At 70.7% G+C, this 115343-nt stretch carries 83 protein-coding genes and 1 pseudogene (2 of these 84 only partly in view); 50 read left to right on the plus strand and 34 right to left on the minus strand.

Annotation, left to right across the window (positions count from 1 at the left end; genetic code table 11):
- The 4 genes from ABT070_RS13195 to ABT070_RS13210 form a co-directional block, all read right to left on the minus strand.
- Positions 1-758, minus strand: the 5' end (the start) of a protein-coding gene (locus ABT070_RS13195) for a hypothetical protein (protein ID WP_351758856.1). Its footprint begins 4084 nt before the window's first position; the window shows 758 of its 4842 coding nt (coding positions 1-758); the start codon lies at positions 756-758; its stop codon lies off the left edge, out of view.
- Positions 759-771: 13 nt separating this feature from the next.
- Complete coding sequence (locus ABT070_RS13200; protein ID WP_351758859.1) at positions 772-2694, minus strand: hypothetical protein; 1923 nt, start codon at positions 2692-2694, stop codon at positions 772-774.
- Between the two features lie 44 nt (positions 2695-2738).
- Positions 2739-6743 (minus strand): hypothetical protein, encoded by a 4005-nt coding sequence (locus tag ABT070_RS13205; protein ID WP_351758861.1) that lies wholly within the window; start codon positions 6741-6743, stop codon positions 2739-2741.
- A gap of 150 nt (positions 6744-6893) precedes the next feature.
- Positions 6894-8873 (minus strand): CHAT domain-containing protein, encoded by a 1980-nt coding sequence (locus ABT070_RS13210; RefSeq protein WP_351758864.1) that lies wholly within the window; start codon positions 8871-8873, stop codon positions 6894-6896.
- Between the two features lie 118 nt (positions 8874-8991).
- Here ABT070_RS13210 and ABT070_RS13215 point away from each other — a divergent pair, with 118 nt between their 5' ends.
- Complete coding sequence (locus ABT070_RS13215; protein WP_351758867.1) at positions 8992-9780, plus strand: hypothetical protein; 789 nt, start codon at positions 8992-8994, stop codon at positions 9778-9780.
- A gap of 396 nt (positions 9781-10176) precedes the next feature.
- The gene (locus ABT070_RS13220) at positions 10177-11649 is read left to right on the plus strand and encodes an MFS transporter (protein ID WP_351758869.1); all 1473 of its coding nucleotides are present in this window, start codon (positions 10177-10179) and stop codon (positions 11647-11649) included.
- A gap of 84 nt (positions 11650-11733) precedes the next feature.
- Here ABT070_RS13220 and ABT070_RS13225 read toward each other — a convergent pair whose 3' ends face one another.
- Positions 11734-12570, minus strand: coding sequence for an IclR family transcriptional regulator (locus ABT070_RS13225; protein WP_351758872.1), 837 nt, complete (start codon positions 12568-12570; stop codon positions 11734-11736).
- A gap of 218 nt (positions 12571-12788) precedes the next feature.
- On the opposite strand from ABT070_RS13225, the gene ABT070_RS13230 reads away from it, so the two are divergent.
- The 6 genes from ABT070_RS13230 to ABT070_RS13255 are packed head-to-tail and all read left to right on the plus strand — an operon-like array spanning position 12789 to position 20544.
- Positions 12789-13337, plus strand: coding sequence for a quercetin 2,3-dioxygenase (locus tag ABT070_RS13230; RefSeq protein ID WP_351758874.1), 549 nt, complete (start codon positions 12789-12791; stop codon positions 13335-13337).
- 1 nt (position 13338) lies between these two features.
- A complete protein-coding gene (locus ABT070_RS13235; RefSeq protein ID WP_351758877.1) occupies positions 13339-14265 on the plus strand; it encodes an alpha/beta hydrolase fold domain-containing protein in 927 nt (308 codons plus the stop codon).
- A gap of 27 nt (positions 14266-14292) precedes the next feature.
- Complete coding sequence (locus ABT070_RS13240) at positions 14293-17088, plus strand: glycoside hydrolase family 78 protein (protein ID WP_351758879.1); 2796 nt, start codon at positions 14293-14295, stop codon at positions 17086-17088.
- Positions 17085-18041: a dioxygenase family protein gene (locus ABT070_RS13245; RefSeq protein ID WP_351758882.1), complete on the plus strand. Its 957-nt coding sequence runs from the start codon at positions 17085-17087 to the stop codon at positions 18039-18041. Before ABT070_RS13240 ends, ABT070_RS13245 begins: the two co-directional genes overlap by 4 nt.
- Positions 18038-18895 (plus strand): fumarylacetoacetate hydrolase family protein, encoded by an 858-nt coding sequence (locus tag ABT070_RS13250; protein WP_351758885.1) that lies wholly within the window; start codon positions 18038-18040, stop codon positions 18893-18895. Before ABT070_RS13245 ends, ABT070_RS13250 begins: the two co-directional genes overlap by 4 nt.
- Entirely contained in the window at positions 18892-20544 is a 1653-nt protein-coding gene (locus tag ABT070_RS13255) for an FAD-dependent monooxygenase (protein ID WP_351758888.1), read from the plus strand. Before ABT070_RS13250 ends, ABT070_RS13255 begins: the two co-directional genes overlap by 4 nt.
- Positions 20545-20603: 59 nt before the next feature.
- Here the strand turns inward: ABT070_RS13255 and ABT070_RS13260 are convergent, their stop codons facing one another.
- The gene (locus ABT070_RS13260; RefSeq protein WP_351758891.1) at positions 20604-21779 is read right to left on the minus strand and encodes an SGNH/GDSL hydrolase family protein; all 1176 of its coding nucleotides are present in this window, start codon (positions 21777-21779) and stop codon (positions 20604-20606) included.
- 293 nt (positions 21780-22072) lie between these two features.
- On the opposite strand from ABT070_RS13260, the gene ABT070_RS13265 reads away from it, so the two are divergent.
- From ABT070_RS13265 to ABT070_RS13310, 10 genes are all read left to right on the plus strand, one after another.
- The gene (locus ABT070_RS13265) at positions 22073-24298 is read left to right on the plus strand and encodes an MMPL family transporter (protein WP_351758894.1); all 2226 of its coding nucleotides are present in this window, start codon (positions 22073-22075) and stop codon (positions 24296-24298) included.
- Between the two features lie 121 nt (positions 24299-24419).
- Complete coding sequence (locus tag ABT070_RS13270) at positions 24420-25625, plus strand: sensor histidine kinase (RefSeq protein ID WP_351758896.1); 1206 nt, start codon at positions 24420-24422, stop codon at positions 25623-25625.
- On the plus strand, positions 25622-26305 hold the full coding sequence (locus ABT070_RS13275) for a response regulator transcription factor (protein WP_351758899.1): 684 nt from the start codon (positions 25622-25624) through the stop codon (positions 26303-26305). The genes ABT070_RS13270 and ABT070_RS13275 overlap by 4 nt, the downstream gene beginning before the upstream one ends.
- Positions 26306-26408: 103 nt before the next feature.
- The gene (locus ABT070_RS13280) at positions 26409-27647 is read left to right on the plus strand and encodes a cysteine desulfurase-like protein (RefSeq protein WP_351758902.1); all 1239 of its coding nucleotides are present in this window, start codon (positions 26409-26411) and stop codon (positions 27645-27647) included.
- Between the two features lie 166 nt (positions 27648-27813).
- The gene (locus ABT070_RS13285) at positions 27814-28251 is read left to right on the plus strand and encodes a Fur family transcriptional regulator (RefSeq protein ID WP_351758905.1); all 438 of its coding nucleotides are present in this window, start codon (positions 27814-27816) and stop codon (positions 28249-28251) included.
- Positions 28252-28318: 67 nt separating this feature from the next.
- Positions 28319-30532: a catalase/peroxidase HPI gene (katG, locus tag ABT070_RS13290; protein WP_351758908.1), complete on the plus strand. Its 2214-nt coding sequence runs from the start codon at positions 28319-28321 to the stop codon at positions 30530-30532.
- 305 nt (positions 30533-30837) lie between these two features.
- Positions 30838-32328, plus strand: a complete 1491-nt coding sequence (locus tag ABT070_RS13295) for a family 43 glycosylhydrolase (RefSeq protein WP_351758910.1) — start codon at positions 30838-30840, stop codon at positions 32326-32328.
- Between the two features lie 78 nt (positions 32329-32406).
- Positions 32407-33855: a family 43 glycosylhydrolase gene (locus tag ABT070_RS13300; RefSeq protein WP_351758913.1), complete on the plus strand. Its 1449-nt coding sequence runs from the start codon at positions 32407-32409 to the stop codon at positions 33853-33855.
- 97 nt (positions 33856-33952) lie between these two features.
- Positions 33953-34720, plus strand: a complete 768-nt coding sequence (locus ABT070_RS13305) for a polysaccharide deacetylase family protein (protein ID WP_451100207.1) — start codon at positions 33953-33955, stop codon at positions 34718-34720.
- 89 nt (positions 34721-34809) lie between these two features.
- Positions 34810-35250 (plus strand): SRPBCC family protein, encoded by a 441-nt coding sequence (locus ABT070_RS13310; protein ID WP_351758919.1) that lies wholly within the window; start codon positions 34810-34812, stop codon positions 35248-35250.
- A gap of 181 nt (positions 35251-35431) precedes the next feature.
- Here the strand turns inward: ABT070_RS13310 and ABT070_RS13315 are convergent, their stop codons facing one another.
- The 5 genes from ABT070_RS13315 to ABT070_RS13335 form a co-directional block, all read right to left on the minus strand.
- Positions 35432-36733 (minus strand): XdhC family protein, encoded by a 1302-nt coding sequence (locus ABT070_RS13315; RefSeq protein WP_351758922.1) that lies wholly within the window; start codon positions 36731-36733, stop codon positions 35432-35434.
- Between the two features lie 87 nt (positions 36734-36820).
- Positions 36821-38278, minus strand: a complete 1458-nt coding sequence (locus ABT070_RS13320) for an NCS2 family permease (protein ID WP_351758925.1) — start codon at positions 38276-38278, stop codon at positions 36821-36823.
- A 154-nt stretch (positions 38279-38432) separates the two neighbouring features.
- Complete coding sequence (locus ABT070_RS13325; protein ID WP_351758928.1) at positions 38433-40814, minus strand: xanthine dehydrogenase family protein molybdopterin-binding subunit; 2382 nt, start codon at positions 40812-40814, stop codon at positions 38433-38435.
- A gap of 3 nt (positions 40815-40817) precedes the next feature.
- Positions 40818-41462: a (2Fe-2S)-binding protein gene (locus ABT070_RS13330; protein ID WP_351758931.1), complete on the minus strand. Its 645-nt coding sequence runs from the start codon at positions 41460-41462 to the stop codon at positions 40818-40820.
- Positions 41462-42352, minus strand: coding sequence for an FAD binding domain-containing protein (locus tag ABT070_RS13335; protein WP_351758933.1), 891 nt, complete (start codon positions 42350-42352; stop codon positions 41462-41464). The genes ABT070_RS13330 and ABT070_RS13335 overlap by 1 nt, the downstream gene beginning before the upstream one ends.
- A 382-nt stretch (positions 42353-42734) precedes the next feature.
- Between ABT070_RS13335 and ABT070_RS13340 the strand changes: the two genes are divergently transcribed.
- A complete protein-coding gene (locus tag ABT070_RS13340) occupies positions 42735-44447 on the plus strand; it encodes a PucR family transcriptional regulator (protein ID WP_351758936.1) in 1713 nt (570 codons plus the stop codon).
- Between the two features lie 171 nt (positions 44448-44618).
- The gene (locus tag ABT070_RS13345) at positions 44619-45404 is read left to right on the plus strand and encodes a hypothetical protein (protein ID WP_351758939.1); all 786 of its coding nucleotides are present in this window, start codon (positions 44619-44621) and stop codon (positions 45402-45404) included.
- A gap of 636 nt (positions 45405-46040) precedes the next feature.
- Here the strand turns inward: ABT070_RS13345 and ABT070_RS13350 are convergent.
- Positions 46041-46865: a GntR family transcriptional regulator gene (locus tag ABT070_RS13350; protein ID WP_351758942.1), complete on the minus strand. Its 825-nt coding sequence runs from the start codon at positions 46863-46865 to the stop codon at positions 46041-46043.
- Between the two features lie 156 nt (positions 46866-47021).
- Here ABT070_RS13350 and ABT070_RS13355 point away from each other — a divergent pair, with 156 nt between their 5' ends.
- A complete protein-coding gene (locus ABT070_RS13355) occupies positions 47022-47870 on the plus strand; it encodes a (2Fe-2S)-binding protein (protein ID WP_351758943.1) in 849 nt (282 codons plus the stop codon).
- Between the two features lie 314 nt (positions 47871-48184).
- On the plus strand, positions 48185-49252 hold the full coding sequence (locus ABT070_RS13360; RefSeq protein WP_351758946.1) for a DUF2637 domain-containing protein: 1068 nt from the start codon (positions 48185-48187) through the stop codon (positions 49250-49252).
- Positions 49253-49402: 150 nt separating this feature from the next.
- Here the strand turns inward: ABT070_RS13360 and ABT070_RS13365 are convergent, their stop codons facing one another.
- The 3 genes from ABT070_RS13365 to ABT070_RS13375 form a co-directional block, all read right to left on the minus strand.
- Positions 49403-49891, minus strand: coding sequence for an ATP-binding protein (locus ABT070_RS13365; protein WP_351758949.1), 489 nt, complete (start codon positions 49889-49891; stop codon positions 49403-49405).
- Between the two features lie 1093 nt (positions 49892-50984).
- On the minus strand, positions 50985-51518 hold the full coding sequence (locus tag ABT070_RS13370) for a hypothetical protein (protein ID WP_351758952.1): 534 nt from the start codon (positions 51516-51518) through the stop codon (positions 50985-50987).
- Between the two features lie 137 nt (positions 51519-51655).
- Positions 51656-52297 (minus strand): hypothetical protein, encoded by a 642-nt coding sequence (locus ABT070_RS13375; protein ID WP_351758955.1) that lies wholly within the window; start codon positions 52295-52297, stop codon positions 51656-51658.
- A 237-nt stretch (positions 52298-52534) separates the two neighbouring features.
- Here ABT070_RS13375 and ABT070_RS13380 point away from each other — a divergent pair, with 237 nt between their 5' ends.
- Positions 52535-54025: a helix-turn-helix domain-containing protein gene (locus tag ABT070_RS13380; protein WP_351758958.1), complete on the plus strand. Its 1491-nt coding sequence runs from the start codon at positions 52535-52537 to the stop codon at positions 54023-54025.
- 45 nt (positions 54026-54070) lie between these two features.
- Here the strand turns inward: ABT070_RS13380 and ABT070_RS13385 are convergent, their stop codons facing one another.
- Both ABT070_RS13385 and ABT070_RS13390 read right to left on the minus strand, forming a co-directional pair.
- Positions 54071-55813, minus strand: a complete 1743-nt coding sequence (locus tag ABT070_RS13385) for a pyruvate dehydrogenase (RefSeq protein WP_351758961.1) — start codon at positions 55811-55813, stop codon at positions 54071-54073.
- Positions 55814-55875: 62 nt separating this feature from the next.
- A complete protein-coding gene (locus tag ABT070_RS13390) occupies positions 55876-58158 on the minus strand; it encodes a protein phosphatase 2C domain-containing protein (protein WP_351758963.1) in 2283 nt (760 codons plus the stop codon).
- 485 nt (positions 58159-58643) lie between these two features.
- On the opposite strand from ABT070_RS13390, the gene ABT070_RS13395 reads away from it, so the two are divergent.
- The gene (locus ABT070_RS13395; protein ID WP_351758966.1) at positions 58644-59627 is read left to right on the plus strand and encodes a helix-turn-helix domain-containing protein; all 984 of its coding nucleotides are present in this window, start codon (positions 58644-58646) and stop codon (positions 59625-59627) included.
- Positions 59628-59699: 72 nt separating this feature from the next.
- The gene (locus ABT070_RS13400; RefSeq protein WP_351758969.1) at positions 59700-60182 is read left to right on the plus strand and encodes a DUF456 domain-containing protein; all 483 of its coding nucleotides are present in this window, start codon (positions 59700-59702) and stop codon (positions 60180-60182) included.
- A 119-nt stretch (positions 60183-60301) separates the two neighbouring features.
- Here ABT070_RS13400 and ABT070_RS13405 read toward each other — a convergent pair whose 3' ends face one another.
- The 5 genes from ABT070_RS13405 to ABT070_RS13425 form a co-directional block, all read right to left on the minus strand.
- Positions 60302-60814: a methylated-DNA--[protein]-cysteine S-methyltransferase gene (locus tag ABT070_RS13405; RefSeq protein ID WP_351758972.1), complete on the minus strand. Its 513-nt coding sequence runs from the start codon at positions 60812-60814 to the stop codon at positions 60302-60304.
- Positions 60811-62358 carry an AlkA N-terminal domain-containing protein gene (locus ABT070_RS13410; protein WP_351758975.1) on the minus strand — a complete coding sequence of 516 codons (1548 nt, stop codon included), beginning with the start codon at positions 62356-62358 and terminating at the stop codon, positions 60811-60813. The genes ABT070_RS13405 and ABT070_RS13410 overlap by 4 nt, the downstream gene beginning before the upstream one ends.
- A 476-nt stretch (positions 62359-62834) precedes the next feature.
- Positions 62835-63935: a ribosome small subunit-dependent GTPase A gene (rsgA, locus tag ABT070_RS13415; RefSeq protein ID WP_351758978.1), complete on the minus strand. Its 1101-nt coding sequence runs from the start codon at positions 63933-63935 to the stop codon at positions 62835-62837.
- A gap of 536 nt (positions 63936-64471) precedes the next feature.
- The gene (locus tag ABT070_RS13420) at positions 64472-65980 is read right to left on the minus strand and encodes a cellulose binding domain-containing protein (protein WP_351758981.1); all 1509 of its coding nucleotides are present in this window, start codon (positions 65978-65980) and stop codon (positions 64472-64474) included.
- Between the two features lie 340 nt (positions 65981-66320).
- Positions 66321-67640 carry a radical SAM protein gene (locus ABT070_RS13425; RefSeq protein WP_351758983.1) on the minus strand — a complete coding sequence of 440 codons (1320 nt, stop codon included), beginning with the start codon at positions 67638-67640 and terminating at the stop codon, positions 66321-66323.
- A 150-nt stretch (positions 67641-67790) separates the two neighbouring features.
- Here ABT070_RS13425 and ABT070_RS13430 point away from each other — a divergent pair, with 150 nt between their 5' ends.
- The 11 genes from ABT070_RS13430 to ABT070_RS13480 all read left to right on the plus strand — a co-directional run bounded on the left by ABT070_RS13430 (position 67791) and on the right by ABT070_RS13480 (position 82395).
- Entirely contained in the window at positions 67791-69035 is a 1245-nt protein-coding gene (locus ABT070_RS13430; RefSeq protein WP_351758986.1) for an FAD-binding protein, read from the plus strand.
- Between the two features lie 152 nt (positions 69036-69187).
- Positions 69188-70441 carry an ROK family transcriptional regulator gene (locus tag ABT070_RS13435; protein WP_351758989.1) on the plus strand — a complete coding sequence of 418 codons (1254 nt, stop codon included), beginning with the start codon at positions 69188-69190 and terminating at the stop codon, positions 70439-70441.
- Between the two features lie 862 nt (positions 70442-71303).
- Entirely contained in the window at positions 71304-72560 is a 1257-nt protein-coding gene (locus ABT070_RS13440) for an ABC transporter substrate-binding protein (protein WP_351759631.1), read from the plus strand.
- Between the two features lie 20 nt (positions 72561-72580).
- A complete protein-coding gene (locus ABT070_RS13445) occupies positions 72581-73546 on the plus strand; it encodes a carbohydrate ABC transporter permease (protein WP_351758992.1) in 966 nt (321 codons plus the stop codon).
- Complete coding sequence (locus ABT070_RS13450; protein ID WP_451099871.1) at positions 73543-74448, plus strand: carbohydrate ABC transporter permease; 906 nt, start codon at positions 73543-73545, stop codon at positions 74446-74448. Before ABT070_RS13445 ends, ABT070_RS13450 begins: the two co-directional genes overlap by 4 nt.
- A gap of 12 nt (positions 74449-74460) precedes the next feature.
- Positions 74461-77334, plus strand: coding sequence for a glycoside hydrolase family 2 TIM barrel-domain containing protein (locus tag ABT070_RS13455; protein WP_351758994.1), 2874 nt, complete (start codon positions 74461-74463; stop codon positions 77332-77334).
- Positions 77335-77434: 100 nt separating this feature from the next.
- Positions 77435-78430, plus strand: coding sequence for an ABC transporter ATP-binding protein (locus tag ABT070_RS13460; RefSeq protein ID WP_351758997.1), 996 nt, complete (start codon positions 77435-77437; stop codon positions 78428-78430).
- Positions 78430-79233 carry an ABC transporter permease gene (locus ABT070_RS13465; protein ID WP_351758999.1) on the plus strand — a complete coding sequence of 268 codons (804 nt, stop codon included), beginning with the start codon at positions 78430-78432 and terminating at the stop codon, positions 79231-79233. Before ABT070_RS13460 ends, ABT070_RS13465 begins: the two co-directional genes overlap by 1 nt.
- Positions 79233-80039, plus strand: coding sequence for an ABC transporter permease (locus ABT070_RS13470; RefSeq protein ID WP_351759002.1), 807 nt, complete (start codon positions 79233-79235; stop codon positions 80037-80039). The genes ABT070_RS13465 and ABT070_RS13470 overlap by 1 nt, the downstream gene beginning before the upstream one ends.
- A 374-nt stretch (positions 80040-80413) precedes the next feature.
- Positions 80414-80947, plus strand: a complete 534-nt coding sequence (locus ABT070_RS13475; RefSeq protein WP_351759005.1) for a hypothetical protein — start codon at positions 80414-80416, stop codon at positions 80945-80947.
- Between the two features lie 119 nt (positions 80948-81066).
- The gene (locus ABT070_RS13480; RefSeq protein ID WP_351759008.1) at positions 81067-82395 is read left to right on the plus strand and encodes a jacalin-like lectin; all 1329 of its coding nucleotides are present in this window, start codon (positions 81067-81069) and stop codon (positions 82393-82395) included.
- Between the two features lie 90 nt (positions 82396-82485).
- On the opposite strand, the gene ABT070_RS13485 is transcribed toward ABT070_RS13480, so the two are convergent.
- Positions 82486-83193 carry a CatB-related O-acetyltransferase gene (locus ABT070_RS13485; protein WP_351759011.1) on the minus strand — a complete coding sequence of 236 codons (708 nt, stop codon included), beginning with the start codon at positions 83191-83193 and terminating at the stop codon, positions 82486-82488.
- 442 nt (positions 83194-83635) lie between these two features.
- On the opposite strand from ABT070_RS13485, the gene ABT070_RS13490 reads away from it, so the two are divergent.
- Positions 83636-84241, plus strand: a complete 606-nt coding sequence (locus ABT070_RS13490; protein ID WP_351759014.1) for a TetR/AcrR family transcriptional regulator — start codon at positions 83636-83638, stop codon at positions 84239-84241.
- Positions 84242-84246: 5 nt separating this feature from the next.
- On the opposite strand, the gene ABT070_RS13495 is transcribed toward ABT070_RS13490, so the two are convergent.
- Together ABT070_RS13495 and ABT070_RS13500 are read right to left on the minus strand one after the other, a co-directional pair.
- Positions 84247-85056, minus strand: a complete 810-nt coding sequence (locus tag ABT070_RS13495) for an isocitrate lyase/PEP mutase family protein (protein ID WP_351759017.1) — start codon at positions 85054-85056, stop codon at positions 84247-84249.
- A gap of 190 nt (positions 85057-85246) precedes the next feature.
- On the minus strand, positions 85247-85618 hold the full coding sequence (locus tag ABT070_RS13500; protein ID WP_351759020.1) for a VOC family protein: 372 nt from the start codon (positions 85616-85618) through the stop codon (positions 85247-85249).
- A gap of 202 nt (positions 85619-85820) precedes the next feature.
- Here ABT070_RS13500 and ABT070_RS13505 point away from each other — a divergent pair, with 202 nt between their 5' ends.
- Positions 85821-87206 (plus strand): hypothetical protein, encoded by a 1386-nt coding sequence (locus ABT070_RS13505; RefSeq protein ID WP_351759023.1) that lies wholly within the window; start codon positions 85821-85823, stop codon positions 87204-87206.
- Here the strand turns inward: ABT070_RS13505 and ABT070_RS13510 are convergent.
- Positions 87151-88902: a DUF2264 domain-containing protein gene (locus tag ABT070_RS13510; RefSeq protein ID WP_351759026.1), complete on the minus strand. Its 1752-nt coding sequence runs from the start codon at positions 88900-88902 to the stop codon at positions 87151-87153. The two genes, ABT070_RS13505 and ABT070_RS13510, sit on opposite strands and share 56 nt — an antisense overlap.
- A gap of 90 nt (positions 88903-88992) precedes the next feature.
- Positions 88993-90039 (minus strand): rhamnogalacturonan acetylesterase, encoded by a 1047-nt coding sequence (locus ABT070_RS13515; protein WP_351759029.1) that lies wholly within the window; start codon positions 90037-90039, stop codon positions 88993-88995.
- A gap of 191 nt (positions 90040-90230) precedes the next feature.
- Here ABT070_RS13515 and ABT070_RS13520 point away from each other — a divergent pair, with 191 nt between their 5' ends.
- Entirely contained in the window at positions 90231-91913 is a 1683-nt protein-coding gene (locus tag ABT070_RS13520) for a rhamnogalacturonan lyase B N-terminal domain-containing protein (protein ID WP_351759031.1), read from the plus strand.
- Positions 91914-91919: 6 nt separating this feature from the next.
- Here ABT070_RS13520 and ABT070_RS13525 read toward each other — a convergent pair whose 3' ends face one another.
- Complete coding sequence (locus ABT070_RS13525) at positions 91920-93329, minus strand: RICIN domain-containing protein (RefSeq protein ID WP_351759034.1); 1410 nt, start codon at positions 93327-93329, stop codon at positions 91920-91922.
- A 1-nt stretch (position 93330) separates the two neighbouring features.
- Positions 93331-93441: pseudogene (locus ABT070_RS13530) on the minus strand (alpha-N-arabinofuranosidase); the annotation flags it as partial.
- 212 nt (positions 93442-93653) lie between these two features.
- Between ABT070_RS13530 and ABT070_RS13535 the strand changes: the two are divergent.
- Both ABT070_RS13535 and mmuM read left to right on the plus strand, forming a co-directional pair.
- A complete protein-coding gene (locus tag ABT070_RS13535) occupies positions 93654-95861 on the plus strand; it encodes an autotransporter (protein WP_351759036.1) in 2208 nt (735 codons plus the stop codon).
- 198 nt (positions 95862-96059) lie between these two features.
- Complete coding sequence (gene mmuM / locus ABT070_RS13540; protein WP_351759039.1) at positions 96060-97001, plus strand: homocysteine S-methyltransferase; 942 nt, start codon at positions 96060-96062, stop codon at positions 96999-97001.
- Positions 97002-97124: 123 nt separating this feature from the next.
- On the opposite strand, the gene ABT070_RS13545 is transcribed toward mmuM, so the two are convergent.
- The 4 genes from ABT070_RS13545 to ABT070_RS13560 form a co-directional block, all read right to left on the minus strand.
- Positions 97125-98801, minus strand: a complete 1677-nt coding sequence (locus ABT070_RS13545; protein ID WP_351759042.1) for a carboxylesterase/lipase family protein — start codon at positions 98799-98801, stop codon at positions 97125-97127.
- Positions 98802-98893: 92 nt separating this feature from the next.
- On the minus strand, positions 98894-100147 hold the full coding sequence (locus ABT070_RS13550) for an alginate lyase family protein (RefSeq protein WP_351759045.1): 1254 nt from the start codon (positions 100145-100147) through the stop codon (positions 98894-98896).
- Positions 100148-100193: 46 nt separating this feature from the next.
- Positions 100194-103331 (minus strand): alginate lyase family protein, encoded by a 3138-nt coding sequence (locus tag ABT070_RS13555; RefSeq protein WP_351759048.1) that lies wholly within the window; start codon positions 103329-103331, stop codon positions 100194-100196.
- The gene (locus tag ABT070_RS13560) at positions 103328-104851 is read right to left on the minus strand and encodes a glycosyl hydrolase family 28 protein (protein WP_351759050.1); all 1524 of its coding nucleotides are present in this window, start codon (positions 104849-104851) and stop codon (positions 103328-103330) included. Before ABT070_RS13560 ends, ABT070_RS13555 begins: the two co-directional genes overlap by 4 nt.
- Positions 104852-104957: 106 nt before the next feature.
- Between ABT070_RS13560 and ABT070_RS13565 the strand changes: the two genes are divergently transcribed.
- From ABT070_RS13565 to ABT070_RS13605, 9 genes are all read left to right on the plus strand, one after another.
- On the plus strand, positions 104958-105227 hold the full coding sequence (locus tag ABT070_RS13565; protein ID WP_351759052.1) for a hypothetical protein: 270 nt from the start codon (positions 104958-104960) through the stop codon (positions 105225-105227).
- Between the two features lie 785 nt (positions 105228-106012).
- Positions 106013-107026, plus strand: a complete 1014-nt coding sequence (locus tag ABT070_RS13570; RefSeq protein WP_351759055.1) for a hydroxyacid dehydrogenase — start codon at positions 106013-106015, stop codon at positions 107024-107026.
- A gap of 212 nt (positions 107027-107238) precedes the next feature.
- The gene (locus tag ABT070_RS13575; RefSeq protein WP_351759058.1) at positions 107239-108333 is read left to right on the plus strand and encodes a LacI family DNA-binding transcriptional regulator; all 1095 of its coding nucleotides are present in this window, start codon (positions 107239-107241) and stop codon (positions 108331-108333) included.
- 380 nt (positions 108334-108713) lie between these two features.
- The gene (locus ABT070_RS13580; protein ID WP_351759061.1) at positions 108714-110045 is read left to right on the plus strand and encodes an ABC transporter substrate-binding protein; all 1332 of its coding nucleotides are present in this window, start codon (positions 108714-108716) and stop codon (positions 110043-110045) included.
- A 10-nt stretch (positions 110046-110055) separates the two neighbouring features.
- Positions 110056-110943, plus strand: a complete 888-nt coding sequence (locus ABT070_RS13585; RefSeq protein ID WP_351759064.1) for a carbohydrate ABC transporter permease — start codon at positions 110056-110058, stop codon at positions 110941-110943.
- A complete protein-coding gene (locus tag ABT070_RS13590; RefSeq protein WP_351759067.1) occupies positions 110940-111854 on the plus strand; it encodes a carbohydrate ABC transporter permease in 915 nt (304 codons plus the stop codon). Before ABT070_RS13585 ends, ABT070_RS13590 begins: the two co-directional genes overlap by 4 nt.
- Positions 111851-113443, plus strand: a complete 1593-nt coding sequence (locus ABT070_RS13595) for a glycoside hydrolase family 43 protein (protein WP_351759070.1) — start codon at positions 111851-111853, stop codon at positions 113441-113443. The genes ABT070_RS13590 and ABT070_RS13595 overlap by 4 nt, the downstream gene beginning before the upstream one ends.
- 322 nt (positions 113444-113765) lie before the next feature.
- Positions 113766-114827, plus strand: coding sequence for a LacI family DNA-binding transcriptional regulator (locus ABT070_RS13600; protein ID WP_351759072.1), 1062 nt, complete (start codon positions 113766-113768; stop codon positions 114825-114827).
- 38 nt (positions 114828-114865) lie between these two features.
- A complete protein-coding gene (locus ABT070_RS13605; RefSeq protein WP_351759074.1) occupies positions 114866-115078 on the plus strand; it encodes a hypothetical protein in 213 nt (70 codons plus the stop codon).
- Positions 115079-115163: 85 nt separating this feature from the next.
- On the opposite strand, the gene ABT070_RS13610 is transcribed toward ABT070_RS13605, so the two are convergent.
- A protein-coding gene (locus ABT070_RS13610) for a hypothetical protein (protein ID WP_351759077.1) crosses the window boundary here: on the minus strand, positions 115164-115343 show its 3' portion. It continues 78 nt past the right edge of the window; the window shows 180 of its 258 coding nt (coding positions 79-258); the start codon falls outside the window, past its right edge — the gene reads right to left on this strand; it ends in the stop codon at positions 115164-115166.

The following is a 115343-nucleotide window of genomic DNA, read 5'->3' on the forward strand; positions in this document are numbered from 1 at the left end:
ATCACCCGGGGCGGGCCGGGAGGGATGTCGTCCCGGATGATCCCCAGGGGAGGCGGTTCGGTGCCGAGGACCGCCGATTCCAGGATGCCTTCGAGTTCGGGGCGGGAGAGGTAGTCCCTGGTCTGTTCGAAGTACTCGTGCAGCCCCGTGCTCATCGCCAGACGCTGCTCGGCCCGTTTCCGGCAGTCCCACAGGTCGCGCCAGCCCCTGTCGGCGGCGAATTCCAGCAGGTCGTCCGGTGCCACGGCCTGCGCCAGCCGTCGACAGACCGTGAAGTCGGCCACCCGCTCGAACGCCGGGTACCACGTGCGGAAGTGGGTGACCGCCCGGGCCCGGTCTCCTGCCACGGCCAGCAGCCGCAGGCGTTCCACCATCGCGGTGTCGCCGTTCACGTCGGCCAGATGGCCGGCCAGTCGTAACGCCGTCTCGGCCATGCCGACGGGGCGGCCGGTCCCCGGATCGATGCCCTCGGATTCCCACCACCAGGCCGCCCAGGCCCCCATCCGGGTCATCTCGTTGATCTGGTACCACCCGGATTCGGCGGGGTAGGGGACGAGCACCCGCCGCAGCTGCGCGAAGGAGTAGTCGAGGTCCCCGGTGGCGGCGGCGAAAGCGGACCGGCTGACGCAGGTCATCAGGCTGCACCGCTTCAGCACCTCGTAGCGCTCCGGATCGCGCTCGCGCGACCCCCGGAACAGCGCGTACGGCTGCTCGTACGTACCGGCCCCGACCCTCAGAGCGCCTGACCCGATTCCCATACCTCGCCCCCTCTCAGCCAATCTGGGTTACGGCGGCCCAGTAGACATCGTTCAGAAATTTCGGACCGAAATCACCGGAGATCATTCCCACCTGCTCGACCACCATCGCCTGCCACTCCTCTTTGTCGTGCCAGTCGTACCGCAACTGGACCCCGAGTTCACGCAAAAGGGAGCTCGCACGTAGTTGTGGCCACGGATGGAGTTCGATGAAACAGCGTGTGGCCTGGAAGCAACGGATCCATTCAGCCGCTTGGCCCTGGGGATGTTCCGCGGTCACCACAACGCTCACCGCGCTGCGACTTTGCAGGACACTGTCGAACAGGCGGGAGACCAGGACACGGGCCTCGCTCCGCACGTCCTCGGCCACGGCGAAGTGGTCGAGCGCGAGTACGAGGTGGAAGCCGGGAGGTGCCAGCTTGACGACCAGGTCCGTCGCACGCTTGAGCAGGCTGTCCCGCGTGGCGTCGAGTGCGGCTCTGCGGCCGCCCTTGCTGTGGTCGTGGCGCATGCCGTCGACCTCGGCGACCAGGGCTTCGAGATCCTCGTCGACGCCCCAGCCGCCGTTGCGCCTGCTGTCCCGTCTGATGCTTTCGGCCAGCAGCGCCACGGTCTCGACGATCACGTTCGGTGCCGGGGGCGGAGAGGCCCCCGCGTGCCGGGGCGGTGCGCTGCGGCGCAGCTCCCTGAAGTCCAGATAGAGCGCCCGGCACCCGTGCCGCTTCTCCCAGACCCGGAGCAGGGAGAGCATCAGGCAGGTCGTACCGATGGGCCCGTCCGTACCGTTCCCGCACAGTACGAGCAGTTTCTTGAGGGCGGTCCCCGACTCCAGCCAGTCCAGTGCGGTCCTGCGCTGCGCGACCCGGTCCGTGGCCCCGATCAACGGCCCGTAGAGATCTTGGCGATCCTGGTCCTGGTCGAGTGCGTCGGCGGGATCCACGGCCGGAACGGGAGGGGCCGGTAAGACCTGGTCCGGGAGGCAGTTCACCGTGACCTTGGCATCGGCCGTACAGCCTTCGTGACCGGCCACGGCGTCCGACGCCGCCTCGGCGATGCTCCGGCCTTCGGCCAGTGCCCTGTACAGCGCTCTCACCGGCAGGCACAGATCCCGTCCGCGTTCGGGCGCGGAACACGCGTCGCAGGTGTGCTCGGGCGCGAGCGTCAGGGAGATCGCGGCCAGCGCCGGGTGCAGCGCGTCCGCTTTCACGAACGGCCGGATCAGCCGGTGTGCCTCCGATGGTGTGGCGTCACTGCTGGAGACGACGAGACGGACGGATGACAGGTTGAGACCGCTGAGACCGTCCGAACCGTCCACCAGCAGATCCCGTGCCGCCCAGCCTGCCAGGTGCAGCACGTGGGGCTGAATGTCTTTCAGCGTTCCGGAAAGGGAGTCGTGACTCATCGGCCCCGGGAGCACGTCGACCTCCCACCGTTCGGCGTGCGCGGAGAGCGCGGTGTGCACGGCCACATCTTCATGCCATGCGGGTTCCGCCCCCTGCTCCTCGCTCGAATCCACCCCAATGACCAGTACCCGCAGCGGAAGATCGTGGAACGGCAGCGGCTCGCCCGGCTGAAAATTCCCTGCCCCGACCTCGCTGCGCAGGACGGTCACCGGTCGGGTCACGCCCGCTTCCGCGGCAGCGCGTGCCAGCCCCTCCCAGTCGAGATCATGCAGTTCGGGGACGTGTAAGCGCAGAACCACCAGCACCGGGGCGCCGGCATCACCGCCCGGAACCTCTTCGGGGTCCGGGGGAAAGTATTCGGCCAGGGAGTGCCATAAATACTCTCCCCGTGTCGTGTCCTCCGATCCCCGCTGCATGGTGATCACCCTTGAACCCTCTTCGACCCCATTCTCCCGAATGATCGTCACTTCGACGCGATAAGCCACCGCACAGGCCGCTTCGGCGGCTTTGAATCTCAGGTGGACGACGTGCACCATTCACCCCACCCCCAATATCTGGGGACTCCCTTGAAGGAGCCTTATCATCCGGTAAAGATTCTCCGAAAAGCCTCGGTCAACTCGGCCTCATCATCCACGAGTTTGAGGAGCAGACGCTCGGGATCAGGTGTGCCGGACAGGTGATCCCCGTCCACGGCGTCCAGATCGTCACGGACACGTACGCACAGCTCCCGGTACGTGGCAGGCACACCGCGACCGGTCCGCGTGCCGCGCCACAGCGCATCATCCTTCTTCCGGCGGCGCAGCAGATAGGCGCCGGTGAGGTCGCCGACCAGCGTGGCGTACATCTGATGGACGGGCGTGCTCGCGGTCAACTGATCTGACTGGCAGCGCAGTTGATCGTCGGCGATCCGCCGGTGGCAGGCTCCCACATCCATCGGCGTGCCTGCCCTGTAGAGCTGGCGCAGCGCCTGGCGCTCATAGTCCCGCGCGATCTTCATGGCGGCATGCGCCTCTTGTTCCAGCCCTCCGCCGACGGCCAGGCCGGCCCGGGTCCGGTGGATCCGGGCGCGGGCCACGTCGACCATGGCCCGCAGGGCGATGTCGCCCGACCGCTCCACCTTCGCCAGGGACGCCGTCAACTCGGCGTCGAGCAGCCTGAGTTGCTCGCGGTCTCCGGTAAGTCTGTCGTCCAGTCCGGTGAGGCAGCCCTCCACGGTGTGCAGATACCGATCCGTCTCGGGCGGGTTCGCGAGTTCGAGGTACTGCCCGAGCCGGAGGTGGGCGGTGCGGGCCCTCTCTCGGTGGGCCGCGCGGTCCTCGGCGCCGGCCTCGTGCTCCTCCGGCGTCGGCCCGTGCGTCTCCGCCAGCAGGACGTGGCAGTCACGGCGGATGGTGAACAGTCTCCTGCGCAGGATCTCCCCATCCGCCCAGTCCTCGTGCGCGATGTCACGGAAGCGCACGTCGACGAGGGATTCCAGGACGGTTGCCGTCCCCTCCAAGGCCTCGTGCAGTTCGCCCTGGTCCACCTTCACCCTCAGCAACTCCGTATCGACGGCGCTGGCTATGAGGCTGACCGGGTCCCCGCGCCCCACATGCTGGAGATAGTCGTCGCCGACGTGTCTGGCCCGAGCCAGGCGGCCGGTTTCGCGCAGACCTCTGAGGATTCCCGCCCCCATCGCGGTGGCCACCGGCGAACTGTCCACCACTCTGTCGCCCGGGCCCTCTCCGAGCAGGGCCGACAGACCGGGGTCACCGCCGTCGTACAGCGCCTCGAGGACCTGTAGGAGGCGAGTTGCCATGGTGGCCTGCGCAGAGCCCGTGTTCGATATACGCTCCCGCACCCGTCTGAGGCGGTTCATCATGTCGTCCAAGCCGTAGTCCTGCCGTGAACGGGCCATCAGAACGGCCATGAGCACCAGGAGCGTGTCCCAGTCTCCACAGCGTTCCAGGTAGGGCAGTGCCCTGCGGATGAGCCGTTGCACCTCCGCGGACCCGCCGTACAGCCGGTGCCGGAGTGCCTCCTTGGCGCGTTCCGCCGTGTGTTCTATGGCGATCCGGTCGACCTCCGCCCGCAACGAGGCCCCGTCCCCCGTCTTCACGTCGCTGTGGCCCGCCGCATCCGCGATCGCCGGGTGGATACGCACCTTGATCAGCGCATGGGCGTTCCCCCTGTCGGGCAGCCTGACGAGGTCGACCAGGGACTCCCCGCGCAGCTCGTCCAGCAGTACCTCCAACTCCTCGGCCGCCGACAGCCGGCCGTCCTGGCTGTTGTACAGAGCCGCCCAGATCTGGGACAGCAGACAGGGCACCGAGTGATCGCCCTCCCGACGCCGCAGAATCCGGTCCACCGGTCTGAGCCGGCAGAGCACGAGCATCAGCAGGTAACGGGGATCGTCGCCGGGCAGACGCAGCAGTGCGTCCAGCGTCCAGTCCCCTATCGCCCGCCAGGCGTCAGGGCGCCGGCCTGGCTCGTCCTCCGCCAGGCGTTCGATCCCGGTGTCGGCGAGGCTCCGCAGATACGCCTCGCCCTGCTCGGCGGCCTCGTCCGCGTACTGGAGCAGGCCCGGATGTCCGTCGGCCAGCGAGAGCACATCGTGGACGAGCTTGCGCTTCTCCGGGCCGGGCACGGCTCGGGGTGCCGCACCGATGACCTTGCCCAGGTGAGGCAGGCTCAGGGCATACAGGAACGCTTCGGCGGGCGCCAGCAACGGCACGAGAACGTCCGGCATGCGCGGGCCCAGCTTGAGCGGGAACGCGCTGGTGATCAGCAAGCGGAAGCCCAGCGCCTTGGGGTCCGTCATCGCGACGATCAGCCGCTCCCAGTACGGATGCAGCCAGGAAGCCCGGCTGGAGGTGTCCCCGGGAGCCAACAGGCTCTCGATGTCACTGAGGAACACCAGGGCGCAGGAGTCGTCGCTGCGCGTCAGCCAGCCCGCGACGTCGCCGCAGAGTCTCTCGAACGCGGTTTCGTTCTCGAGGAAGGACTCAAGTTCGGCCGGGCCCGGCACGGCCTCGCCGCGCGTCTCGAAGGCCTGTCTGATCGCGCCGTCCGCCAGAAGGACGGCGACGAATCCCTTCAGCGCCTCGGCCGCATCGGGGTTCATCGTCTCGCCGTCCGGTGGATACTGCACGACGGTGCGGTAGTCGTCCGCGTAGTGGCTGATCAACTCGGTGGCGCAGGTGGTCTTGCCCACGCCGTGCATGCCGTACAGCACGGCGCCGTTCACGTCGCCTTCGGTGGGCCCGGAGAAGATCTCGCTGGCGGTCCACATGGTGTCGTGATGGCCGACGAGACGCGGAGCGGCGCGCTGTCGCGGCGGCCCTCCGTTGTACCCGCCCGTTCTGTGCGGTGGAGGCTTCACCTTCAGGCCACAGGCGTCGGCACCATAGAGGATCGGAGCGGCGACATCCAGGGGTTCGAGCGATTCGCGGTGTGTGGCGAGGGCCTCCGACAGGGCCTGCGGAAGCGGCAGATGCTGCCGCAGAAGCTTTTCGTACACCGTTTCGACGATGTCGATCGCGGAGCGGTCCGCGATGCGGTGCCGGAAGGCCAGCACCGCGCACTGAAGCCCGCGCGCCAGTTTGTAGGGCAGCTGGCCGTCGGGCTCCGGCGCCTGGACGTGGGGGTCGCCGGAGGCCGGCCGGTGCGGGTGTATGCCGAATTTCTCCAGCTGGTCGGCGAGCGAAGGGCTGCCGGCCGGCCGGGTGGTGATGACCGCCAGCCTCAGCCGCAGGTCGTTCCCCCCGGGCTGAAGCATCTGGATCAGCTGGTCCGCGCTCAACGAGGTCCTCTGCCGGCTTCCGTCGATCGCGGACCAGCTGCCCGGGGCGCCCCGGTCGGCCAGGTGCAGGATCATCTGCCACGGCCTGGAGTCCTGGTGCCGGCTGGACCGGTTGGCACTCTCCAGACGGTCCTTCAGCCGACCGTGCGTCACGTGGTAGGCGAGTGCGTTCAGGGTGATGTCCCTGCCCCCGCCCTGGGCGGCAAACCTGCGCACGGTCCTGAAGACGCGTGTCTGCTCGGCGTGCAGGTCCACCGGCTCGCCCGCCTCGGTGCGGTTGAACACACCGACGAGATGGAGCGGCGTGTTGTCCTCGGCCCGGTAGTTCAGATCGACCCGTGCCGGGCTGTCCTCGGCTGCCACGTCGTACACGAAGGTCAGCTTGCGGTCCGCGAGGGAGCCCTTCTCGTCGGCCGCCAGGGCGAGCGGGTAGCGGACGATCTCCCGTTCGAGGCCGTCTCCGTTCAGTTTGACCAGCACGGTCGACGGACGCCCCGTGGGCAGCTGCCGCCATATGGCCGGAGTGAGCACCGACGTGCACAGCCATTCACCCAGCCGACTCAGGGTGACCGTCTCCGCCGCGCCATGTAATGCCAGATTCTGCATGAAGTCGTACGGGTCGGTCAGGAAGCGGTAGTTGTCGGGGGCGGTCGCGCCGCCCTCCCCCCGCGTCAGGTCGACGTCTGCGACCACCGGCACCTGCTGCCCGCGAGACGGCGTCAGCCGCCACCGCCAGCGTGGTACACCCCCCGCCGCCTTGGTGAAATCCAGGACCTCCAGTAAGGCGTCGTAATCCCGTGGCATGTTCTCAGCCCCCCTAAGAACCCCTCGCATATGCCAGTGGAGAGCAGGGTATCCTCGCGCCGACTTACGACACCCCGAAGCGACAAAAGAGGTCACGGAATCCTCCGGCACAAGATCAGGAACTCTCGATAATCGAAGGTGTCTGCGATTTCAGGCAGTCCTCCCGCGTATCCAGGCGCGCAGTTCTTCCGGAGTCCCGGCGTGGGCCTCCGCGTCGTGCAGGACCCCCGGGTTCCCCGCCGCCCGCCGCAGCACCTGGTCGGCCGTGCGGGAGGTCTCCCGGGCATGGTGGATCGGCCCCAGTCGGGGCAGGGCCCGGATGATGTGCCGCATCTCGGCGGGTTCGAGCGGTGACAGGGGCACGCGGCGCAGGGCCGGCGCCAGATCCGGCAGGTCGGTGCGGGAGGTGAGCAGAAGCTTGCCGGGGCCCCCGGACGAGGCGAGGGCGCCGAGCATGTCGGTCCAGCGCGGATCCTGGACGCGGTCCGCGGCATCGACGACGACGAGCAGGCGGCCGCGGACGCCCGCGATACGCGCGGCGACCTCGGTCCAGGGCAACCCCTCCGAAAGACCGGAGAGTTCGGGGAGCCGAATTTCCAGTTGGCGCATGAAATCGGTTACAGGGTCGGCGCAGGACGACGTAAAGCCTTCCGCCCATTCCGGTCCGGGATACCAGACGATGGTGGAGAACGCCTCACGGTGATCGTGCGCGAGAAGTAGGGCGCACGTGGTGGCTCCCATGCCGGGTACACCGTGGACCACCGCACCGGGCACTCCGCCGGCGGGAGCCAGCGCGGCATTCGCGCCGATCATCTCGCGCAGCCGGCCGACGAACGAGGCCGGCCGGTCGGGCAACAGCGCGGCATTGCCCCGCCGGGGGCCCGGGAGATGCCCGCGGGACCGGGGACGGTCGAGCAGCCCCGGGTCGAGGGCGGCGGCGCCGTAGACCATGGGTGTGGCGGCGGTGAACAACGGGTAGCGGTGCTCGCCCAGTCCGGAGTCGGACGCGGTCTCGTCCAGAGCGTTGTGCAGAGCCCGGGGAAGGGGGTGGCGGTGACGGAGGAGGGAGGTGTACAGGCGGACGGCGAAGGCCTGCGCGAAGTCGTTGCCCACCGGAAAGCGCATCGCGACGACAGCGCAGCCCAAGTCGTCCGCCATGGCCGCGGCCAACGAGGTGAGCGCGCGGTACGCGGTGCCGTCCGTATCGGAGGCGTCCGGGCCGCCCGCCTCCGGTGCTGTCCGAGCCCGCGGTCCTGATTCCGCGCCGGCGGCATCCTGGGCGTGCGGGAGCTGGCCGCCGGACCAGCAGGCCGACAGGAACACCAGTTTCACGCGGTTGCGCAGCCGACTCAGCAGCTGGATCAGATCGGGAGTGGCCACCGCGTCCTCGGAGCCGTCCGGATGCTCGAGGAGCAGGGTTCCGGGGAGTCCGTGGGCGACGACATGGACGATGTCCCACCCTTCCGGCTCGTCCAGCATGGCGCGGAGCGTCGTCCTTCCGACCCCGAACTGCCGCGTTCTCAGTTCCAGCGGCGTCACGTCGGACCCGCCGCCCGCCCCGAGGGCCAGCAGCTTTCCGCGCAATACCGTGCGATGGGCTCCGAGATCCAGGGGGGCCACGGCCCGAGGCAGGCTGAACAGAGCGAGCATGCGCAGGCGTGGCGGCAGATCAGGCCGGTCGCGCACGACATCGGAGGGTGTCCGCACACCGCGCACCATGGTCACGCCGTGCCGCGCGAGCGGTCGGCCGCCGACGAGTGCCAGCTCCCACGGCAGGGCTTCGAAGTCGGCCAGGGCCGGAGGCAGTTGCAACCGCACCACGGACGGACCCAATGCCTCGAGATGGCCCGCCATCTCCCCCAGACCCACGGTGGCGATCCACTGCCCCGCGGACCGCACCTGGTCCTCGATCCGGGCGAGCCCGCCCCGCTTCCCGCTGAGTGCGGCGATCCGCTGCGGAAGCGTGTGGAGCAGGTCCAGTTCGGCACGGTCGGCGCTGCTCAGCCGCACGGGAACGAACTTGGCCCGGAAGGAGTCGGGCCGCCACAGCTCCCACACCCACGACTCGGGTATACCGTCAGCCCCGGCACCGCGACGGTCACGGATGGTGAGCACGGCTGACCGGATCATGTCGATACCTGCCCCCTTTCGCCATGTTCACATCCGGTTTCACGATTTCCCATCTGAAAAGCTGTCAAACTCTCTAGTCTGATGGAAAGTCAGGATCTCAGGACGACGGGGGACCGCCATGCCGAACGACCGTCCCAGGAAGTACATCAAGGCCGTGCGAGCCGCCACCAAGATGCAACCCTCGTGGCCGCCGTCCGAGCACCGGGAACTCGGTGACGTGGGAGTTTTCCGCGACGGCCAGTTCGAACGCAAGGGCACCATGCAGTCGTTGTTCGGCGTCGAGGTCATACCGCGCGACGCACCGGACAACAACTCGTCCTACCACTGCGACTCCAACGGCAGCGTGCAGCTCCTTTCCCATGCCGCAGCCGGCGTCACCGTCGCTCCCGCCGCAGATGCCTCCGTCGTCCTGGAGTTCGGCAGGGCCGACGCGGTGCTCTTCCGCGCGACGGGCTGCCGGACCGAGGAGATCAAGAACATCGAGGCGGTCGAGGCGAGAATGCTGGAACTGCACGCTCAGAAGAAATGGCCGCGCGACTACGTGGTGGTGACCGAGGTCACCCACGCGTCGCGCACCACGGCCCTCATGTCCAAGAACCGCAAGGACCGCATCGAGCTGAGGGCCAGTGCCGACCCCGGCATCAGCGGTCTCGATCTGCTCACCGCGTCCGGGGGGCTGAGCTGGGCCGGCGGCTCGGTGGCCGGCTTGCAACTGCTGTCCGAGGGGGAGCTGACTCCGCTCTACCGGGTCCGAGGCATGGTGAGACACCTCTTCCGTGACGACGAGCCCAGCTACCTCGGCCCGGACGAGACCGAGGACGAGCAGGACGAGAGCGACACCGAGTGGTACGTGGACGAGGTGAGCAGCGCAGCCTTCGACGCGGAGGAGGAGAACGACGCGGAGTAGCCGAACGGCGCGGAGTAGCCGAACGGGAGGGGCGGGTGGTGGAGCGATCGTGATCGCTCCACCACCCGCCCCTCCGCCGTGTCATGCCTGACGAAGAGCCGACCCTCAGGCGATGGACCGGCACGGATCGATCGGGCTGCACATCGGCGCGATCCGACCAGCGTCGCGGCGGGTGCCGCCGCCGGGCCACGCCACTCGCCGCGTGACTCGTCCGGGCATCGACGAGGTGTTGCGGTCACGTTTCGGTCGCGTGCCATTCAATGGAAATCTGCCTGGTGGCCATGGACGCGGGCGCACATTCTTGCCGCACGCCTCGGGGGGCCGACCGTCATGTGTCGGACTTGCCGCTCCCGAGCGCTCTGCCCTTACCGCCCGGCTCGCGAAAGGAGCGGCTGCGTGACATCGACGTCTGCAAGCCCCTCGCTCACGGCATCGTCCGCCCGGACCTCCGAACGCTGGAACCCCCGGCTGGTGGCCCTGCTGGTGGCCCTGATCTGGCCGACGCAGCTGCTGGCCGTGGCCGGCATCGTCACGGCCAACACGACGGCCGACATCGCGCAACGCTTCCACACCACCCAGGTCGCCTGGTTCTCGCTGATCGTCACCATGGTCTCGACCCTGCTCATCCCGTTCGTCATCAAGGCGGGTGACCGGTACGGGAGGCGGCGGATCATGCTCGCCATGATCGGCCTCGGGGTCGTCGGCGACATCATCGCGGCCATGGCGGGCAGCTTCTGGCTGCTGCTGGTCGGCCGGGGCATCGCCGCCTGCTACGCACCGTTCGCCGCCCTGTCGTTCCCCGCCGTGCGTGATCTGTTCCCCGCCCGGATGGTGAAGCAGGCCAGCGCGATCCTCGGCGGCAGCATGGGGCTGGTGGGGGTCGTGGGGCCGTTGCTCGCCGGATGGCTAATCGACGCCGGGGGGTACCGGGCCGCGCTGTGGTTCATCGCCGCGGCGACCGCGGTGGCGTTCGTCCTGGTGGCCGTGCTGGTGCCCGAGACCCCGCGGCACGACTTCCAGAACGGCTTCGACTGGCTGGGCGGGATGCTGCTCGGCGGCGGCCTGACGGCCGTGGTGTACGCGGTCGGCCAGGGGCAGAGCTGGGGCTGGACGAGCGGTGCGACCCTCGGCTGGACGGCCGGCGGACTGCTGGCGCTCGTCGCCTTCGTCCTCGTCCAGCGCACCAGCGCCCATCCGATCCTCGATCTGCGGGTGCTCGGCCGGCGACCGGTCGCGCTGACCGTCGGCGCCGCGGCCGTGGGCCAGGCCACCGCGCTGGCGATGGCCTCCATGGGCATCCTGCTGGCCCTCTACCCCAGGATCCCCGGGGTCTCCGACGGGCTGGGCTGGACCAGTACGCACAACGCGCGGGTCGGTCTGACCTGGAACCTGGTCATGCTCGGCACCGGATTCGTCGCCGGCCGCCTGCTGCGCAAGGCCGACGCCCGTCTGCTGTGGGCGGTCGGACTGGGGCTGGGCGCGGCGGGTTACGGACTGATGGGCCTCTTCCACGCCGATGCCGTCCAGCTCGTGCTGACGGCGTGTCTGGCCAACCTCGGCACCGGCCTCATCGTCTCCATCGCTCCCGTGCTGGTCCTGGGCGTGGTCTCGGTGGAGGAGCAGGGGCAGGGCAGCGGACTGATGCAGATGCTCTTCAACTTCTTCGGCACGGTCGTCCCCGCCGTGTGCTTCGCCGTCCTCGCCGCGCACAGCACGGTGCTGCAGGGCACGGCCTTCTACCTGGACGGGGGCTACAGCTGGGTCTTCTGGACCGGAGCGCTGATCCTGCTGGCGGCGCTGGCGGTGTCCCTGTTCATCCCGGCGCTGCGCGATCCGGCGGAGAGCGACGCGGCCCCCGCCGCCGCCTGACCGGTCCGCACCGACGCCGTCGCCCCCCGCCGAGTCCCAGGGCGGGGGGCGACGGCGTCGGCTCGCGGGGATCCGCCCACGGCTTCACTGCCGTCGGCGGATGCCGCTCTGCGCCTGGGCCGGCGGGGCCGTGACGGCGCCGAGGCTGCGGGACAGGGCCCGGGCCGTGGCGCGCAGCGCGGGGGCGAGCACGCGGGGCTCCGCGTGGCCGGCCGGTACGACGACCGACAGCGCCGCGACGACCTCGCCGTCGGCCCCGCGCACGGGTGCCGCCACGGCGTGCAGCGGAACCGGTTCCGCGCGGTTGACGACGGCCACCCCGGTGCTGCGGATCTCGGCGAGGGAACGCCGCAGCGCGGCGGAGGACAGCGGTACGCCCTCCGGCTCGTGCGTCAGGGCCTGCCCGAGGATCTCGTCCTGGAAGTCGGGTTCGGCGTGGGCCAGCAGCACCAGACCGACGCCGGTGGAGTGCAGCGGCAGCCGGCCGCCGACCCGGTACAGCACGTCGATCGCCGCGTGGGCCGACAGCCGCTCGACGAGCAACGCGTCCGCGCCGTCCCGTACGGCCAGCAGGACGTGCTGGTGGGTCGCCTCGTACAGATCCTCCATGTACGGCAGCGCCACCCTGCGCAGCCCGTGCGCGCGCGGCGCCAGGGAGGCCACCTCCCACAGCCGCAGGCCCACGACGTAGCGGCCGTCGGCGTCCCGCTCCAGGGCGCCCCAGTGCACGAGCCGCCGGGCCAGGCGTAGCGTCGTACTCGGCGGGGTGTCCGTGACGCGGCTGAGTTCGGCGAGGGTCAGCGCGCGGCGGTCCTCGGTGAAGGCCGTGAGCAGCGCGAACGCTCGGTCGATCACCGGCTCGCCCTGCGGTGGCCGTCTTCCCCGGGCGGCGGCACGGGAGGTGCCCGCATTGTTCGTCACCCGTGCAGTGTGACCCACTCCGCGAGCAGAGACGCATTGCGCGCAGGTTTCGATCGCATGCCATTCAATGGAATTCCGCCTGGTGGGACGGTGGCGACGGACCCCATCCTTACGGCACCCGTCCGTACGGCGCCCGTCCGTACGGCGCCCGTTCCTGCGGCACACCTCGACGGGTTGCCCGCCTCGGGCAGAGCCGACCAGATTTCCGAGGAGACCCCATGACTGCGGAGTTCGCCCTGAGCGGCGGTGCGAAGCGCCTCCCCCTGCCGGGGAAGCCGGTGCCCTACTTCCTGGAGGCCGGAGAGGGGGAACGGTCCCACCTGTTCGACGCCCTCATCACCGTGCTGCTCAGCAAGGACGAGACCGCCGGCCAGTTCGGTCTCTTCACCTACGCGGCCCCCAAGGGCGACGCGATCCCCACCCACAGCCACGCCGATGTGCACGAGACCTTCTATCTGCTGTCCGGCCGCGCCCGGGTGTGGATCCAGGACGGCGACGGCGAGACGTACGAGAAGCTCCTGAAGCCCGGCGACTTCGGTTACGTGCCCGCCGGCTGTCTGCACACCTTCCGGGTCGAGGCCGACGACACGAAGATCATGGGCGCGTCCAGCGGCGGCTTCGAGCGGTTCTTCGGCGAGGCCGGCACCCGTACGGACTCGACGGAGCTCCCGCACCCGCCCTACGTCCCCTCCCACGAGCAGCTGGCCCGGGTCGCCCGCGAGCACCGGCAGGAGTTCCGGTTCGACCTGCGCCCCCTGGACGGCTGACATGACGGCGAACGCCTCCGCCCTCCCGGCGGAGCAGACCACGGCCGCGGGTTCCCGGGTGCTCCGGGGGGTCGAGTACGGCTCCCCGCTCGGCTTCCGGCCGCTGCTGCTCGACCTGTACCGGCCGGCCCACGACCCGGAGCGGCCCGCCCCCGTCATCGTGTTCCTGCACGGCGGCGGCTGGCGGGTAGGGCGGCGCGATCAGTTCGGCCCCGCCTTCGCCGGGTGGCCGGTCGGGCCGTTCGACCGTCTCGTCCGGGCGGGCTTCGCGGTCGCCTCCCTCGACTACCGGCTCAGCGGCGAGGCCGTCTTCCCGGCCCAGCTGCACGACGGCAAGGCCGCGCTGCGCTGGCTGGGCGCGCACGCCGACGCGCTGGGGCTCGACGCCGGACGGGTCGTGCTGTGGGGCGAGTCGGCGGGCGGTCATCTCGCGGCCCTGCTCGCGCTGACCGACGGCAGGCCGGAGTGGGAGGGCGAGGTCGCAGAGCCCGGTCCGGGCGTGACCGTCGCCGGGGTCGTCGACTGGTACGGGCCCGCGGACCTGCGCACCATGCAGCGCCAGTCCCGGCCCGACGCGGTGAGCGCCCCGGACGCCGTGGACTCGCGGGAGGCGCTGCTCCTCGGCGCACCCGTACCGGCGGCACCGGAACGCGCCGCCGCGGCGAGCCCGGTGAGCCATGTGTCGGCCGCCGCCCCGCCGTTCCTGCTCGCGCACGGCACCGCCGACCGGTTCGTCCCCAGCGGGCAGAGCGAACAGCTCGCCGCGGCCCTGCGCGCCCACGGGTGCCGGGTGAGCCTGCAGCTGGTGGACGACGCGGACCACCTCTGGGCCGGGCTGCCCGATCCGGAGACCGTGTTCGCCGAAGCCCTGGAGTTCGCCTCCCGGGTGTGCGGCCCCGGCCCCCTCGGGCTTCCCGACCCGGCCTGACTCCTCCTCGAACGTTTGGTCACCTGTATGAACGCCGCTCCCACCTCTCTGCGCGCCGACGAGCTGGAACAGCCGCTGGGCCTCGGCAACCGCCGCCCCCGGCTGTCCTGGTGGCTGCCGCCCGGCTCGCGTGAGCAGTTCGCGTACCGCGTCGAAACGAGCGCGGGCTGGGACTCCGGCCGGGTCGAGTCCGCCGACAGCACGCATGTGCCGTACGACGGGCCGCCGCCCGGCTCCGGGGAGCGGATCACCTGGCGGGTCAAGGTCTGGACCGACCTCGGCGAGAGCGCGTGGTCGCACGAGGCCTGGTTCGAGACCGGCCTGCTGGATCCCGCCGACTGGCAGGCACGGTGGATCGAGCCCGTCGTACCCGGCGCAACCGGCGGACCCGGTGTGTCCGGCGGACCCGGCATCCCCGGCGTCCCCGGCGGACCCGGCATCCAGGGCAGGCCCGGTGCGTCCGGTGTGTCCGACGTCCCCGGTGGACCCGGAGTGCCGTCCGCCGGGCGCCGGGGCGCCCCGCTGCTGCGTACCGCGTTCACCACGGGTTCCCCGGTCCACCGGGCCCGCCTCTACGCGACCGCGCAGGGTCTCTACGAGGTCTTCCTCAACGGGGAGCGGGTCGGGGACGCCGAGCTGACGCCGGGCTTCACGCAGTACGACGTACACCTCCAGGTGCAGGCGTACGACGTGACGGCGCTGCTGCGGGAGGGCGGGAACGCCCTGGGGGCGGTGCTGTCCGACGGCTGGTTCCGCGGACAGATCGGTGTCACCCGGGCCCACGACCAGTGGGGCGAACGGGTGTCGTTCCTGGCGCAGCTGCATCTCGAGCACGCCGACGGCACCACGTCCGTCGTGTCCACCGACCGCGACTGGCGCTGGGCTCCCGGGCCGATCGTGGCCGCCGACCTGATCGCGGGCCAGTGCACCGATCTGCGCCGCACCCCCATCGGCTGGGACCTGCCGGGGTACGACGACTCGGCGTGGACGCCGGTGGAGGTCGCCGACCACGGACACGCCGGACTGGTCGCCTCGCCCGCCCCGCCCGTGCGGCGCGTCGAGGAACTGGCCCCGGTCTCCGTGACCCGGCCGCACCCCGACCGCCAGGTCTTCGACCTCGGGCAGAACATCAACGGCTGGGTGCGGCTGACCGACCTCGGCCCGGCGGGCACCCGCCTCACCCTCACGCACGGCGAGTCCCTGGGTCCCGACGGCGATGTGACGACGGACCACCTCCGCGTGGACATGCCGTTCCTGCCCGAGCCGCTCCCGGCCGGCCAGGTCGACCGGGTCGTCTCGGCCGGCCGGCCCGGTGAGGCCTTCGAACCGCGGCACACCACGCACGGCTTCCGCTACGTCCGTGTCGAGGGCCATCCCGGCGAGCTGACCGCCGACGACCTGCGCGGCGTGGTCGTCCACTCCGACCTGCGGCGGACCGGCTGGTTCGACTGCGACGACGAGCGGATCGACCGGCTGCACGAAGCCGCCCGGTGGGGTCTGCGCGGCAACGTCTGCGACATCCCCACCGACTGCCCCACCCGCGAACGCGCCGGCTGGACCGGGGACTGGCAGCTGTTCGTGCCGACCGCCGCCTTCCTCTACGACGTGTCGGGCTTCTCGGCGAAGTGGCTGCGCGACGTGGCCGCCGACCAGTGGCCGGACGGCACCGTCGCCAACATCTCACCGGCCTGCCGCACCGAGGGTCCCAAGGGTCCGGTGGCGCATCTCAACGGCTCCGCCGGCTGGGGCGACGCGGTGGTCATCGTGCCCTGGCAGCTGTACCTGGCCTACGGCGACCCCGGGATCCTGGAGGAGCTGTGGCCGGCCATGACCGCCTGGCTCGGCCGCGTCGAACGGGCCGCCCGCGAGGAGCGTCACCCGGACCGGATCCGGCGCTCCCCCCGCCCGGCGCCGCATGAACGGTATCTGTGGGACACCGGGTTCCACTGGGGCGAGTGGCTCGTGCCCGGTGAGCACATCGACGACCTGGAGGGGTACGCGGCCCTGGACAAGGCGGACGTCGCCACCGCCTACTACGCCCACTCCACCCGGCTGGCGGCGCGCATCGCCCGCGTCCTGGGCCGCGACGAGGACGCCGGCCGCTACCGGGAGCTGAGCGAGCGGGTGCGCGACGCCTGGCGGACCGAGTTCATCGCGGCCGACGGCTCGCTGCGCCCGGACACCCAGGCCCACCATGTGCGGGCGCTCGCCTTCGACCTCGTCCCGGCCGGACTGCGGGCGCGGACCGCGCGGCGGCTGGTGGAACTCGTCCGCGCCGCGGGCACGCACCTCGGCACCGGCTTCCTCGCCACCCCGGACCTGCTGCCCGTGCTCGCCGACTCGGGGCATCTCGACGTCGCGTACGAGCTGCTGCTCCAGGACACCGCCCCGTCCTGGCTCCACATGATCGACCGGGGCGCGACGACCGTCTGGGAGCACTGGGACGGCGTCGGCGCGGACGGCACCCCGCACGACTCCCTCAACCACTACTCCAAGGGCGCGGTCGTCTCCTTCCTGCACCGGCACACGGCCGGGATCAGGCCCGACGAGGACGCTCCGGGCTACCGCCGCTTCACCGTGGCGCCCCGCCCCGGCGGGGGCCTGACCCGGGCCCGGGCCGAACACCACTCGCCGTACGGGCCGGTCCGCTCGTCCTGGCACATCGAGGACGGCCGCTTCCACCTCCGCGTCACCGTGCCGCCCGGCGCCACCGCGCGCGTCGTCCTGCCCGACGGCGCCCGGTACGACGCCGGGTCCGGCACCCACACCTACGACTGCGCGGCACCGGACGCCGCCCTGACTCCCGCGGGAGCGACCCCATGACCGACCCCACCACAACGGCCCGACACGCCCCCGCGGGAGGGACGGCGGCCCCCGGCCCCGCCCACGGCCGTCAGCCGGACGATCTGGTGCGACAGGTCCTCTCCACCGTCCGGGGCGACGACGAGCGGCTGCGGGAGCTGATCCGCGGCCTCGTGACCCATCTGCACGCCTTCGTCCGGGAGACCCGGCCCTCCGAGGAGGAGTGGCTGCGCGCGCTGGACTTCCTGGTCCGCACGGGCCGGGCCTGCACCGACCGCCGCGACGAGTTCATCCTGCTCTCCGACATGCTGGGCCTCACCTCGGCCGTGGACGAGGTCAACCACACGGGTCCGGCCACCATGACGCCCAGCTCGGTCGAGGGGCCCTTCCACTCGCCGGCGCCGCCCCGCCCGATGGGCGCCTGGATCGCCGAGGGCCCCGAACTCCGGCGCGGTGAGCGGGCCGTGGTGCACGGCCGGATCACGGACTGCGACGGCAGGCCGCTGGCCGGCGCCGTGCTGGACGTCTGGCAGGCGAACGACACGGGGCTGTACGACAGTCAGGACGACGAGCAGCCCGACGGCAACCTGCGCGCCCTGTTCACCACCGGACCCGACGGCTCCTACTGGTTCCGCACGGTCAAGCCCGCCAGCTACCCGGTGCCGACCGACGGCCCGGTGGGCGAACTGCTGCGGGCGCTCGGCCGTCACCCCATGCGTCCCGCCCATATCCACCTGCGGGTGGAGGCGGCCGGTCACCGGTCGCTCACCACCCATGTGTTCGCCGCCGACGACCCCTACCTCGGCTCCGACGCGGCGTTCGCCGTGAAGGACGCGCTGATCGCGCCCTTCGCACCGGCCGCCGACGAGGACACGGCACGCCGGTTCGGCATGGAAGGCCCGTTCCTGGAGGCCGAGTTCGACATCCGTCTGGCCGCGGCGCCCGCGGCGGAAACAGGAGGAGCGCGCGCATGAAGCTCGTCGGCATGGTGGATCCGGGCCGGGGGTCCGGCCGCAGGCAGGTCGTGATCGGCGTCGCCGTGGACGGCCGGGTCACGCCGCTCACTGAGGTGGACGACTTCTACGCTGACCTCCCCCACTGGCTGGAGCGGGCCCGCGCGGTCCGCCACGGCACGGTCCCGCTCGCGGAGGTGCCCCTGGCCCCGCCGGTGCCGGCGTCGGCGCGGGTACTGTGCGTGGGTCTCAACTACCGTGCGCACGCGGCCGAGGGCGGCTTCCGGGCACCGGAGCACCCCACCTTGTTCGGCCGCTGGACGGCCTCGCTGTCGGTGGACGGCGTACCGGTGCCGGTGCCCGCGAACGAACCCGGCCTGGACTGGGAGGGCGAGGTCGTGGCCGTCGTCGGCGCCCGGCTGTGCGACGCCGGCGAGGAGGAGGCCGAGGCCGCCGTCCTCGGATACGCCGTCTTCAACGACATCACCGCCCGTACCGCGCAGAAGCTCACCGCCCAGTGGACGCTGGGCAAGAACGCCGATCGCAGCGGCCCGATCGGGCCGGTCGTCACCGCCGACGAGGTGGGCAGCCTCTCCGACGGGCTGCGCCTGGTCACCCGCGTCAACGGGGAGATCATGCAGGACGGGAACACCCGCGACATGGTCTTCGGGGTGCCCGAGCTGCTGTCCCGGATCAGCGCCACCCTGACCCTGCGTCCGGGCGACCTCGTCGCCACCGGCACCCCGGAGGGCGTCGGCTACGTCCGTACGCCGCCCCGGCTGCTGCGGTCGGGCGACGTCGTCGAGGTGGAGGCCGACCGGCTCGGCACGCTGCGTACGCCCGTCACCGACGCGTCCGCGAGGTCCGGCGCGTGACCGGGACGACCGTCCAGGTACTGATCGCCGGCGGCGGGCCGTCCGGTCTCGCCGCGGCGGTCGAGCTCGGCCGCCGCGGCATCCGTACCGTGCTCGTCGAGCCGCGCACCACCGTCGACGACGACCGGCCGCGGGCCAAGACCACCAGCATCCGCACCATGGAGCACTTCCGCCGCTGGGGCCTGGCCGACCGCTTGCGCACGGCCGCTCCGCTGCCCGTGGCCTGGTCCCAGGACGTCATCTTCTGCACCGCGCTCCTCGGCACCGAACTGACCCGGTTCCGCAACGTGTTCGGGTTGTACGACGGCCGCGACGAGCGCTGGGCGGAGCCGGGCCAGCAGGTTCCGCAGCCGGTCGTCGAGCGGGTCCTGCGCGCGGCGGTGGCCGAACTGCCCTCGGTCACCTGCCTGACCGGCCACCGGGTCACCGCCGTCGAGCAGGACGAACACGCCGTGCGCGCCACGGTCGCCGCCGACGACGGCTCCGTCCGCGTGCTCACGGCCGGCTATCTGCTGGGCTGTGACGGCAGCACCGGAGTCAGCCGGCAGGCCATCGGAGCGCGGTACGCCGGCTCGTCCGGCGAACGGCCCAACCTCAGCGTCGTCTTCCGGGCACCGGGCCTGGGCGAGGCCGTCGGCCTGGACCGGGCGGTGCAGTACTGGGTGGTGAGCCCCGAGGCGTCCGGTCTCATGGGCCGTCTCGACCTGGACGACCGGTGGTGGGCCATCGTCCAGCGGACCGACCCCGGCCGCCCGGTGGAACCCGAGGCGCTGGTGCGCGCTCTCGTCGGCGGCGGACACCCCGGGCCCGTGGAGGTGCTCTCCACCGACCCCTGGACCGCCCGCATGCTCCTGGCCGACCGCTACCGGCGCGGCCGCGTCTTCCTGGTGGGCGACGCCGCCCATCTGAACCCCCCGTGGGGCGGGCACGGCTTCAACACGTGTGTCGGCGACGCGGTGGACATCGGCTGGAAGCTCGCCGCGGTCCTCCAGGGCTGGGGCGGCGCGGAGCTGCTGGACAGCTACCAGACCGAGCGGCGCCCGGTGGCTCAGCAGATCATCGCGAGCGGTGCCGCCCAGGACAGGCTGCTCGCCCCGTCCTTCGCCGACCCCGCACTCCTCGGGGACGGCCCCGAGGCCGACCGCCGCCGCGCGCGGACCGCGGTCGCCCTGCGGGCCAAGGCCGGCGAGTTCCACAGCGAGGGCCTCGTCCTCGGCCAGCACTACGCCTCGTCCCCCGTGGTCGTCGACGACGGCTCCGCCGTCCCGCCCCTCGTGCCGCGCAGCTATCACGACCTGTCCTTCCCGGGCGCCCGGGTGCCGCACGGCTGGCTCCCCGACGGCCGTTCCCTGTACGACCTGCTCGGCGACGGTCTGACGCTGCTCCTCCTGGCCGGTGACCGGGAACCCGACCGCGCCGCCTTCACGCGGGAGGCCGCGGCCCGGGGTGTCCCCCTCACCACCGTCGACCTGACCGGCCTGGCCTCGCCCGGACGCTACGGCGCCCCGCTGCTGCTGGTCCGGCCCGACCAGCACATCGCGTGGCGGGGCACGGACGGCACCCGGGCCGGGTCCGTGCTCGACGTCGTCCGCGGCGCCGCGCCGACGCGTCGACCACGCCCGAGACGCCCGGGCAGCGGCGTGCGGTAGCCGGGCGGCCGACGCCGGTCCCGCAACGCCGGCCGGGCCCCGCCGCCGGGTCGTCGGCGTCACGCACGGGAGTCGACCCCCGCGCCGCCGGCCGGCGGCCCGAACGCGCCCGTGCTGCCGAAGGCAAGGGGCAGGAAGCGCTCGGCCATGCGGGCGTAGCCGGCCGCGTTCGGGTGCAGGCCGTCGGGCAGGTCGGCCACGTCGTCGGGTCCGAACAGCGTTGTCCCGTCGATGAGTCGGAGCCGGTCGTCGCCGTCCTCGCGGCGCTGCTCGACATGCCGGCCCAGCAGTTCGCGGATGCGGGTGAGCGTGAGCGCGCCGAACGCGAGTTCGGCGGGCCGGTCGACGGTGCGGACCATGCCGTCGGGGCCCACCAGCGTGGGCCCGGGGCGCCGTTCGGCGGCCGGGCAGACGATGGGGCTGACGATCAGCACCGGGGTGTGCGGGTGCCCGTCGCGGATCGTGTCGAGGAAGCCGTGGAAGGCCGGGACGAAGGCGCGTTCCCGCATGCTGTCGGCGTTGTGGACGTTGATGCCCAGTTCGAGGCTGATCGCGCTCGCGGGCAGGTCGCGGACGGCCCGGGCCATGAAGGGGTCGAGCTGGCACTGTCCGCCGAGGCCGAGGTTGACCAGGGACCGGCCGGCTGCGCGGGCCACGGCGGCCGGCCAGGTGGAGGTCGGGCGGTCCGCGTCCGAGCACTGGCTGATCGAGCTGCCGTAGTGCACCCACAGCGGGCCGCTCGCCGGAGCCGGACGCACCGACGCCCCGTCCGGGACGCGGACGTCGATCAGCGTGACGGCCGGGGTGACGGGCAGCCAGATCTCGACGCGTCGTTCACGGGCCCGCCCGCCGAGGCGGAACCGCACGGTCGCGGGCCGGACCGGCCCGGTCTCCAGCGAGCCGGAAGCGGGGTCGAAGAAGACGGGGCTCTGTTCCGTCACCACCACCGGCTCGCGCAGTTCCCCGTCGACCACCAGGTCGAAGACGCTGCCGGGGGACGGCAGTCCCAGGGGCTGGAGCACGGTCAGCCGGGCGTCGAGCTCGAGGTCGGTGGCGTGCGTGAGCATCTCGAACCGCACTCCGGACGGCACGGCGCTGTTGAAGTCGAACGCCCGGTCGGCCAGCCGCGCCCGTCCCTGGTCCGGGGAGCGGTGCAGGGTGACTCCGGTCGCGTCGGTGGTCTGCCCGAGCGCGCCGACGACACAGTCGAGCGCGCGGTCGAGTACGGAATGCATGCGAGGACCTCTCGGCGGCACAGGTCAGATCAGGTCAGGTCAGGTCAGGTCAGGTCAGGTCAGTCGTAGTCCTCTGTCCGGCATTCGTCGCGTGATTCGTCGCGCCGGGCCACGAACGGGTCCCGGTCTCCTGCCCGAGCGGTACGCGCGTCCTCCTCCTGGAGGAGGACACCGGGGTGTCGGCTCATGCACCGGCACCAGGCGGGAGTGCCCACACGGGCACGATGCCCCGGCGCACCCGCGCGGGCCACGCTGGTCGTCCACCCGAACCCAGACCTGGAGATCCGTTTCCCGTGGCTACCCTGCTCTACCGGCTGGGCCGGACCGCCTTCCAGCGGCGCTGGCTCGTGATGCTGCTGTGGGCGGTGATCCTCGGCGGCGTCGGGCTCGGCGCCGCCAAGGCTCCCGCCGCCTCCGACGACGGCACCTCCTTCATGCCCGGCATCGAGGCGCAGAAGGCGTTCGACCTGATCGGAGAACGTTTCCCGGGCTCGGACGCCGACGGCGCCGACGCGCGGATCGTGTTCGTCGCACCCGACGGCCAGAAGGTGACCGCGGCCGGCCACCGCGCCGCCGTCGACGCGCTCGTGACCGAGGCGGCCGACGAGCCGCAGGTGGCGAGTGCCGTGAGCCCGTTCGAGGCGGGCGCGGTGAGCGAGGACGGCTCGACCGCCTACGCCACGGTGAACTACAAGGTCAAGGCCGACGATCTCACCGAGGCCGACAAGGCCGCCCTGGAGAAGGCCGTCGACCGCGCCCGCGCCTCCGGCCTCACGGTCGAGGTGGGAGGCACCGCGCTCGCCACCCAGCCCGCGGCGGGCGGCTCCTCGGAGGCCATCGGCATCGCCCTCGCCGCCGTCGTCCTGCTGATCACCTTCGGCTCCCTCGCGGCCGCCGGACTGCCGCTGCTGACCGCCGTCGTCGGCGTCGGGATCAGCATGGCGTCCATCATGGCCCTCGGCAGCGCCTTCGGTCTGTCCCTGACCACCGGGACGCTCGCCACGATGCTGGGCCTCGCGGTCGGCATCGACTACGCCCTCTTCGTGGTCTCCCGGTACCGGGAGGAGCGCGCGGGCGGCCACGCCCCGCGCGAGGCGACCGCGCTCGCCGTCGGCACGGCCGGCTCGGCCGTGGTCTTCGCCGGTCTCACCGTCGTCATCGCGCTGGCCGGCCTGTCGGTGGTCGGCGTTCCGATGCTGACCAAGATGGGCCTGTGCGCGGCGGGCGCCGTGGTCGTCGCCGTCCTGATCGCCCTCACCCTGGTTCCCGCCCTGCTCGGCATGTGGCCCGAGGCCGTGCTCTCCCGCGCCACGCGCAAGGGCGGCCGCGCGGCCCGGCCTGCCGACAACGGCGGTTCGCGGTGGGCGCGCTTCGTGCTGCGCCGCCCGGTGACCGTGCTGGTGGCGTGCGTCGCGGGCCTGGGCGTGCTGGCACTGCCCGCCGCGCAGCTGGAGATGGGCATGCCGGGGGACGAGTCCAAGCCCGTCTCGTCGACGGAACGACGTGCCTACGACGCCCTCGCGGACGGTTTCGGCGCGGGCTTCAACGGGCCGCTGACGATCGTCGCGGACGTCAGGGACGCCGCCCGGCCGAAGGCCGCCGCGCAGTCGATCGCGCAGCAGATCGGCGCCACCCGCGGGGTCGTGTCCGTCTCCGCCCCGCGGTTCAACGAGGCCGGCGACACCGCGCTGTTCTCGGCCGTCCCGACCGCCGGCCCGAACACCGAGGACACCAAGAACCTGGTCAGGGCCATCCGCGCGGAGCGGGCCGGTCTCGAACGGGAGACGGGGGCGACGTTCGAGGTCACCGGCAGCACCGCGATGAACATCGACGTGGCGCAGGCCCTCCAGAGCGCGCTCGTCCCCTATCTGGCCGTCATCGTCGTCCTGGCCCTGCTCCTGCTGCTGGTGGTCTTCCGGTCCGTGCTGGTGCCCGTCAAGGCCGCCTTCGGGTTCCTGCTGTCGGTGCTGGCCGCTCTCGGCGCGGTCGTGGCGGTCTTCCAGTGGGGCTGGGGCGCGGAGCTGCTGGGGGTGGAGCAGACCGGTCCGATCATGAGCCTGATGCCGATCTTCCTGGTGGGCATCGTCTTCGGCCTGGCGATGGACTACGAGGTGTTCCTGGTGGCCCGGATGCGCGAGGCGTACGTCCACGGGGACCGGGCTCCGCAGGCGGTCGTCACCGGTTTCCGGCACAGTGCGCGGGTGGTCGTCGCCGCGGCGGTCATCATGATCGCGGTCTTCTCCGGATTCGTCGGCGCCGCCGAGTCGATGATCAAGACCATCGGTTTCGGGCTGGCCGTCGCCGTGCTGTTCGACGCCTTCGTCGTCCGCATGGCGCTCGTGCCCGCGGTGCTGGCCCTGCTCGGCGACCGGGCGTGGTGGCTGCCCGGGTGGCTCGACCGGCTGCTGCCGCGGGTCGACGTCGAGGGCGTCGGGATCACCGTGCCGCCGGTGCCCGCCGTCGCGGGGGCGGGCGGCGGGCAGGCGCCGCGGGAACCGGCCGAACGGGCCCGTACCTGAGGCTCGTGACCCGGGTGAGCCCCCGGTGGGTCCCCCGCCCCCGCGGGCCGCGGCGCCGGACACCACGGCGCCGCGGCCCGCGGTGTGTGAGTATGTCTGCCTTTGAACGTCTCGGAGCGTGATGAGCACAAGCTGGCAGCGCCGGGCAGCGGCCCGTCCGAAAGCCGTCGAGGCGACGGGGCTGGCCCTGTTGTCCGCCTTCACCGTCTCCGGTGTCGTCGTCACCCGGGCACTGATGCCCGAGACGCCGATCCTGTGGCCCGGCGTCGCCCTGTCCGTCGTCGCCTGCGCCGCCCTGTACCGGCGCCGCGACCACCCCCTGCGGGTCCTCGCCGTCACCCTGCTGTGCAGCATGGGCCAGGGCGCCCTCGGCTACCTCCTGACACCGCTGCTGATGATCCCGCTGCTGTGGGCGCAGTACTCCACGAGCGTGCGGACCCCTCGCCGCGCCGCCTGGAACGGCGCGCTGACGGCCGCCACCGGCATCGCCGTCACCGGTCTGTTCACCCCCTCGTTCCACGACTCGCCGATCCTGGCCATCGTCAACCCGGCGGCCTGGGTGCTGCTGTCCGCGGCCTTCGGCTCCTACGTCCGGGTGCGACGCGAGTACGCCGCGGCCCGGGCCGAGCACGCCGACCGTCAACGGGAGGAGGAGGCGCGTCACCGGGTGATCCAGGAACGGATGCGCATCGCACGGGAACTGCACGACGTGGTCGCGCACCATCTGACCCTCGCCGACGCGCAGGCCGGCACCGCCGCCCACCTCTCCCGGAGCGATCCCGGCAAGGCCCTCGAGATCATCGGCAAGCTGCCGGAGACCACGGCCGCCGCGCTGCGCGAGCTCAAGGCGACCGTGGGGCTGCTGCGCGAGGACACCGACCCCGCCAACGATCTGACGCCCGCCCCGGGTCTGGGGCAGCTGCCCGACCTGGTGGACTCCTGCTCGGCGGCCGGCCTGGAGGTGACCGTCACCGTCGAGGGGCCGTCGCGCCCGCTGCCCCCCGTCCTCGACCTGACGGCCTACCGGATCGTCCAGGAGGCGCTCACCAACGTCAGCAAGCACGCCGCGACCCGCACCGCGCGGGTCCGGGTCGCCTACACCCCCCACTACCTGACCCTGACCGTCACCAACGACACCGCCCCGGGCCGTCCCGCACCGGCATCCGCACCCGTGTCCGGGCCGGGCCGCGGCTTCGGTCTGCTCGGCATGCGCGAGCGCACCGCCGCGGCCGGCGGCACCTTCCACGCGGGTCACCGCCCGCGGGGCGGCTTCGAGGTCGCCTGCACCCTTCCGCTCGACCGTCCCGACGAAAGTCCCCCCTCATGACCATCCGCGTCCTGCTCGCCGACGACCAGGCCCTGCTCCGCGCCACCTTCCGCATCCTCATCGAGTCGGTCGCGGACATGACCGTCGTCGCGGAGGCCGCCGACGGACAGGAAGCCGTCGACCGCACCGAGACGCACCGGCCCGATGTGGTGCTCATGGACATCCGGATGCCGAACGTCGACGGAGTGGCGGCCACCGCCGCCATCTGCGCCCGGCCGGAACTGTCCGGGACCCGGATCCTCGTCCTCACCACCTTCGAGGACGACCGCAACGTCGCCAAGGCGCTGCGCGCCGGCGCCAGCGGCTTCCTCGGCAAGGGCGTCAGCCCGGAGGTCCTGCTGTCGGGCATCCGCACCGTGGCGGCCGGCGACTCCCTCCTCTCCCCGCTCGCCACCCGGGCCCTCATCACGCGTTTCCTGGCCGGCCCGGACACCGACGACGCCCGCGCGCTCCCCGAGGCCCTCAAGACCCTGACCGACCGCGAGCGCGAGGTGATGGCCCTGGCGGCGCACGGCAGGTCCAACGCGGAGATCGCCGCCGAGCTCTTCCTGAGCCCGCTGACGGTACGCAGCCACATCCAGCGCGCCATGACCAAGCTCGACGCCCGCGACCGCGCCCAGCTCGTCGTCGTCGCGTACCGGAGCGGGCTGGTGACACCCCCTCCGCCCCAGAGCGGCTGACGGCGGTCCGGGGACGAGACCGCCGGGGTCCGACGGTCCCACCGGGCCGCGAACCCTCGTGGCTCCCTGGTGGGCCGGGGGCCCGGGTGCCAGAGTCGGGGCCATGGCCATCGATGTCGCCGCCCTCCGGGCGCATTTCCCGTCCCTCGCACAGGGTCTCGCCTTCTTCGACGGGCCGGGCGGTACGCAGACGCCCACTCCCGTCGCCGAGGCCGTCACCAGGACGATGACCGGTCCGCTGTCCAACCGGGGGCTGGTCAGCGCGTCCGAGCGCAACGCCGAACAGGCCGTCGCCGGTTTCCGGGCCGCCTACGCCGACCTGCTGGGCGTGCCGGAGACAGGCGTCGTGCACGGTCGCAGCGCCACGCAGCTCACGTACGACTTCTCCCGGACCCTGGCCAAGGGCTGGCGGTCCGGCGACGAGATCGTCCTGAGCCGGCTCGATCACGACGCCAACGTCCGCCCCTGGATCCAGGCGGCGGAACGCGCCGGGGTCGCCGTGCGCTGGATCGAGATCGACGGCGCGACCGCGGAGCTCGACCTCGGCTCCTACGACCGCGCGCTGTCGCCCCGGACCCGGCTGGTCGCGGTGACGGCGGCCTCGAACGTGCTGGGCACCAGGCCGCCGGTGCGCCGGATCGCCGACCTGGCCCACGAGGCCGGCGCCCTGGTGTTCGTGGACGGGGTGCACTACGCCGCCCATCACCTGGTGGACGTCGCGGCGCTCGGGGCCGACCTCTTCGTCTGCTCGCCGTACAAGTTCCTCGGTCCGCATTGCGGGGTGCTCGCCGGATCGGCCGACGTCCTCGAAGCGCTCGTGCCGGACAAGCTGCTGCCGTCGCCGGACACCGTGCCGGAGCGCTTCGAGTTCGGGACGCTGCCCTACGAGATCCTGGCGGGCGCCACGGCCGCCGTGGACTTCCTGGCCGCGCTCGACACGATCGGGCAGGCGCGGTCGGGGGCGCCCGGGGACGCGCCGGGGACGGCGGTGCCGCGCCGGGAGCGGCTGGCGCGGTCGCTGGGGGCCCTGCACGACCACGAGAACGTGGTGCGCGCCAGGGTGGAGGAGGGGCTGCGCGCGCTGGGCGGCGCCGTCACCGTCCACTCGAGGGCGAGGGACCGCACCCCGACCGTTCTGATGAGTTTCGAGGGCCGGGACGCGCGCGCGGCACAGGCGCATCTCGCCGCCCGGGGTGTCGTGGCCCCGGCGGGCTCGTTCTACGCCCACGAGGCCTTCACCGCGCTGAAGCTCGACGATCCCGCGCTGCGGGTGGGACTCGCGCCCTACAACGACACCGAGGACGTCGACAGGCTCCTCGACGGCCTCGCCTCGTTCCTCTGACGGGCGACCGTCTCGTTCCTCTGACGAGCGACCGTCTCGTTCCTCCGACGGGCGATCGCCTCGTTCCTTCGGCGGGCCCAGCTCGTTTCTCCGACGTGTGCCGTTTCCCAGACTTGCACCGTTCGTTTTCTTGAACGGTTCGTGTTTATGAAGTAGGTTCGACCTCATGACAGCACCCCGTACACCGACCACCGCCGAAGAGCTGCGCGGTGTCGGCCTGCGGGTGACGGCCGCCCGTGTCGCGCTGCTCGAGACCGTCCGGGACGGCGACCACCTCGGTGTCGAGGCGATCGCCACCGGGGTGCGCGGCCGCGTGGGCCACATCTCCCTCCAGGCCGTGTACGAGGCCCTGCACGCGCTGACCGGCGCGGGACTGGTGCGCCGCATCGAGCCCCCGGGCAGCCCCGCCCGGTTCGAGGGACGCGTGGGGGACAACCACCACCACCTCGTCTGCCGGTCCTGCGGCGCGGTCGTCGACGTCGACTGCGCCGTCGGCCACGCCCCCTGTCTGACCGCTTCCGACGACCGCGGCTTCGCCATAGACGAGGCCGAGGTCATCTACTGGGGCCAGTGCCCCGACTGTTCCACCGCCCGCAGCACCTGAGCGCCCGCAGGACCCGACGCCTGCGGTACGTGAGCATGTGATCCGACCAGTCCAGAAGGATTCCCCCATGACCGAGAACCATGATGCGATCGTGACCGACTCGAAGGCGGCGGAGGCGGGTGGCTGCCCGGTCGCGCACGACCGCGCCGCGCACCCGACCCAGGGCGGCGGAAACCGCCAGTGGTGGCCGGAGCGCCTCAACCTGAAGATCCTCGCCAAGGACCCCGTCGTGGCGAACCCGCTCGGTGCGGAGTTCGACTACGCCGCGGCGTTCGAGGCCCTCGACCTGGCGGCCGTCAAACAGGACATCGCCGAGGTACTGACCACCTCGCAGGACTGGTGGCCCGCCGACTTCGGCAACTACGGCCCGCTGATGATCCGCATGGCCTGGCACAGCGCCGGCACCTACCGCATCAGCGACGGCCGCGGTGGCGGTGGCCGCGGGCAGCAGCGCTTCGCGCCGCTGAACAGCTGGCCGGACAACGCCAACCTCGACAAGGCCCGCCGTCTGCTGTGGCCGGTCAAGAAGAAGTACGGCCAGTCCATCTCCTGGGCCGACCTCCTGATCCTCACCGGCAACGTCGCGCTGGAGACGATGGGCTTCGAGACCTTCGGCTTCGCCGGCGGCCGCGCGGACGTCTGGGAAGCCGACGAGGACGTGTACTGGGGCCCGGAGACCACCTGGCTCGACGACCAGCGCTACACCGGCGACCGTGAGCTGGAGAACCCGCTCGGCGCGGTCCAGATGGGCCTCATCTACGTCAACCCCGAGGGCCCCAACGGCAACCCGGACCCGCTGGCCGCGGCCCGCGACATCCGTGAGACGTTCCGCCGCATGGCGATGAACGACGAGGAGACCGTCGCCCTGATCGCCGGTGGTCACACCTTCGGCAAGACCCACGGCGCCGGTCCGGCGGACGCCGTCGGCGACGACCCCGAGGCCGCCGCCCTCGCGCAGCAGGGCCTGGGCTGGAAGTCCACCTACGGCACCGGCAAGGGCGGCGACGCCATCACCAGTGGTCTGGAGGTCACCTGGACCACCAAGCCCACCCAGTGGAGCAACGACTTCTTCGACATCCTCTTCGGCTACGAGTGGGAGCTCTCCGAGTCCCCGGCCGGCGCCAAGCAGTGGGTGGCCAAGGACGCCGAGGCGATCATCCCCGACGCGCACGACGCGTCGAAGAAGAAGCTCCCGACGATGCTCACCACCGACCTGTCGCTGCGCTTCGACCCGATCTACGGTGAGATCTCGCGCCGCTTCCACGAGAACCCGGCCGAGTTCGCGGACGCCTTCGCCCGCGCCTGGTACAAGCTGACCCACCGCGACCTGGGCCCGAAGTCCCTGTACCTCGGCCCGGAGGTCCCGGCGGAGACCCTGCTGTGGCAGGACCCGCTGCCGGCGGCCGAGGGCGAGGTCATCGGCGCCGAGGACATCGCGGCGCTCAAGGCCAAGCTCCTCGACTCGGGGCTGAGCGTCTCGCAGCTGGTGTCCACCGCGTGGGCGTCGGCCTCCACGCACCGCGGCAGCGACAAGCGCGGCGGCGCCAACGGCGCCCGCATCCGCCTCGAGCCGCAGCGCGGCTGGGAGGTCAACAACCCGGACGAGCTGGCCCAGGTGCTGCGCGTCCTGGAGGGCGTCCAGCAGGAGTTCAACTCCGGCGCGAAGAAGGTCTCCCTGGCCGACCTGATCGTCCTCGGTGGTGCCGCCGCCGTGGAGAAGGCCGCCAAGGACGCCGGTCACGCCGTGGAGGTCCCCTTCACCCCGGGCCGCGTGGACGCCTCCCAGGAGCAGACGGACGTCGAGTCCTTCGCCGCGCTCGAGCCGAACGCCGACGGGTTCCGCAACTACCTCGGCAAGGGCAACCGCCTGCCGGCCGAGTTCCTGCTGCTCGACAAGGCGAACCTGCTGACCCTGAGCGCCCCCGAGCTGACCGTCCTGGTCGGCGGCCTGCGTGTACTGGGCGCCAACCACGGCCAGTCCTCGCACGGCGTCCTGACCGACGCCCCGGGCACGCTGACGAACGACTTCTTCGTCAACCTGCTCGACCTGGGGACGACGTGGTCGTCGACGTCCTCGGACCAGACCGTCTTCGAGGGCCGCGACGCCTCCGGCGAGGTCAAGTGGACCGGCACCCGCGCCGACCTCGTCTTCGGCTCGAACTCCGAGCTGCGCGCGCTCGCCGAGGTCTACGCGAGCGACGACGCCAAGGCGAAGTTCGTGACCGACTTCGTCGCCGCGTGGGTCAAGGTCTCGGACCTCGACCGGTTCGACCTGATCTGATCCGATCCGGATCTGATCCGATCCGGCCTGGGCTCTCCGCCAGGAGAGTCCGGGCCGGAAAGAACAGAACAGCGACACGTCCAGGGCGCCCCGCCCGGTCCCCCAGTGACCGGGCGGGGCGCCCTGCGCGTTCCCCGCCGTGCACCGGGTGCGCGGTGACGGTTGTCGCCCCGCCGGGCTCCCGATGCCGGTGGGACTGTCGAAACCATTGACGAGGACATGCTCGCCCCCTATCTTCTGGCCGAAGTTACGAACCACGTTCGATATCCCGGACAGGCAGTTTCACGGACAAGGGACGGTCCTGTATGCCTCGGAAGTACCGCCGCAGACCCCTGCTCGTCTGCGTGTTGGCCCTCCTCGTCGCCCTGGTGGCGGCGACCCAGCCGGTGGCCGCGGCCGACGGCCGCCCGTACACCAACCCGCTGAAGTCGGCCAAGGGCGCGGACCCTTGGCTGGAGTTCCACGACGGCAACTACTACCTGATCACCACGACGTTCACGGGCGTCCTCGGCATGCGCAAGTCGCCGACCCTGGCGGGTCTGGCCACCGCGCCCACCGTGCAGGTGTGGTCGGACACCACCTCGACCCGCAACACCAACATCTGGGCGCCGGAGATCCACCAGTTCAACGGGCACTGGTACCTGTACTACTCGGCCGGCCAGGGCGGCACCGCCTGCTGCGACTCCCAGCGCACCCACGTCCTGGAGAGCGCCGGCACCGACCCTCTGGGCCCCTACACCTACAAGGGCTCCCTGACCGGCTCCAACCTCACGCCGGGCGGCTGGCTGATCGACGCGAGCGTGCTCCAGGCGAACGGAAACCTGTATCTCGTCGGAAGCGGTTTCGTGAACGGCAGCGCGCAGAGCCTGGTCATCGCACCGATGAGCAACCCGTACACGCTGTCCAGCAACACGTTCACGGTGATCTCCAGCCCCACACTGGACTGGGAACGGGTGGGCGCGCCCGTCAACGAGGGACCGGAACCGCTGTACCACAACGGCCGCACCTTCCTCAGTTACTCCGCCAGCTACTGCCAGACCGCCGACTACAAGCTCGGCCAGCTGGAGTTGACGGGCAGCGATCCGCTGAACCCGGCGTCGTGGACCAAGAAGCAGACGCCCGTCTTCCAGCGCAGCGACACCAACGGCGTCTACGGCCCGGGCCACAACGGTTTCTTCACCTCACCCGACGGCACCGAGAACTGGATCGTCTACCACGCCAACTCCTCCGCGAGCGGCGGCTGCGGCAACGGCCGGACGACCCGCGCCCAGAAGTTCACCTGGAACGCCGACGGCACCCCCAACCTCGGCACCCCCGTCGCGCCGGGTACGACGCTGCCCGGCCCGTCCGGCGAGACGGCGGCGACCCCGACGGCGTACACCCTCGTCAACCGCAACAGCGGCAAGTGCCTGGACGTCGAAGGCGGTTCCACGGCCAACGGCACGAACATCCTCCAGTGGACCTGCACCGGCGGGACCAACCAGAAGTGGCGGGTCGAGGACCAGGGCGACGACACCAGCCGGCTGGTGAACGTGGCCACCGGCGGGGTGATGGACACCGCCGACTGCTCCACCGCCGACGGCGCCGACCTGCGCCAGTGGTCGTGGCTGAACAACAAGTGCCAGCGTTTCCGGCTCGTCTTCACCGCGACCGGCGACTACGTCCGGCTCGTGGGCGAGAACAGCGGCAAGGTCGCCGACGTCGCGGACTGCGGGACCGCGAACGGCACCGACGTACGTCAGTGGACCTGGTTGAACAACACCTGCCAGCAGTGGCGCCTCGTGCCCACGACCTGAGCCCCGGCGTCTCCTCCCCCACCCCCCTCCCTCTCCTTCCCTCTCCCTCTCCCTCTCCCCTCCGTCTGGAGAACTCCCTTGAGACGCAACGCCGTTCGGCTGATCCTGGCCGGCCTCGTCGCCCTCGCGGCCGTCCTCGCCGGCCTGGGCGCCCCCGCCCGGGCCGCCGTGCCCGACTCCCCCGCGGTGACGTACACCAACCCGATCGCGGAGCAGCGCGCCGATCCGCACATCTACAAACACACCGACGGCTACTACTACTTCACCGCCACGGTCCCCGCGTACGACCGCATCGTGCTGCGCCGGGCGACGACCATCCAGGGCCTGTCCACGGCCCAGGAGGTCACCATCTGGACCAAGCACAGCAGCGGGGTCATGGGCGCCCACATCTGGGCGCCGGAGATCCACTTCATCGACGGCAAGTGGTACGTGTACTTCGCGGCCGGGTCCACCAGTGACGTCTGGGCGATCCGGATGTACGTCCTCGAAGGCACCGGCGCCAACCCGCTGACCGCCGCCTGGACCGAGAAGGGCCAGATCAAGACCACGTGGGAGAGCTTCTCGCTGGACTCCACCACGTTCGTCGTGAACGGCGTCCGCTATCTCGCCTGGGCACAGCGCAACCCGTCCGAGGACAACAACACCAGTCTCTTCATCGCGAAGATGACCAACCCCTGGACGATCCAGGGCACCGCGGCGGAGATCTCGCAGCCGACGCTCTCCTGGGAGACGGTCGGCTACAAGGTCAACGAGGGGCCCGCGCTGATCCAGCACGGCGGCAAGGTCTTCCTGACCTACTCGGCGAGCGCGACCGACGCCAACTACTGCCTGGGCATGCTGACCGCCTCCGCGACGGCCGACCTGACCGACCCGGCGGCCTGGACCAAGGGGACGCAGCCCGTCTTCACCTCGAACGCCTCGACCTCGCAGTACGGGCCGGGCCACAACTCGTTCACGGTCTCCGAGGACGGCAAGTCCGACATCCTCGTGTACCACGACCGCAGCTACAAGGACATCACCGGTGACCCGCTGAACGACCCCAACCGCCGCACCCGGGTGCAGAAGGTGTACTGGAAGGCGGACGGCACCCCCGACTTCGGCATCCCGGTGGCCGACGGGGTCACGCCGCAGCGCTTCTCCTCGTACAACTACGCGGACCGGTTCATCCGGCACTGGGAGTACCGCGCCCGCATCGAGGCCGGTGTCAGTCCGCTCGCCGACTCGCAGTTCCGGGTGGTCACCGGTCTCGCGGGCACCGGCACGGTCTCCCTGGAATCGGCCAACTTCCCGGGCTACTACCTGCGGCACAAGAACTTCGAGGTGTGGCTGGAGAAGAACGACGGCACGTCGGCGTTCGCGTCCGACGCGACCTTCTACCGGCGGGCCGGTCTCGCCGACTCCGCGGGGGTCTCGTACGAGTCGTACAACAACGCCGGCCGCTACGTCCGCCACTACAACTACCTGCTGTACGTGCAGACACCGAGCACGGCGACGGACAGGGGAGACGCGACCTTCTACGCGCAATGAGGCCCCGTACGGCCCGATGAGCGCATGACGACCGAGACTATACATAGGGTGTATACGCTCTATGTATAGTCTCGGCATGCCTTCTCTGACCAGGAAGATGAAGAAAACGGGGGCCGGGTTGCGGGCCGTCGCCATCTCGGCGGCGGCCATCTGCCTGGCGGTCACTCTGACCGGCTGCGGCGGCGCCGACATCACCCGGCCGAGCGCCGCCCGCGCCCACCCCGCCGCCACCACCCAGGCCGCCCGCTTCGGCCCCGTCGACTGCCGTGAGGCGAAGTGCATCGCCCTCACCTTCGACGCCGGCCCGAGCGAGAACTCGGCCCGTCTGCTCGACATCCTGAAGGACAGGCAGGTCCCGGCGACCTTCTTCCTGCTGGGCGAGCGGCACATCGAGAAGTACCCCGAGCTCGTCCGGCGCATGGCCGCCGAGGGCCACGAGGTGGCCAGCCACACCTGGGACCACAAGATCCTCACCAGGATCACGCCGGCGGAGATACGCGAGGAACTCCGGCGCCCCAACGACGAGATAGAGCGCCTCACCGGCCGCCGCCCCACCCTGATGCGCCCGCCGCAGGGCCGCACCGACGAGACCGTGCACGAGATCTGCCGCGAGCTGGGCCTCGCCGAGGTGCTGTGGACGGTGACCGCCAAGGACTACACGACGACCGACTCCGCGCTGATCCGGCGCCGGGTCCTCGCCCAGGCCGACCGGGACGGCATCATCCTGCTGCACGACATCTACGACGGGACCGTGCCGGCCGTACCGGGGATCATCGACGCGCTGAAAGAACGCGGATACGTTTTCGTGACGGTTCCTCAGCTGCTGGCGCCGGGAACGGCGGTGCCCGGGCAGGTCTACCGCTGACCCGAGCACCACACCGCGAAGGTGAGTCCGAACCTGTGAGCCGGAGGGTAATACTCCGCCGGACGGCCCCGACTCCCTACGATCGACGAGTGGTCTTCTTCCAGCTCGAACGCACGGTACCGCTTTCCCTGGACGACGCCTGGCGTCGCCTGACGGAGTGGTCCCGGCACGGCGACGTGGTACCGCTCACCCACGTCGCCGTGCTCACTCCCGCCCCGACCCGCGAGGGCACGGTCTTCGTCGCGCGATCGGGTCTCGGCCCGTTCGCCTTCGCCGACCGGATGGAGGTGACCGTGTGGCAGCCGCCGTCCGACGACGGGCCGGGCCGGTGCCGACTGGAGAAACGCGGCCGGGTCGTCCTGGGCTGGGCCGAGATCGAGGTGCGGCCGGGCCCCGGCGGACGGGCCCGGGTGCTCTGGCGGGAGGAGTTGCGCGTGCGTTTCGTCCCGTCCGCCTTCGACCCGCTTCTCGGGGCCACCGCCCGCTCGGTCTTCGGACGCGCCGTCAACCGGCTGCTCCGCGGCCGGTGACCGGGCGAGCGCCGCGCCGGCCGGACCCGGCCGCACCGAGGGCATGACGGCAACCGGCCGCTCGCTTGGCCGGCCCGGCGGGCCGGGCGCGGTGCGGCGGGTTGGGTTCCGTGCGGCGGGGGCCCCGCGCTCCGCGCGACCGGCCGTGCTCGGTGCGACCGGTCGCGCGCGGTGCGACCGGTCAGGCCACCGAGCCGATCCGGCCCGTCGGTACCGAGGCCGCGTCGTGATGGATGGGCGTGTGCGCGCCGGTGAGTGAGACCCCGCTGCCGCCGCGCCGGTCGGCCACGATCTCGGCGGCGATCGACAGCGCCGTCTCCTCGGGCGTACGGGCGCCCAGGTCGAGGCCGATGGGGGACCGCAGACGGGCCAACTCCAGCTCCGTCACCCCTACTTCACGCAGTCGCGCGTTGCGGTCGAGGTGGGTGCGGCGGGAGCCCATCGCGCCCACGTAGGCGACCGGGAGCCGCAACGCCAGCCGGAGCAGGGGGATGTCGAACTTGGCGTCGTGGGTGAGGACGCACAGCACGGTCCGCGCGTCCACCCGCGTGCGCTCCAGATACCGGTGCGGCCACTCGACGACGATCTCGTCGGCCTCCGGGAAACGGGCCTCGGTCGCGAACACGGGACGCGCGTCGCACACCGTCACGCGGTAGTTCAGGAACTTGCCGACCCGCACCAGCGCCGACGCGAAGTCGATCGCGCCGAACACGATCATCCGGGGCGGCGGGACGGACGACTCGACCAGGACCGTGAGCGGCGCCCCGCAGCGGGAGCCCTGTTCGCCGATCTCCAGGGTGCCGGTGCGGCCGGCGTCGAGGAAGGCGCCGGCCTCGGCCGCGACCGTGCGGTCCAGCTCCGGATGGGCACCGAAGCCGCCTTCGTAGGAACCGCCTTCGTAGGAACCGTATTCGTGGAAGCCGCCACCGGAGAAACCGCTGTCGTAAGAAGCACTCCCGGAGAAACCGCTGTCGTAAGAAGCGCTGTTGTAGGAACCGCTGTCGTAAGAAGCGTTCCCGTAGGAACCGTTGTCGCCTCCGCCGTGGGGGCGGACGAGCAGTGCGCGGCCGACGAGGTCGGCCGGGCCGGTCACGATCCGGGCCAGCGCCGTGGCCCCGCCGGAGGCGGCGGCCGCCAGACCGGCCGCGATCACCGGACGGATCCGGTCGCCCACCCGCACCGGAGTGACGAGGATGTCGATGACCCCGCCGCAGGTGAGGCCGACGGCGAAGGCGTCGTCGTCGCTGTAACCGAAGCGTTCGAGGACGGACTCCCCGTCCTCGAGCGCCTGCCGGCACAGCTCGTACACCGCGCCCTCCACACAGCCGCCGGAGACCGAGCCGATCGCCGTGCCGTCGGCGTCCACCGCCAGGGCGGCGCCCGGCCTGCGGGGCGCGCTGCCGCCGACGGCCACCACGGTGGCGACGGCGAAGTCACGGCCCTGCTCGACCCACCGGTTCAGCTCCTCGGCGATGTCCAGCATCTCTCGGTCTCCTTGACTGCGGTGGTGTGGAGGGCGGCGGTGTGGCGGGCGGTCGCGTGGCGGGCGGGTGCCCGCGGGCCGGGGTGCCTAGTGCACGCCCAGCCAGCTCTCGATCGGGTTGAGGGCGAAGTAGACGAGGAAGATCGCCGTCAGCACCCACATGAAGGCGCCGATCTCCCGGGCCCTGCCCTGCGCGGCCTTGATGGCGACGTAGGAGATGACACCCGCGGCGACCCCGGTGGTGATGGTGTACGTGAACGGCATCAGGACGACGGTCAGGAACACCGGGACAGCGGTTGCCCGGTCGGCCCAGTCGACGTGGCGGGCGTTCATCAGCATCATCGCGCCGATGACGACCAGGGCGGCGGAGGCGACCTCCTGCGGGACGATCGCGGTGAGCGGGGTGAAGAACAGACAGGCCGCGAAGAAGGCGCCGGTGACGGCCGAGGCGAGTCCCGTACGGGCCCCTTCGCCCACGCCGGTCGCCGACTCGATGAACACGGTCTGGCCGGAGCCGCCCGCCACCCCGCCGATCGCCCCGCCGGCGCCGTCGATGAAGAGCGCCTTGGACAGGCCCGGCATCCGGCCCTTGTCGTCGGCGAGCCCGGCCTCGGTGCCGACGCCGATGATGGTGGCCATCGCGTCGAAGAAGCCGGCGAGGACGAGCGTGAAGACGATCATGCCGACCGTCATGGCGCCGACCTCGCCCCAGCCGCCGAACTCCACGTCCCCGAAGAGCGAGAAGTCGGGCATCGAGACCGCGCCGCCGTGCAGTTCGGGAGCGCCGGCCGCCCACTGCTTCGGGTCGACGACCCCGGTGGCGTTGAGGACCGCGGCGACGACCGTGCCGCCGACGATGCCGATGAGGATGGCGCCGGGGACGTTCCGGGCCTGGAGCATGAAGATCAGCAGCAGCGTGGCGGCGAACAACAGGACGGGCCAGCCCGCGAGTTCGCCCGCCGGGCCGAGGGTGACCGGGGTCGCCTCGCCCTGGTGCACGAAGCCGGACTTGTAGAAACCGATGAGCGCGATGAACAGGCCGATGCCCATGGTGATGCCGTGCTTGAGCGCGAGCGGGATCGCGTTCATGATCATCTCGCGCAGGCCGGTGACGACCAGCAGCATGATGACGACGCCGTACAGCACGCACATGCCCATCGCCTGCGGCCAGGTCATCTCCGGGGCGACCTGGGAGGACAGGACGCCGGAGACGGAGAGTCCGGCGGCGAGCGCGAGCGGCACCTTGCCGAGGAAGCCCATCAGCAGCGTGGTGAAAGCGGCTGCGAAAGCGGTTGCGGTGATCAGCGCCTTCTGGCCGAGGGTGTCCCCGGCCGCGTCCTTGCCGGACAGGATCAGGGGGTTGAGCAGGAGGATGTACGCCATCGCCATGAAGGTGGTGACGCCGCCGCGCACTTCGCGGGCGACCGTGGATCCCCGCTCGGATATGTGGAAGTACCGATCGAGCCAGGACCGTCCGGCCGGGACGCGGGTGCCTTCGCCCGCGTCCTCGGCTGTGGTCCTCGGCTCCAGTGACTGCTGGGTCATGGGCCATCTCCCAAGGTTCAAAGGGACACCCGCGGGTGCCTTCGGCAGGTCGCGGGATTTGGGATGGACGACCCGGGGGACGGCCCGAGACGAACAAGGGGGGTGGTCCGGGGGTGCGGCACCCCCGGACGACACCTGATCGGACCCCGTGGGGTCATGTTCCGGTGAGGTGCTCCGGACGTACCGGCGTGCGGTTGAGCTCCAGCCCGGTCGCGTTCCGGATGGCCGCGAGGACCGCCGGAGTGGACGACAGGGTGGGTGCCTCGCCGACGCCACGGAGCCCGTAGGGGGCGTGGTCGTCGGCGAGTTCGAGCACGTCGACCGGGATGGTCGGCGTGTCGAGGATCGTGGGGATCAGATAGTCCGTGAACGACGGATTCCTGACCTTCGCCGTCTTGGGGTCGACGATGATCTCCTCCATGACCGCCACGCCCAGACCCTGGGTCGTGCCGCCCTGGATCTGACCGATCACGGACAGCGGGTTGAGTGCTTTGCCGACGTCCTGGACGCAGGCCAGCTCGATGACCTTGACCAGGCCGAGCTCGGTGTCGACCTCGACGACGGCGCGGTGCGCGGCGAAGGAGTACTGGACGTGTCCGTTGCCCTGCCCGGTGCGCAGGTCGAAGGGCTCGGTGGGCCGGTGCCGCCATTCCGCCTCGACCTCGACGCTCTCGCCCTCGAGCACGTCGACCAGGTCGGCGAGGACCTCACCGCCGTCGGTGACGACCTTGCCGCCCTCCAGGAGCAGCTCGGCGGTGGCCCAGGCGGGGTGGTAGGAGCCGAACCTGCGACGGCCGATCTCCAGGACCTTCTCCCGGACGAGCTCGCAGGAGTTCTTGACGGCGCCGCCGGTGACGTACGTCTGCCGGGAGGCCGAGGTCGATCCGGCGCTGCCCACCTGGGTATCCGCGGGGTTGATGGTCACCTGCGAGACGCCCAGCTCGGTGCGGGCGATCTGCGCGTGGACGGTGACACCGCCCTGGCCGACCTCCGCCATGGCCGTGTGGACGGTCGCGACGGGCTCGCCGGCGATGACCTCCATACGGACCCGGGCGGTCGAGTAGTCGTCGAAGCCCTCGGAGAAGCCGACGTTCTTGATGCCGACCGCGTAACCGATTCCGCGTACGACGCCTTCGCCGTGCGTGGTGTTGGACAGACCGCCGGGCAGCTGCCGTACGTCCGCGCCCTCGCTGCTCTCCCACTGGCGCTCCGGGGGCAACGGCATCGCCTTGACGCGGCGCAGGATCTCGGCGACCGGCGCCGGGGAGTCGACCGGCTGCCCGGTCGGCAGGAGGGTCCCCTGCTCCATCGCGTTGAGCCGGCGGAACTCCACCGGGTCCATGCCGAGTTCGGCCGCGACCTTGTCCATCTGCGCCTCGTAGGCGAAGCACGCCTGGACCGCGCCGAAGCCGCGCATCGCGCCGCAGGGCGGGTTGTTGGTGTAGAGGGCGATGGCCTCGATCTCCACGTCGTCGACGACGTAGGGGCCGACACCGAGCGAGGAGGCGTTTCCGACGACGGCCGGGCTGGCCGAGGCATAGGCGCCGCCGTCGAGGACGATCCGGCACTTGACGTGGGTGAGCTTGCCGTCGCTGGTCGCGCCGTGCTCGTAGAAGAGCTTCGCCGGGTGGCGGTGGACATGGCCGAAGAAGGACTCGAAACGGTTGTAAACGATTTTGACGGGTTTTCCGGTGCGCAGGGCCAGCAGACAGGCGTGGATCTGCATCGACAGGTCCTCGCGACCGCCGAACGCGCCGCCGACACCGGCCAGCGTCATCCGCACCTTGCTCTCCGGCAGGCCGAGGACGGGCGCGATCTGGCGCAGGTCGGAGTGGAGCCACTGGGTGGCGATGTAGAGATGGACGCCGCCGTCCTCCTCGGGCACGGCGAGGCCGGACTCGGGGCCGAGGAAGGCCTGGTCCTGCATGCCGAAGGTGTACTCGCCCCGGACGACGACGTCGGCGCGCGCGGCGGCCGCGGCCGCGTCGCCCCGGACGATCGGCTGGCGATGGACGATGTTCGGGTGCGCGACATGGCCGACGTGGTGGTCGTCGCGGCCCTCGTGGATCAGGATCGCGTCCGGCGCGGTCGCCGATGCCTCGTCGGTGACGACGGGCAGCTCGCGGTACTCGACCTTGATCTTCGCGGCGGCGCGGCGGGCGGTCTCGGGGTGGTCCGCGGCGACGATCGCGACCGGCTCGCCGTGGTGCCGGACCTTGCCGTGGGCCAGGACCGGGGTGTCCTGGATCTCCAGCCCGTAGTTCTTCACGTCGGTCGGCAGGTCGTCGTACGTCATCACGGCGTAGACGCCGGGCAGGGCCAGCGCCTCGGACGTGTCGATGGAGACGATCTCGGCGTGGGCGACCGGGGAGCGCAGGATCTGGCCCCAGAGCATGTCCTCGTGCCACAGGTCGGACGAGTAGGCGAACTCTCCGGTGACCTTGAGCGTGCCGTCGGGGCGGAGCGTCGACTCGCCGATGCCGCCCTTGGTCCGGGAGCCCTGGGTGAGGGTGGTGGGAGTGCCGTTGGTGGGCATGGGTCAGACCGCCTCTCCCTGACGGGCGGCCGCCAGGCGGACCGCGTCCATGATCTTCTCGTAACCGGTGCACCGGCAGAGGTTGCCGGAGAGCGCCTCGCGGATGTCCGCGTCGCTCGGGTTCGGGTTGCGTTCCAGCATCTCGTCGGCGGCGACCAGCAGACCGGGCGTGCAGAAACCGCACTGGACGGCGCCTGCGTCGATGAACGCCTGCTGGATCGGGGCGAGTTCGGTCCCCTCCCCGGTCTGGGAGTCGGTGGCCTCGGCCGGCCGGCCGTCGGCCCCGTCGAGGGGGGTGGAGGCGCCCGCCGCGCCCGCCGCGTCCGGCGTTCCCGCCGTGCCGGAGCTGCCGGAGGTGCCGCAGGAACCGGTTCCACAACCGCTGTGTCCGGCGCGCTGCCGGGCGAAGTCCGCGAGGCCCTCGACGGTGACGATGTCACGGCCCTCGGCCTGTCCGGCGGCGACCAGGCAGGAGCACACCGGGAGGCCGTCCAGCCGGACCGTGCACGAGCCGCACTCGCCCTGCTCGCAGGCGTTCTTCGAACCCGGCAGCCCGAGCCGCTCGCGCAGTACGTAGAGCAGGCTCTCGCCCTCCCACACGTCGTCGGCTTCCTGCGGACGTCCGTTGACAGTGAAGTTGACGCGCATCACGCGGCTCCCTTTGCGGTGCGGCGGGGGCCGCGGTACGACTCCCACGTCCAGGTCAGCGTGCGGCGGGCCATGACGCCCACCGCGTGCCGTCGGTAGCTCGCCGTGCCCCGGACGTCGTCGATGGGGTTGCAGGCGGCGGCGCACAGATCCGCGAACTGCTTGGCGACCGATGGGGCGATGATCTTTCCGTTGTCCCAGAAACCGCCTTCTTCGAGCGCCGCGTTGAGGAAGTCCTCGGCGGTCTTCGCCCGAACGGGGGTGGGCGCGGCCGAGCCGATGCCGGTACGGACGGTCCGGGACCGCGGGTGCAGCGCGAGACCGAAGGCGCAGACGGCGATGACCATGGCGTTGCGGGTGCCCACCTTGGAGTACTGCTGCGGGCCGTCGGCCTTCTTGATGTGGACGGCGCGGATCAGCTCGTCGGGAGCGAGCGCGTTGCGCTTCACGCCGGTGTAGAAGTCGTCGATCGGGATCCGGCGGGTACCGCGTACCGATTCCGCCTCGACCTCGGCGCCGGCCGCCAGCAGGGCGGGGTGGGCGTCACCGGCCGGGGAGGCGGTGCCGAGGTTGCCGCCGACGCCGCCGCGGTTGCGGATCTGCGGAGAGGCCACGGTGTGCGAGGCGAGGGCCAGGCCCGGCAGCTCCGCGCGCAGGTTCTCCATGATCCGGGTGTAGGGGACGGAGGCGCCGAGCCGCACGCTCTCCTCGCCGACCTCCCATTCGTAGAGGTCACCCACGCGGTTGAGGTCGAGCAGGTACTCGGGCCTGCGGTGATCGAAGTTGATCTCGACCATCACGTCGGTGCCGCCCGCAATCGGCACAGCGGTGGGGTGCTCGGCCTTGGCGGCGAGCGCCTCCTCCCAGCTGGCGGGGCGAAGGAAGTCCATGACCGGCTCTCTTCTTCGTCTCTTGGGTCTCGTGAGTCGTATCGAGCCAGAATCGGGTGCGGCGGGCCCGGCTCGTTCATGTGGTGTTCACGCGGAGTGGGGCCAGTACACAGCGCCTTGCTCCGACCGGGTCAGTCACGGAAACCATGAAGGAGTTGGCTGGTCGGCCCAGGCATCTTGTAGATTCGTATGAACGGAGGCCCTCAGTAACCTCCTCGTTTTCCTGTGGAAACGTAGGAAACAACCTGGCGGCCGAAGAATGCGGTTCGTGGCTGTCCGCCGCACCGACCGGGCCCTCGGGGGCGGGCCGACGGCGGGTCCTCGCCCACCCCGACCTTCAGGATTCATCGTAGTTTTCGAGACAAAGAACGGCGGCGACGAGATGCGGCTGCGCGCACTGCTGGACACCGATGCGCTGGGCCTCAGGCTCCTCGGCGGCGAGGACGAGCTGGACCGCACGGTACGGGGTGTCATGACCACCGACCTGCGGGACCCCAGCCGCTACCTCTCCGGGGGCGAGCTGGTGCTGACGGGCCTGGCGTGGCGCCGGGACGCGGCGGACTCCGAGCCGTTCGTCCGGATCCTGGTGCAGGCGGGGGTGGCCGCGCTCGCGGCCGGCGAGGCGGAGCTGGGCGACGTTCCCCAGGACCTGACCGCGGCCTGCGCGCGGCACCGTCTCCCGCTGTTCGCGGTGCACGAGTCGGTGGCCTTCGCGACGATCACCGAGCACGTCGTGCGGCAGGTGTCCGGCGAGCGCGCCGGGGACCTCGCGGCCGTCGTGGACCGGCACCGCCGCATGATGACCTCGGGTCCGGCGGGCGGCGGCCCGGACGTGGTCCTGGACCTGCTCGGCTCCGACCTGGACCTGCGGGCCTGGGTCCTGTCCCCCACCGGGCGGCTCATCGCGGGATCCAAGGTGGCCGGGCCGGGGCTGCCGCCCGACACGTGCGCGAAGCTGGCGGCGGAGCACCTGGCAGCCGTCCGCACCGGGCGGCGCGGACCGCACCGGGTGCTCATGGGCCAGACGACGTACTCGCTGTTCCCGATCCGCAGCGGTGGCGGCCGCGCTCCGCAGGCCCCGCGCGCCTCGCAGGCATCGCAGGCCTCCCAGGCATCGCGGGACGTCCGCGAGAGCGTCCTGTCCGACTGGCTGCTGGCCGTCGAGGCGGACGCCGGGGACTGGGCGGACGAGCGCCTCGACCTGCTCCAGGGCGTCACGCAGCTGATCGCCGTCGAACGGGACCGCCGGGACGCCGCGCGCTCGGTGCGCAGGCGTCTCGCGCAGGAGGTGCTGGAGCTGGTCCAGACGGGCGCGGCCCCGGCCGAGATCGCGGCCCGGCTGCGGGTGGCCGCGCCGGTGCTGCTGCCGGGGCTGGGGGCAGCCCCGCACTGGCAGGTGGTCGTGGCCCGGGTCGAGTGGGACGACGGCGGCCCGGAGGCCGGCCCGGTCGCCCAGTCGCTCCTGGAGGAGATCCTGGTCGACCCGCTCGCCACCGGACCCGAGCCCTCCGACCGTATCGCCGTGGCCCACACCGGCGACGAGGCCGTCGCCCTGGTTCCGCTGCCCGCGGTGTCGACCGAGCACGACGGCTCCGAGACCGGCGTCCTCGCCGACGCGCTGCTGGCCGCCGTCCGGGAGCCGCTGTCGTCCGGCCTCGACGGCGACGGACGGCTCACCCTGGGCGTCAGCGCGGCCGTGCACTCGGCGGAGGGGCTGCGCGGGGCCCTGGAGGAGGCACGACACGCCCGGCGCGTGGCCGCTGCCCGCCCCGGCCGGGTATGCGCCGCGGGCCACCAGGAACTGGCCTCGCACGTGCTGCTGCTCCCGTTCGTCCCCGACGATGTGCGGAAAGCGTTTACCGCCCGTCTCCTGGACCCGCTGCGCGAATACGACCGGCGGCACCGCGCCGAGTTGATCCCGACCCTGGAGGCGTTCCTGGACTGCGACGGTTCGTGGACCCGCTGCGCGTCCCGTCTCCACCTGCACGTCAACACACTGCGCTACCGGGTCGGGCGGATCGAGCAGTTGACGAGCCGTGACCTCTCACGGCTCGAGGACAAGCTGGATTTCTTCCTGGCGCTGCGGATGAGCTGATCCCTGAGGGACACCGGTTACCACCCCTGGGTGACGACCTGTCGAAACCATGGGGGCGCGGAGTCCCACGACTTTGTGAAATCCTTCACCCGCCCCCTTGGCCCGGCCCTGTGATCCGTGCTGAGATGCGGCCACCACTCAAAGCTCGACGGCGCGCTCGGGGAGGGCAACGTGGCGTACACCGCCATGTCTGGTACCGGAACGACCTCAGGTGACGATCCCCTCCAGACCGCGGTATGGCGGCTGCGCTCACGCGCCTGCTGGACGGACGCGGCGGCTCTGCTCCCGCCCGACAGCGCGGCGGGCTCGGTCCAGCGGGCCGCGCTGCTCGTGGAACGGTGCCTGTACACCGAGCAGGGCTGGCAGGACGCCGAGGACGCGCTGCGCACCGCGGAGGCGCTGGCCCACGACGACGAGGAGCGCGGCGCGGCCGCTTGTGAACGAGGGCAACTTGCTTACGCGGCCACGCTGCACGGTGTGCGCGACCGGGTGGACGAGGCACGGGCCGCGCTCGGCCGGGCGGCGGCGCTGATCTCGCCGGACGCGCCCGGACGGGCCTTGCTGGACTTCCGCCGGGGCCTGCTCGCGGAGAACATCTCGCGTTCCCCGCAGGCCGCGAGGGCCGCGTACCGGCGCGCCCACACGGCGGCCGCTGCCCACTCCGACCTCCTGCTGCTGTCCTTCACCTGGCGCCACCTCGCCGGACTCGCCCTGCGCGACGGCGAGGTGGCGGAGGCCCGGCACGGCTTCGCCGAATCCCTGCGCATCCGGGAGGAGTTGGGCTACCTGGTCGGAACCGCCCCGGCCCTCGCCTCGCTGGCGGACGCGGAGGTCGACCCGGAGGCCTCACGGCTGCGGGAGGAGGCGCGCCGACTGTTCCGGCTGCTGGGCGGCGTACCGACCTGGCTGGCACGGCAGTTGACGCCACCCCCGACACCCAGCCCGTCCGGAGTCTGAGAACGAGACCCGGCCGGACGCGAGCGGCAGGGTGCGAACGGGCGGGCCCGGCCCCTGCACGGCTCGGGAATGCGGGCCTCTCGGGGTGCGGACCAGTGAGACGGCTCAGACCTCGTCAGGGTGCGAGCGGGCGGAGTTCCTGAACGGCTCGGGCCGGCGAGGTCCCGCCAGGACGCAGCCTGACGAGGTCTCGTCGCACAGGCCGAGCAAGCAGGCGGAGCAAGCAAACGACGCAAGCAGGCAGAGCCTCTGCACGACTTGAACGGGCGAGGCCCCTCGGGGTGCGGACGAGCCAGGCGGCTCAGGCCTCGAGCGAGTGACACGTCTCAGGATCCGGCCGAGCGACGCCTCTTCGGCGCGGAACCGGGCTCGGAGGCGCCTGCGCGGCCGGACGGCGGTCGGGGGGCGGGAACGCCTCCGCGGCCGAGCGGCGGTCGGGGGGCGGGAGCGTCGGCGCGGCCGAGCGGCGGTCGGAAACGCGTCCGCGGCAGGACGGCGGTCGGCGGTCGAGGACGCCGCCGCGGCCGAGCGGCAGTCGGGGGCGGGGGCGTCGGCGCGGCCGAGCGGCAGTCGGGGGCGCCGCCGCGGCCGAGCGGCGGTCGGGGGCGCCTGCGCGGCTGCCGGGCCGCGGTCGGGTCAGCTGCGGGTGCCTGCGAAGTGACCGCGCACCAGTGCCTGTGCCCGGTCCGGCTCCCCCGCCGTCAACGCTTCCAGCAGCGCCATGTGCTCCGCCGCGTCGGCCATGAGATCCGCCCGCCCGCGCCGCACCGACCCGCCGGCCAGCGGCCACTGCGAGCGCCGGTGCAAGTCCTCGGCGACGCCGACCAGTTGTTCGTTGCCCGCCAGGGCGAGCACGGCCCGGTGGAAGACCCGGTCGGCCTCCGCGTACGTGGCCGGGCAGCCGGAGGCCGCCGCGCGCACGCTCGCCTCGGCGACCGGCCGCAGCTCCGCCCAGCGCTCGGCGGGCACCGTACGGGCGAGCCGCAGCATCACCGGAACCTCTATCAGCGCACGCACCTCGGCCAGCTCGGCCAGCTCGCGCTTGCCCCGCACGATCACCCGGAAGCCCCGGTTGGGGACGACCTCGACGGCGCCCTCCAGCGCCAGCTGCTGCATCGCCTCGCGGACCGGCGTCGCGGAGACCCCGAAGCGTTCACCGAGGACCGGCGCCGAATACACCTCGCCCGGCAGCAGTTCCCCGGCGACGAGCGCGGTGCGCAGGGCGTCGAGGATCTGGCCGCGCACCGAGGCGCGCTGCACCACCGGCCGGGGGCGCGGGACAGGGGTCTCGCTGTGCGTGTGCTCGCCGCGCGCGGCGCCCGTCGGGCCGCATCTCTCCCGGTCCGCGCCCGCGCCGTACTCGGCGGACCCCCGTGACTGCGCCGGCACCCGGGCACGGCCCTCGGCCCCCGGCACGGCCGGGGTCCCGGTACCGGTGGAGCCCTGCGCACCCTGCTCCACGGGGCCTCCTCCGGCCTTGTCGGTACTTGGGGTCATTACGGCGGGTTGTTACTCGTCCGTCAAGCACCTTAGGCGTACTGGCCGCCAGTTCAAATCCCGACGATACTGAGTAAGGTTAGGCTTACCTTTAATCGCTCTCGAAACGGCGGTCCCGGCATGCCCACAGCCCCGTCGGCCACAGCGGAGGCCTACGCCCGCCTCGCGGAGGTCTTCCCGGACCTGACCGTCACGGAGCTGGGTCACCAGGAACCGTTTCCGCAGGGCGGCGGCTGGGTCGCGGCGGCCGACCTCGCGGCGGGCGGAGCAGCCCTGGAGGCCTTCCTCGCCTGGGACGACGCCCAGGTCGTCCGCGACTACGGGCACCCCGCCCGCCCGGACGTCGTGGCGAGCTTCGGACTGCACCGGTACTCCTGGCCCGCCTGCCTGCTGATCACCGTCCCCTGGTTCCTGCACCGCCGGGTGCCCCGCCTCCCCGTGACGCACGTCTCGTACGACCGCACCGGCGACGGCATGCGGATGGCCGTCCGGCCGCCCACCTCCTTCGCCTGCCTGCCCGGTGATCCGGCGGCGCTGCTGCCCGGCGCCCGGGTGGTCCCGGACGAGGAGGCGCTGCGGGCCGAGGTGCGGGCGGCGATAGCCGAGCACCACGAGCCGGTGCTCGCCGGGTTCGGACCGCCCGCGCGACGCCGGGGCCGGGCCCTGTGGGGCATGGTGACCGACGAGATCGTCGAGGGCCTCTGGTACGTCGCCGAACTGCTCGGCGAGGGCGAGAAGGACCGGGCGCGACGGGAACTGGAGCTGCTCCTGCCGGGCGCCACCCGGCCCTACGTCGGCTCGGCGTCCTTCCGTGATCTGACCGGGCCGGACGGCGCGACCCTGTCCACCCGGGACCGGGCGAGCTGCTGCATGTTCTACACACTGCGCCCCGACGACGCCTGCGCCACCTGCCCGCGCACCTGCGACGCGGACCGCGTCACCAAGCTCACCGCGGTCGCCGTCAGTTGAGGGTGCCTCAGGCGCACCCCCGGGGCCGGGCACCGTCGGACGTCCCGTAGGATCACCCGGACGAGACTCCCCCCAGGGTTACAGGCAATTCACAATTTCCTCACTTGCCCCGGGAACTTTCCGCGGAACCACTCGTACGGGTAGTCTTATTCGAACTCAACTCCCGCCCCTCAAGCGGCAGTTCGAGCAGAACGTCGCCCTGGGCATCCCCTTGCACTTCCTTGGCGGCCTCTTGCCCCGAAACCCCCTGAGGGACGGCGGGATTGCGCCACTATGGCGGGCGTTACGCCCTATCCCAATGCAAGGGACCCCTGATGAGATTGACCGACATATCGCTGAACTGGCTGCTTCCCGGCGCCGTACTGCTCCTGGGCATGCTGGCGGCGGTGGCGGTGCTCGCGCGCGGCAAGCGCTCCTCCGGGGCAAATGCGAGCGCGGACGATTCGTGGGAGCGTACCGAGGAGCGCCGCAGGCGCAAGGAGGCCATATACGGCACTGCCTCCTACGTTCTTCTGTTCTGCTGCGCGGCCGTCGCCGCCGCGCTCTCCTTCCACGGCCTGGTCGGCTTCGGCCAGCAGAACCTCGGCCTCACCAACGGCTGGGAGTACCTGGTCCCGTTCGGCCTCGACGGCGCTGCCATGTTCTGCTCCGTGCTCGCGGTGCGCGAGGCCAGCCACGGCGACGCCGCACTCGGCTCCCGGATACTCGTGTGGACGTTCGCGGGCGCGGCGGCCTGGTTCAACTGGGTGCACGCGCCCAGGGGCCTCGGTCACGACGGCGCACCGCAGTTCTTCTCCGGCATGTCCCTCTCGGCGGCCGTGCTCTTCGACCGGGCCCTGAAGCAGACCCGCCGGGCCGCGCTGCGCGAGCAGGGTCTCGTACCCCGTCCGCTGCCGCAGATCCGCGTCGTGCGCTGGGCACGTGCCCCCCGCGAGACCTACAAGGCCTGGTCGCTCATGCTGCTCGAGAACGTGCGCAGCCTGGACGAGGCCGTCGACGAGGTCCGTGACGACAAGGCCCGCAAGGAAGAGACGAAGCTGCGTCGCCGCGAGCAGCACCGCGTCGAGCGGGCACAGTTGAAGGCGATCAGCCGGGGCCACGGCCCTCGCTTTCCCGGCCGCGGTGGCGGCGGTGGGGGCCGTCAGGTGGAGGCCCCGGCCGCCCTGGAGCCGGCCACGGCCGAGCGGGTCTCCGCGGAGCCTGCCATAGCCAACTCGACGGAGCAGCTGCCCGTCCGCTCACGACACTCCCTTACGCCCGTGCGCCACGGTTCTGACTCCTCGCTCACCGTCGACCTCACCGCGGAGGACGACACCATGGCCCTGCCGCGCCTCGACTCCCTGGAGCGCAAGCTCAAGGACCTGGAGCAGCAGTTCGGCTGATGGATCATCAGTTATCACAGGGAAGGGGGCGCGACCGCCGAGGTCGCGCCCCCTTCCCGTTTCTCGCTTCTCGTTTCCCGCTTCCCGTGGCTCAGCAACCGTTGCTCGACGACGCCCGTTGCTCGACGCCCGGTCGCCGTCGGCCTTCGCTCACGCGGCTCCGGCGCCCAGCTCGAACCAGACGACCTTGCCGCCGCCCTGCGCCCTTACCCCCCATGTGTCCGCGAGGGACTCCACCAGGACCAGACCCCGGCCGTGTGTGGCCTCGTCGGCGCTCGGCACCCTCGGCCTCGGGCGGTGGGCCGCGGAGTCCCGCACCTCCACCCGCAGGCCGGACGGTGAGACGGTGGCCGTCAGGACCGCGTCGTCGTCGGTGTGCACGAGAGCGTTGGTGACGAGCTCGCTGGTGAGCAGTTCGGCCGTCTCCGACCGCCCCGGCCTTCCCCAGCCCCGCAACAGCTCTCTGAGCGCTTGGCGCGTCTCGGGCACCGCCCGCAGGTCCGCCCGCCCGAGTCTGCGCCTGAGCTGCGACGCCCGGTCCTGCTCCGCCACGTCCTCGGCCCTGTTCTCCCCCGCCTGTCTCGTCGCCGAGGTGCCCGCGATCGCCGTCGGACCGCTTCCCCGTGCCTGCCTCTCCATGACCCCCGCCCGCGTGTCGATGTGGGTTCCCCTCCTGCTCGAACACGTTCACGGGGATCCTTGCCCGGTCGACACGTCGCCAGTCATGTCGAATCATCGACGCCCGGGTGTTCGGCCATGTTCGGGCGGGCCTCCAGGACGCTCCCGGGAAGGGGGTGACCCCCCGACAGCACTGTTCGGGCCGTCGGGCAGAGGCCGTCCACGTCGCGTCCGCCCCTCGCTCGGGCGCGTCCGCAGCGAGCGCCGGGACGGTTCGTGCGTCCCGCGCGGTACGTGGCCCGTGCGCCGCTGGTGACAGCGGCCCGGCACGAGCGGGACGAGCCGGCGCCGGAGGATCGGGCCGTGCACACCGTCCATGATCCCGTCGCGGCCGTCACTTAGAAGGAAAGCCCTGGTCGAGCGTCCGGTTCCGCTTTGCCGGGTGCGTACGGGAACACGGGGGCGGATCGTCCGGGCGGGGCGGTGATCGGCCCGGTTCCCGGGCGAAGGGGCCGCAGTACGGCGGCGCCGCGGTGCTCTTGGGGGGCGTGCGCCCGCGTGACGGAACCTGATCGTCGCCTCCCTCGCGAGCGGGAGTGAGCCGGCGTGTCCCCGGTGCGATACGGCCGCCGATCCGACCGTCCCGCCCGCCTCCGAACCTACGCACCCCGGTGGCCGACCGACCGCCGACGATCGGTCTGTCTGCCGATTCGCCCCTGCCGACCTGGCCGTACGCGAAGAAGAGGTGGGGCAGCAGGTACCGCCGTCACCCCGTCGACCGCCGCCCCGGACCACCCCGCCGAGCCGAACGCGCCCTCGCACGGCCGACGAGGTTGGCCGAAATCCGCTGGTGCGCGAACGGCCGCCGCGGGGAAAACGGTGGGGTGGACCGACGATCGAGCCGACCGACGACCGAACCGGCGGTCGAGTCGTTGACGCACGTGCCGCCGCGAGGAGCGCCCCGGCGATGAATGCTCGCCGCCCCGCCCGAACGGCCACTTCGTCGGCCCGATGCGAGCGGTATCGCCGTCCGGCCGCGCTGCGGGACGGCAGGGCGGCGGGACAGCAGGGCGGCGAGGCGGCAGAACGGCAGGGCGGCGGGGCGGCTGGTGCTCTAGCCGACCTCGGCTCCCGTCGTGCCGATGTGGAAGATCTTCTGGGTCCCGCGGGTCATGTCGACGATGAGCTTCGTGGTCTGGTCTCCCCAGGTGAGGGTGACGACGGCCTCCGTGTAGTTCGCCGTCCCGTTGTCGGTGACCTTCCACGCGAGCGGGACGTTCTGCGCCTGGAGGACGCCGTTGGCGTGGTTCTTGTCCTCCCAGGCCGCCAGCTCCTTCTGGAAGGCGGGGGTGAGGTAGTGCTTGCGGAGCTCGTCCTCGAGCTTGCCGCCGCCCTCGTCGTTGACCGCGTCGATGTAGGCGCCGTAGAAGTCGGCGATGCGCGTGATGTTGTCGGACGGCTTCCCGCTCACGCTGCGCGGGCTGCCGGCGGACGCCTGCGCCGTCACGCCGAGGCCGAGGGCCAGGGCGAGGCCGACAGCCAGTGCCGTACGGCGCCGGGTGGCACGGAAACGAGGCGCGCCGTTTCCGGTCGTGCTGCTCGTGCCGGTCGAGCCGATGTCGCCGGTCGTGCTGTTGTTGCCGGTCATGTACGTGTTCCCCGTGTGTCTCGTGGGTGGGGCCGGTCCGGCCCCACTGGTGGTTGCGTGGTCGTGCGGGGCCACCGGCCCTCCCGACCCCCGTGGCGGGAGGGCGGCGGCCCCGGTTCTTCCTCGGTGGTCGTGTGTCAGTGGAGCTTGTTGACGGCCTTGACGGTCGTCTTCTTGAAGGCCTTCACCGGGGCGTCGCCGAAGTCGCCCAACTGGCCCCAGTCCACGACGGTCACCGTCGTGCCGTCGCGTCCGACGGAGAGGAGGCGGATGTCGGTCGCGCCCCACGAGGTCTCGGTGTGCAGGCCGTAGACGTGGGCGCCCTCCTCCACGTTCAGCTTCCCGTAGTCCTTGAGCCTGGCCTCTACCTCCGGGTCGGCCTGCTCGATCCGCGCCGGGCAGGACTTGATGTCCTGGTTGACCCGCGAGAACCGGCCCTTAGCCGCGCTGACGCTCGACAGCTCGACGCTCACCTGACGGGCGCTCGTGTCGAGGTCGGTGCGGAAGTCCCGGTACCAGGAGCCCCGGCCGCCGCCCAGCGCCATGCCGAGACAGCGGTCCACCTCCACGTCCGGTGACGCGCCGGCGGTGACCTTGCCTGCCGTCCAGGACGAGCTGGGGTGCGGCGGAAGGTCGGCGGCCGAGAGGAAGCCGGGCGGTCGTACCGTGGCGGCGCCCGCCGGTACGGCGAGTACGGTGCCGAGGGCGAGGCCCGCGGCCGTGAGTGCGGTGAGCCCGGTGAGCCCGGTGAGCGTGCCGGCTCGGGTGCGCTTGGACATGGGTGTCCCCCGTGAGTGAGTACATGACTGGTGAGTGCATGGCCGTGGGTTGTCACCACGACGCCGGTTGGTCGGTCCGGCCCTGGTCGGTGCGACACCAAGAGCATCGGCGGTCCGGGCTCCCCGGTGCAACGGTCAGCGCCCGATCGGCCGAGGTGGAACCATCCCATCCCATCTGACGTGCAGGTATATGAGTGCCTGGGATGCCCGCCGGGCCTGACGAACACAGGGAGAGCGGTGTCGACCGACGACGGTGTGGCCGATGTGACGGAGTTCGCGACGCTGCTGACGGAACTGAAGGGGCGCACGGAGCGCAGCTACGGCTCCCTCGCCCGCCGCCTGGGCATGAACACCTCGACGCTGCACCGCTACTGCGCGGGGGAAGCGGTTCCACAGGACTTCGCCCCGGTCGAACGGCTCGCGGAGTTCTGCGGCGCGACACCGGACGAACGCCTCGAACTGCACCGGCGATGGCTGCGAGCGGTGGCCGCCCGCCAACGGGCCCGGACCACGACGACTTCAGAAACCCTGGAAACACGGGAAACGCGGGAAACGCGGGAGGCACGGGAAGCCCAGGAAACACCTGAGCGCCGCTTACGGTCGGCAACACCGGGAACAGCACGGCCACCGGTAACGCCGGTAACGCCAGAAACGTGGACGACGCCGGAAACACCGGCAACCGCGACGACCTCAGGGGCCGGGAAACTCTCTGAAACGTCGGCAGAAACAGGACGCCGCCGGCCTACGGCAGACACCCCGGCTCGGAGACGGGACGGGAAACAGGTACCGCCCCGCCGTTGGTACCGCCGTCGGCGCCCCACCGTCGCCGTCGGTGTCGCGTGCGCGCTGCTCGCCACCCTCGGAACGCTGTCCGCGCTGCCCGGCGGCGGCCGGCCCTCGGCCTCCGGCGAAGTGGCCCCGTCCTCCGGTTCCGCCACGGCCGGGCCCCGGACGACGGGCCCGTCCCACACCCCGACGACCGGCGACGGCCCGGCCACAACATCCGCACCCGGCACCGCCTCCGCCTCCGCCCGCCCCACGAGGACCTCTCCCTCGCCGGACGCCTCCCCGGCCGGCGGCAAGGTGTCGGCAGCCGCGTCGGGCGTGCCGCTCGCCTGGACCGTCGACTCGCAGGTGTGGGCGCTCGGTTGCGGTCACGACTACGTCATCGACAAGCCGCCGGCGCAGGTTCCGCCGCCCCCGGCGGAGCAGGACGCCGGCCCGTGGGCGACCGCCCAGGGCGCGGTGCACGGGCGGGAGACCAATGTGGAGATCTCGGTGCAGGGCCGCAGTTCCACGGCCGTCGTGCTGACGGCGCTGCGTGTGCGGGTCGTCGGTCGCGCCTCCCCCGTGCCGGGCACCGCGTACGCCATGGACCAGGGCTGCGGCGGCTCGCTCAGCAAGCGCTACTTCGCGGTCGACCTGGACAAGGACCGTCCGGTGGCGCACTCGGTCGCCGGCAACGACGCGGGCACGCCGATCCCGGCGGTGAGCCTGCCCTACCGAGTGTCCAACGCCGACCCCGAGGTGCTGCTGGTCACGGCCCGGACCGAGAGCTGCGCCTGCGACTGGTACCTCGAACTGGACTGGTCGTCCCAGGGACGCACCGGAACGGCCCGTATCGACGACCGCGGCCGCCCGTTCCGCACGAGCGGCATCAAGGGGCTGCCGCGCTACTGGTACGGCTCCGAGAACGGTGAACGCCAGTGGGTCCCGACCGGCGACTGACACCCCTGACGAGACGCCGCCGTCCACCGTCCACCTTCCACCGGCCTACGGCCGTGGCATGTTGCGGAGATTGGAACGGGCCATCTGAAGCATCCGGCCCACTCCTCCATCCAGAACGATCTTCGAGGCGGAGAGTGCGAAACCGGTTACCATCTCGGCGCTGATCTTCGGCGGGATGGACAGGGCGTTGGGGTCGGTGACGATGTCGACGAGGGCCGGACCCTTGTGCCGGAAGGCGTCCTTCAGGGCGCCGGCCAGCTGTCGGGGCTTCTCGACGCGCACACCGTGGGCGCCGCAGGCGCGGGCGACGGCGGCGAAGTCGGGGTTCTTGTTGGTCGTGCCGTACGAGGGCAGACCGGCGACCAGCATCTCCAACTCGACCATTCCCAGTGACGAGTTGTTGAAGAGGACGACCTTCACCGGCAGGTCGTACTGCACCAGCGTCAGGAAGTCGCCCATCAGCATGGCGAAACCGCCGTCGCCGGACATCGACACGACCTGACGGCGGCGGTCGGTGAACTGGGCGCCGATCGCCATCGGCAGCGCGTTCGCCATGGAGCCGTGGGAGAAGGACCCGATGACACGGCGACGGCCGTTGGGCGTGAGATAGCGGGCGGCCCAGACGTTGCACATACCGGTGTCCACGGTGAACACGGCGTCTTCGTCGGCGAGTTCGTCGAGGACGGCGGCAACGTACTCGGGATGGATGGGAACGTGTTTCTCTACTTTCCGCGTGTACGCCTTCACCACCCCCTCCAGCGCGTCGGCGTGCTTCTTCAGCATCCGGTCGAGGAACCGCCGGTTCTCCTTGGCCCGCACCCGCGGGATGAGACAGCGCAGGGTCTCCCGCACGTCGCCCCACACGGCTAGGTCCAGTTTCGAGCGTCGGCCGAGGTGCTCGGGGCGCACGTCGACCTGGGCGATCTTCACGTCGTCCGGGAGGAAGGCGCTGTAGGGGAAATCGGTTCCGAGCAGGATCAGCAGGTCGCACTCGTGAGTGGCCTCGTAGGCCGCGCCGTAGCCGAGGAGACCGCTCATCCCGACGTCGTACGGATTGTCGTACTGAATGTGTTCCTTGCCGCGCAGCGCATGCCCCACCGGGGACTTGACCTTCCCGGCGAACTCCATGACCTCGGCGTGCGCGCCGGCCGTGCCGCTGCCGCAGAACAGGGTGACCTTGTCGGCCGCGTCGATCATCCTGACGAGCGCGTCGATCTCGGCGTCGCCGGGGCGGACGGCGGGCCGGGCGGTGACGAGAGCGGTTTCGACGGCTTTCTCGGGGGCGGTCTGGTCGGCGATGTCACCGGGGAGCGACACGACGCTGACGCCACCGCGCCCGACCGCGTTCTGGATGGCCGTGTGCAACAACCGGGGCATCTGTTTCGGGCTGGAGATCAGCTCGCTGTAGTGGCTGCACTCGCGGAACAGCTGATCGGGGTGGGTTTCCTGAAAGTAGCCGAGACCGATTTCGCTGGACGGGATGTGCGAGGCGAGCGCCAGGACGGGGGCCATGGAGCGGTGGGCGTCGTAGAGGCCATTGATGAGATGGAGGTTGCCGGGTCCGCAGGACCCCGCGCAGGCCGCGAGCTTCCCGGTGATCTGGGCTTCCGCACCGGCGGCGAAGGCGGCCGTCTCCTCGTGCCGGACATGGATCCAGTCGATGGCGGAGTTGCGCCGCACCGCGTCCACGACGGGGTTGAGGCTGTCCCCCACGACACCGTAGAGCCGCCGCACTCCCGCGCGGGCGAGGATGTCCACGAACTGTTCCGCGACGTTCTGCTTGGCCATGGCGCGACGCACCCCTTCGCTCTCCTCGGGTCCCTCCCTCCACAGTGGCCGCGACGACCCGGTTACGCCTCCCAGACGGCCGCCGCCGTGCGGTCGTCGGCGTAGCCCTTCACCCTCACCTGGGTGTCGGCGAGGAAGGCGGCGAGACCGGGCGGGGTGGGGCCCGACCAGCGTCCTGTCAGGTACGCGGACAGCTCCGGCTCCCCGCGCAGGGGTTCGGCCAGACCGTCGCTGCACATCAGGAGCGTGTCACCCGGGCGGGCTACGGAGGCGCGGAAACGGAAGGGATCGCGGGGCGGTTCCGGGTCGGGGTCGTAGGGGTTCGGCGGTGTGGTGATGCCCAGGTCCATGGTGAGCCGGTCGCCCTCGGGCGTCTCGGCGGGCAGCGAGCCGAAGCCGACCACCGGCGCGCCCGCCACCTCGCCCACCTGCGGTTCGATGTCCCGCCACACACCGCCGCGCAGCCGGAACAGTCCGCCGGCGCCGACGCCGAAGAAGACGCGCGTACGGCAGGCCGGGTCGGCCGGCAGGAGCAGACAACGCAGCGTGGCCGCGTACTCGTCCGGTTCAAGGCCCTGTTCGGCGGCGCCGGCGCGGAGCCGGCCGAGGCTGCGGTCGGTGAGCCGGTGCAGGCCCGACTTCAGGTCTCCGCGCCGGCCCGCCCTGATGTCCTCGGCGAGCCGGACGTGACTGCGGCCCACGGCACCCGCGATCCACTGGCACACCTCGGCGGCCGCCCGATGCGCTCCCGGGGTGGCCCGGGCGCCGGTCGCCATCGCGACGAGGATCAGCGCCTGCTCGCCCGTGCCGAAGCGGGCTGTGAGGAGCGAGTCGCGGCGCGGCTCCCCCCGGTATCGCGCGGAGTCCCCCCGCACCGACGCGGCCCGCAGCGCCCAGGACCCGTACCGGGCTCCGTCCAGGACGGTGTCGGCGACCAGGTCCGCGAGGTCGTCCGGGTCCGCGGGCGGAAGAGCGGTGGGCTCGGCGTCGTAGGTGGGCGGCCCGGAACCGACGTAGCCCTTGGAGGTGGACAACGGCGGCAGGGCGGGAAAGCCGAGGACGGTGGGGGGATGGTCCGGCGGGGAGGCGCCCGGGGTGACGGGTGCGCGTGCGGAGTCCGGCTCGCGTTCGGGGGCGGCCGCGGGGTCGGTGGCGTAGAGGGGGGCCGCCGAGCCGTCTGCCGAGGTGGTGGGGGCCCGTGGGGGCGGCGGCGCGTGGGCCGGAACGGGTGGCATCGCGGGCGGCGGTGGAGGCGCGGCGGGCGAGACGGAGGCGGTGCCCTCCCCGGACCCGGACCCGGTCGCGGTCACCGACCCGGCGGGGGCGGCCGTCGGCAGTGCGGGCGGGGTGGACGGCGGCGCGGGCGCGGTGGACGACCGTGCGGGCGGGGTCGACGGCAGCGGGGGTCCGGAGACACCGGGGGGCGTCTCCGTCGCCGCGAGGCCGTCGTCGGCTGCGGCGGAGACGGCGGGCGAGGCGGCGGCGGGGGAAGCGGGATCGTGGGGCGCCCGCTCGGCGAATCCCGGTGGCAGCGGGCGGGGCGGGAAGTTCGTGGGATCGGCGGGCGTGGCCGACGGCGGCTCCCACGGAGCGCGGTGCCGCCCCGGCGGACGGGCACCCTGGTCCGTTTCCACGGCACCTGCCCCGAAGCCTGCGCCCCGCTCGGCCACGTCTCGCTCCGCGTCGCGCCCGGTGCCGTCCCTCTCGGCGCCACGCTCGACGTCCCGCTCGGCAGTACGTCCGGTGCCGTCCCGCTCGGCGTCGCTCCATCCGTCACGCTCGTCACGGTCGCGTCCGGCACCAGCACCAGCCTGTTCGGGGTCGGGCCCGGTATTCCAGGGGGTGTCCCACCCGGTTGCCCGCCCGGTTGCCCGCCGCGGGGCGGACTCGGCGGCGGAACGGCTCCGGGGCGGCGGAACGGTGGCGTCCGGGGAGGGTGGCGCCCCTGCCGTGGTCGCGGCCGACGAGGTCCACCAGTCGGTCTGCCCGGCGGAACCGGACCGCTCGGCGCGGGGTGCCGGCACCGGGCCCGCACCGCCAGGAGCGTCCGCGCCGCCCACGTGGCCCTCTCTGTGGCCCGTGTGGCCCGTGCGGCCCGTGTCCTCGGGGTGCCGTGCGGCCGCCGGGCCGCCCGGGCCCCCGACGCCCTCCGGCGTACCCGCGCCGTCCGGCTTACCCGCGCTGTCCGCCGTACCCGCGGAGCGCACCGCTCCTGCGGCCGAGGCGAAACGGTCGTCCAGGGAGTCCGCGGTGCGCGCGGGCCCCGCGTCCTCGGTGGCGTCGTCGTACAACTGCCCCCACCAGTCGTCCTCGTGACCGGTGGGCCTTCCCCCCTGCTGGCTCATGCCCCCAATTGTCCACCGCGGGGGCCCGTTGGAAACGGGGCATCCGGAAAATGCGCCACCGCACGTGTGTCGAACAGGGGGCCGAGTGGTGTCCTGAACGGCGGTGCGCAGCATGGTGCGAAAAAGGTCGCCGGGCGGTTCCACCCCCCACGGGAGAACCGCCCGGCGACATGGGTGACCCGGGCCCATATCCCCTATGCGCCCCTGCGCGTCATGAGCCGGATCACGTTCTGGAAGGTTTCCGGGCGGTGGCGTGGTGGCCGACCGGCCCGAGCCTGCACGGCGTTCGGGGACCTCCGCTGTGGATGTTCAGTGGATGATCACGTGTTTCCGCCGTGGCCACACCTTGGCAGAGTGACCGGCGGTACGGCGATGATGTGTGGCGGCGGGTTTACGCCGTGGCAGTTTCCCGCCACTCATGGGACGTCAGAACACTCACGGGACGTCAGACCACTCACGGGACGTCAGAAGGAGAGAGACCCCCGATGCTGGGAGCGATAGGGCTGGACGAGAAGCACGAGTCGGCGTACCGGGCGCTGGTGTCCGTGGGCGCCGCCGACGTGCCCGACCTGGCGCGTCGGCTGGCCCTCGGTGAGCACGACACCGAACGCGCACTGCGCCGGCTGGAGCGCCACGGCCTCGCCGCGCAGTCCTCGGGTCGCCCCGGTCGCTGGGTCGCCGCGCCTCCGGGCGTCGCGCTGGGCGCGCTGCTCACCCAGCAGCGGCACGAGCTGGAGAAGGCGGAGCTGGCGGCGGCCCTGCTCGCCGAGGAGTACCGGGCGGCCGCCGCCGAACCGGCGGTGCACGACCTGGTCGAGGTGGTGACGGGCGCCGCCGCCGTCACCCAGCGCTTCCTTCAGATCCAGCTCGGGGCGAGCGAGGAGGTGTGCGCGCTGGTCACCGGTACCCCGGTCGCCGTGACCGGTGGCGAGAACGACGCCGAGGAACAGGCGACCGCCCGCGGGGTGCGCTACCGCGTCGTACTGGAGCGGGCCGTGCTCGACCAGCCGGACGGCATGACGGAGCTGACCGCCGCGCTGAACCGGGACGAACATGTGCGGGTGGTGGACCGGGTGCCGACGAAGCTGGTCGTCGCCGACCGCTCGCTCGCCCTGGTGCCGCTGACCGGCCGCTCGGCGGAGCCCGCCGCGCTGGTGGTGCACGCCAGCGGGTTGCTGGAGCTGCTGTCGGGCCTGTTCGAGTCGGTGTGGCGGGAGGCGCTGCCGCTGCGCCTCGGCGCGGCGGGTGTCGTCGAGCGGGCCCAGGACGGTCCCGACGCCACCGACCTGGAGATCCTTTCCCTGCTGCTGGCCGGGATGACCGACGCGAGCGCGGCCAAGCAACTCGACCTCGGGCTGCGGACCGTACAGCGCCGGGTGAAGAGGCTGATGGAGCTGACGGGAGTGACGACCCGGCTGCAACTGGGCTGGCACGCGTACGAACGCGGCTGGGTGGCCCGCGAGCACTGACCGTGCAGGTCATCGGTCCGAGGCCGTACGCCTTGACCTGCGCCTTCTCCCTGACTCGGGCACCCTGGGCAGATGGGAGTGTCGCAACTCCTGCTGGTCGGACTGGTCATTCTGCTCGGCCTGTGCGGAGTGCTGGTGCCCGGCGTGCCGGGGTCGTGGCTGGTGTGGGCCGCGGTCCTGTGGTGGGCGCTGGAGGATCCGCAGCCGGTCGCCTGGGTCGTACTGGTCGGCGCCACGGTGACGCTGTTCCTGTCACAGGTGGTGCGCTGGACGCTGCCGCCCCGTCGGCTGCGGGAGAGCGGCGCGACCCCCCGGATGGCGGTGTACGCGGGGCTCGGGGCGTTCCTCGGCTTCTTCCTGCTCCCCGTGATCGGCGCGATCCCCGGCTTCATGGGCGGCATCTACCTCTCCGAGCGTCTCCGCCTGGGCCGTCCCGGCGAAGCCCGGGCCGCCCTGCGCACGGCGATGCGCTCGGGCGGCTCCAGCGTCCTCACGGAGCTGTTCACCTGCCTGCTGATCATGGGGGCGTGGCTGGGGACGGTGCTGTGGGGATGACGTGACCCCGCAAGGATGACGTGTCCCGGCAGGGATGACGTGTCCCGGCAGGGATGACGTGCCCCCGCAAGGATGACGTGTCCCGGCAGGTATGACGCGTCCCGGCTGCGGCCCCTCGATCAGACGGAGGCCCGGAACGGCTCCTGGAGCGAGCCCTCCAGCGTGAGCAGCTGCACCTTGCGCTCCAGCCCGCCCGCGTACCCCGTCAGTGAGCCGTCGGCGCCGATCACCCGGTGACAGGGGCGCACGATCAGCAGCGGATTCGCCCCGATCGCCCCTCCGACGGCCCGTACGGCCATCCGCGAGGCGCCGACACGGGCGGCGATCTCACCGTAGGTCGTGGTCGCCCCGTAGGGCACGGAGTCGAGGGCGGCCCACACGCGCTCACGGAACTCGGTGCCGTCGCTGCGCAGCGGCAGCCGGAACTCCTTCAGCTCGGCGGCGAAGTAGGCGGCGAGCTGCTCCGTGGCGGCGCGGAAGGGCCCGGGGTCGCGCAGCCAGCCGTCCTGGACGGTCCGCCCGCCCTTCTGCCCGGGCACGGAGACAGAGGTCAGCGTGGCGCCGGCGTCGGCGGTGAGCAGCAGGGGGCCGAGCGGGCTCGGCACGCTGGTCCAGTACGTCAGGTCGGTCATCGTTCCTCCGCGGCGCGCAGATGGTGCAGGGCGTAGGTGCGCCAGGGGCGCCAGGTGTCGGGGACGTCCGGGCCGGGCGGCGCGACGTCGGGGTCGCCGAGGGCACGGGCACGGATCTCCGCGATGGTACGGGCGTCCAGCCCGGGCACCGCGAGCAGCGCCGCCTGGGCGTCGTCCCGGTCGACACCCGGGTCCAGCCGTACGGTGCCGTCGGCGAGGGCGGCGGCCAGGGCCCCCAGCGGACCGCCGAACACGGACCCGGAGGCGGACGCGGACGCGGGCTCGGCCCCGGACCCCGACGCGGACCCGGGCTCGAACGGGGGCTCGGCCCCGGACCCGGGCCCGGGCCCGAACGGGGACGCGAACGGGGACGCGGCCCCAGCCCCAGACCCGGACCCGGACCCGGACTCGGACGCGGCCTGCGCCAGGGCGGCCGGCTCGGGGAAGAGGTGGGTGAGGGCCCCACAGGGTGCGTCGAGGGCCTTGCCGTAGGCGCGAACGAGCCGTTCCGCCGCCGCCCGCCCCACGACCGCCCGCACCGCGTACTCCTCCGGATCGGCGGCCCCGGGCGCACGCAGCCCTGGCCGGGCGGCGACCAGCGGCGCGAGCCGCGGATCGGCGCCGAGCCGCTCGTCGACGGCGTACGGGTCGGAGTCGAGGTCGAACAGCCTCCGCAGCCGCTGGACGGCGGTGGTGAGGTCGCGCGGGTCGGTCAGATGCAGCCGCGCGTCGAGCCAGCCACCGGGATGGACGGCCGACGCCCGGCCCGGGTCCCCCGCCCGCTCGTCCACGGCGACGATCCCGGTGCCGTACGGCAGCCGCAGCGTCCGACGGTAGGTACGCCCGCCGGGCGGCCCGCTCACCTCCTCCACCCCGGCCACGGCCTCCCGTCGCAGCAGGTCGAACACGGCGCCCGCGTGATACGGGCCCCGGTGGGCGAGCCGCAGCGGGATCCCGGCGGACGGGGTGGCGGTGCGTCGGGTCGCACGTACGGCGGCCCGCAGCTCGGTCGGGGTCGTCGCGTACACGGTCCGGACGGTGTCGTTGAACTGGCGCACGCTGGCGAACCCGGCCGCGAAGGCGATCTCCGTGACCGGCAGGCCCGTCGTCTGGAGCAGGACCCGCGCGGTGTGCGCGCGTTGCGCCCGGGCGAGGGCGACCGGGCCCGCGCCGAGCTCGGCGGTGAGCTGCCGCTGCACCTGGCGGGCGCTGTAGCCGAGCCGTACGGCGAGCCCGGTGACGCCCTCCCGGTCGACGATGCCGTCACCGATCAGGCTCATGGCCCGGCCGACGACATCGGCACGCGCGTTCCAGTCGGCCGATCCCGGCACGGCGTCCGGACGGCACCGTCGGCAGGCCCGGAAACCCGAGCCCTGCGCGGCGGCGGCCGTCGCGAAGAAACGCACGTTGTGGCGTTTCGGCGTCACGGCGGGGCAGCTGGGCCGGCAGTAGATACCGGTGGTCTCGACGGCGAAGAAGAACTCGCCGTCGAACCGGGCGTCCCTGCTGCGGACCGCCTCGTAACGCGTGTCCTGGTCCGTCATGGACTCCAGTCTTCGTGCCCGGGAGGGCCTGTGCTAGCGGAAATCGGACGTGACGCTGAACCGGAAACGACTTGCCGGCCCGGCAGGGCCGTTACCGGACGGGCAAGCGTTACAACCCCCACGCACGCGTTTCCGAGGCGGGGAAGCGGTTTCCAAAACAGGCACGCGTTGACCGGGACCAGCAAGCGTTACCGGAGCAGGAGTGGGAGCAAGGCATGGGCTCTCGTCGCTGCGGGCCGGACTCGGCTCGCAACGCGTGTTTCCGGGAACGGGAAGCGGTTTCTGGCCCAGGCGCGTGTTGCCCGGGAACGGCAAGCGTTACCGAAACAGGCGCGCGCCAATCAAGACCCAGCAAGCGTTGCCGAAACTGGCACGCCTCGCCGGACCCCGCACGCGTCACCGGAACAGGGACGCGTCGGCCGGGTCCGGCAAGCGTTACCGGAACTGGCAAGCATTACCGGAGCAGAGAAGCGGCGTTACCGCGGAGGAGCGGGTCGCCACGGCCCGCGCCCCCGCTTCGCCTCCCCGGCGGCCCGGCCGGCGGCCTGCTTGCGCTTCCAGTCATGGCGGACGTCGGCACGCAAGCGGGCGTCGGACTTGGCGACGATCCACTGGTTCTCCCGGACGAGCTTGTGGTAGCTCTCCAGCCGGCGCGTCGGCAGCTCCCCGTCCTCGACCGCCGCCCGCACCGCGCATCCCGGCTCGGACTCGTGCGCGCAGTCGTGGAACCGGCAGTTTCTGGCGAACTCCTCGATCTCCGAGAAGACCTGTCCGACCCCGGCGCCGGCGTCCCAGAGGCCGACGCCGCGCAGTCCGGGTGTGTCGATCAGGACGCCCCCGCCGGGCAGCGGCAGCAGATTGCGGGTGGTGGTGGTGTGCCGCCCCTTGCCGTCCATGTCGCGGGTGGCCTGGACGCCCATCACGTCTTCGCCGACGAGCGCGTTCGCGAGCGTCGACTTGCCCGCGCCGGACGCCCCGAGCAGTACGGACGTGCCCCGCCCGAGGAGCGCGGCGAGTTCCTCGACGCCGTGGCCGTCGCCGTCACGCGCGCAGACGGTGAGCACGGGCACGCCGGGCGCGCTCCCCTCGACGTCGTCGACGAGGTACGACAGCGCGACCGGATCGGGCACCAGGTCGGCCTTGGTGAGCACGACGACGGGCTGGGCGCCGGACTCCCAGGCCAGCGCCAGGAACCGCTCGATGCGACCGAGGTCGAGTTCGACGGCCAGGGACATCGCGACGACGGCGTGGTCGACGTTGGCGGCGAGGATCTGTCCCTCGGACCGCTTGGAGGAGGTGGAGCGCACGAAGGCGGTACGGCGCGTCAGAAGTGTCTGTACGTACCGCGGGTCGACGTCCTCGGGGTCGACGGCGACCCAGTCGCCCGTGCAGACGACCTTCAGCGGGTCACGGGGAACGACGAACTCGGTGTCGGCGCGCACGATACCCGCCGCGGTGACGACATCGCACAGCCCACGGTCGACCCGCACGACGCGGCCGGGCAGCAGGCCCTGCTGGGCATACGGAGCGAACTCGGCTTCCCGGTCGGCGTCCCAGCCGTACGCGGCAAGCGACAACGGCGCAGCCGAAGCAGAGGAAGGAGTGGAAGAAGAAGTCGAGGCGGAGGAGGACGTGGAGGTGGAGGTGGAGAAATGCAAGGGAAACCCTTCACAGGGACGGCCCCGGCAGTGCTCGCGTACGCGAAGCGGAAGAAGTGGTCAGCCGGAGACCGCGGAGGTGGAGTGAACGAACGTCTGGTCGCTGCGAACAGCACCCTTCTCGGCGACAGTCATCGGTCACACCTCCCGTTCCTCATGTTCCTCACACGACTGACAGCGCGGCCGTCGGCCCCGCTCGATGCTCACTCAGGATAGGGGCGCCGGAAGCCGGTTGCCACCCCATTACCGTCCACTCGGCGATCTCGTGCGACCGGCCGGTTCGCCTTCACGCGCCGGCCCTGCCCGGCAGGGCGACCCGGCCGCCGGGCACGGCAGAGAGGGGGCGGGAAAACCGCCCCCTCTCCGTTTCGTCTCCGCTCAGTGTCCGTCCTGCGCCCGATCCCCGTTGTTCCGCGCTCGTCTCCGCGGGCGCCGCCCTGTTCGGCCGACGTACGTCAAGAGCTCGTGCACGTCTGCCCGTTGAGGGTGAACGCGTACGGCGCGCTGTTCTTGTTCTGCCAGGAGGCGAGGAAACCGAAGCTGAGCGTGCCGTTCGCCGAGACGGACCTGTTGTAGTCGGCGGCGGTCGCGGTGACGCGCGAGCCGTTCTGGGAGAGGCCCGCGTCCCACATCTGGTCGACCTTCTGGCCGTCGCGGAAGGACCAGGCCACACGCCAGGAGTCGAGCGTCACGGCGGTGGTCACGGTGACGGTGGCCTGGAAGCCGTCGGGCCACTGGTTGACGAGGTCGTACGTGACCTCGCAGACCGCGGTGTCCTCGCTCCCCCCTGCGCCGGCGGTGGCCGAGGAGGTGCCCTGGGGCTCGGGATCGGGCTTCCCCGCGCTGTCGCCGCTCGTCTCCGAGGGCGTACCGCTCGCGGACGCGGCCGGGCCGGACGAGGACGGAGCGGCGGAGGTGGCGGGATCCGCGGACGGCAGGACGGAGCCGGGGCCGGCCACCGGGCTGCTGTCCGCGGGACTGCCCTGGGCGACGTTCTCGCCTCCGGTGCCGCCGGTGCCGCCGCCCGTGTCACCGGGCATCATCGACACGGCGAGCGCCACCACGGAGACCAGGACGGCGGCGGCGAGCATTCCGCCCCGCAGCACTCGTGCCCTGCCCGCGGCGGCCTGCGCCGCCGCGCCCTCGGCGTCCAGCGCGTCGGGGCGCCCGGCCCCGAGGCGCACCTCGGCGGCCCGGCGGCGGCGCTCCAGGTAGGCGAGGCCGCCCCAGCCGATGACGCCCTGGGCGAGGGCGGCGGGCAGCCCGCCCCCGTGCAGCCGCAGACAGGCGGCGGCCTCCGCGCACTCCACGCAGGTGGCGAGATGGCGGGAGAGGTCGGGGGGCGTGTCGGCGGCGGGCGAGCGGGTGACGGCGTCCAGGAGCCGTACGTAGCTACGGCACTCCGCGTCCATCGGCGTGTCGAGGTGGTTGCGGTGGCAGCGGTCCCGGAACAGTCCGCGGACCTGGTTCAGCTCCTCCACCGCGGTGGTCGGGTCGAGGCCCTGCCGGCGGACGACGGCGTGCAGCGGCAGTGCCTCCACCTCCGCCAGCCACAGCAGGGCGGCGTCCGGTTCCTGCATGTCACGCAGTCCGCGCAGGGCGATGGGACGACTCAGGGGCGGTCCGACGTACCGTGCGGCCTTGTCGGAGTTGAGCCACAGCCGCAGATCGGGGTCGAGTTTGTGGCCCTGTCCTCGGGCCTCCCAGGTGGCGGCCGTGGTGCGTACGGCGGTCAGCAGCAGCGGGATCCGGGGCAGCCGGGACGAGCGACGGCCGGCACCTCGTGCGGTACCGTCCTCGGCGGCACGGGCCTCGCGTATGCCGAGCGCGAAGGCCTCACGGGCCAGTTGGTTCGCCGCGGTCGAGCCGGACGTGCACAGGTCGGCGTACGACAGGACGGCGTCCCAGCACTCGGAGAACAGCGCGGCCTCGGCGGCGTCCTTCGGGGTCGGCAGGTCGGGCATGAGTCTCCTGCATCCACAAGCGAGGTCAACTCACCATGACGGCAATGGAGTTGGGGGGAACCTCGCGGCAGGGGCAGAGCTTTTCACGTTTCCAACACAACTGACAAGCGCCCTGTTCAGATGTCATGTCAGGACAGCAGGACAGACGGCTGAACGGGACGACGAGAAGGCGGCCGCGCCCGGTACTCCGGCCTGTAGTACGGACGCGGACCGCCCTGTGTTCAACACCGGCGCCATGTTGCGACACCGATTTCGCGAACTCTTCCGCGGATTGCCCCGCGGAGTGCTCCGCGGATTGCCCCGCGGGCTGCTTCGCGGACCGTGGAGACCGTTGCGCGGACTATACGGTCGCCGAGTCCTCTGCCGGAAGGCTGTCCATGAAGGAACTCACGGAGAACACCGCGCGGCCGGGGCCGGGCTGTCCGTAGCCGGGCGGCGAGGCGAGACCGAACTCGTCCATGGTGGCGCGGTAGGCCTCCAGTAGCCGGATGTGGTATTCCAGCGGCGCACCCTGCGGGTTGGCCTTGCCCAGCGGGGTGGTGGGCTCCGGGCACCAGGTGGTGAAGCGCGGCGTGATGCCCTGCGACATGAAGAAACGCAGTCCCTCCGTGGTGGAGGCGATGGCCTCGTCCACGGTGGTGAAACCGAACGGCTCGGCCATCTCCACCCCTGCGACGAAGTTGGGGATCACGTTGCGCGCGCCGAAGATCTCCGCCGAGTCCAGGATCCGCTTGTGCCACTCGTCGCGGCCGACGTAGCGCTCCTTGCCCGGGCAGTGCAGCTTGAACAGGTACTCGTCCCACACCTCGTAGTTGGGGTGGTAGATCTGCACGCCGTAGTCCTTGAAGCGCTGCACGTCGTCCTTCGGCAGCGCCTGGGCGACGACCTTGCCGATCCAGCGGCCCGGAAAGCGCTCCTCGATGGCCTTGGCGTAGTGGCCGTAGAAGTCGGCCTCGTCGCGCCCGGCGACCGTCTTGGTGATCGCGCCGCCGGTGAGGGTGTAGGCGGTGGAGGTCTTCGCGGTGTCGTACCGGTCGATGATCTCCAGGGCCTCGAGGACCTCCTCGACGTCCTTCACGCCCGTGTACGGGCGGCCGGCCGCCTTGTGCTGGCGCCAGTTGTGGTTGATGTCGCAGTACTGGCACTCCTCCTTGGCGCCGAAGTACTGACACACCCGGAAAACGGTCAGATAGATCAGGTAACCCCACTGGATGGTCGGGGCGACCTCCATGACGGACTTCCCGTTGGAGAGCTTGTGCCGGTAGTACTCCGGCATCGGCGGCACGCCGACGTCGGCGATGCGCTTTCCGTCGAGGTAGAGCCCGAGCAGACCCTCGTCGTCCGCCGCGACGCGGTACGGGGAGGACGGATTCACCCGGACCGAGACAACCGTCCGCCGCAGGTCGTACGGGCCGCCCGTGAGGATGATCTCCTCCGGCGGGCGCCGCAGCGCGGCCTCGCCCAGCTCGGGCAGGGTGCCGTGGTCGAAGGAGAAGATGAAGTAGGACTTCGGTTTGACGTCGCCAGACTCGTTGTCGCTCAGCGCGGAGGGGTCGAAGGCCACACCTCCGCGCAGCAGGTCCTCCTTGAAGACGGCCTCCCGCGGAACATGCGGAAACCGCTCCATCAGATCCTCGACCAGCGCGGTACGGCTGCCCATCCCTCTCTCCTCCCGGCTCGGGCGTACGACTCCTCACGGTATGCCCCCGGCGGCGCGGAGGTGGGGGCGGGGGGTCTCGTGTTGCGGGCAGGGTAGGTTCCACCTGGGAATTCCGGGTTCTCGATCTCCTCCGAAGGGGCGAGCAGTCGCATGACCGAAACCGTTACCAACTGGGCCGGCAACATCACCTTCGCCGCCGGTGAGCTGCACCGTCCGCGCTCCCTCGACGCGCTCCGCTCGCTCGTGGCGGGAAGCGGGCGGGTGCGGGTGCTGGGCAGCGGGCACTCGTTCAACGAGATCGCCGAGCCCGGCGGCGACGGGGTACTGCTGTCGCTGAGCGCCCTGGACGGTGAGGTCGACGTCGACACGGCGGCCCGGACCGTACGGGTCGCGGGCGGGGTCCGGTACGCCGAGCTGGCGCGCCGCGTGCACGAGCGCGGGCTCGCGCTGCCGAACATGGCCTCCCTGCCGCACATCTCGGTCGCCGGTTCGGTGGCGACCGGTACGCACGGGTCGGGGGTCGGCAACGGCTCGCTCGCCTCGGCCGTGCGGGAGGTGGAGATCGTCACCGCCGACGGTTCGACCGTCGTCATCGGACGCGGCGACCGGCGGTTCGGCGGGGCCGTCACCTCGCTCGGCGCTCTCGGGGTGGTCACCGCGCTCGTCCTCGATCTCCAGCCCGGCTACGAGGTCGAGCAGCATCTGTTCACCGAACTTCCCCTGGACGGGCTGGACTTCGAGACCGTCGCGGCGGCCGCGTACAGCGTCAGCCTGTTCACCGACTGGGGTGCGCCCGGCTTCCGGCAGGTGTGGTTGAAACGACGCACGGACGAGTCCCTCGCCGACTTCCCGTGGGCCACGCCGGCCGTGGAGGCGCTGCATCCGGTGCCGGGGATGCCGGCGGTCAACTGCACCGAGCAGTTCGGGGTGCCGGGGCCGTGGCACGAGCGACTGCCGCACTTCCGGGCGGAGTTCACGCCGAGCAGCGGGAACGAGCTGCAGAGCGAGTACCTGCTGGCGCGCCGGCATGCCACCGAGGCGCTGCATGCGATCGACGGCATCCGGCAGACGGTCGCCCCCGTCCTCCAGGTCTGCGAGGTGCGTACGGTGGCCGCCGACGAGCAGTGGCTGAGCCCCTCCTACGGGCGGGACACCGTGGCGCTGCACTTCACCTGGGTCGAGGACACGGCGGCCGTGCTCCCGGTGGTGCGGGCGGTGGAAGCCGCGCTGGAGCCCTTCGAGCCACGGCCGCACTGGGGCAAGGTGTTCGAGGTCCCGGCCGACGTGGTGCGCGGGCGCTACCCCCGGATCGACGACTTCACGGCTCTCGCGCGGGTGCTGGATCCGGCCGGGAAGTTCACCAACGCCTTCGTCCGGGACGTCCTGGCGGGCTGAGTGCGCGCAGCCTCCCGGCGACTTTATAAAGCCCCTTTCCTAACCCCTTGTCGAACGGTTCGGCAGCCCATAACCTGGCGCGGCGCCGGTGCCGTCGCAGTGCGGGCCCGCCCGGCGCGGAAAGGCACGGAAGGGATGAGGGGGCACGCTCCATGAAGCGCGGCACATCACGTGACATCCGCACCGCGAACCGCTACGAGGTGCTGCGTCAGATCATCGCCGCCTCGCCCACCTCCCGGCAGGAACTCGCGGCCGCGACCGGTCTCTCGCTCGCCACCGTCGCCACCCTCGTCGGCGAACTGCTCGACCTCCGCATGATCACGGAGGTCGGGTTCGAGGACTCGGCGGGGGGCCGCCCCCGGGGTCTCGTGGCCGTCAACGCGTCGGGGGGCGCGTTGATCGGCGTGGACATCGCGGAGACGTACGTCCATGTCGAGCTCTTCGACCTCGCGCTGAACGTGCTGGCCCGCGCCGAGGAGAACATGCGGCCCGGCGAGAGCCGCCCCGAGCAGGTGGTCGGCCATGTCGCCGCAGCCGCCGGTTCGGTGGTCGCCCAGGCCGGGGTCGAGGCCGCCCGGGTGCTCGGCGTCGGGGTGAGCGTGCCGGGGCAGGTGGACCGCGCCACCGGCATCTCCGAGTACGCGCCCAACTGGGACTGGCACGACGTGCCGTTGCTCGACCTGCTCTCCGAACACATCGCGTATCCCCTGTACTTGGACAACCCGCTGCGGGCCGGCGCGGTCGCCGAGCTGTGGTTCGGGGCGGCGCGCGGGCACGGGGACGCCGTGGTGGTCAACCTGGGCACGGGAGTCGGGGCCGGCCTGGTCCTCGGCGGCGGGCTGCACCGGGGCGTCAGCAACAGCGCGGGCGAGTGGGGGCACACCACGCTCGTGCTCGACGGGCGGCTGTGCCGCTGCGGCAACCACGGCTGCGTGGAGACGTACGTCGGCGCGCCCGGCATCATGCAGAACCTGAGGGAACTCAGCCCGCGGAGCCCGCTGTTGCATCCCGATGACCAGACCGCCACCATCGACGCCCTGGCCGCCGGGGTCGCCGCGAACGACCCGGTCGCCGTCAAGGTCGTCCGCGACACCGCCCGCTACCTCGGCGCGGGCATCGCCAACCTGGTCAACGTGCTCAACCCCGAGGTGGTCGTCCTGAGCAGCTGGGTCGCCGCCCGGCTCGGCGAACCCCTCCTCGACGAGGTGCGGGAGGCCGTCGCCCGGCACGCGCTGAAACGTCCGCTGGCCGCCAACCGGATCGTCCTCTCCCCCATCCCCACCGACCCGGCCTGTCTGGGCGCGGCGACGTTCGCCCTCGAAGGGGCGTTGCAGTCGGTCGGGCAGAGAAACGCCAAGCGCGCCGCTTTCGCCGCCGCCAGGAGCCGTACCGCACCGCCCGCATGAGCCATGCGGAACCGCACCACCTTCACGCCGCAGGAAGGGATGCAGTGTTACGGGAACCGACAACGCCGTACGTCCCCCGCCCGGGAAAACCCGGGAAACCTGAGAAACTCGGGAAACTCGGGGAACTGAAGAAAAGCCAAGAAAACCGGCGATTCACCTGCCGTGAAGGAGCTCCCGCCGGAAACCGCTCTCGCAAACCGCTACCCGCCGACGCGGCTGATTCCCGCAACGGCACCGGCACCGGCACCCGCACCCGCACCCGCGCCTGCTCCCCCACCGGCCCCGCCCTCCCCGCACGGACGGCGGCGGCGGCGAGCAGTCCTGCCGTACGCCGCCAAGGGGGCGCCCGGCGCGGCCCCCGCTCAGCGACCGACCGGCCGTCGGGGGCCGAGACGGCCCTCGCGCTCACCGACGACGACACCCCGAGCCGGTCGCCGGACATCGGCGGACAGCGCGCCGGCCGGACGAACGTCGAGCGCCCCGCTGCCGCCGACCGGACGGTCGCCGGCGGCTCGGAAGTGATCCTCCACCGCGGCACCCGCGAGGCCTACGAGGCCGTGGCCAGGCGATAGCCGTCCAGGGATCCCCCTGACCGAGGGCCGCCGGCCCTGACACCGGCGGCCCTCAACCCCCTTTTCACGCACCCGCGTTACCCCTGCGGCCAGCGCTCCACACCCTTTGCTGCGACCCCTCTCGTTCGCCATGCCGAACCGATCACAACGCTTCGAACAGACTTCGTCCAACCCCTTGCCGAAGGCTTAGCCGAAGGTTAACGTCCCGCTCCGCGACAGGAATTGAGCCACCTTCGCCGCGCCACAGAGCCGTAGCCGCACTTCGAGACAAGGACGTCGCCATGTCGGCAATGAGCAACAGCAACTGGTCCCGCAGGTCCCTCTTCCGAGCCGCCGCGGGCATGGCCGCCGCCGGCACGCTCGCCGCCTGCGGCGGCAACAACGGCCGCAGTGGCGGCGCCGGTTCGGGTGTCGGCCTCACGCAGTACTTCCACGCGTACGGCGAGGCGGGCACCGAGCAGGCCATCAAGAAGTACGCGAAGGCCTACGACAAGGCCGACGTGACCACGCAGTGGATCACCAGTGCCGACTTCGAGAGCAAGCTCTTCGCGACCCTGCTCACCAAGAACGCGCCCGACCTCTTCGAGTTCCACCCGCAGATCCAGATGATCAAGAGCGGTCAGGTGGCGGACCTGACCGACATCATCGAGCCGGTCAAGAGCGACTTCAATCCGGCCGACATCCAGTCGCACACGGTCGACGGCAAGATCTACGGCGTCCGCATGATCGACGACCCGCAGTTCTTCTTCTACCGCAAGTCGATGCTGGAGAAGGCCAAGGTCGAGGTGCCGACCACGCTCGACGAGCTGATGGAGGCCGCCGCCAAGCTCACCACCGGCAAGGTCAAGGGCCTGTACATGGGCGACGACCTGCACAGTGTCATCAACCCGATGATCTGGTCGGCCGGCGCCGACACCCTCGACGAGAAGAACGAGATCGCCTACCACACGGACGGCGTCGTCGAGGGCATCAAGAAGATGCGCAAGCTGTTCACCAGCGGCGACCTTCTCCTCGGCGCACCGACCGCGTCCTGGGACCCCTCCTCCCTCAACCAGGGCCTGTGCGCCATCCAGTTCTGCGGCATGTGGGCGATGCCGGGGATCCAGGCCGCGCTCGGCGACGACTGGGGGGTCTTCCCCTTCCCGAAGACCATCGACTCCGGCAAGCAGTCGGTCTACAACGGCGGCTGGTCGATGTTCGTCAACGCCAAGGGCGAGAACGTCGAGGCCGCCAAGGAGTACGTCAAGTGGCTCTGGATCGACCAGAAGAAGTACCAGGAGGAGTGGGCCACCGACTTCGGCTTCCACATTCCGCCGCGCACCTCGATCGCGCAGGCCGCCACCAAGCTCAAGTCGGGCAACGCCGCTGAGGGCGTCCGGCTGTTCACCGAGTTCGGGCACTTCGACAACATCGGCTGGACGCAGGCCATGATCACCTCCCTCGAGGACGTCTTCGCCAACAGCGTCCGCAAGGACATGGACCCGGAGGCCGCCCTCGACAAGGCCGACGCGGCCGTCAACCGCGAGCTCAAGAAGCTGTTCGGATAGGCCGCGGGACGGATCACGACATGTCGACGACCGAGACGCGCGACCTCGCGCGCCCCGCCGCGGCGAAGGCCTCACCGGCCAAGCCGCGGCGGGGTCTGCGGGGCAGCCCCACCTTCAACTTCTGGCTCTTCACCGGACCGTTCCTGATCGGTCTGGCGATCTTCGTCTACGCGCCGATCCTCTGGAGCCTCTGGCTCAGCTTCTTCGAGGCCCGCTTCACCGTCACGCCCGACAAGTTCGTCGGCTTCGAGAACTACACGTACATGCTGACGAACGACGACTTCGTCGGCTCGCTCGGCACCTTCACCGCCTTCGCCGCCTTCATCGTGCCCACCACCTGGGCACTCTCGCTGGGGCTGGCCCTGCTGGTGAACCGGCTGCGCTTCATGCGGGCGTTCTTCCGGTCGGTCTTCTTCCTGCCGACCGCCTGCAGTTACGTGGCCGCCTCGCTGATCTGGAAGATGTCCATCTTCAGCGGGGTCCGGTTCGGCCTGATGAACACGGTCCTCGGCTGGTTCGGGATCGAGAACATCGCCTGGCTGGTCGACCCCAATCCGCCCTGGTACTGGGTGGTCATCGTCAGCGCGCGTCTGTGGCTGCAGTCCGGCTTCTACATGATCCTGTTCATCGCGGCGCTGCAGAACATCCCGGACGAGCTGTACGAGGCCGCCGCCATCGACGGCGCCAAGCCGGGCTGGCAGACCTTCCGGTACATCACCCTGCCCCAACTGCGCGCCACGTCCACCGCGGTGATCCTGCTGCTGCTGATCGCCGCCTACCAGGCCTTCGACGAGTTCTTCAACCTGCTGTCGAAGACCACGTGGGGCCGTCCGCCCCTGGTCGAGCTGTACTACAAGGCTCTGGGCGAGAGCCAGGACTACGGTGCCGGCAGCGCGGGCGCGGTCATCCTGACCGTGCTGATCTGTGTCGTGACCCTGCTCCAGGGCAAGTTCCTGGGCTTCGGAAGGGGGGAGGAGTCCAAGTGACCACCACATTGCCCGAAGCACGGGAGTCCGCGCCGCCGTCGGACAGGCCCCGCCGCGGCGGTCGCGGCGGTCGCGGCGGCGGTGTGATGAGCTCCACCGGCCTCTACATCGCCACCGGCGTCGCCTGCTTCTTCTTCCTGGTCCCGTTCTACCTGCTGGTCCGCAACGCCCTCTCCACGGACGCCGAGATCACCGGCGAGAACTGGAAGTTCTTCCCCACGGACATCCAGTGGGGCAACATCAGCGAACTGTTCACCGACGAGACGGTGCCGTTCGCCCAGTCCCTGTGGAACTCCGCGGTCGTGGCCACCCTGCACACCGTCGGCGTCCTGCTGGTGTGCTCCCTCGCGGGCTACGGTCTCGCCCGCATCCCCTACCGGCACGCCAACAAGGTCTTCTACGCCGTCCTGGGCACCCTGATGGTCCCGACGGCGGTCACCTTCGTCCCGAGCTTCGTCCTGGTCTCGTCGCTCGGCTGGGTGGACACCTACCGGGGCCTCATCATTCCGGGTCTGTTCAGTGGTTTCACCTGCTTCCTGTTCCGGCAGTACTTCCTGGGGTTCCCCAAGGAACTGGAGGAGGCGGCACGGGTGGACGGCCTGGGCTACTGGGGTGCGTACTGGCGCATCGTGGTGCCCAACTCGCTGAACTTCTTCGCGGCGATGGCGACCATCACCTTCATCAACGGCTGGAACTCCTTCCTGTGGCCGCTGGTCATCGGCCAGGACCCGGGGTCGTGGACCGTCCAGGTCGCGCTCTCCAACTACATGACCAACCAGACCGTCGTCTTCCATCTGATCTTCATGGCCACCGCCTTTTCCATCCTGCCCCTGGTGTTCGTGTTCCTCTTCCTCCAGCGCTGGCTGGTCCAGGGGATCGCGCAGACCGGCATCAAGGGCTGACCCAGGAGACCGATGACCTTCCGTACCACGGCCGCCGACTACGTCGAGAACGTCTCACCGGGCAGCGGGGCCCTTCCGCCCCGCGCCTGGTATCCCGCATCGAGCGCGAAGTCCCTGTCACTGAACGGACGTTGGCGACTGCGCAGGTCGGCGACGGCCGACGCCGAGGACGACTCGTTCGCCGAAGACGGTTTCGACGCCTCCGGCTGGGCCGAGGTCGTGGTGCCGGGTCACTGGGTCCTCCAGGGCGACGGGGCCTTCGGCTCGCCCGTCTACACCAACCATCTCTATCCCTTCCCGGTCGACCCGCCCCGGGTGCCGACCGAGAACCCGACCGGCGACCACCTGAGGGTCTTCGACCTGCCGGCGGGATGGCCCGACGTTTCCGAAGGCGGTTTCCTTCTCCGTTTCGACGGTGTGGAGTCCTGCGCCCGCGTCTGGCTGAACGGAAGGGACATCGGCGAGTTCAAGGGCTCGCGGGTGGCGCACGAGTTCGCGGTGGGGCACCTGCTCAGGCCGACGGGCAACGTCCTCGCGGTCCGGGTCCACCAGTGGTCGGCGGGCTCGTACCTGGAGGACCAGGACCAGTGGTGGCTGCCGGGCATCTTCCGTGACGTCACCCTGCTGCACCGCCCCGCGGGCAGCGTGCTCGACTTCTTCGTGCACGCCTCCTACGACCATGTCACCGGTGAGGGCACCCTGCGCGTCGACTCCGATGTCGACGGGCGGGTGTCCGTACCGGCCCTGGACATCGATGTCGAGACCGGGGAAGCGGTTACGGTACCGGTTCGGCCGTGGACGGCGGAGACCCCCGCGCTGTACGACGGCGAACTGGTGACGGAGGGCGAGCGGGTACCCCTGCGCATCGGTTTCCGTACCGTCGAGCTCGCCGACGGCCTGATCAAGGTCAACGGCCGGCCGATCCTCTTCAAGGGCGTCAACCGGCACGAGTGGCACCCCGAGACGGGCCGGGCCCTCGACCTGGAGACGATGCGCGCGGACGTGCTGCTGATGAAGCGGCACAACATCAACGCCGTCCGCACCTCGCACTACCCGCCCCACCCGGCCTTCCTCGGCCTGTGCGACGAGTACGGGCTGTGGGTGATCGACGAGTGCGACCTGGAGACCCACGGCTTCGTCGAGCAGGACTGGCGGGACAACCCCGTCGACGACGACCGCTGGACCCCCGCGCTCCTCGACCGGGCCGCGCGCATGGTCGAACGGGACAAGAACCATCCGTCGGTCGTCATCTGGTCCCTCGGCAACGAGGCCGGCACCGGGCGCGGTCTGACCGCGATGGCCGAGTGGATCCGCGACCGCGACGACTCGCGTCTCCTGCACTACGAGGGCGACACCGACTGCCGTGACACGGACGTCTATTCGCGCATGTACGCCTTGCACGACGAGGTGGAGCGCATAGGGAAGGGACTGGACGGCGGCACCCGGAAGCGACGCCGACTGCCCTTCATCCTCTGCGAGTACGCCCACGCGATGGGCAACGGTCCGGGTGGACTGGCCGACTACCAGCGGTTGTTCGAGGCGCACGAACGCCTCCAGGGCGCCTTCGTCTGGGAGTGGATCGACCATGGCATCAACCACCCTGAGCTGGGCTACGCCTACGGCGGCGACTTCGGCGAGGAGCTGCACGACGGGAACTTCGTCTGCGACGGTCTGGTCTTCCCGGACCGGAAACCGTCGCCGGGCCTGGTCGAGTACAAGAAGGTGATCGAGCCGGTCCGTATCGAGGGAGACGGTACGGGCGGGACCGTGCGGGTCACCAACGCGTACGACTTCTCGGACCTCTCCCATCTGGAGTTCGAGTTCTCCCACCAGGTGGACGGGTTTCCCACCGGTGCGAAGGCACTCGGCGTCGGACCCCTCGGTCCCGGCGAGACGGCCGAGATCGAGCTCCCGGCGGGCCCCGACGGCCGGGGCGCCGAGGTCCGGTGGACGGTCCGCGCACTGCTCGCCGAGGACACTCCGTGGGCGCCGAAGGGGCATACGGTGGCGTGGGGCCAGGAGGCGGTCGCCCCCCGCGCACCCGTGACCGTCACCGCCTCGGAGGGGCCCGTCCTCGGTGAGCGGCTGATCAGGCTCGGCCCCGGCGCCTTCGACGCCCGTACCGGTGAGCTGAGAACGATCGGCGCCGTCGACGTGACCGGACTGCGTCTGGACGTGTGGCGGGCGCCGACCGACAACGACGACGGCGCCCCCTGGCAGGACGACACGCGCTACGGCGTGCTGTGGCGCTCGTACGGTCTGCATCGCATGCGGCACCGCCTGGACGGCGTCGAGCCGGGTGCCGACGCGCTGACCGTACGGACCCGGGTCGCGCCGGCCGCCCGGGAGGCGGGCCTGCGCACCGTGTACCGCTGGACGTCCGACGGGACACGGCTGAAGCTGACCGTGTCCGTGGCGCCCGAGGGCGACTGGAAGGTGCCGCTGCCCAGGATCGGCGTCCGCTTCGGGTTGGCGTCCTCCGCGGGGCACGCGCAGTGGTTCGGCGGCGGCCCCGGCGAGGCCTACCCGGACACCAGGACCTCGGCCATGCTCGGCCAGTGGGACGGGAGCATCGAGGAGCTCCAGACCCCGTACGTGCGGCCGCAGGAGAACGGCGCCCGGGCCGACGTCCGCTGGGCGGAGCTCGGCGGACTGCGGATCGAGGGCGACCCGGAGTTCTGGTTCTCCGCGCGGCGCTGGACGACCGAGCAACTGGACGCGGCGCGGCACCTGACGGACCTCACCCCCGGCGACACGGTCTGGGTCAACCTCGACCACGGCCAGCACGGCATCGGTTCCCAGTCCTGCGGCCCGGGCCCGCTCCCGCGGTACTTCCTGAACGCCGAACCCGTCGAGTTCTCCTTCGTGTTCTCGGAGATCGATTAATCGATTGACCATTTGATCGACATTCCGACACGGTGATGACGTCTCCCGCGGCCGGCCGGCTCCCAGCCTGCCGGCCGCGCTGCACTTGGAGGTTGAACAAGTGATCGGCAGCATCGAGGTGCGCGACCTCTCCCGCACCTTCCACACCACCGTCCGCCGACCCGGCCTCGCCGGCGGCCTGCGCTCCCTGGTCAACCCCGAGCGGGTCGCCAAGCACGCCGTCCGCGACATCACCTTCGACGTGGCCCCGGGCGAACTCCTCGCCCTGCTCGGCCCGAACGGCGCCGGGAAGTCCACCACCATCAAGATGCTCACCGGCATCCTCACCCCCACCTCCGGCGAGGCACGCGTCGCGGGGGTGGTCCCGTACCGGGAACGAGAACACAACGCCCGCAACATAGGGGCCGTGTTCGGGCAGCGCACCCAGCTGTGGTGGGACCTGCCGGTGCGCGAGTCGTTCGCCATCCTGCGGGACATCTACGAGGTACCGAGAGCCGAACACGCCCTCCGCCTGCGGGAGTTCGACGCCCTGCTGGACTTGTCCTCCTTCTGGGACACCCGCGTGCGCCACCTCTCCCTCGGCCAGCGCGTGCGCTGCGACCTCGCGGCGGCGCTGCTGCACGACCCGCCCGTCGTCTTCCTCGACGAACCGACGATCGGGATGGACGTGGTGGTGAAGGAACAGGTCCGCGAGTTCCTGCGCCATCAGGTCGAACAGCGCGGCCGGACCGTCCTGTTGACCACCCATGACATGACGGAGGTCGAGCGGCTCGCCGAGCGCGTGGTGCTGATCAACCACGGACGGCTGGTCCTGGACGGCACCCTCGACGAGATCCGCCGCACGTTCGGCTCGACATGGCAGGTGCGGGCCACCCTCGCCGACCCGCGCACCGAGGTCCTGGCACTGCCGGGCATCGCGGTGCTGCGACACGACGGCTCCCGCGTGGTGTTCGGACCGGACGGACCCGGCGCGCCGACGGTGCACCAGGCGCTCAAGTCGGTCATCGAACGGTACGAGGTCATCGACATCGCCCTGGACGAGGCCGAGTTGGAGGACGTGATGCGGGCCGCGTACGTGCAGGCCGGGGACGCGTGATGGCGGTCCCGCACGCCTGGCGCACGGCCCGGGTCACCCCGCTCGGCGAGTTGCACACTCCGCCCCGGATGACCGCCGCCCTGCTGCGACTGGCCGTCCAGGTGGTGCTGGTCGCGTCCCTGTGGCACGGCCTGTACGCCCACACGGGAACCACCGCCGGAATGACCCGCGACCAGGCGGTCACCTACGCCGTGCTGGCCGTACTGGCCTCCCGGCTGCGGGAGCTGGACCAGTACGCGGCCCGGGACACCGTGATCCAGCACATGCACTTCGGCACCATCGTCTACTGGTACCTGCGCCCGCTGTCGCCCCAGCGCTACTACGCCCTGCGGGCGCTGGGCGAGCAACTGTACGGTCTGGCCTGGGCCTTGACCGGTTACGCGGTCTGCCTGGCCGCCGGAGTGGTGGATCCGCCCGGCTCGGCCGCCGTGGCGGGGGTGTTCGCGCTGAGCCTCCTGCTCGGCCAGTGGATCCTGTACTACGTCATGCTGGCCATCGACCAGCTGTGTTTCTTCACCCTGCGCAACAACGCGGCGATGCTCATCCTGATCTTCGCGCAGAACCTGCTGTCCGGGGTGTACGCACCGCTGTGGTTCTTCCCCGACTGGTTCGTCACGCTGAGCGGTTTCCTGCCGTTCCAGGCCACGCTGAGCGTTCCGCTGTCGCTCTACGTCGGCCGCATCCCGCTGTCGGACGCCGTCCCCGCCCTGCTGGTGCAGGTCGCCTGGGTGGCGGTACTGGCCCTGTTCACCCGGCTGGTGTGGCGACTCGCCGCCCGGCGGGTCATCTCCCAAGGAGGCTGATGCCCTTGAAAGCCGTACGCCTCGCATGGCGCATCACACGTCTCAACTTCCGTGCCCAGCTGGAATACCGTTCCGAGTTCCTGATGATGGTCGCGATCGGCGCCGTCTGGCAGGTCTCGGTGATCGTGTTCGCGACCGTGCTGCTGGCCCGTTTCAGCGGGATGGGCGGCTGGGACAGCTCCGACGTGCTGCTCATCCCGGCGACCCGGATGCTCGCCCACGGCCTGTTCGTCCTCTTCCTGGGACGCATGCACGGAATCGGTTACTTCATCCAGGAGGGCCAGATCGACGTCTGTCTGGTGCGGCCCATGCCGGTGCATCTCCAGGTCCAGCTGCGCATGTTTCCCACCAACGCCATCGGCGATCTGACCGTAGCGGCGGGTCTGATGGTGGCGGCGCTCGGCCGCAGTCACCTCGACTGGACCGCGGGCCGGATCTCCTACCTCGTCGCGGCCGTGCTCGGCGGCATGCTGCTGGAGGCCGCACTGTTCACGGCGGTCGCCTCCGCCGCTCTGCGTTTCCCGACGGCCGACTACTGGGGCCGCTGGCTGGAGGAACTCCTCGGCACGTTCGGCAGCTACCCGCTCAACGTGCTGCCCAAGGCGGTGGGCGGCCTCCTGACGTACGGCCTCCCCCTCGCGTTCGTCGCGTACTTCCCGGCCGCCGTGCTGACCGGCCACGGCCACACCACCGGTGTCCCCTACTGGCTGGCGGCGGCCTCCCCGCTGCTGGGCCTGCTGGCGTACCTCGGCTCCCGGCTGCTGTGGCGATGGAGTCTGGGGCACTACACGGGGGTGAACGGCTGACCGAACACCGCAGGACGAGGGCCGGCCGCTGCCGCGCGGGGGCCGGTCACCGCCGGGTGGGGTCGGAACACCGCCGGGCCGCGCTCGGGAGTGGCGCGTCGGGGCGGTCAAGCGGCCGCGCCGACGCCTACCTGCCGCCCCAAGTCCCTTTGGCCCCCTTGGCCGCTTGCCCCCGGCAGCCCTGCGCGCGTCACCGGCGACAGGGGGGTGAGCACTCGCATCCCCCTCTCTCCCCGAGGAGCCGCCGTGCCCCACACACCGGGCTGTCGAACGGGCTCGATCCGAACGCCTGAGAGGAGCTCCTGCGGATCCTGAGGGGCGACGCTCACCTTATTGAAGTGCCGTCGAGGCGGCGCCTGATACACGATGACCTCATGTACGACTCCTTCGGCACACCCAGTGCCCGCATGGTCGAGCCCGGTGAGTACCCGGTGTGGGACGAGGCGCTGGCCCTCGTCAACCACGACCTGAGCGCCCTGCTGCCGGACCGGGGCCCGCTGCGTCTGGTGGCGCTGCCCGCCTGGCCGGAAGAGTCGTCCGACGACGAGATCGCGGCCGAGCACGTGTACGTCGCCCTGCCCGACGGCCGCTGGCACGGCAACGACCTGTCCCCGGAGGCGGGCACCGGGCCCGGCATCGCGTCGGCCGCTGTCGCCGAGGCGGCGCAGGACACGGTGCTCGAATGCCTGTGGCAGGTGTGGCCCGTCTGCACCGAGCACCGGCTCGGGATGCACCCGGGGCAGGAGAACGGGCTGGCGGTGTGGAGGTGCGCGGGCGGAAACGACGAGCGGGAGCCGGGACACGTACAGGCGCCGGTCGGAAAGCTGGAGGAGTCGTACCGGCCGCGGGGAGAGCGCCGCAAGCAACGCAAACAGAACAAGCGGAGCAAGCGGAACCAGGAACGGTAAGCGTTTTCTCCTCCGCACTCACTGTTTCCTCAACAGCCCTTGTGCGTCACTCCGGACGGCCCCAATCTGAGCTTTGTTCAGCTCCTCCGCCGCTCTTCCCCCACCGGAGACACCCTCACATGAGACGACTCATCGGCACCCTGGCGGCCGGCGTCCTGGCCCTGACCGGCCTCACCGCGACCGCCGCAGCCCCCGCCCAGGCGGCCGCCGCCGCCACGTCCGGCACCTTCAACGTCCTGACGTACAACGTCGCGGGCCTGCCCGAGGGCCTCAGCTCCGGCCACCCGGCGACCAACACCCCGCTGATCTCACCCCGGTTGGCGGCGTACGACATCGTCAACGTCCAGGAGGACTTCAACTACCACGCGGCGCTCTACGCGGGCGACAACCATCCCTACCGCACCGCGACCAGCGGCGGGGCAGGCATAGGCGACGGCCTCAACACCCTCTCGGACTACGCCTTCGACGACTTCGAGAGGGTGCGCTGGAACAACTGCACCGGGACCAACTGCCTGACGCCCAAGGGCTTCACGCTGTCCCGGGTCCGGTTGGCCGAAGGCGTCTTCCTGGACCTGTACAACGTGCACACCAACGCGGACGACTCGGACGACGCACTGGCCGCCCGCCGCGCCAACATCGAGCAGCTGTCGGACTTCATCCAGGCGAACTCGTCCGGCAACGCGGTGCTCGTGATGGGTGACACCAACACGCGCTACACCCGCGCCGGAGACAACATCCGTACCCTCGCCGACGAGAACGGTCTCACGGACGCGTGGGTGCAGCGGGTGAAGGGCGGCACACGGCCCACCCAGGGCACGGACGCGCTGCTGTGCCCGACGACCGCGCCGACCAACGACTGCGAGGTCGTGGACAAGGTCTTCTACCGGGGCAGCAAACTCCTGACCCTGAACGCAACCCGTTACAACAACGAGTGGGCGTCGTTCCTGGACTCCGCCGGCGGCAACCTGTCGGACCACTTCCCGCACACGGTCGACTTCTCGTACACCCTCAACTCCACCTTGCGGGCCAGTGACTTCTTCGGCGGCCCGCACGGTACCGCGTTCAACGACGCGGACGACCTGCCGGCCACCCCGGCCCCGCGCACGCTGACCCTGCGGGGCGGCGCCCGCCTCGACGCGGTGACGCTGACCCACGACGGCGGCACGACGGTCACCCATGGGGGCACGGGCGGCACGGCGACGTCACTGACGCTGGCGACGGGCGAACACCTCACCTCGGTGAAGCTGACCCAGGGCCAGAAGGACGGCCGTACAAGGATCTTCTCGGCGGCGTTCACGACCGACAGGAGCCGCACACTGACCTCCGGCACGGCGACGACCGACGCCACCACCTTCACGGCCCCGTCCGGCTGGCAGATCGTCGGGTTCACGGGCCGCGCGGCCGACGAGGTGGACAAGCTGGGCGTGCTGTACGCGCCGATCGGCTGATCCTCGTCCTCGCCCTCGCCCGCGTCCGCGAGGACGCCCCCGCCGGTCCCTGCGGCAGAAGGCAGAACTTCCGCCCAGGTGCCCGGCGGGCTAGGCAGGCCCGCGCGGGAAGTCGTCCGGGGAACCGGTTTCCGAGACAACCGTGCGCGGGGCTGCGGCGGAACCCGGCGCGGCGGCCTCGAGGTCGTCGACGCTGCCGGACATGATCGTCCGCACGTGGTCGGTGATGTGCTCGGAGGGCCAGTCCCACCAGGCGACAGCCAGCAGCCGGGCGACGTCCGTTTCGCTGTAACGGGTGCGGAGCAGACGGGCCGGGTTGCCGCCGACGATCCCGTAGTCGGGCACGTCGGCGGTGACCACGGACCCGGCCCCGACGATCGCGCCGTGCCCGATCCGGACGCCCGGCATCACCGTCGCGCCGTATCCGAACCAGACGTCGTTGCCGACCACGGTGTCCCCCCGGTTCGGCAGGCCGGTGAGCAGGTCGAAGTGGTCGGACCAGGAACCGCCCATGGTGGGAAAGGGGAAGGTGGAGGGGCCGTCCATCCGATGGTTGGCGCCGTTCATGAGGAACCGCACCCCGGTTCCCAGCGCGCAGAACCTGCCGATGACCAGCTTCTCCGGACCGTAGTGGTACAGCACGTTGCGCGTCTCGAACGCGGTGGCGTCCTCGGGATCGTCGTAGTACGTGTACTCGCCGACTTCGATCAGCGGGGACTTCACCAGCGGCCTGAGCAGCACGACCCGCGGCTGCTCGGGCATGGGATGCAGGACGGTGGGGTCGGCGGGCACAGGCATGCGATGCGTCCTCGTGAGGTTCGGGGGCCGACGACTCGGGTCTGAGGGGAGGGACTGGGCCTCAGTCTTGAGGCTGAACCACGGGGTCCGGGGCTGGGGCTGGGTCCGGGGCTGGACGTCGGGCGTCGGGGCAGGGCGTCGGGGGCAGGGTGCCGCTCATGATCGCAGCCCGTGTCGTATCGGCGCCCGCCATTTCTCGGCCGGGCAGAGGTGCGTCGAGTTGCCGGAGCGAGCGCCCGCGCCGAGCGGGACAGGCGGGACAGGTGGGACAGGTGGGACAGGCGGGACAGGCGGGACAGGCAGAGTGTTCCAGGGCCCCGGGCTCGGCCCCTCGGTGGAGTCTCCACCCCTCGTCCGCCGGCCGCCGGCCGCCGTCCGACCTGCGAAACCCTTAGGATCCTGCCTGATACCTCCAGGTCCGAGCGCACACAAGGCGGTCCCCATGCCACGAGTCGGCCTGACCACCGACCGCCTCGTCGAAGCCGCCGCGGAGCTGGCCGACGAAGTCGGTTTCGACAAGGTCAGCATTTCGGCGCTGGCCCGTCGGTTCGGAGTCAAGGACGCGAGCTTGTACTCGCACGTCAGAAACCTCCGGGAACTGCGGACAAGGCTCGCACTGCTGGTCGGCGGCGAGATGATCGACCGGATCGCCGTGGCCGTCGTGGGACTCGCCGGAAAAGAGGCGCTGGTCGCCTTCGCCGGGACGTATCGGGAGTACGCCCTCCGGCACCCGGGCCGGTACGCCGCCACCCAGATCCGGATCGACCAGGACCTCGACCGAGAACTGGCCGCCGCGTCCCCCGCTCCGCGCCGGACCGCCGAGATCACCTACGGAATGCTCCGCGCCTACGGCCTCGAGGAACCCGACCTCACCGACGCCGTCCGCCTGCTGCGCAGCACCTTCCACGGATACTGCACGCTGGAGGCGGCCGGCGGCTTCGGTGCGCCCCGGGACGTGCAGCGGTCGTGGGACAAGGCGATCGATGCCCTGCACACGGCCCTGACCCACTGGCCACGGGAGGCCGACGCCGGCGACGCCGTCAGCTGACGCCGTCAGGCGTGGTCCGCTGTGTCAGCGCCCATTTCCTGCAGGTCCTCGTACGTCGGCGTACGACCACCCGGCTCTCGTCCCTCACGGATCTCGTCCAGCGCGTCGAGCGCCGCACCCATGGCTCGCCGGTAGAGGAACGAGCCGAGGCTGATCCGGCTCACCCCGAGGTCGCCGAGTCGGGGAACCGTGGGGCCGGTCGGCGAGTAGAGGATGTTGAGGGGTACGTCCAGTCGGGCGACGAGTGCCGCGATCTCGCGCGCATCGGTCAGACCCGGGACGAAGACCCCGTCCGCGCCCGCCTGTTGATAGGCATCGAGGCGGGACAGCGTTTCGGCTCCGCTGCGTGCGTCGCGCTCGCCAGGTTCGCCGAGCCAGTAGGTGTCGGTACGCGCGTTGACGAAAAGGCCGGGCGCGGCAGCCTTGACTGCGGCGATCTTCGCGGCATGCCGGTCGACCGGCCCCAGGGCATCCTCCAGGTTGATACCGACCGCACCCACCGCCGCAAGCTGACGGGCGAACTCGCCCACTTCGTCGGGATCATCACTGAATCCGCTTTCCGCGTCGACAGACAGGAGAAACGGTTGCGAACCCAGAATCAGCGCGAGCCGTAGGGTTTCGTCGCGCGTGGCGGACGCACCGTCCGGCAGCCCCACCGCCGCCGCCACCGCCAGGCTCGTCGTGCCGATCGCTCGGAAACCCTTTCCCGCCATGGCCGTCGCGCTGGCATGGTCCCAGGCGTTGGGCAGGAGGAAAGGGGTCTCGGCGTGGTGGAGGTCGGCGAAGGGTTTCGAGGTCGCCCTGGATGCACGCATGCGATCCACGCTAGGGGCACGTCCTTTCGGCCTCCGCCGAACCGTCCCCGCTGATCGGTTTCCGCCGGACTGTTTCCGGCAAGCTTCCCGGCGAACTGTTTCCGCCGGATTTTCCTTCCACACCGGTCCCCGGCTGGAGGCTGGACCGGTGGCTGCCGGCGCGCCCGTTTCCTGCCCTGTTACCGCCGCCTCAGCCCGCGGCCCGCTCTCCGGCGCTGCGCTCGACGCAGAACTCGTTCCCCTCCGGGTCCGCGAGGACCGCCCACCCCGTGCCGTCGGCCCTTCGGCGGTCGTCGAAGAGTGTGGCGCCGAGGGCGAGCAGACGCTCGACCTCCTCGTCGCGGGTACGGTCCTGCGGCTGGAGGTCGAAATGGATGCGGTTCTTCCGGCCCTTGGCCTCCGGGACGGTGACGAAGAGCATGCCCGCGCCCTCGATCAACGCCTCCTCGTCGCCCGGCTTGTCGTCGTCGTGGAGAGGCTGGCCGAGCACCTCGGACCAGAAGGTGCCGAGGGCGTAGGCATCGGAGCTGTCGATCGTCACATGACGGATGGCAGAAGTCATACGAGGATTCTTGTGCACTGCGCTCACGCGGGGCAACGGAGAATCTTCCCTCCACCTGCACGCACCCTCTGAGGGGCACGGACCGAGCCACGCCCACCCGGCCGGCCCGGTTCCAGTTCACCGAGGCCACGTCCGCCACAACAGTTCCCTCCGTGTCCACCCGTCACGGCAACCTTCCCCCGCCCGGCGGCAACCACTGGCCATGACATCTGCACGACGCACGACGCGCCACCGCCGTATGCGCGCGGCCCGCAAGCCCGCGATCGGCGCCCTCGCTGCTGCCGGGGTGCTCGCCGGCGCCTGGTGGGGCACCGCCGGGGCCGCGACGACCTCCCCGAACCTCACCCCCACCACCACCGCCGTGACGCTCGCCGCCAAGTTCCCCTATCTGTCGGCCGGTTACAACAACACCCGGGAGTGGACGCGGACGACGACGGCGGTGGCCCCGAACGGCACGCTCCGTGTCGCCTGGCCCGCGGCGGACGGTGTCCACGTGACCCCGCTCACCGCCGCCGGAAAGCGCTCGGGCGCCGACACGGTCGTCAAGGGCGCCAAGGAGGTCGGAGGCCTGATCGCGCACAACGACGGCTTCGCTCTGCTCACTCGGGTCGCCGACACGAACAAGTGGAAGGAGACGGCGGCCGCGATCGTCCGCTACACGAGCGGCAAGCGGACGTTCCTCACGAAACTCACCGGAACCGCTTCCCACGACACCGCGCCGCTGCTCGACGGGCAACTCACCTGGAACGGAACGAAGTACGGCGCCTACTTCGTCGTGCACGGAGCGGGCGGCTTCGCCGACGGGCACTACGGGGACAAGATGGCGTACCTCAGCGCCAAGGGAGCGAAGCTCACCGGGGGCTGGAGCTGGGGTTGCAGTCACAACGAGGGCATCGCCCTGCACGCCGAGACCTCCGGCGCCTTCACCTCCCTGTGCTTCGACGACTGGCGCTCGGGGCTGTTCGTCTCGACCGGGATCGGCGCTCCGGACACCGCCCCCGTGGTGCAGCGCGAACAGTGCTGGGCCGGGTACTGCGGCGGTACCTTCCCCGGCCGCACCGGCGACCTCGTGAAGTCGTCCACCGGCCGTTACGCAACCGCCTTCGCCTCGCGCGGCGCCGCCTCGGCCAAGAAGAACCCGGACGACGCCAGCGGTCGCGGCTGGACGGTGAAACCGCGGACGAGCACCCACCAGGTCGCGCTGGCGTTCCTGAAGAACCGCAACTCCGGTCCGGGCAAGGCCGTCTACCTCACGAGCGCCGCCGGCACGGAGAACGTCAACGTCCATGTCGCCCCGTACGGCAAGGACCGCCTCCTCGTCTCCTGGGAATCCCTCAAGGGCGCCAAGTGCGCGAGCGGTACCTGCACCGGCACGTTCACGGGCACCCACCTGCGTCTCGTCGACTGGAACGGCAAGTTCCAGAGCCCGGACAAGGTGGTGAGCATCCGCATCACCGGTGACCTCGCGGTCCTCAAGGACGGGACGCTGACCTGGGCGTACGCGCCCGTGACGCCGACCTACGCAAAGCCGCTCAGCGGGGCGTCACCGACCACGACGACGTTGCGGATCGCTCGCCTGAAGCCGTGAAGCGGAAGTGGCGTTCCGAGCCCGTCGGCCGGCGGACGCTCAGGTCGTACGCGCTATGAGCGGTGTCGGCATCCACCCTCTGCACCTCCACGGACACAAGGTCCCGGAGGGGCAGGGGGTCCGGCTCGGCGGTGAGGCGGGCCAGTGCGACGAAGAGCGTCGCCGGGCCCTCTCCCAGCACACCCGACAGAGGGCCCGTGCCCGCCAGCCCGTGCACGGGCGCCAGCTCCGCCCGCTCGTCCCCGCCCTCCACCGGTGCCCAGCCCGTGATGCGCACGTCCGTTCCCGGCTCCGCGCCGGCCACCAGGTGGGCCCGCACCTCCACCGCCCCCTCGGCCACCACCAGGCTGGTGACTTCGGCCCCGGAGCTCAGCACGTATCGGGAGGCCGCCCAGTCCTCTCCCACTCCGAGCGGGACGATGCCCTCGCGACGCGGGTCGCCGCCGACCATGACGACGTTGTCCGGTGGCGCCTCGTGCGGCCGCGTGACCGTGGAGTACGCGAACCTCGTGTAGTACGGGTCGTAGCGGACGTCCTCACTGCCGTGGTTGTGCAGGCGAACCAGCCCGTCCGAACTCGTCGACTGAAGAAGCCAGTTGGGAGCAGCGATGGGGGTAACCGCGTTCCCCCGTTCCACCGGCCCCGCCTCCTCGGTCGCCGTCCACACCTCGTGTTCCGGTGGAATCAGCAGACCGAGGAAACCCTTGCTCGCCCAGTAGGGGGAGGCGGGCCCCGAGTAGCCCTGGAGGACCGACTCGTCGGGGCCGTGCCAGCCGAGGGTCAGCAAGCCGTGCTCGTCGACCGCGTCGCGTTCCAGGAAGTACTTCAAAGTTCCCGAGGCCAGGCGGCGGGTCTCGCCGGGGAGAAGCGGAGTGTGGCCGGTCAGGGCGCCGAGCCACAGGGGGGCGGTGGTGGCGAAGCGGTAGGTGAGGGAACGGCCCTGGTGCAGAGGGGCGCCGTCGCCTCCGAACAGGCGTGCGTAGTCGTCGAGATGGGTCCTGAGCCGGTCGCCGTAGCGGGTGAGCAGTTCGGGGTCGTCGGCGAGCCAGGCGTGCAGGACCGGGTAGAGGTGCATCGCCCAGCCGTTGTAGTAGTCGAAGGCGCGGCCGGCCCCGTCGCTGTACCAGCCGTCGGCGACGTACCACTGTTCGATGCGCTCCAACCCGCGGTCGATCGCCTTGCGAGAGGCCTCCGGCTCATGGCCGACGGACTCCAGGAAACCGCCTACCGTCACCGGGAACAGCTCCCAGTTGCAGGGCCATGCCTCGGCGGTCAGTGCGTCCCCGAGCCAGGCCGCGGCGCGCTGTCGGACGCTGTCGTCGAGACGGTCCCAGAGCAGCGGACGGGTCAGCCGCAGCGCCAGGGCGATCGACGCGGCCTCGACGAGGGGCTGACCGCGGTCCTCGATGCGGGGCCAGACGCCGCGGACACCGGCCGCGAGACCGCTTGCGTAACGCTCCAGCGCCGTCTCGTCACGACGGAAGGCCGCCAGCAGCAGCGTGCGAGCGTACCCTTCCAGACCGTCGGAGAGGCGGCCCGACCAGCTTTCTCGGTCACCGGGAAAGTGGTAGAGAGCGCGATCCTCGGTGGCGTACGGCTCCACCGCGGCGAGCAGCGCGTCGGCGGCCGCCTCCCAGTGGGCGCGGGTGTAACCGGTGCGGGGGCTGCGGACGGGGTCGGGCGAGGGCAGGCGCATCTGTTGTTTCTCTCCTTCGCGGCCGGAGCAAAGCCTGGTGATGCCAGTACCTGGGGGCGTCCCGGTTCCGGTCGGGGCGCCCCCAGGCGTTCATCCCACCCGCACGGTGCCCCTCGGCACCAGATGCTGGGCGACGAGTTCGTCGCGGACCAGGCCCGCGTAGACCGTTGCTCCGCGCACGGAGGTGTGCGTGTTGTCGCGCTTCTCGTTGTAGAGGTAGAGCGCCTTGGAGCCCTCGACGCCCAGGGACTCCACCAGCGCCTTGGTCCTGGCGGTGAGGTCGATCAGCGGAACCTCCCGCGCGGCGGCGACCGAGCGGATCACTGCCGGGTGGTCGACGCCAAGGCCGTTGACCAGCAGGGCCGTTCCGTTATTCAGGGTGCCGTCGGCGTTGAACCAGCGGCGCACGATGGGGGTCACCAGGACCGGTCGGCCGCCCTTCTCCCGCACTCCCGCCACCAGTGTCTCGAGGTTCGCCCGGTAGGTCGCCTCGTCGGTCGTCTTGTCGTTGTGCGCGAGTTGGACCAGGACGAGATCGCCTGGGCGGATCAGCGGCTGAACCGTGGCCCAGAGCAGCGGGTTCCCCAGATAGGTGACCGTACTCTCCCCGGAATCGGCGTAGTTGGCGACCGAGACTCCCTTGCGCAGGTACTGCGGCAGCTGTTGGCCCCACCCGGTGTACGGGTCCGCCGACTGGTCGCAGACAGTGGAGTCACCGACGAGGAAGATCTGCCGTACGTGCCGGGCCGGGGTGACCCTGATGCCGGCCAAGGCCGGCGCGGTGCCGCCGACCGCAAGATCCAGACCTGCGGTTCCGGCCGCTCCCGTCGGCTCGCCCTCAGGGGTCCGGACGTCCACCGTGAAACTGCGGACAACACGTCCACCGGCGGGAACGCCGGTCTCGGGGAGCAGGGCGCGCCGGGTCTCCCCACTGATGCCGGTGCTCGACTCGGCGTCCCCGCCGAGGACGACCCGGACGTCGTAGGTGCCGGGCGGGACATCGAAGTGGCAAGCGGTTGCGGTGCAGTTGTCGATGCCGAGGGGCGCGCGACCGCTGTGCGCCTGAGCGGCGGGAACCGCCGTCAGACCGGCGGTCAGGGTCAGCGCCGCCAGGACGGCGATGTTGAAACGTCTCACTTGCGGCTCCTCCGTCACGGCAACAGGGTCTGGCGGCTGGACCGTACCGCCTCCGGCAAGCGCTTTCTAGACCTGATACCGATTTCACAAGATTGCCAACCTCCAGCCAGCGAAAGCCCTTTCGCGAAATCGATTCAACTGTCACTCTCTCAGGCACCCGCACCCCCACACCTCCCGAAGGAGGCACCCCCATGTCCGGATCCGATGGCCACCGGCCGATCCGACGCCGCACCTTCGTCCTCGGCAGCGCGGCGACGGCAGGCTCGGCCGCCCTGGCCGGCCCACTCGCCGCACCGGCCGCCGCAGCAGCCTTCGGCTACACCGACGACGGCTCGAACTACGTCGTCGACACCGGCGCCAACCTGGTCTTCAAGGTCAGCAAATCCACCGGCGACCTCACCTCGCTGGCCTACCGGGGAACCGAGTACCAGGGCTACGGCGGCATGAACTCGCACATCGAGTCTGGCCTCGGCAGTTCCACCGTGACGATCGCGCAGTCCGGCTCGACGATCCTGATCTCGGTCACGCACGGCACGCTCAAGCACTACTACGCGGCCCGAAGCGGCGAGAACAACGTCTACCTGTGGACCAACAAGGCCGACACATCCGTTTCGGCAACCCGTTACATCGTGCGCGTCAAGGCGGGCCTCTTCCTCAACGACGAGCCCGACTCGTACACGTACACGACCAGCACCATCGAGGCTTCCGACGTCTTCGCGAAGTCCGACGGCCAGACCCGCTCCAAGCACTACTCCAAGCTGCGCGTCATCGACTACAACTACCTCGGCTGGACGACCGGCAGCGTCGGTCTCTGGATCGTGCGCAGCAACCACGAGAAGGCGTCGGGCGGCCCCTTCTACCGCTCCCTCCTGCGCCACCAGAGCGCCGACGGCGGCGGCCTGTACGAGATCCTCTACTACGGCCAGAACCAGACCGAGGAGCAGCGCTTCGGCCTCCAGGGCCCCTACGTCATCGCCTTCACCGACGGCGGCGCACCTTCCTCGTCCCTGTTCCCGGGGACCCTGGCCACCTCATGGGCGGACTCGCTCGGCATCTCCGGCTACGTCGCGGCCGGCGGCCGGGGCCGGGTCGCGGGGGTCGGCATCACCGGACGCAACACCGCGTACCCGTACACGGTCGGACTGGCCAACTCGGCTGCGCAGTACTGGGGTTCGGCGCGTTCGTCCGACGGCTACTTCTCGATCGCCGGGGTGCTTCCGGGGACGTACACACTGACCGTCCACAAGAGCGAACTGGCTGTCTACAGTACGCAGGTGACCGTATCCGCAGGCGGGACGACCACCCTCAACTCCCTCGCGATCCCGACGTCGAACGACCCGGGCAACGCGAGCGCGATCTGGCGGATCAACGACTGGACCGGTACGCCGGCCGGCTTCAAGAACGCCGACCTGATGACGTACGCGCACCCGTCGGACGTCCGGGCCGCCGCCTGGACCGGCAACGTGGTGGTCGGCAGCGGCAGCGAGACCTCGGCCTTCCCCTGCTACATCTGGAAGGACGTCAACAGCGGCCTGCTCGTGTACTTCAAGCTGACCGCGGCCCAGGCCGCCGCCGCGCACACCCTGCGCATCGGTGTCACGACGGCCTACGCCAACGGCCGGCCCCAGGTCGTCGTGAACGACACCTGGACCTCGGCCATCCCCTCCCCGCCCACCCAGCCGAGCACCCGGTCCCTGACCAACGGGTCGTACCGGGGCAACAACTACACGTTCACCTACAGCGTGCCGGCGAGCGCGTGGCTCACGGACACCAGCCAGTACAACGTGCTGAAGATCAACGTGGTGAGCGGTTCGGGGACGACCTCCTACCTCAGCGCGGGCACGTCGATCGACGCGATCGACCTGCTCGCCTGACGCGGGTCAGGTGCCGCGCGTCCACTGCTGGTTGGTTCCTCCGTTGCACGTGTAGGTGATGAGCGCGGCGGAGTTGGCGGTGGACGCGCCGTTCACGTCCAGGCACTCGCCGCTCGCGCGGGACTTGACGTTGACGTAGCTGCCCGAAGTCGTCAGCGACCACTGCTGACCTGTGGCCGTCGTGCAGTTCTCTTGGCTGACCGTGCTCTCGTTCTCCTGCACACACAGAGAACTGTTTCTGACGACCAACTGGTAGTAACCGCTTCCGACGGACTTGAACCAGTACTTCTGGTTGTTACCGGCGTTGCAGTCGTACTGCTTGATCTGGGCACCTGCCCAGAGCGACTGACTCGTGACATCCGCGCACTTGCCGCTGTGCCGGGCGATGAGCGTGTTGTACGTAGCACTCGTTCCGGTAATCGTTCCATCGGCCGCGTCGACGGTGACCTCGGGGGACCAGGACATCGACAGCGAGGTGGTGGTGGGGAAGGTCAGCGGCAACCAGACGTAGCGCGAGTCGTTGACCGTCCCGCCGAAGGAGTTGCCCCAGCGGTCACCCAGGTAGAGGTACGAGGTCCCGGAAGTGCCCTGGACAGGCAGTACGTACGCGGTCTGCGAGCCGTACGCCGTCGAGTCGCCGACGTTCGTCATGGCCGACCAGGGGCCGGCGAGTGAGGTCGCGGTAGCGTACTGCTGCTGGTTGGCACTCCAACCCGTCGCGCCGGAGGTGAGCATGAAGTAGACGCCACCCCGCTTGAACAGCGCCGGCGCCTCGCGGTGACCGCCGTGCCAGGGGTCGGCGACCAGGCTTGCGATACCGGTGTAGTCGGCGGTGAGCCGGTAGATCTGGAGGTCGTAGTTCTCGCGTGCGGCCGAGACCATGTATCCGGCGCCGTCACCGTCCACGAAGACCGTGATGTCGCGGGACATGTGCTGGTCGAGCGGACGGAAACTGCCCTGCCAGGTGTAGTTTCCGTCGACGGTGTCCGACACGGCGACGGCGGCTCGGGCCTCGCTGTAGTCGGTGCCGTTCTCCTTGTGCATCCACATCACGAATTTGCCGGTGGACGCGTTGTACATGACCTTCGGGCGCTCGATGTTGGCGGCGGCCAACTCGGAGTCGCTCGACTGGGTCAGGACGTGGTTACGGAACTCCCAGTTCTTCAGATCGGTGGAACGGTAGGCGTCCACGTACCGGAAGGTGTTGTCGGAGTTGCGGTTCTCACCGAACCAGTAGTAGTAGGAGCCGACTTTGAGAACGCCGCCGCCATGGGCGTGTACAGGACTGCCGGAACTGTCGTTGAACTGAGTGCCGTTGACGATCGTCACAGGTGCCGCCTGGGCGGGTCCCGCGGTCGCGAGGGCGCCGATCAGCACAAGACAGAGGGCGAGCAGGGTCGTGTACGCACGTCTCATCTCACGCACTCTCCTTCACGGTGTCGGCGAGGGGGACGCCGAAGTAGGGGGTGCCGTCCGGGTGCGGGTCGAAGGCCTGGATCCGGGTGTGGCGGCTGGGGTCGTTCAGAGGAGCGTTCGGAACTGCGAACAACATGTGGAATGACGAACGCCGAAAAGGTATGGGTGTGTTACGGGCAGGTCAACGGGTCGGACGGGACTTGATGGAAAGCCCTTTCCGGAGTTTTCCGGCGGGAAGGGGGTTTTCTGGGTGCGGCGCGGTCTCCGACGGCGCTCGGGGAGCAAGTTTCTGTTATCGGTGTCGCGCTGAGGCGTCTCCGATGCGTGCGCAGCCCTCTCCACACCTCAGCAGCGGTCGTCGGCGCCCTCGCGGCCGTCGCCGTCCTCGCCACCGCTCCCCCGGCCGTGGCCGCCGACTCCCGGGACGTCACGGCCGATGTCCTCGCGAACCGGGACGTGACGCTCGCCGGCGACACGGTGGTCACCGTGGCCTCCGGGACAACAACCTACGACGGCGTTTTCCGCGGCCAGGGAACGCTTACCGTGCGCGGCGGCGGAACCCTGGTCCTGAGCAAGGACAGCGATTTCACGTTGCCCACGGCACGCCGGCGGCAGGTGGTGCGCACGCAGGGCGGAAACCATCCCTACACCACGGTCGGCAACCCCGACCCGCCCGCGATCACCGTGGAGCGCGGGTCGACCCTCCAGTACGGCACCGGCGGAGGCACAGGGCTGATCGGGCACTTCCCCTACGACACTCCCGGCTACCGGCTCAACCAGCTCAACGTCCGCGTCGACGGCACTCTCCGGCTCTCACTGACGCGCACCTACAACATCGGCACGATCAGCGGCTCCGGCCTCGTCACCCAGCCCCGCAGCATGTGGGGCACCCTCGACCTGGCGGGCACCCACCCCTTCTCCGGGGTCATCGACAACGGCACCGGGATGGCGGTCGGCCGCCCCGAGTACCCGGTGTCGCTGCCCAACGCCCGGGCGATCCTCAACCAGGGCTCCTGGATCATCGACACCCCGCTGCACCAGACGATCACGCTGCGGCAGGACTTCTACCAGCGGGAGTACGGCAGCGACGTCAACGTCCACTCGCGGCCCGGCAGCAGGGTCGTCCTCACCGGGCAGTACAGCTACAGCGACCAGGGCGGCGACACCGATCCCTCGCTCAGCGACCCGGACATCAACTGGCGTCCGGTCGCGCACCAGTTGAACAAGCGCGGCACCAACATCGAGGGCGCCGACGTGCAGTGGGGAGACGGCACCACGCACAGGATCTTCATGCCGGGAACAAAGGACACCGTTTACATCAACCTGCACGAGGCCGGCGGACGGCGGTCCCTGCTGACGTTCGACTACAACGGGCCGGTCACCTTGGGTGCGCCGATCGGCGGCGGCAAGTACCACGACACCCTGGCCGTGCCCGGCGCCGGTGACATCGTCATCGCCGGGACCAAGGGCAACGACGTCACCTTCGCGGCCGCGCAGTACTACGACGGTTCGACGACCGTGCAAGAGGGTTCGGTTCTGCGACTCGGGTCGGCACAGGGAGACGGCTCCCTGCTCACCGGTACCGACCGGCGCCGGATCGTGAACAACGGCACCCTCGTCGTGCATAACACGAAGACCACGATCTCCCTTTCCCGGCTCGGCGGCAGCGGCTCGCTCGTCCAGTCCGGAGCCGCGACGACGACCCTTACGGGCACCGCGGTGACGTACACCGGGACGACAACGGTCAGACAGGGAACCCTGGCGCTCAAGGACGGGGCGAATCTCGCCAACAGCAGGGCGGTCCGACTGACGTCGGCGGGAGCGCGGCTGGACCCCGGCGGCTCGGCACTGCGGGTGACGAGTTCACTCAGCGGCAAGGGCACCGTGAACGGTGCCGTGACGAACGAGGGTGTGGTCACGGGCGGGCTGACCGTGACCGGCGCCTACACGCAGAACGACAAGGGGCAACTGGTCCTGACGGACACGCCCCTGAAGGTGGGCGGCAAGGTCACCCTGGGCGGCGGACTCGACCTGTCCGCGGCAGGAACGGCCACCGCGAAGACCGGGGCCGGTACCGCTTACGGAAAATCCTCCGCCCCTGCGGGAAGCGGTACCGGTACCGCTTCCCGCAAGGATTCCTCCGCGGCCGTCGACACGCCGGCCCACGAGATCACCGTCCTGGACCACACCGGCGACACCCCCACGACCGGCACCTTCGACACCCTGCGCGAGGGAGCCGAGGTGAAGCTCGCCGACACCGTTTACCGGATCAGTTACAAGGGCGGGGACGGCAACGACGTGGTCCTCACGGCGACAGCCGTGAGCCCCTCGGCCGGCACGCACGGACAGGCCTCGTCGGGGCCGGCGGCAGCCGAGACACGCAGCACGAGCGCGGCCGAGAGCGGCGCGTTCGGCTGGTGGCCGTACGTCCTGGCAGCGGGATTGCTCGGCGGGCTGCTGGTCCCTGCGACCAAGCGCACGCGGGGCGGGGCGCGGGGCAGTGGTGGACGGCACTCCGCGCACGGACGCTGAGCCGTCGCGTGTCACCGGGCGGGGATGAAGTGACGCGAGGGCCAGGGCCACCCGTCTCCGTCCCCTGCCCTCTGGCCTCTGGCTCTGGCCTCTGTCCTCTGGTCCCCTGGCCTCTACCCCGCGTCCCACACCCTGGTCACTCTGTTCATGCAGCGGACGGATGCGACCGTCCGCCGCACCTTCGACTAGCGTCGTGACATGACCAGCGATGTCCCTGCTCCTCCCGCCGAGACCTCCCTCACCGCGGCTCTCGCCGCCGGAGCCGTCGTCCTTGACGGCGGTATGTCCAACCAGCTCGAGTCCGCCGGGCACGACCTGAGCGACGAACTGTGGTCGGCGCGGCTGCTCGCCGAGCAACCCGAGGCGATCACCCAGGCGCACCTCGCCTATTTCGAGGCGGGCGCGAACGTGGCGATCACCTCGAGCTACCAGGCCACGTTCGAGGGCTTCGCCAAGCACGGTATCGACCATGCCGAGGCTGCCCGGCTGCTGGCACTGAGCGTGGAACTGGCCCAGGAGGCCGCCCGGCAGGCCCGGCACAAGGGCCTCGCTCACCCGTTGTGGGTGGCCGCGTCGGTGGGGCCGTACGGGGCGATGCTCGCGGACGGTTCCGAGTACCGGGGCCGCTACGGGTTGAGCATCGAGGAACTGGAACGTTTCCACCGTCCCCGGCTGGAAGTCCTAGCCGCCGCGGCGCCCGATGTGTTGGCGCTGGAAACGGTTCCCGACGCCGATGAGGCACAGGCGCTGCTGCGGGCGGTCCGCGGGCTCGGCGTGCCGGCCTGGCTGTCGTACTCGATCGCCGGTGACCGTACGCGCGCCGGGCAGCCGTTGGACGAGGCGTTCGCCCTCGCCGCCGACTCCGACGAGGTGATCGCGGTCGGAGTGAACTGCTGCGCCCCGGAAGACGTCGAAGCAGCTGTGACGACTGCGGCTCGGGTGACGGGCAAACCGGTCGTGGTCTACCCCAACAGCGGCGAGGTGTGGGACGCGGAAGCTCGCGCCTGGAACGGCCGATCCACCTTCACCACCGAACAGGTCCTGGGGTGGCGGGAGTCGGGGGCGCGTCTCATCGGCGGCTGCTGCCGGGTCGGTCCGGAGGCGGTCGCGTCGATCGCTCGGACACTGACCTCCGCATAGACCTCCGGCCACCCGGTAGCCGCTGCCGGGCGCCGCCACTTGTGCTTGCGCTTGCAGGGTGACTCAGCTTCCGGGGTAACACGGAAACCGCATACCGGCCCCGGCACCGAGGTGGCCCGGCGGTCAGCGTCCTCTCACTCCCCCGGCCCGGCGCAGCCGGCGGACCGCGGACCTGAGCTCCGTGCTGCGCAGGGTCTTGCCGAGGGGTGGATCACCCGTCGCCGTCTCGTCGACGGGTTCCCCCGCTGATGCGGTCGCCGCCTCAGCGGTCCACAGGGCCAGCTCACGATCCTGCGGACCGTATGCGGTATACGACATGCCGTCGCCCTCGTGCGCCGTACCGTCGTCCTCATACCGCCCGCTGTCCGCCTCGCCGAAGATCCGCACGGGATGCGCCGGCCCCCAGGCCTCCCAGCCGGGGTCACCCGTGGTCACGAACCGGGTCCACGCCCCGTGCATCGCGTCGGCGAGTTCCTGCGGCGCGCCGCCCCCGGCGAGTTTCGCGGACTCTGCCGTATCGCCGGTGTCGAAGACGAAGCCGAGCTCGAGGGCGTGGCAGGCGCCGAGGCCGGGCCTGAGCGAGGGCCAGGCGAACTCGTACATGTAGGACGCCCCGGGGCGGGCCCCGGCCAGCCGTTGCAGGGGGCGGCGCAGGAGGCTGTCGGTGACCATCTGGCCGACGATCTCGGCGGTGCCGGCCTCGGGGTGCAGGGCGCGGTAGCCGCGCGGCACCTCGTGGCCGCAGTGACAGCGGGCCATGGCGCCGGCGAGGGCGACGGGCCCCAGCCGGTCGACGCGCTCCATCAGGCCACCCGGGACCAGCCACAGCCGGTACTCGTCCCGCGTCCAGCCGAGGAGGAGGTCGACGCCGGGGGCCGCACCCCCGTCGACGAGCGCCTGAAGCGGGTCGCGCGGAACGAGGTCGCCGTCGACGACGATGCCGAAGGCGGGACCGCCCAGGACGGGGCTGCTGAGCCTGCCGACCTCCGCCTGGGTGCGCAACAGCAGATCCCGGTCGACGGCGGCGAAGGCCTCGGCGGTGGCGGGGACCTTCAGCCGGGTCGCCATACGGCGGACCATGCGCCGGACCTTGTCCCGGTCGAAGGCCTCCGGCGGTCCGCTCTGGAGGACGGCCCGCCGGAACAGGCTCTGTGCCTGCGGAGCCGCCATCAGGGCTCCGGCGCTGATGGCTCCGGCGGACTGTCCCGCCAGGGTGACCCTGTCGGGGTCACCGCCGAAAGCCCTGATCGAGCGATGCACCCATTCCAGTGCGGCGAGCTGATCGCGCAGACCGGGATTCGCGGGGGCGTCCGGGAACAGTCCGTAGCCCTCTACCCCCAGCCGGTAGTTGATGGAGACGAAAACGATTCCATCGCGGGCGAAGTTCCGTCCGTCGTAGACCGGCACTGCCGAGGATCCCCTGGTCAGGGCGCCGCCGTGCAGCCAGACGAGGACGGGAAGCCCGGCGGCCGGGCCGGGCTCGGGCGTCCAGACGTTGAGGTTGAGGCAGTCGTCGCCCGCCACGACGGGGTCGGACAGGTACTGGGCGAAGGCCTCGGAGTACGGCGGTTTCGGCGGCGTCGCACCGAAGGCTCCCGCGTCCCGTACCCCGTCCCAGGGGTCGGGCGGCACGGGTGGCCGGAACCTGCGGGCCCCGAAGGGGGGTGCCGCGTACGGGATCCCGCGGAAAGCGGCGATGCCGTTCTCGTACCTCCCGCGTACGGCCCCGTAGGGGGTCGAAACGACGGGGTCGGGGTCCGCCTGGGCCTCGGCCCGTGGGACCGTCCGGTCTGCTGCCATCTGCTCACCAGCCCTTCGCCGCGCTCGCGCACCGGTATGACCAGAGCACCACAACAGCGCGCGGTATTCCGGTGCACGAGCCTGCGGCAGGGCTATTTGGCGTACATCAGGGTGCCGAAACCGAGCTGGTCGTAGCCGCCGCTGGTGGACTCGTAGTCCCCGCCGCCGCCCTCGGGAGCGACGGAGAAGCACATCTGGGAGATGTACCTGTCGTCCAGGGACAGGCGTCGGTTGTAGTGGTAGTGGAGCATGGCCCACACCGGACGGACCTGCCCGCGCGACGCGGTGGAGATGACGGTCTGAGAGTTCTGCGCACAGTTCTGCCCGCTGCCCCAGGTGTAGGTGGTGAAGGGCACCTCGTTGCCGAGGTTGTATCCGGCGACGTACTGGGCGGCCTTGAGGAACCGCTTGCTGTCGTAGGAGTAGAGGTCGTCGCCCTGGTTCCAGGCCATCTCGCAGATCGCGCCCAGCTGCCCCATGCCCATCACGGTGTGCCCCTGATCCCGTCCCGACTCCTGCCACTGGCCGAGGTCGTATCCGTCCGCGTCCGTGTACAGGTACGGCACGGCGTGCGCGAGGGAACCGTTTCCGGCGCCGGACCTGGCGTAGTCGACTGCTTGGTCGTACTTGGCCGAGTCGTCGTTGAGGATGCCGATGGCCAGGACGGAGGCCATGTTGCAGAGGTCCCAGTTGGCCCAGTAGTTGGTGATGCAGGCGTCGTTGTGGTGGGTCAGGAAACTGTTGTTGAGCGGGTAGAAAACGTTGACCAGCATCTCCTGAAAGGCGGAGAGGTCGAAGCCGTCGTACCCCCTCATCAGTTCGGCCGCGTTGGCGAACTGCCAGCCGTAGAGGCCGGCGGCGAGAAAACGGTCGGCGTTTCCGGTGACCGAAGTAAGCGTTTTCGCCCAGGCGTTGAGGATGCCTGCTGCGCACTGTGCGTTGGCTTCGGTGCCGCCGACCCGCCAGCGCAGGGCGTTCTGGTAGGCGGCGGCGATGTCGTGGTAGAGCAGGCTGTAGTTCTCACCGGTGCCGCCGCGGATGATCGTCGCCGTCGCCCTGGGCGTCCAGCCGGACTGCGAGTGCAAGTTGGCGGTCAGCCTGTTCCAGCCGGACAGCCAGGGATCGGTTCCTGCGGCGACCCTGACCTTGGCACGATTGATGTCACCGGCGTTGTGCAGCATCCCGGGATGGGTGAAGGTGGCCGGCGCCGCGTCCGCCCTGTTCGCGGCGGCGGTGACACTCGCGCCCAGGGTGAGTACGGCGGCGGTGAGACCGCCGGCGGATTTGAGCAGTCCGCGGCGGCTCACATGGTGGTCGTCGTGGTGGTGGGGGGATGTACGGCTCATGGGGTGCGGCTCCCATCGTGGCGGATCCGTGAGGGATCCCGGGTTGCTATGCCGAGGTGACGATCACCTCGCCGAACCGTGCGGTGCCGAGGACCGACGGGCTGCGGGAACAGACCACCAGACCTCCGTTGTAGGGGGCGTGGCCGAAGCCGGGGATCGAGCCCTCGGCAAGGAGGGTCCAGGTGACGCCGTCGTCGGCGGAGACGAAGGCGGCGAATGCGGTTCCCGCGCGTTTCAGCCTCAAGAGGAGCGGGAGTTGGATGTCGACCGCGCCGGAGAAGACGGAGGCGCCGGCCACCGTGGGGCGCAGCATCAGCTGCGCGGTGGTACCACCGGTGACGATCAGGCCGGCCGCCTGGTCGAACGGCGACAGGGACTTGGCCATCAGCAGACCGACCCGGTCGGCGGCCACCCCCTCGCGGGAGACCAGGCGCGCGATGATCTCGCCGTCTCCGGACATGCTCCGCCGAGCGAACTGGCCCGTCATGCCCTGCGAGTTGACGTTGAGATCGACACCCGATCCACGTACGACGAAGGTCCCGTCGTCGTACGCCGTGGTCCCGGGCGTGAAGACGGCCACGGCGCCGAAGGTTCCGTAGTCCCTCGGCTCGAGAACCACGTCACCGAGATCGCCGTACGTCCAGGGAGCCGGTAGAGGCCCGGCTTCGACGCGCATCGCCTTGACGGCGTTCACGGAGAGGGCCGGCGCAACAGCACTGCTCGGCTTCGAACGGGGGCCCCGACCGGAGGAGTTGGTCTTGGAAACGACGTAGTGGTACGTCATCCCGGCGGTACCGCTCGCGTCGATGTAGCGGATGCGCGTACCGAAGCCGACCGGCCCGACGGCGGTGGCGATCGTCCGATACGGGCCATGCGCGCGTGGTGCGCGCAGCACCGCGTAACGGGCGGACAGGTCGGTGTCGGTCCACGTCAGCCGGACGCCGTCGGCGCCGGTGGTGGCGCTCAGGTCGGCGGCGGTGCGGGTGGGACGGGGCGTGCGCCAGACGCCCCCGCTCACCCCGGTGACACTGACGTTGTCGAAGGCGCCGGTGCCTGTCCCCGCGTACGCCTCGTCCACGCCGAGGGAGGAGTTGAGAACGAGGCCGGCGTAGGCAATATGCGGGATGTCGCCGACGTCCGTCGTGCCGACTACGGTCCACTGCATACCGTCTGCCGAGATGGAGCCTGTGCAGCGTCGGCCCTTCCGGCTCACCCGCACCCAGTACGGCGCCCGCAAGCGATATCCGTCGCCGGCACCTTCGACGCAGGGGGCCGCGATCGGGGTGGCGGACTCCGGCAACGCACCCAGGTCGGAGATCGGAAACGAGGCCTTGCTGGTGATCGCCTCCTGCTGCGACGGGGGTACGGGCGTACTCCCGGTCGCCGAGACGGGCAGCCCGGCACTCGGCCGTACGGTCCACACGCCGCTCCAGGTGTGCAGCGGCAGGCCCTGGAGCAGCATCGAGGCGTGCGCCGCGTCCGCGTCCAGCGAGGCGCGGACGGTGACACCGATCCTGGAGTACTGGGAGCTGAGTGGCCACACGATACGGGCGGTGACCGATCCGTCGCCGCGCAGAGGGAGATGTACGAGGCGAAAGGAGTCGGCGTCACCGGAGGCCTCCAGCAGGAACCGCTCTCCGTCGAAGGCGGCCGAACCGGGGACCGCGACGGCGCCGACGTCGGTCGTCGACCATGGCCCGGGCAGCCCGGCGGCAGCCGAGGCGGCCATCGAACTACCGCTGACACCAAGCGAGTTGGCTGCCACGATCGCATAGTGGTAAGTGTGCCCCGCGGTTACGCCCGTGTCGGTGTACGCGGGCTTTTGCACCCCGGTCGCGAGCCGCTCGAAGGGGCCCTCGGGCGTGGCGCCTCGCAGGACCGTGTAGCCGGTCGCCGAGGTGGACGGCAGCCAGGACACCGTGACGGAGCGCTCCTCCCCGACGGCCGTGACACCGGCCGGAGATGCCGGGGCGGTCGGGGAGGAGGTGGTCGCGCCCGCGTAGGCGAAGGTTCCCCAACCGGGCAGGTCGTCGTTGCTGCCCTCGACGACTCGTGCGCCGCCGGTGCCGCGGAATATCGCCGCCCGCGTGCAGGGGGCTTCCAGGCCTCGAACTCCCGCGTAGTGCGCGTAGTACATCTCGTAGATCGGAGGCAGGGTGCCACGTCCGGTCGCCGAAACCGTCTTCTTGATGTACTTGCCCGTGCGGTCGAGGTCAGGGGTGAAGGGGACTTCGCCGCCGAGGTTGTAGCGGGCGGCATACTCGGCTCCGGCGAGAATGCGGTTACCTTCAAAGCTCCACAGGTCGACGCCCTGGTTCCACGCGACCTGGGCCACGTCGCCCATGAGGCCCACGGCAAGTTGTTCGTGACCCTGATCGCGGCCGCTCTCCTGCCCCTGTCCGGTCGCCGCGACGGTGCGGTGGACCACGCTGCCGTTTCCCGCGCCGGCTGCGGCGAACCGCAGGGCGTCCTCGAAAAGGGTGCGCTGCTCGCAGAACACGCCGATGGCCAGGATGGACTGGACGGCGGTCAGGTCCCAGTTGCCGTTGGCGTAGAGCATGTACCCGGAGACTGCGGGATACCAGACGTCCAGAAGGGACTCCGCACAGCGGGAGATGTCCGAGTCGGCCCATCCGTCATAGCCGGTGTGGCGGAGCAGTTCGGCCGCGTTGGCGAACTTGAAGGCCTGGAGGCCGGCACCGAGCGGTCCGTCGGCGCCGGTGATCACCGTGAGGGAGGCCGTCCAGGCGTTGAGGATGTCGCGGGCCTTGTCGGCGTGGGCGCGCACTCCGGAGACGGCCCACAGCAGAGCGTTCTGATAGGCGGCGGCCGAGTCGGCAACGGCCTGGTTCACGAAATGGGAGGGGCCGCGGCCCCAGGAAGTGATCTGGCCGGTGTTCTGGATGGTGTACGCAGCCTGCGACCGACTGTGTGCGGTGAGCGCGAGGTACCCGTCGTAAGCAGGTGACTGTCCACCTTCGACCGCGGACCGCATACGCGCCAGGTCGGCTGCGGTGTGCAGCAGACCGGGGTGGGTGAAGACGAACGCGGACCCGTCGTCCACCGTCCCCGCAGGCGTTGCGCTTGCTGCCCTCGCTGCCGGCGCGAACGGGATGTTCGTGCCCGCGGTGAGCAGCAGTGCCGTGGATGACTTCAGCAGGCCGCGGCGACTGAAGTCGCTCATTGCGCCACCGCCTCTGCCTCTGTGGTGGTGAGGAACTTCAGGTTCAGCACATGCTCGTTGCAGAACCACTGCATGGCGTCGGTGGCGTAGTACCAAGCGGGCTTTTTCATCGAGTCGGCGATGACCTGCCCGTTGATCACCAGGTTCTCGAAGGTGACGTTCTTGATGGCGTGCTCGGCGTCGTAACCGAGGAACAGCGACGGGTTGGCGTGGGTGCCGCGGTAGCTGAGGTTCTTGATGTAAACGTCTTCGATGCCGCGGCCGACCGAGGTGTTGTACTTCGTGTTGTACATGATCCGCATGTGGATGACCTGGCCCCAGCGGAAGTCCTCTATCCGTATGTCCTCGATGCGGACGTTCTTGATGAGGTTGGAGTCACCGGGGTTGAGGGCGATGCAACCCTGGTATCCCATCTGCGGCTCACGATGGTCGAGGATGTCCAGGTTCTTGATGACGAGGTTCTCGATCACCTCAGGAGCATCGGTGTTGCCGTGGGTGCCGACGTTGATGGGGTGGGCGACGTCGGCCCAGAGGGTGCAGTTCTGAATGGTGATGTCGCGGGTGTCGCCGTAGTAGTTCCAGCGGTGGGCGTAGATGGCGAAGCAGTCGTCGGAGTTGCGCATGAAGCAGCCGTCGAAGACGATCCCGGTCGAGGAGAAGACGTCGAAACCGTCTCCATTGCCTTTCGAGCTGAACGAACGGGCCTTCTTGACGTGGACGTTCTCGCACTCGCCGAACGTGCCCGCGTAGCCGTTGGGGTTCATGATGATGACGTCCTGGACGCGGATGTTCCTGCTGCCCTCGCAGAGGATTCCGCCGGGGCCCGCGTAGAGCATGCCGTGGCCGGTGAGTGCGGCCTTCTCGACGTCCTTGAAGAAGACCTGGGCGGTGAGGACGGCGCCACCGGCTAGGTGAACGGTCTTGCCGCTGGGCACGGTGAGGACGTTGCCGGCGACCGTGTGCACGCCAGGGCCGAAGTAGATCACGTCGGGGTCGTCGGCGCAGGGCGGGTTCGGGTCGATGCGGTTGGTGATGACGTGCAGGCAGTCGAAGATCTCGTCATTGATCTGCACGACAACGTCGCGCGGCTCGTCGAGAGCGAAACGCAGGGTGTCCCCCAGGAGTTCGGGCACGATGCCCAGCGCGTCCGGCCGCACTCCGGCCTTGGTCGCACCACCCTTGAGGTAGGTGACCTCCAGTTCCACGGAACCACGGAAGTCGAAGTAGACCAACGAGGTGTTGTAGACCTTGCCGGAACCGGTGGCGGCGTTGATCTCCTCCAGTTGAGGCCGGTACATGTCGAGGGTCTGCCACTCGCCGTCAGGGGCGGTGCGCACACGCACCTTGAAACTGGTGTTGGTCGGCAGAGTCGCCGGGCGAGGGTAAGTGAGCAGCCTGGAAGTGGAGTTGTTGTCGTCCGCGTGAGCCGCCGTAGCCGTGGGACCGCCCGACAGCCCGGTGGCGAGCACGGTGGCGCCGGCCGCCTGGAGGGCGGTGCGACGGGACAGAGGCGCATTCATGCATGACTCCTTGCAACGGTCGGTAAGGGGTTACTTCGAGACGCTGAACGTCGGACTGGTTGAGGCCGGACGTCGCCGTCCCCGGCGACGAAGCCGCGCTGGGCCGATGAAGGGACAAGCCGGATGGGCACGACGTCCATCACTGGTCCAGCTCCTCCGTCACGCCCCGTGCCATGAAGTGCGGTGCGTCCACGGCACCGCTATCGCGGACCGGGTCGGGCTGGCTGGCTGGCTGCCGCTGGCCATCATTCCGATCAGCACGGTGATGGTGATCGGAATGATGGCGTACCTGACGGTGCCGATCGTGACGCCGACTGCCCTCCTCGCCTGCTCGATCAGTCCCGGGGAGATGTCGTCGAGCCTGGCCCCAACGTGAGGGTCTCGCCCGGTCCGTTCACTACGCTCGACACGTGCAACGCATATCCGTCGAAGGCCGCCGCGCCGCCCCCGACGGCGCCGGCCACCAGGAGAGGAAAGGTCGGCGGCGGGGAGGAGCACCGGCGTGAAAGCGCATGGGGAGCCTCGGCTTCTGTTTCGGGAGGACGTCAGCGTTTCGGACTCGGTGAACGCGAGCGTTAGGGTCGCGTCAGGTGTCGCAGTAACAGGTAGGAACCGTTTGCTACACCCGAGTGGCCAGAGCTTCTTCCGCTCCCGTCGGCCCGTCAAGGGGCCCTGCAGACTTTCGAAAACTCTGCACACGGTCCGGATGCATCCCCGCCCGCGCACAGGTATCACGTCGCCTGTCACGTCGACCATGGATAGCAGCCACTTGACCTGCACAGATCGAAGCGTACGCCCCGAGGCACACCCCAGCATCAGCCGACCGAGCCATACCGCCGTCGCGGTCGACCGGGTCCACCGCTTTCGACGAGGCTGCGACAACCGGTGGTGAACGCACCGCCTGCCGCACACAAACCCCCACACCCCTCACCCCACTTCGCGCCGCCGCACCTCACCTGTCGGAAACACGTTTCACCCGGCCTCGCAGCCGGGGCAGCCGGCCGTCATCTCCACCTCAACAGCTGCTCTGAGATGGCCATTTACTGGTAAGCCGTCCGAAAGGTTTCCCTGGCGATCCCCGACCGATTGACCACGCCTCCGCGCCAGATCTACGGTAGAAGACGCTTTCAGAAAACGTTTCCCACGCACCTCAGGAGAGTCATGCCCAGCGCCCAGCTGCCCAGGGCCGTGTTCGCCATGGATCCGGTGCACCTTCCCCTGCTGTTCCCCCCGCCGCTCATGGCCCGGCTGCGGCAGGCAGCCGAGATCGATCCCGCGCTCGTCGTAAGGGATTTCGCAGAACCCGCCGCGGCGTCCGCGCTGGCCGGTGCCGAGATCCTGATCACCGGCTGGGGCTGTCCCCGCCTCGACACGGACATCCTCGACTCGACGCCTCGTCTCCGTACGGTCCTGCACGCTGCGGGCTCGGTGCGCCCCTTGGTCGGAGAAGCGCTGTGGGGCCGAGGGGTGGCCGTCTCCAGCGCCGTGACCGGCAACGCCCTGCCGGTAGCCGAGTACACACTCGCGATGATCCTGCTCGCAGGGAAGGACGCCTTCGTCCATCGCGAGCGCTTTCGCCGAACCCACGCCCAGCCGACGCCCGCCGAGACGGCGTCCACCGGCAACCACGGCCGCCGGATCGGTGTCATCGGCGCCTCTCGTGTGGGGCGCCGACTCCTTGAACTGCTGCGTCCGTACGACTTCGAGGTCCTCCTGCACGACCCGTACGTGGACGCGGCAGAGGCTGCCGAACTCGGTGCGCAGCTCCTCTCGCTGGAGGATCTTCTGCGACACAGCGACATCGTGAGCCTGCATGCGCCCGATATCCCCGAGACCCACCACATGCTCGACCGCGCCCGCCTCGCCCTGCTCCGCGACGGAGGCGTGCTGATCAACACCTCTCGAGGCGCCCTCGTCGACCACTCCGCCCTCACCGACGAGCTGGTCTCAGGTCGACTGCACGCGGTCCTGGACGTCACCGAACCCGAACCGCTGCCCGCGGGCTCTCCCCTGTACCGGTTGCCGAACGTGTTCCTCACCCCGCACATCGCCGGTTCCCTCGGAAACGAGTTGGAAAGGCTCGGCCGCATCGTCGTCGAGGAGCTGGAACGCCTGGCCGACGGACTGCCCCTCGCCCACGAGGTACGCCTTGCCGACCTGGCTCGGGTGGCGTGATGCGCAGGTCCACCCCGTCGCCGACGGCTCTGGCCACGGCGACGGCAGGGGTTGTCCACAGGCCGGTCCAGCTGGAAGACCGTTGGGATACGGTTCCCGCACCGACGGGGGGCCGGGCCCCGACCGTGCCTTGACCAGGCAACGGCGATGTCCGCGAGGGTGGCCTCCATGGCGCCCTCGTCGGCGCCCACGAACAGTGAAGGAGCCGCAACGTGAGTCAGCGCAGGACGACGGGTGATGCCGGCCGGGCGACCATACGGGATGTGGCGGAACGCGCGGGTGTGTCCGTAGCAAGTGTTTCCCGCGTGTTGTCGGGCAACTACCCGGTCTCCGAGGAACTACGGCGCCGGGTGATGAAGGTCGTGCGCGACCTGGACTATGTCACCAACGCCCACGCCCGCTCCTTGGCCGGTGGGGCCACTCCGACGGTGGCGATACTGATCAACAACATCACCGGCGCCGCGTTCGCCCACGTGGCGAAGGGCGTCGAGGGTGCGGCCACCCTGCGCGGCTGGCTGTCGATCGTCGGCACCACGGGCGACGACCCCGAACGCGAACTGGCCCTCGTCAACCTGATGCGCCAACAGGGCGTCGACGCCGTGGTCCTGCTCGGCGGCGCCTATGACTACGACGAGTACCAGCTGCGCATGGCACGGTTCGCCCGTTCCCTGGACGCGGCCGGCTCACATCTGGTTCTGGTCGGCAGGCCGCCGCTGGCCGGAGACGTCCCGGCCACCACGATCGACTACGACAACGAGTCCGGCGCCTACGCCATGGCCAGCCACCTGCTCTCGGCCGGTCACCGGCGAATCCTGGCCCTGCCCGGCCCCGCTGAACTCACCACCGCCCAGGGCAGGTTGAAGGGTGCCCGCCGAGCCTTCGAGGCATACGGGGTGCCGTTCGACGACGGGCTGGTGCGGCACGGTCCGTACGACGACGAGCACGGGCACGCCGCGGTGCAGGCGGCTCTGCACGAGACGCCGGACTTCACCGCCGTGCTGGCCGGCACCGACATCGTCGCCGCGGGAGCCATGCAGGCACTGCGCGCAGCAGGTCTGCGGGTGCCGGACGACGTGTCGATCACGGGCTACGACGACATCCCGCTGGCATCCCAGCTCACCCCCCAACTGACCACGGTGCACGTGCCCTACGAGGAAATGGGCCGGGTCGCCCTGCGCGCGGTGGCCGACCGGAAGCAGGGGCCCGGAGGTGGCGCCCGGCGCAAGAGCGGAGACGCTGAGCACCTGGTCCTGGGCACCCACGTCGTCGTACGGGACTCGGTGCGGCCGCCCAAGCGGCGCCGGTGAACCGCAGCGTCGACGGAGAGCTGCTCGTCGATCTGTTCTCGTAAACGTTTTCCCCGTGTCGTCCAAGGTGTGCGGGTTTCTCCGGAGGCTCTGTCACGGATCCCCGCACACCGCCGGAAACCGCCTCTGAGCTGCTTCAACGCAGGTCATCGCAGGCTCTCTCCGTGACGCCGTACGACGCTCCACCGCGTTGTACCGGCGCGACAATTTCCTGCACACCCCTTGATACAGCTGAATCCCTCGGCCTACCGTCACAGCAACCGGTTTCTACAACTTCCGCTACGCCGACGTCGTCCGGCCTTACAGCCGCCGTTCCCGGCCAGTACCGAGCCGCTGTTCTCTCGTTCCGAGACGCCTACTCTCCGAAGGATCACGGTCAGATGAACTCCACCAGCCCCCGGAAAAGGATCGCCCGCGCCACCGTGGCGGGTATCGCGCTGACAGGTCTGCTCTCCGCCTGCGGCGGGTCGGGTGACGGAGACTCCTCGGCGTCCGGCCCGGTCACCCTCCCCTTCTGGGGTTGGGCAAACGGGCAGGAAGCGGTCGTCGAGGCGTTCAACGCCTCCCACAAGGACATCCAGCTGAAGTACACCAAGGTCACCGACCAGTTGACCATGCAGAAGCAGCTGACCAACGCGGTCAAGGCGGGCAACGCGCCCTGCCTCGTGCAGAACACCGCCGAGTACGTCACCAGTTGGGTGTCGCAAGGGGCACTCGCCGACATCACGACGTACGTCGGGTCGAGCAAGGACAAGTTCAACGCCGGTTCCTGGGCTGCCGGACAGGTCCAGGGCAAGGTCTACGGAGTACCGACCAGTTCGGCACCCGCCTTCACCGTCTACCGCACGGATGTCTTCGCCAAGTACGGCCTGAAGGCGCCCGCCACCTGGGACGATTTCATAGCTGCAGGCAAGGAGCTGAAGAAGCACGACGTCAAGATCACCAACTACGCCGGCGAGGACCCCAGCACCCTCGAGGTACTCGCCATGCAGGCCGGCGCCCACTGGTACGCGATCGACGGCAACTCCTGGAAAGTGAATTTCCAGGACGAGGGCACGCTCAGGGCCGCGCGGGTGATCCAGGAGATCGTCGACAACGACCTCAACTCCACGCTTTCCTTCGCCGACTACGCCGCCGTCCAACGCAACTACGACAACGGCGGCACCGCGACCCGCCAGATCTCCACCTGGCAGATGGCCGGCATGGTGCAGAACTTCACCAAGTCCTTCGGCAAGTGGGCGCTCTCGCCCTGGCCGACATTCGCCGGCGGGGCGGAAAAGACCCCTGCGGGCACCAACCAGAGCGGCGGTCTGACTCTGGTGACCAAGCAGTGCAAGAGCCGGCAGCAGGCGGCCGAGGCGGCGCTGTGGATGTCCACCGACACCGGCGCGGTCAAGACGATGGCGAGCCCGACGACAGGCAACGGAGTGATGCCGGCGCTGGCCGACAGTGACGTCTACGTCGGCGAGGCGATCTCCGGCAAACTGCTCGGCACGAACTACGAACCTGCTCAGCAGATCGTGAAAGACAGTCTGAACACGGTTACCACCGACTGGACTTTCGGCCCCGACTGGACGGCGATGTTCACCGAGATGCAGGCCGGCTGGGCCAAGGTCGTGAACAAGGACCAGAAAGTCACCGACCTGCTGGCGCACATGCAGGAGTGGACCGTCAACGATCTGAAGTCCCGCGGCATCAACGTCGAGGGCTGAGGCGCAGCCGATGATTCACTCCCTGCGCTGGAAGGGCGCCGCGTTCACGGTGCCCTTCCAGCTCGGCTTCGTGTTCCTGTATCTGGTACCGATCGGCTACGCCGTCTACCAGTCGCTGTTCCGCACCCGGCAGTCCGGGCTCGGTCTCGGAGGCGCGTCGGAGCGGTTCTCCGGCCTGGAGAACTACCGACAGGGCCTCACCGACCCGGCATTCGTCAGCTCCATCCTGCGGGTGATGCTGTTCGCCTGTGTGCAGATACCGGTGATGCTCTTCGTCAGTCTGGTGCTGGCGCTGTTCCTGGACGCACTCGGCTCACGGGCGGCAAGCCGGTTCCGGATCCTGTTGCTGGTCCCTTACATGATCCCCGGGGTCGTGGCCGCCCTCGTGTGGATCAACCTCTACAGCCCGGACGTCGGTCCGCTCACGCCGCTGGGCAGGCTCTTCGGCGCCGACTGGGACTTCTTCTCACCGTCCATGGTCTGGCCGTCCATCGGTAATCTGCTCACCTGGCACGGCATCGGCTACAACATGGTGATCATCTACTCGGCACTGCAGGCCGTGCCTCGTGAGCTGTTCGAGGCCGCCCGACTGGACGGCGCCTCCGAGGTCCGGATCGCCCGCAGCATCAAAGTGCCCTATGTGCGCGGGGCGTTGGTGCTGACCGGGCTTCTCTCCGTCATCCAGATGCTGCAGATCTTCAACGAGCCGGCGCTGTTTCGAAATGTCACCCCGCAGACCGTGAACGACAGCTTCACCCCGATCATGATCATCTACAACCAGGCGTTCAACGCCGGCAACTACCACTACGCCGCTGCCCTGTCGGTACTGCTCGCGCTGGTCCTGGGCGTCGCCTCCTTCCTGTTCTACCGGCTGACTTCGAAGGAGGCCGACCGATGACGCTCACCGAAGACCGCGCGCGGAGGAACGCGGCGCCGGCGGTACGCCGGCGTACGGACCCCGACCCCGCCGCCCGTTCGCAGGGCGGCCAGCGGTTCCTCCTCCTGGGGCTGGTCCTGGCAAGCGCCTACAGTCTGTTCCCGGTGTGGTGGCTCGTCGTCGCCGCCACCAAGGATCGCACCGGGCTCTATCAGAGCAACGGCCTGTGGTTCTCCGGCATGCATCTGTGGAACAACCTGCATCAGCTGTTCACCTACGAGGACGGCATTTTCCTGCGCTGGACAGCCAACTCCCTGCTGTACGCGGGTGTCGGTTCACTCGGCGGCACCCTGATCGCGCTCGCAACCGGTTACGGCCTGGCCCGCTTCGATTTTCCGGGGCGCGCCATGGTCTTCGCCTGTGTGGTGGGCTCGTTCCTGATCCCGATCGCCCTGCTCACGCTGCCTCTGTATCTGCTGTTCTCGGAGATCGGCCTGGTCGACACTCCCTGGGCGATGTTGATCCCCTGCCTGATCAATCCTTTCAGCGTGTATCTCGCCAAGGTGTACACCGAGGCAACGATTCCCTTCGAGCTCCTCGAGGCGGCCCGCCTCGACGGCGCCGGCGAACTGCGCATCTTCGTCAGCATCGTGCTGCGCATGATGACGACGGGCGGCGCGACCGTGTTTCTGCTGGCTTTCGTCAACACCTGGAACGCGTTCTTCCTTCCGTTGACCGTGCTGCGCGGTGAGGAGAACTGGACGCTCAACATCGGCCTCTACAACTGGAGCGGCAAGCGCCTGGAATCCGGCGTCGACCTCACGAGCCTGGTGTTGACCGGCGCGCTGCTGTCCATCGTGCCGATGGCCGTCATGATGGTCGCGATGCGCCGCTACTGGCGGACCGGCGTCACGCTGGGGGCGCTCAAGTGACCGTCCTGCGCAATCCCGTGATCCGCGGTTTCGCGCCCGATCCCTCCCTGATCCGGGTCGGCGACCGGTATTACGTGGCGACCAGTTCCTTCGAATGGTTTCCGACGATCCCGATCCACCGGTCACGTGACTTGGCGCACTGGGAGTACGCGGGCCACGTCCAAGGCGCCGCTCCGGGCGGGACGTTGGCCGGTGTCCCCGACTCGGGCGGCGTCTGGGCGCCCTCGCTCAGCTGGGACGGCAAGCGTTTCTGGGTGGTCTACACGGTCGTACGGTCCGTCGGCACGCCCTACTTCGACCAGGCCACCTACGTCACCATGGCCTCTGACGTCACCGGCCCGTGGGCGCCGCCGCGCCGTATCGCGAGCCACGGCTTCGACCCCGCTCTCTTCCACGAGGGGGGCCGTCTGTGGCTGCTCAACCTCCAGAACGATCACCGGCCAGGCGGAGCGCGCTTCGCGGGTATCGTCCTGACGGAACTGGACCGCGGCACGCTCGCCCCGCTCGGCGACACCCACCTCCTTCTCCAGCATGAACGGCTGATCGAGGGACCGAAGTTGCTCTTCCATGCCGGGTGGTACCACCTGATCCTCGCCGAGGGGGGAACCGGTTTCGAGCACGGCGTCCGTACGGCCCGCAGCCGCAACCTCGCCGGGCCCTACGCACTCGACGATCGCCCGTTGCTCACGTCTCGCGACGACCCACAGCTGCCGCTGCAGAAGGCGGGACACGCCGAACTGGTGGAGACGCCGGGCGGCGAGTGGTTTCTGAGTCATCTCGCCGCCCGTCCGCTCGACACAGCAAACGGTTTCCGCTGCACCCTCGGCAGGGAGACCGCGATCCAGGCCGTGATCTGGAACGCGGAGGGCAAACCGCGTCTGCGGCAGGGCGGTTGGCTTCCGGCGGTCGAGGTCGAGGTCCCCGAGAGCCCGTGCGAGGTCGTCCAACGGGTACCGACCGAGGACGTGTTGGGATGGCCGTGGAGCACGCTGCGTGAACCACCGGATCCGTCCTGGGCGGATCCTGACTCCCGTCCCGGCTGGATCCGGCTGCGCGGGCGGCACGGTCCGGAGTCGCGCTGGGCGCAGAGCCTGCTGGCGCAACGCCTCACCGAGCACCGGTCCACCGCCCAAGTCACCGTGCAGGCACGGCCCTCGACCTTCACACAGGCCGCGGGCCTCATCCTTCGCTACGACGCGGAGGCGTACCTGTCCCTCGATCTGACGTGGGCGGAGCCCGCGGCCGAACCGCAGCGCGGTCAACAGTGGCGAGGTGCGGGGCGGACGGTGCTCAGTCTGATGGAGCGCGACGAGAAGGGTGCGCGGCAGGCGGCGATCGTGGACATCGACGCGAGTCTGCCGGTCACGCTGGGTGTGACGGTCGCGGGGGCGGAGGCGCGGTTCTGGTACGTGTGCGACGGGGTACACGCTCCGATCGGTCCACCGCTGGACGCCGGCCGGCTGTCGGACGACCACGGCGACCGACTGCGCTTCACCGGCACCCTGGCAGGGATCCACGTCCGGGACCTGGTCGACGCGTCCTTCACCGCAGACTTCCGGGACTTTCGACTGACCTGCGTGCCGGAATGAGGCCACCGGGCCGTCCAGTGACTCCGGCGCCGGATCTGCTGACGTACACCGGCTCGGCGCACCCGATCTGATCCGGCGCCCTCCCTGCTTCGAGGTGCCCGCCGCGCCCGGAGAGCCCGTTGCCATCCAGGCTGCGCCACGCGTCCGGGGTTTCGAGAATTCCGGTATCCAAGATCCCGCGTTTTCCGGAGTCTTCACGTCACGCCGAGGCGCACCTAGGATAGCAAGCGCTTTCTGTGAGCCGTCTGTTTCCGCATCGGCTCCGAAAGGGCGCTGGTCGAACTTTCGCCGGCCTTCGGGCGGGCCGGAGAGGTGGTTCCCGATGGTGCGCACGGCGAGTGCGAGTGCGGGTGTGGCGGCCGGGCCGACCCTGGCGGTCGTGGCCCGAGAGGCGGGGGTATCGGTGCCGACCGCCTCCAAGGTGGTCAACGGCAGGGAGGACGTCGCCCCCGAGACGAGACGCCGGGTGACGGAGGCGCTGGACCGGCTGGGTTATGTGCGCAGACCCCGCTTCGACGCGACCAAGCCGCCCCGGCTGATCGATCTCGTCGTGCACTCGCTGGACAGCTCCTGGTCGGGCGCGGTGCTGCACGGCGTGGAGGAGGCGGCACACGACGCGGGTCTGGACGTGGTCGTCTCGGCCGCTCTGTCCCGCACCCGCGTCGGCCGACCGCAACGCGGCTGGTTGGACAAGCTGATGGTGCGCGGGACGGCCGGAGTCCTCTTCAATCTGACTGAGTTGACGGGCTCTCAGTACGCCTGGCTGGAGCAGCACCGCACCCCGTTCGTGTTGATCGACCCGGTGGTCGAGCCGCCGCCCGGGGTGGTGTCGGTGGGCGCGGCGAACTGGCAGGGCGGGGTGACGGCGACCGAGCACCTGCTGGCGCTCGGCCACGAACGCATCGCCGTGATCGCCGGTCCGCGCCGCAAGATGTGCAGCAGCGCCCGGGTCGCCGGTTACCGCTCGGCCCTGGCGTCGGCAGGGGTCGCGTACCGCCCCGAGTACCTGCGCAACGGCGGCTTCGACGAGGCCATCGCTCACCGGCGCATGCAGGAACTGCTCGATCTTCCCGAACCGCCGACGGCTGTCTTCGTCTGCTCCGACAGCATGGCTCTCGGCGCCTATCTGGCCCTGTCGGAAAGGGGGTTGAAGGTCCCGTACGACGTCAGTGTGGTCGGTTTCGACGACCTGCCGGAGTCCCGATGGACCACCCCCGCCCTCACGACCGTGCGGCAGCCGCTGGCGGAAATGGCGGCAACGGGGTTGCGGTTGTTGCTGCGGATGATGGACGGCGAGCACCCGGAGGGAACACGGACGGAGTTGTCGACACGGCTTGTGGAACGGGCGAGCACCGCTCCGCCGCACCGGCGGGCAAGGACGTGAAACGGTGACCTCTCGGCGTTACTGATCGTTTTCCGGGCATGAACCTCAGCACGCGCACCACCGTCCTGTTCGTCGTTGCGTCCGCCGTCCTCATCACGGTCATGGGGACGGCCCGGGCCGCGACTCTCGGCCCCGTTCCTCGGGACGCCACTGCCCATGCCACCGTGAGCGATCCCGGTGACGAGACCGGCGACGAGACCGAAGACGTCGAACTGGACGAGGCCGGACGCCCCGACGTCGACGAGGACTGACGAACCGTTCGGCAAATCGTCGTAACGGACAGCGGAAAGCCGGGCGCCAACGTCACGGTGGCGCCCGGCCGGTGATCTCCTCGTCTCAGTCCTCCCCCCGGTCCGGCGCTCCGACCAGCGCCTCCATCATGTCGACGGCGCTTCCGTCGTGGTCGCTGCCCGCGGTGCCGCTGCTGCCCTGCTGGACATTGGCCGCCCGGTCGACCTCCAGGATCGAGTCGGCGTGCGAATTGTCGATCACGGTGATCAGGCTGCCCTCGGCGAC

It is taken from the genome of Streptomyces sp. NPDC002884, assembly GCF_040295245.1.
In the GTDB taxonomy this organism is placed as follows: domain Bacteria; phylum Actinomycetota; class Actinomycetes; order Streptomycetales; family Streptomycetaceae; genus Streptomyces.

What these genes read in the sequence shown, in the direction of transcription:
- ABT070_RS13355 (WP_351758943.1), top strand. Translation starts at nt 47,022, where the DNA reads ATGCCCACAGCCCCGTCGGCCACAGCGGAGGCCTACGCCCGCCTCGCG.
- ABT070_RS13525 (WP_351759034.1), bottom strand. Translation starts at nt 93,329, where the DNA reads ATGAGACGTGCGTACACGACCCTGCTCGCCCTCTGTCTTGTGCTGATC.
- ABT070_RS13480 (WP_351759008.1), top strand. Translation starts at nt 81,067, where the DNA reads ATGAGACGACTCATCGGCACCCTGGCGGCCGGCGTCCTGGCCCTGACC.
- ABT070_RS13430 (WP_351758986.1), top strand. Translation starts at nt 67,791, where the DNA reads ATGACCGAAACCGTTACCAACTGGGCCGGCAACATCACCTTCGCCGCC.
- ABT070_RS13405 (WP_351758972.1), bottom strand. Translation starts at nt 60,814, where the DNA reads ATGACCGACCTGACGTACTGGACCAGCGTGCCGAGCCCGCTCGGCCCC.
- ABT070_RS13550 (WP_351759045.1), bottom strand. Translation starts at nt 100,147, where the DNA reads ATGAGCCGTACATCCCCCCACCACCACGACGACCACCATGTGAGCCGC.
- ABT070_RS13475 (WP_351759005.1), top strand. Translation starts at nt 80,414, where the DNA reads ATGTACGACTCCTTCGGCACACCCAGTGCCCGCATGGTCGAGCCCGGT.
- ABT070_RS13340 (WP_351758936.1), top strand. Translation starts at nt 42,735, where the DNA reads ATGCGGCTGCGCGCACTGCTGGACACCGATGCGCTGGGCCTCAGGCTC.
- ABT070_RS13230 (WP_351758874.1), top strand. Translation starts at nt 12,789, where the DNA reads ATGACTGCGGAGTTCGCCCTGAGCGGCGGTGCGAAGCGCCTCCCCCTG.
- ABT070_RS13325 (WP_351758928.1), bottom strand. Translation starts at nt 40,814, where the DNA reads ATGCCCACCAACGGCACTCCCACCACCCTCACCCAGGGCTCCCGGACC.
- ABT070_RS13400 (WP_351758969.1), top strand. Translation starts at nt 59,700, where the DNA reads ATGGGAGTGTCGCAACTCCTGCTGGTCGGACTGGTCATTCTGCTCGGC.
- ABT070_RS13485 (WP_351759011.1), bottom strand. Translation starts at nt 83,193, where the DNA reads ATGCCTGTGCCCGCCGACCCCACCGTCCTGCATCCCATGCCCGAGCAG.
- ABT070_RS13240 (WP_351758879.1), top strand. Translation starts at nt 14,293, where the DNA reads ATGAACGCCGCTCCCACCTCTCTGCGCGCCGACGAGCTGGAACAGCCG.
- ABT070_RS13285 (WP_351758905.1), top strand. Translation starts at nt 27,814, where the DNA reads ATGACAGCACCCCGTACACCGACCACCGCCGAAGAGCTGCGCGGTGTC.
- ABT070_RS13445 (WP_351758992.1), top strand. Translation starts at nt 72,581, where the DNA reads ATGTCGACGACCGAGACGCGCGACCTCGCGCGCCCCGCCGCGGCGAAG.
- ABT070_RS13260 (WP_351758891.1), bottom strand. Translation starts at nt 21,779, where the DNA reads ATGCATTCCGTACTCGACCGCGCGCTCGACTGTGTCGTCGGCGCGCTC.
- ABT070_RS13585 (WP_351759064.1), top strand. Translation starts at nt 110,056, where the DNA reads ATGATTCACTCCCTGCGCTGGAAGGGCGCCGCGTTCACGGTGCCCTTC.
- ABT070_RS13490 (WP_351759014.1), top strand. Translation starts at nt 83,636, where the DNA reads ATGCCACGAGTCGGCCTGACCACCGACCGCCTCGTCGAAGCCGCCGCG.
- ABT070_RS13455 (WP_351758994.1), top strand. Translation starts at nt 74,461, where the DNA reads ATGACCTTCCGTACCACGGCCGCCGACTACGTCGAGAACGTCTCACCG.
- ABT070_RS13315 (WP_351758922.1), bottom strand. Translation starts at nt 36,733, where the DNA reads ATGCTGGACATCGCCGAGGAGCTGAACCGGTGGGTCGAGCAGGGCCGT.
- ABT070_RS13440 (WP_351759631.1), top strand. Translation starts at nt 71,304, where the DNA reads ATGAGCAACAGCAACTGGTCCCGCAGGTCCCTCTTCCGAGCCGCCGCG.
- ABT070_RS13500 (WP_351759020.1), bottom strand. Translation starts at nt 85,618, where the DNA reads ATGACTTCTGCCATCCGTCATGTGACGATCGACAGCTCCGATGCCTAC.
- ABT070_RS13295 (WP_351758910.1), top strand. Translation starts at nt 30,838, where the DNA reads ATGCCTCGGAAGTACCGCCGCAGACCCCTGCTCGTCTGCGTGTTGGCC.
- ABT070_RS13370 (WP_351758952.1), bottom strand. Translation starts at nt 51,518, where the DNA reads ATGACCGGCAACAACAGCACGACCGGCGACATCGGCTCGACCGGCACG.
- ABT070_RS13250 (WP_351758885.1), top strand. Translation starts at nt 18,038, where the DNA reads ATGAAGCTCGTCGGCATGGTGGATCCGGGCCGGGGGTCCGGCCGCAGG.
- katG (WP_351758908.1), top strand. Translation starts at nt 28,319, where the DNA reads ATGACCGAGAACCATGATGCGATCGTGACCGACTCGAAGGCGGCGGAG.
- ABT070_RS13570 (WP_351759055.1), top strand. Translation starts at nt 106,013, where the DNA reads ATGCCCAGCGCCCAGCTGCCCAGGGCCGTGTTCGCCATGGATCCGGTG.
- ABT070_RS13505 (WP_351759023.1), top strand. Translation starts at nt 85,821, where the DNA reads ATGACATCTGCACGACGCACGACGCGCCACCGCCGTATGCGCGCGGCC.
- ABT070_RS13590 (WP_351759067.1), top strand. Translation starts at nt 110,940, where the DNA reads ATGACGCTCACCGAAGACCGCGCGCGGAGGAACGCGGCGCCGGCGGTA.
- ABT070_RS13235 (WP_351758877.1), top strand. Translation starts at nt 13,339, where the DNA reads ATGACGGCGAACGCCTCCGCCCTCCCGGCGGAGCAGACCACGGCCGCG.
- ABT070_RS13555 (WP_351759048.1), bottom strand. Translation starts at nt 103,331, where the DNA reads ATGAGCGACTTCAGTCGCCGCGGCCTGCTGAAGTCATCCACGGCACTG.
- ABT070_RS13280 (WP_351758902.1), top strand. Translation starts at nt 26,409, where the DNA reads ATGGCCATCGATGTCGCCGCCCTCCGGGCGCATTTCCCGTCCCTCGCA.
- ABT070_RS13605 (WP_351759074.1), top strand. Translation starts at nt 114,866, where the DNA reads ATGAACCTCAGCACGCGCACCACCGTCCTGTTCGTCGTTGCGTCCGCC.
- ABT070_RS13510 (WP_351759026.1), bottom strand. Translation starts at nt 88,902, where the DNA reads ATGCGCCTGCCCTCGCCCGACCCCGTCCGCAGCCCCCGCACCGGTTAC.
- ABT070_RS13205 (WP_351758861.1), bottom strand. Translation starts at nt 6,743, where the DNA reads ATGCCACGGGATTACGACGCCTTACTGGAGGTCCTGGATTTCACCAAG.
- ABT070_RS13470 (WP_351759002.1), top strand. Translation starts at nt 79,233, where the DNA reads ATGCCCTTGAAAGCCGTACGCCTCGCATGGCGCATCACACGTCTCAAC.
- ABT070_RS13545 (WP_351759042.1), bottom strand. Translation starts at nt 98,801, where the DNA reads ATGGCAGCAGACCGGACGGTCCCACGGGCCGAGGCCCAGGCGGACCCC.
- ABT070_RS13560 (WP_351759050.1), bottom strand. Translation starts at nt 104,851, where the DNA reads ATGAATGCGCCTCTGTCCCGTCGCACCGCCCTCCAGGCGGCCGGCGCC.
- ABT070_RS13435 (WP_351758989.1), top strand. Translation starts at nt 69,188, where the DNA reads ATGAAGCGCGGCACATCACGTGACATCCGCACCGCGAACCGCTACGAG.
- ABT070_RS13200 (WP_351758859.1), bottom strand. Translation starts at nt 2,694, where the DNA reads ATGGTGCACGTCGTCCACCTGAGATTCAAAGCCGCCGAAGCGGCCTGT.
- ABT070_RS13365 (WP_351758949.1), bottom strand. Translation starts at nt 49,891, where the DNA reads ATGGAGAGGCAGGCACGGGGAAGCGGTCCGACGGCGATCGCGGGCACC.
- ABT070_RS13335 (WP_351758933.1), bottom strand. Translation starts at nt 42,352, where the DNA reads ATGGACTTCCTTCGCCCCGCCAGCTGGGAGGAGGCGCTCGCCGCCAAG.
- ABT070_RS13320 (WP_351758925.1), bottom strand. Translation starts at nt 38,278, where the DNA reads ATGACCCAGCAGTCACTGGAGCCGAGGACCACAGCCGAGGACGCGGGC.
- ABT070_RS13330 (WP_351758931.1), bottom strand. Translation starts at nt 41,462, where the DNA reads ATGCGCGTCAACTTCACTGTCAACGGACGTCCGCAGGAAGCCGACGAC.
- ABT070_RS13420 (WP_351758981.1), bottom strand. Translation starts at nt 65,980, where the DNA reads ATGCCCGACCTGCCGACCCCGAAGGACGCCGCCGAGGCCGCGCTGTTC.
- ABT070_RS13565 (WP_351759052.1), top strand. Translation starts at nt 104,958, where the DNA reads ATGAAGGGACAAGCCGGATGGGCACGACGTCCATCACTGGTCCAGCTC.
- ABT070_RS13425 (WP_351758983.1), bottom strand. Translation starts at nt 67,640, where the DNA reads ATGGGCAGCCGTACCGCGCTGGTCGAGGATCTGATGGAGCGGTTTCCG.
- ABT070_RS13305 (WP_451100207.1), top strand. Translation starts at nt 33,953, where the DNA reads ATGAAGAAAACGGGGGCCGGGTTGCGGGCCGTCGCCATCTCGGCGGCG.
- ABT070_RS13495 (WP_351759017.1), bottom strand. Translation starts at nt 85,056, where the DNA reads ATGCGTGCATCCAGGGCGACCTCGAAACCCTTCGCCGACCTCCACCAC.
- ABT070_RS13520 (WP_351759031.1), top strand. Translation starts at nt 90,231, where the DNA reads ATGTCCGGATCCGATGGCCACCGGCCGATCCGACGCCGCACCTTCGTC.
- mmuM (WP_351759039.1), top strand. Translation starts at nt 96,060, where the DNA reads ATGACCAGCGATGTCCCTGCTCCTCCCGCCGAGACCTCCCTCACCGCG.
- ABT070_RS13270 (WP_351758896.1), top strand. Translation starts at nt 24,420, where the DNA reads ATGAGCACAAGCTGGCAGCGCCGGGCAGCGGCCCGTCCGAAAGCCGTC.
- ABT070_RS13395 (WP_351758966.1), top strand. Translation starts at nt 58,644, where the DNA reads ATGCTGGGAGCGATAGGGCTGGACGAGAAGCACGAGTCGGCGTACCGG.
- ABT070_RS13375 (WP_351758955.1), bottom strand. Translation starts at nt 52,297, where the DNA reads ATGTCCAAGCGCACCCGAGCCGGCACGCTCACCGGGCTCACCGGGCTC.
- ABT070_RS13410 (WP_351758975.1), bottom strand. Translation starts at nt 62,358, where the DNA reads ATGACGGACCAGGACACGCGTTACGAGGCGGTCCGCAGCAGGGACGCC.
- ABT070_RS13390 (WP_351758963.1), bottom strand. Translation starts at nt 58,158, where the DNA reads ATGAGCCAGCAGGGGGGAAGGCCCACCGGTCACGAGGACGACTGGTGG.
- ABT070_RS13385 (WP_351758961.1), bottom strand. Translation starts at nt 55,813, where the DNA reads ATGGCCAAGCAGAACGTCGCGGAACAGTTCGTGGACATCCTCGCCCGC.
- ABT070_RS13245 (WP_351758882.1), top strand. Translation starts at nt 17,085, where the DNA reads ATGACCGACCCCACCACAACGGCCCGACACGCCCCCGCGGGAGGGACG.
- ABT070_RS13465 (WP_351758999.1), top strand. Translation starts at nt 78,430, where the DNA reads ATGGCGGTCCCGCACGCCTGGCGCACGGCCCGGGTCACCCCGCTCGGC.
- ABT070_RS13600 (WP_351759072.1), top strand. Translation starts at nt 113,766, where the DNA reads ATGGTGCGCACGGCGAGTGCGAGTGCGGGTGTGGCGGCCGGGCCGACC.
- ABT070_RS13210 (WP_351758864.1), bottom strand. Translation starts at nt 8,873, where the DNA reads ATGATCCGGTCAGCCGTGCTCACCATCCGTGACCGTCGCGGTGCCGGG.
- ABT070_RS13215 (WP_351758867.1), top strand. Translation starts at nt 8,992, where the DNA reads ATGCCGAACGACCGTCCCAGGAAGTACATCAAGGCCGTGCGAGCCGCC.
- ABT070_RS13275 (WP_351758899.1), top strand. Translation starts at nt 25,622, where the DNA reads ATGACCATCCGCGTCCTGCTCGCCGACGACCAGGCCCTGCTCCGCGCC.
- ABT070_RS13580 (WP_351759061.1), top strand. Translation starts at nt 108,714, where the DNA reads ATGAACTCCACCAGCCCCCGGAAAAGGATCGCCCGCGCCACCGTGGCG.
- ABT070_RS13360 (WP_351758946.1), top strand. Translation starts at nt 48,185, where the DNA reads ATGAGATTGACCGACATATCGCTGAACTGGCTGCTTCCCGGCGCCGTA.